The following is an 84,162-nucleotide window of genomic DNA, read 5'->3' on the forward strand; positions in this document are numbered from 1 at the left end:
AAAACTAAAAATAAAACCCTCCAAAATATCAGCAAGTTCCTGATAGTAGCTTACCTATGCCCATACAATTATAGGTAATTGAATGAAAATAGTACTAAAACTAAATATGGATGATGAAAATGTTTCATGCGTTTGCCCTAATTTTGAAGGTAATAAGTTTTTAAAGTTCATTATTCAGATTAATTTGCTCACTTATTACCTTCATGGTTTTATAATCTATATTTTTATTTTTTTCAAAGTATGATTTTGCCCATCAATAATTAATCTGCAAATCCAAATACCAGATGCGAGGTCTTTGGTTTCTATTTGTAATTCATTATTTCCGCTTAGCAAATTTTTGGACGTAATCTCTTTGATAGTCTGTCCATAAATATTGCAAACTTCCAACTGAACCATTGCTTGTCTCTCAAGATTGAAAGAAATATAAAATTTATCGGAGAACGGATTTGGATAAGATTTAAGTGAAGAAATATTCTCCAACATATTTTCTTCAACTAAAGCTATTCCAGCATTGTTTTCCATTCCGAAAGTAGGATTCATTAAAATAAAATCGCCGGTACCATTGGGAAACCTGCCAAAGGAGGTATCTACATATTGCTGTCCGAAATTTATTTCATCCAAAATATTAAGTCCTGCATCAGATAATACTATCATCTCACCTGAGCTTGAAAGTTTAAAATTTGCATGTAATCCAACTTGCTCTTCATCATTATCTGCCCAAACTATCAAATATGATCCTGGTGCAATAGTAGTATCAGGAAAAGTCCATTGAGTTGGATCGCCAGCATCATCAGATAAGTAATACCCCGATAGCGAGATTACCTCACTGCCATTATTGTAAAACTCTATCCAGTCGTCATATTCTCCATCCTGATCACTAACTGCACTTTCATTATTAGCCATAAACTCATTTATTACCAAGTTGCTGTTTACTGCAACTGAATAGAATTCATATTCGGCTCGTACTGGCGAAAAAGAAGATGCACTTCCATTATCGGCATAAATATAATATTGTAAATTGCTATAGCCCACCAAAATTGAAACACCATAAACCCCGTCTCCTGCTGAACCATCATTGTGAGATCCGTCATCGAACATCTGTGTTTTTACAAATTGTTCTGTTAGGCTATTGCGATACCCAAGATAAACTTCAGTTGCAGAATTCACTTCGGCATTAAACCATAGTTGAACATTTGGTGTAACTTCCAACGGATTGTAGTTGATATTTGAGATTTGTGGTGCTGTAGCCTGAAAATCAGTTAGACCTGTTAAATAGTTAATTCGGGCACTCATAAGCTCTGAAATACCAATTATTCCGGGTGAAGGAGGCCAACCTCCACCACCAGTACTATTACTAATATTATTTGTAAAATCCGAATAGGTGTAGAATTTATTGCCGTCAGCCTGTACATCCGAATCAATAATATTCTGTATTTCTAAAGCCCTAGTTAAATATAAGCTGTTGGAAAAATTTTCTTCTATAATGGTTTTCATATGTGCCACATACATTCTTTTGTAGCTTGTATTAGATAAAATCTTACTGATTATTGGATGATCTGAGCTTGTAAGATTTAAATACGGATTGAGTTGCTGGAGTTGCGTTGTGCCCAGATTTCCTCCACCCTCAAGTGAAGTAAATACACCAAAGCTTTCATTCAAGTCCCAAGGTATGGGATTCATTCTTCCATTATCATCTTTATAAATATAATGGTTTTGAGGATTGTTGATAGGTCCGTCAAGGTTGACAAATAAGTTTGAAAAAGCCAAAAACCACAAATGTCTATCAATATTAAGTACCTGATCGACACTGGTATTATAATTATTAAGAGTGTCAAGAAAATCAATTAATTCATCCCAACCATAGTCTGATTCGATGGCATATTTGCTGTAATAGCTACTTGAATCTGTTCCAAAATATTCCCAAACACCACCCATTGATCCTGGCATACCTCCACTGCTTATCTCACCTTTAAACCTTACATTTTCGTCACTGTAAAAATGAGTACGCATAAAATTCTTGTCCACATCCTGATTGCTGGTGTATAGCCCTAAGTGAGTACCATTGATATAAACATTTGCATAGTTGGATAAACTTGCCGGCATATATTTCCTCGCAATTTCATAACTCATGGTTTCTCTAATTAAACTTGGGTCTTTGAAACCATTAGATAGTTTTAATGTGCCATATCCTTCAATCTCTTGATCATTGATTATATAATCGAGTTTAATGTTTAATGGATTTTTAACCTGATTGGCAGTATATGAACTGTTTCCTTTATATCTTACCCCTACGCTGTCGAAAGCTACTCCATTTATTGAAACAGAACCCATAAGTCTTCCTTCCTGTCCGGCAGAAACAAGCTGATCGAGCAAGTTGTCCCAGTTCGTTTCCACGAAGGTAATTTCTATGGTATTGACTGTATTCATATCATAAAATCCTTGGCTTTGAATGGTGCTAATCATTCCAAAAAATGCAAATAAAATAAAATGTAATTTTTTCATGTTTTATATTTTATAAAAATTTATCTAAACAAAATACAAAAAAAAGCATAAATTAATTATTAAAAACTAAAATTGATACATATGAGGATTTTATCTACGAAACTCCTGTTTTTAAATACTAATTTTTAATAAATTTATTTGAATAATAAACAATATCGTTTTCAATAGTCAGAAAGTAGATTCCCGATTCCAAATTGCTGACATTTATTGAAAAGTTTTTTGACAAATATAAACCCTCAGTATAAACAAGTTCGCCAAGCACATTAAAAATTTGTAATGTAGATTTACCAGAACAGATTTTATTAATGCTAAATGAAATATTTGTGGTAGCTGGATTTGGATAACTGACTATATTCTCAGAAAAAATATTCTCTATTTGTAAACTGTAAGTTTCGCAGTCATAATTTGAGGGATTGAGTTCGATTGGGATGTCTGGATTTAGGTCAAAATTTTGAAGTCCTATGTAATCAGAAGCATAACGTTTTATTCTGAAAACGGAATTCGAGTTCCCATTGGGAGGTGCTCCACCTGGTTCCACTCCCTGTTCTAAAGGTCCATTATTACTCACTGGATTAATATACTGCCATAACAAATTCCCATCTAAATCTACTTCAAAAAAGTTCCCGCTTGCACCCTCACATACCAGTAGATTCCCATTGGGCATTTGTTCAACTCCAGAAATATTCTGAGAATAAAAGGAAGTTGGATTATCTGCTTTGTATTGCCACGAAAGGCTTTCGGGCAAAAAGATTCCTTGACTGGTTTTAGTGTAATGTCCATCATTATCTATAACAGCTTCAATTGCATCTACAGTCGAGTAATTTCCATCGGGACGGCCCTGACCGTTATTAAATACAGTAATTTTTCCTTCATCAGGATAACCGCTTTCTACCCATCTTGCATCGTGCTGGCCAAAAAATATTTTATCATTTGCTGTACCTTTTTGGTATGCCTGCGGATTTCCCCACCTGAAAAGTAAATCTCCTCCCATTCCCGAATTGCCACCAGAACTTCCAGCAGCATCTTCAGTAGTTGTACTGTGGTCGATAATCCACACCTCATGAACGTTGTGAATACTTAATATTATTTGATTCAGAACAGGATTAAAATCGATTGAATTGATGTGTAGCCAATCTTCATTTTGAGGTCCTGAGAAGTTCAGGTCAATTAATTCGGGATGATCTGGAACAACACCATAATTATTTTGCGTTTGATTAAAATCCTGAATGAGATGATCCCAAACATACCATTCCCACACAATATTTGCTTCATTTGTACCAACAGGTTCAATTTCGATGATCTTTTCAGACCATAAACTTGCGCCAAGTGTAGCTGGGTTTCTGCCGGCAGAAATAGCTTCGGCAGTAGTTTTCATATCCCAGACAATAACCAGGATATTTCCATTCGGAAGTGGTTCAATATCATGATGTTGGCATTGCCAGGAGTCGCTGATCATGTATGACCATGTAACTTCATTATTCTGATTGATTCTCTCAATAATACCTCCGGAACCTCCTGCATCGAATGTTTGATTATTTACATTCCCTGTGCGAACTAAAGTACCATCTTCAAGCAAATAAGCTGAATGCCCTGGTTGGTAGTCGCTACTCCAGCTATGGATTAATTTACCACAATTATCTATCAAATAAGTTTCTGTATATGGTATTGGTGCAAATAATGTAAATCCATCGTAAGAATTCTGACTATTCAGAAACCAGCCGATGGTTTGCTCCTGAGCAATTATTCCAGTAGATGAGAATATGCAATACAAGGCAAGTACAACCAAAGATTTTAATCTGGTCATAGTACAATTAATTTTCTTGAATAAGCTTCTTTACCTTCAATTTGGAGTAACACGAAATATATCCCTGATTCTAAATTGCTGATGTCTATAGTTGTATTTTGTGAAAATTCTCTGTTCTCGGAATACTTTAGTTCACCCGACAAATTGATAATCTTAATTGTTGAAATTTCTGAATAGTTATCTGAAATACTTATGGTAATATGATCAATTGCAGGGCTAGGATAAATATTCAGCTTGCTGTCATTTAAATTCAATTCATTATATACCGTAGTACTAGTATCCACATCTCTAACCAAGCGTACATAATTGAAAATCCTGACTACATCGCCCTGTGGACCATTGCCATAGGGATAATCATTTGGATCACCAACTTTAGGATCGCTACGTTGTGCCCCTGCACCATGAACATCCATTAAAGTAAAATTACCTGAATTTGGTGGTTGCTCCATAAAACCTAAAGCCTCTCCAAAGCAAACATAAGCAGCCCATGCGCCCGAATTAGTGGTCGAAATATTTGCATGTGTGGTTCCTGACCAATAGAATGGATAATTTGTACTTCCACCTTCATCAATTATCTGAGAACAACTGAAAAGTGAATCAATAGCTGCTGAATTACTGGTTGCCGGTGAACGTGTGTAATCAACAATGCTCTGTAATTCCTTAACATTTGGCAATCTCCAATCGCTGTAGCCAGCAATAGTTGCAGCTTCTGCGTACGATAAAGCATCTTCCCAGTTCATTCCTGATCCATCGTCGTATTTGGTCCACATTAAACTACTTGAGTTATCAGTAATTGTGCTATCATTATTGTCCTGAAGATTATTTTCACCATAAGCATTCCCACGAACATACATAACATAAAACTGCTTATCAACAGTTTGTCCCGGCTGTGGACCTGTTGGATAACCTTTAATTCGTCCATCTGCATAATTTACTCCAAACATGGTTTCGTTACCTCCCATGGTAGTGCTAACATACAGATTTGATGAGGCCAATTGCGAATCTATGATTCGTTCACCTGCACTTTGATCACCATATCCAAAATCAAAAGAATTAGTGTCGATAAATGGTACGAGTCCTGCGGTTGAAGTCCCAGTGTATCCACTTGGGTCAACACCAAAGAACATTTTTAATGAATACATTTCTTTAATCGTCGGAAGTCTCCAATCAGTATAACCCGCCAGATTAAAAGTTGTGGCACCTGCCATAGCTTCAGCATACGATAATTTATCATTGTAATCAATATCACCGTCATTATCCAGGTCGCTTGTTTTAGACCACATCAAACCAGTTACCAAATCGCTTACAGTTCCATCAGCATTGTCCTGATAATTGGGAACATTTCCCGTATAATGTGCATCCTGTCCATAATAGGCAGAACCTATAATAGGTTCTAAGATTTCATTTGTGGTATCATAAAATATTTCCTGGCCAGTATCAACAATCGGATAGTTCAGATTAGTTTGAGAAAAACCACTGGTGATTTGCAATACAATAAAGAATGAAATCATGTAAAAAATAGTCTGTTTTGCTTTCATTTTTCTTTTTTTAAGTTTAAATATAAGTGTATGATTTTTTGTCTATGAATATGAAATCAATATAATTGATAATATAAATTGCATTTTTGTTCTTCTGGATAATCATTGAGGTAAATCTTATCCATTGAAGTTTTATGAGCTAATTTATACTTCATTTGTTTAAGACAGATATTTTTAGGCATAAAGAACGAAGGCTCGACATATTTGCTCATAATTTCACTTAATTTAAATTATCAAATTATATTTTCAGACAAATAAAGGCATATAAGGTTTAAAGAAAAAAAGAAATCTACGAATTGTGGAATTTTATCTACAAATAAAAATATTTTAAAGGCAAACTTACAAGTTCATCTTGCTTAAACTACACTTTTTCTCTACTAAAAACATTTGCACTATTAAACGGCTGTAATTTATTGCTAAGAAGTACTGTTTGAGTAATAAATCAAATTACCAAAACCGGTTTACTTAGAACCACTATTTAGAATTCCTGACCTTATCTGAATAGTCACTTCAAAAAAATTAGTTTCATAGAAACACTAATAAACAAAGTTTCAACGAAAAATCAATAATTCGCTAAAAGTTGCTATTTTTGGCAATTATTTAATATATTAATAATTTGTTGATGAAAGCTTTAAAAATAATTGGTATATTGTTGATTACCAGTATAATGTTTAGTGGTTGTTTTAAAGAAAACCAACTTACAAGACGATTAGACGGCTCTTGGAATATCTATATTTTGAAAAAAACTGTTTATGCCGACGACGATTTGTTCTTAGAATTATGTACCTCTGCAAACAATGTTGGAAATATATCTTTCGACAAAGATGGTACTGGCGATTACCATATTGCAATTAATTTAGGTGAGGATCTTTTTGAGGGTTCTAACACATTTCAATGGGAAAACACTGCTTCTACCGTAACAATCTACGATCAGGGAATAAGAAAAGAATACGAAGTAGATGAAAATTCACAAGAAAGACAAGTATGGATTCGTACTTTAGATCCATACACTTTCATTGGAATGGATAGTGAGGTTGAATATAGATTTGTTGAGAGAATTACTTTAATAAAAATTTAGCTTTTCTCCTTAACAGAATTAACCAAAAATCCCCTTTCAATTCTTTTATTCAGATTTCGAAAGTGATTTATTTTATCATTACCAAAATCCTTCAACAGATAGAAAAACTTTATTATGAATTTAGAAATTTCTAAAGGCACAAAAAATATTAGTTCAAACAACTTAATTGTTCTAACAAAAAAAGACTCAGATTTTAAACAATTTTGTTTTTCGGATAAGGAAATTATTTTTGCAAATAAGAATATAGAAAAAGACATTACGCAAATAACAATTACTCAGGATGATAGATATATTTTCCTTGTCCTAATTGATGAAGATACTTTTACGTTTCAAAACAAAGAAAAAGTCCGAAAAGCTGCGTATAAGTTGCACAAAGAAATAATAGGATTAAAAATTAATGATGTTTGTATTCAGACCAATTTAGATAATTCGGAAATAATTCTGTTGCTTGCAGAAGGTTTAGCTTTGAGCAACTATCAGTTTCTGAAATATTTTACGGACGAATTAGACAAAAAGAAAAATTCTCTTGAAAAAATTAAAATAGTTGATTCAAAAATTACAGATATGCAGATATCTGAAATGAATTCAATTATTAAAGCCGTATTCAAAACAAAAGATTTGATTAACGAACCAGTATCATACTTAAATTCAGTTCAGTTAGCAAATGAGTTCGAAAAAATGAGCAATGAGGCAGGTTTTAGTATAGATATTTTTGATGAGAAAAAAATCAAGCAGCTTAAAATGGGAGGCTTATTGGCTGTCAATCAGGGTAGTATAGATCCTCCAAGATTCTCCATTATGGAATGGAAACCGGAAAATGCCAAAAACAAAAAACCAGTCATAATTGTCGGGAAAGGTCTTGTTTACGATACCGGAGGATTAAGCCTGAAACCTACGAAAGGCATGGATTCCATGAAATCTGACATGAGTGGAGGAGCGGCTGTTGCCGGACTTTTTTACGCAGTAGCAAAACAAAAATTACCGGTTCACATAATTGGCTTAGTTCCTTCAACAGACAACAGACCTGATGGAAATGCTTATGCACCGGGCGATGTCGTGAAAATGCACAATGGTTTGAATGTAGAAGTTCTTAATACAGATGCAGAAGGACGAATGATTCTTGCAGATGCACTCAGTTTTTCGGAAAAATATGAGCCTGAATTAGTAATTGATATTGCAACACTTACCGGTTCGGCAGCAATAGCAACAGGGAAAGAAGCAACTGTAGTGATGGGAAACGCAGACGATAAAACCTTCGATATTTTAGAAAAAAGTGGAAATGAAGTTTTCGAGCGAGTTAGCCGATTTCCATTTTGGGACGAATATAACGAAATGTTAAAATCAGATATTGCCGATTTGCAAAATATTGGTGGAAGAGAAGCTGGAGCAATAACTGCCGGGAAATTTCTTGAGCATTTTACCAAAAGCCCTTTTATTCATATTGATATTGCCGGCACAGCTTTCCTTTCAGGAACCGACAGTTACAAAGGAAAAGGAGCCACAGGAGTCGGTGTACGATTGTTATATGAATTTTTGAAGCAATCAATTGTCAAATAATGAACTGAATAAAGAAAATTTAACTATAGATATGATGGAAAAAATTAAAGTAGGAATAACTCACGGTGATATTAATGGTATAAGTTACGAAATAATTATCAAAACATTGAGAGACAACAGAATAAATGAATTATGTACTCCAATAGTTTATGGTTCGCCAAAAATAGCAGCCTACCACCGCAAAGCACTAAATATTTCAAATTTCAGTTTTAACAATATAAAATCTCCCTCCGAAGCAAATACCAAACGAGCAAATATTATAAATTGCACAGAGGACAATACCAGAGTAGAGCTTGGCAAATCGACTACTATGGCAGGGAATTCGTCATACCGAGCCTTAGAACTTGCCATAGCCGATTTGAAAGAAAACCAAATTGACGTACTCTTAACTGCACCTATCAATAAGCAAAATATTCAATCGAAAAAATTTAATTTTCCGGGACATACCGAATTTCTCGAAAATATGTTCGATGTAAAAAACGTACTTATGTTAATGGTTTCGGACACATTAAGGGTAGGAGTAGTTGCCGGACATGTTCCAATTTCGAGGGTGCTCACCTATATTACCACCGAAGGAATTTTGAAAAAACTCAGATTGTTGAACAAAACATTAATTGAAGATTTTGCTATTAGAAAACCACGAATTGCAGTTTTCGGGCTTAATCCGCACGCCAGCGACAACGGAATAATTGGGAATGAAGAGAAAAACATAATTATTCCTGCCATCACAAAAGCAAAAGAAGAAAATATTTTAGCAATAGGACCTTATCCTGCCGATGGTTTTTTTGGTTCGCAAAGTTGTTCTCAATTCGATGCCATTCTTGCAATGTATCACGATCAGGGATTAGCTCCATTCAAAGCTCTTTCTTTTGATGATGGTGTGAATTACACTGCCGGATTGCCCATTATCAGAACTTCCCCGGGTCATGGAACAGCTTACGAAATAGCCGGTAAAAATATGGCATCAGAAAATTCATTCAGAAATGCTCTGTATCTTGCCTTAGACACTTTTAAGAATAGACAAAATTATTACGAACTTCAGAAAAATGCAATGAAAACTGTTGTTGAAGAAAATATTGAAAGAAGTTAGAGCATAGCTGGAATGAGCCTTCTGTAAAACTAAATTTGAAATAGAAATTGATTTTTAAACTGTATCACTAAAAATTAAACAATAGGCTCTTTAAAAAAAATAATAAAACCCTTCATATTAATTGGAACACCAATTATATGTTTACTTATTATTATTTTTGCAGATTTAGATCCGGGCAAACCTGAAATTACATACACTTTTGCGATAGCCATTCTTATGGCAGTCTGGTGGGTTTCCGAAATTATACCAATAGCCGTAACAGCCTTATTGCCAATTGTTTTATTCCCTATTTTTGGAGTTGTTGATGGAAAAACCATTTCAGCAATGTATTTCAATCATCTTATATTTTTATTCATAGGTGGTTTTATAATGGCATTGGCAATGGAAAAATGGAATTTGCACAAACGAATTGCGACTAAAATCCTGATTTTCTTTGGAATAAGCCCTGCCAGAATTTTGCTTGGTTTTATGTTAGCCACAGCTTTTCTTTCCATGTGGATGTCGAACACAGCCACAACCATGATGATGGTTCCTATTGCAATTTCAATAATTTTAAAATTGGAAGAAAGTGTAGGAAAAATAAACCTTCGGAAATATTCAATTGGCTTGCTTCTCGGGATAGCCTATTCGGCTTCCATTGGAGGAATAGCCACATTAGTAGGGACACCACCAAATTTGTCGTTTGCACGAATTTTCAATATTTTATTTCCGAATGCCCCCGAAATTTCATTTGCCGACTGGATGATTTTTGCTTTGCCAATAACTATAATTTTGTTTTTTACAGCTTGGTTATTTCTGTATTTAATGCACAAACCAAAAACCAATTGGCAGGGAATTGATAAAAATTCGTTTCAGGAAGAAAACAAAAAACTTGGAAAGGCAAGCTACGAAGAAAAAATAGTATTTGTTCTTTTTATACTTTTGGCTTTGTTGTGGATTTTCCGTGCCGATATTAAAATTGGTGATTTTATTTTACAAGGTTGGTCGTCTATTTTTCCGTATCCGAAATATTTGAACGATGGAACCGTAGCAATTTTCATTTCAATAATTCTTTTTGCAATTCCATCGAAAAATAAAAAAGGAACAAGAATAATGGATTGGGACACTACAAAAAGAATCCCTTGGAATATTGTACTCTTGTTTGGGGGAGGCTTTGCTTTGGCTAAAGGATTTGTAGAATCAGGCCTTTCGCTTTGGTTTGGCGACCAGCTTTCCGGACTGTCCGATTTTCACCCAATGACAATTATTTTTGGAATAGTTTCGATGATGTCCATACTCACCGAATTGACTTCGAACACAGCAACTACCGAAATGTTACTACCTGTAATTGCCGGGCTTTCAATTTCTACAGAGATAAATCCATTACTTTATATGTTGCCGGTTACTTTGGCTGCATCATTAGCATTTATGCTTCCGGTGGCAACTCCGCCAAATGCAATAGTTTTCAGTACCGGCCATGTTAAAATAATTGATATGGTAAGAGTAGGAATATTTTTGAATATTCTTGGAATTCTTGTTGCTTCAATTATAACTTTTTTCTGGGGAACTTATATTTTTGATATTGATATAAATGTGTTTCCTGAGTGGGCAAAAGTTACTGCATCTCATTGATTTGAATTTTACATATATATTCTGTTTGGAATTGAAAATGTATTTCTTTATGAAGGATAAAAATTATATTTTTGATAAAAAATGATTGAAATGGAAACAGTTAGAATTGAAATACTAAACCCAAAAGCTAAATCCTTTCTAAAAGAAATGGCAGATTTAGATTTAATAAGGATTAAAAAAGAAAAAGAAAAATCAGAACTTAAGGATTTATTAGAGAAATTTCGGATAAATTCTGCTGAAGCACCTTCTCTTGATGAAATTTCAACTGAAGTTGAGATTGTAATAAAAGCCCGTTATGAGAAATAAGAAAGTCATTTTAGATACTAATCTTTAGATAAGTTTTCTAATATCAAAACGACTTGACACTATTGATGACTTACTACTTATGGGTGAGATTAAGTTAATTTTCTCAATTGAATTAATCAAAGAATTTTTAACTGTTGCACAAAGACCCAAATTTGAAAAATATTTCTCTAATGATAATATAGACAGCCTTTTGCAATTGTTTAACAAATATGGTGAACTAATTGAGCTAACATCAAATATTGACATTTGCAGAGAAAAAAGATAATTTTTTACTAAACCTTGCAGTGGATAGTAAAGCAAATTATTTGATCACAGGGGATGATGACCTGCTGGTAATTAAGGAAATAAAAAAAATAAAAATTCTGAAATGGGCAGAATTATTTGAAGAATTATCATAATCAAGTTTCACAGTTATTATTTTTTATATTCATTAAATATTAAGAGAACTTCTAAAATAGTAAAGTTCAAGGCGTAAGAAATTTATATTTTTAGAAGCTTCCTTAAATAACTATGTGCCAATACAAAGCATGATAAAATTATTTCAAACGGACTATTTTTCCCGTTTTCACAAAATTATCTGATTCAATTTCATAAAAATATAATCCGGTTTTTGTCTCGTTTCCAAAATTGTCGTTTCCGTCCCATTCAATAATTTGGCTCGCTGTATTCAAATTTTCTGCATGGATAATTCTAATTTGCTGACCTAAATTATTATAAATGGTAAGTTTTACTTTATTCGATTTAATATTATTAAACTGGAAATACACTTCATCTGAGGAAGGATTTGGGAAAACTTCAATTTCATTCGCTTCAAAATTTTCATCATCGGGTTCAACAATTTCAGTTTGAAGCGATGGTTCATCAAATCGTTTTGTAGTATACAATTTATACTCGCCGGCATCTAATGAAAGAGTAGCATTTACATCGCTAACATTGATTGAATCGCCTGCAAAAAAATCGTACCACCAACCTGTATGCTGAAAGTTTGGATCGATAGTTCCCGCCGCTACATCAAAATTTCCGATTACGGTTACATTCATATCTGCATGATTGATGTTGATTCTTTTCATAGCCCAATTTCCTGCAGACATTGAAAAATCTGTGCTTTTGAATGCTGGTTCGTTTTTCTTCAAATCTATCAAAGCTTTATAAACACTAAAAAGTTTGTTTCTTTTTTCATTATAAAAATAGCCCCACTCAACAGGTTTTTCGTGAGTTCTGTATTCGTTGCCACCAATTGTTCCCGGATAATTTATATGATAGTCGTAGCCCAGTTCGCCAAATTGCCATATCATTTTAGGTCCCGGAATTGTGAAAAAGAAAGTTGCTACCAATTCCATTCTCGCCAGAGCAGTGTTAAGTGTCTGAATATCGTACCCACCGGCAGAATTTCCATATTCCAGATTTTTTGCCATAATTCTTTCTTCATCGTGGCTTTCCATATAAGAAATCAGATTTGGCTGACTCCATCCTCTTGATTGGTAGGAAGCCCAATTAATATCTGATGTACTGTTCCAACCCATTGCGGCTTCTGCATAATTGTAATTCACGTTTCCCCAAAGAAGCATACCGTATTCTGCAAGCTCCTGTTCTTCACTATTGTCTGCGAAATGCTCAAGAATTACATAAGAATTTGGATTTTCTGCCCACATAGCATCAGCGATATTTTTCCACAAACTTACTCGTGAAGCATCATATTGACCCCAGGCAGCAGTATTTCCAAGAGTATTATTTTGTGTAAATCCTTTCGAGAGGTCGAATCTGTAACCATCAATTTTATAATCGTTCATCCAATATTTTATGACTCTATCAACAAATTGTTTTGTGGCTTCACTTTCGTGATTGAAATCGTAACCTACATTGAAATCGTGCATTGCAGTCTGGTTATACCAGGGATTGTTGGCAGCAGGCTGATTATTCACAGCATCCCAGTACATTCTAACCAAAGGTGATTGACCGAAAGAGTGATTCAGAGCTATGTCCATAATCACAGCAATACCGTTTTCGTGAGCTATGTCAATAAACTCTTTGAATTTGTTTTTTGTTCCGTAATATTTGTCGAAAGCGAAATAATAGCAAGGATTGTATCCCCAACTATTGTTGCCCTCAAATTCGTTTACCGGCATAAGTTCAATTGCATTTACTCCAAGGGTTTTTAAGTATCCTAAAGTGTCAATCACGGCTTGCATGTTTCTGTCTTCAACAAAATCGCGTACCAAAAGTTCGTAAATTACCAAATCAGTATTTGCAGGTCCTTGAAAATTTGCAATGTTCCACTGATACTCGTCTTGTGCAGTTTGGAAAATAGTTGCAATTCCGCTTACATTTTCTTCGGGATATTCAATCAGGTTGGGGTATGTCGAACTTTCAATATAATGATCGTTCCATGGATCAGAAATTTTATCGGCATAAGTGTCGCCAACTGTCAAATCGCCATCGATAAAATATTGATAAATATATTCCTTGCCGGCAATAAGGTTGTTTAATTGCACCCAATACCTATTATTATCTGTAGTTTTTTTCATATAGTTTTCGTCTCCAACTTCCCAATTACTGAAATCGCCAATTGCAAAAACATAATCTTTTTCGGGTGCATAAAGGCATAAAATTACCGTATTATCATCAATGTAATTTATTCCGTCTTCAATTCCTACCGGAAGATTTTCAACAACCACAGCAGGCCTTACGAAATAATAAAACGAATCTACAACAGAATTTCCGCCGGCATAAGCAAAAATCTTAGCTCTGAATTTGCCATAGTCGTTTGCATTTATTGTATATAATAATTCGTCTCCGATAGCACTTGTTGTCCAAATATTGTTTAAAAATAAAGCAAGAGAATCAGAACCCAAACCGGCGGCATTAACTTCTAAAATATCGTTAAGCTCTAAAATTATACCTGGTAACGAAGGTTCAACAATATTAACATTCAGGCCTATCGCATAAACCTCAATAAAAATATCGGGACTGGTTTGTTGAGAACCATCTTCACTTCTGAAAACAAAACTCATCTCAGTAATGTCGGCTGATGCAGAGACACCATAAAAATCGCGTATGCTTGGTGTAATTTCAAGTTCGTATAAATCTGTTCCAACATTGGTTAGCATTGGTTGGTTTGTATTATTTCCCCAAGAACCAATTACGTTTTGCCACTGATTTCCATCTACGGTAACACCGGAATGTGTATAAACATCGCCAGTGTAACCTTCGAGACCTGTACCTGTTGCATCTAAATAAATTGTTACCGGATCGTCGGCTGCCGGAAATACAGGATCGGTAGTTACTTGCGAAAAAAGTGAGCTAAGGCTAAAAACTAAACTAATAATTAATGTAAGTTTTTTCATTCTAATATTCTCCATAATTTATATTCGACAAAAATTTCTGTGTAAAAGTATATAATTTATTTGTATGGTTGATTGCCTTTATTTTTTTGAAATAAATTTGTATCCATTATTTTTTCACAGTCTATTCAGTTGTTTTTCTCTCTGCGTAAATCTGCGAAATCTGCGGGGAAAAATAATATGCCTCAAATAAAGTTGCAATTTTTCAATTCCCCCTGAATACGCTAATTGTCACTGACTTTTCTATCTGCATTCAACTATGTCATCTGTGGAAAATATTTTATTTCTCACTACAAACAGTAAATTTCTTTTTCAATTATTAGCTAATTATTAGTTTTGCATATTTAAAATTTTGATTATTAGAAATATAAGTATGGATATAAAAGAATATTTTTCTTTTGGTGAAATTACCAAAATTTATGAAAAAGATAATAAAATAATTTTCAGGATATTAGAAGAAGATTTTCATTATAATGAGGAAATTGTATTTGTTTTTGTAGAAATTGATGGTGGTTTAGTTCCTTTCGAATTTTTAAATTTTGACATTAGAAACAACAAATCCGGTACTGCAAATCTGTACGATATTGATTCAATTGTGCTTTTAAAAAAACTATTAAACTGCAAATTATTTCTGCCAAAGACTAACAAAATTCAGCAAAAAAAAACGGAATTGACATCTCATGAAATAATCGGATTCACAGTTATTGATAAAACGGAGGGTATAATTGGGCCAATTGATGACATAATAAAATATCCAAATAATCCGCTTTACAAGATAATTTATAATGAAAAAGAAATTCTTGTTCCTGCTAACGAAAACATTATTTGTACGATAGATTTCGACAAGAAAGAAGTTGTAGTAAACATTCCAACAGGATTGCTTGAATTATAAATTTATCGAAAATATAAATTCCTGATTTAAAACCAATAAGTATAATTTGAAACACTGATTAAAGTCATATTTGCCTGTAGTATTCTCATATACAGACTTTCATGAGCTATAAAATCTATCAATAGAAAATAAGACAGTTTATTTATAAAAATTATTTATAATTTTGAAAGCTAAAATTTGAAAAATATAATTAAAATAATATGCAAAAATTATTAGTATTAGGAGCAGAAGCTATTGCACAAGGAGCAATAGACGGTGGAATGTCCGGAATATATGCTTATCCCGGAACTCCATCAACTGAAATTACTGAATATGTTCAAAATAATAAAGAAGCGAAAACAAAAAACATTCGTAGCAAATGGTCGTCAAACGAAAAAACGGCTATGGAATCAGCCTTAGGAATGTCCTATGCCGGAAAAAGAGCAATGGTTTGCATGAAACACGTTGGACTAAACGTTGCTGCCGATGCTTTCATTAATTCGGCAATTACAGGTTCTAATGGCGGATTGATAGTTACCGTTGCAGACGATCCTTCAATGCACTCTTCTCAAAATGAGCAAGATTCAAGATTTTATGGAAAGTTTGCAATGATTCCAATTTTCGAACCATCGAGCCAGCAAGAAGCCTACGATATGGCTTACGAAGGTTTTCAATTTTCTGAAAAACATGGAGTTCCAGTTATGATTCGTTTAACAACAAGACTTTCTCATTCGAGAGCCGGAGTTTCCAGAAAAGAGATGTTGAGCGAAAACAACATGAAATTGCCAGAAAATAAAACACAATTTGTTCTATTGCCATCCATTGCAAAAAAGAATTATAGAAAATTACTTGGCGATCAGGTTAATTTAGAGAACGATTCTGAAAATTCAATCTATAATAAATATTTTGACGGCAAAGACAAAAGTCTCGGAATAATTGCCTGCGGTTTAGCCTTCAATTATTTGATTGAAAATTTTCCGGATGAGCCATGCAATCATCCAATATTGAAAATATCTCAATATCCAATACCTCGTAATTTCGTGAATAAAATTTGCGAAGAATGTGACGAAGTTTTGGTACTTGAAGACGGTTATCCTCTTGTTGAAGAGCTACTTAAAGGATTTCTCGAAAAAGAAAAAATCAAAGGACGACTTGACGGAAGTATTCCTCGCGACGGAGAATTAAATCCGAATATTGTTGCAAAATCCATTGGGATTTTTGAATCTTATGACGATAAAGTTCCTGAACTTATAGAAAACAGACCACCGGCAATGTGTCAGGGTTGTGGGCATATTGATGCCTACAATGCTTTGAATGAGGCTTTAAGTGTTTATGAAACAGGTAGAGTATTCTCCGACATTGGTTGCTATACTCTTGGAGCACTTCCGCCATACAATGCAATCAATTCATGTGTTGATATGGGAGCTTCAATAACAATGGCTGTAGGTGCATCCGATGCTGGACTTATTCCTTCTGTATCTGTTATTGGTGACTCTACTTTTACACATTCCGGAATAACTGGTCTTTTAGATGCAGTAAACAATAATTCGCCAATAACTGTTTTAATTTCAGATAACTTTACTACTGGAATGACTGGTGGTCAAGATTCTTCAGCACTCGGGAAAATTGAAGATATTTGCCTCGGCGTTGGTGTTGACCCTAAGCATATTAGAGTTTTTACACCTATAAAAAGGAATCACGACGAAATGGTTAGCATCATGAAAGAAGAGCTTGAATATAATGGAGTTTCTGTTATAGTTCCTCGTCGTCAGTGTATTCAAACAATGAGAAATAAAGATCTCGCTGAACAATTAAAGGAACTAAAATTAAAATAGTTTAATTCATTTTATAACAAAAATCAAACAAAATATGAAAACCGATTTAGTTTTAGCAGGTGTAGGCGGACAAGGAATTTTATCAATTGCAGCCACAATAGGAATGGCAGCATTAAAAAATGATTTGTATATAAAACAATCAGAAGTACACGGAATGGCACAAAGAGGCGGAGATGTACAATCACATATGAGAATTTCCAGCAAACCAATTGCTTCAGATTTAATTCCAAAAGGAAAAGCCGATTTGATTCTTTCGGTCGAACCCATGGAATCACTTAGATATTTACCGTTTTTAAAACCAGATGGTTGGTTAGTAACAAACACTTGTCCATATGTTAACATTCCCAACTATCCCGAATTGGATGAAGTTTTAAAGCAAGTCAAAAAAAGAGGAAACTTTATTACAATAGATGCAGACGATATTGCTCTAAAAGCTGGTTCAAAACGTGCTACAAATATTGCAATGCTTGGGGCAGCTTCTCCTTTTATAGACATGCCTTTCGAAAGTTTAGAGGAAGGTATTCGTCAGATTTTTGCAAAAAAAGGCGATAAAATTATTGATTTGAATATTAGCGCTTTACGTGCCGGAAGAGAATTTTCTTTGGAGAATAAATAGAACAAGATTTAGTTTTAGTGCTACATAAAATATTCTTATTTGTAGTAGCTTTTTTGAAAACGTCAATAACAGGACTTTATTTGTTTGAATCTACGAATTCCAATTTATCTGGATTACTGATTTTAAACAAAAAAGGACAAAGTTATTGACGTTTTTTATTAGAGATATTTTAATTTTGGTACTGTAAAAGTGCAAGAGAAGAAATTTGTTAAAAAACTAAAATCCTTAAAATCAATTATATTACAGGAAGTTAATATAATACTAATCAACTTTTTTATTTAAATCATAAAAAAATCAAAAAATATTTGTCATTCAAATTTATTCATTTATCTTTGTCGTTGTAAACAACTATTGTTTATGCCAACTTTAGTAAAATTTGGAGAATGGATGATTTTAAGTCGATACATGCAAAAGCATATTTTAATTTATTGAAAACTGGAAGCTGGATAGAAGATAGAATTAAGAAATCGTTAAAACCTTTTAATCTAACACATGCGCAGCTTAATGCACTTTATATTTTAATGGAAAATTATCCTAAACCAGTATCTGCAAATGAACTTAAAAAAAGAATTTTAGTTCATAATCCTGATGTTACAAGACTTTTAGATAGGCTTGTAAAAAAAGGTTTTGTTACAAGAGAAACTTGTCTTGAGAATCGCAGGAAAATTGATATAACTTTAACCGACAGTGGAAGTAAACTATTTATTATGGCAAATCATTCGGCGAAAGAAACTTTAGGAAATTTCTTTGAAAAAAAAATTACAAAAGACGAAGCTATAGAACTAAGACGAATTTTACACAAATTGAGAGAATAAAAAATTTTAACTACACTATTGTTGCAAACATATATTGTATAAAACAACTAAAAAATAAAAATAAAGAATATTAACAAATAAATTTTGAAAAATGAAAACAATGAATTTTATATTAGTATCAATTATCTTTCTATATGGCAGCGAAATGTTTGCCCAGAAAGCAGAAGTAAACACAAAAAAATCGAGTATAGAATGGCTTGGCAAAAAAATTGTTGGCGAGCATTCAGGTACTATTCAGATAAAAAGTGGATATTTTGAATTTATTAATGACAAGATTGCGGCTGGTAAAATAGTGATAGATATGACAACAATTACGAATAGCGACCTTGATGATGAAGATTATAAGCAGAAATTAGTTGGGCATTTAAAATCTGACGACTTTTTTGCTGTTGAGAAATATCCTACAGCAGATTTTGTGTTTACAAAAAGTACAAAATTCAGCAATGGGAAAGCCACAATTACAGGAGATATTACAATAAAAGGGAAAACGGAAAAAATATCTTTCGAAGCAATAAAAAGAGGAAAAGAATATACTGCCATTATCGATATAGATAGATCAAAATTTGATATTAGGTACGGTTCTAATTCATTTTTTGATAATTTAGGAGATAAGGCAATTGATGATATTTTCACTCTTGAAATCAAAATTACAATCAATTAGTTCAAGATTTAATAAATAATAAACAGAAAAATTATGGAAAAAACAAATATGTCTGGGAATTTACCCCAAATGGAAAATTTAGAAGCAGGAAAAACATACGCTTGGTGTCCTTGCGGTAAAACTGAAAAAAAAGTATGGTGCGATGGTTCACATCGTGGAAGTAATTTCACTCCAAAAGCATTTAAGGTAGATGAGCCAAAAAAAGCAGCAATATGTGGGTGCACAAAAACAAAAAACGCACCCTACTGCGACGGTTCTCACTTGAGTTTGTAAGAATAAAAAGAAGAAAATGAAATTAATGTGGAATGAAAGATATTCAGGAGATGAATATGTTTATGGTATTCAGCCAAATATATTTTTTAGGAAAACCATAGAAGATGCCAAACCGGGAAAAATTCTTCTTCCGGCAGAAGGAGAAGGAAGGAATGCTGTGTTTGCGGCAAATTTAGGCTGGGATGTGCAGGCTTTCGATTATAGTTCACAAGCACATGAGAAAGCTATGGATTTATGCAAATCGAAAAATGTTAGCATTAAATATTTAGTCCATAGCATAGACGAAGCAAATTACAAAAAAGAATCATTTGATATGCTGGCATTTATTTTTGCCCACAACCCGAATAGGCAAAACCAGCACAGGCAGCTTTTAAATTTTTTGAAGCCTGGAGGAACAGTAATCATTGAGGCTTTTTCAAAAAAGCAGATAAATAATAATACAGGGGGTCCAAAAAATATTGATATGCTTTTTTCTATTGATGAATTAAAAGAAGATTTCTCTCAATTGAGTGAATTGAAAGTTTGGGAAGAAGAGATTGTTCTTGATGAAGGGAAATTCCATAGTGGAAATGCTGCTGTCGTTAGATTGATTGGAAAGAAGTAAATTTAGGTCTCAATTTATACACATTGAATAATCTATGTAAATTAGTCCCTTACAAAAATTGCTATAATCCTTTCAGGATAAGAAATTTTGTAACTGTTCTTACAAACATAGCGTTTTCATAAAGATTGAATAAAAGCAAAAGGAAATCTTTTTTCCAGCACTTCAAAATATGATTTAGCCTTTTGCAAAAAAAAGTTAGCACTCTAAACCTATTATAGTCTCATTTGACTACAAAACTTCAAATAAGAAATTTATCTTTTTTATAAAAATCAATAAAATTAATTATTAATTTTGGCGCTTGTTAAAACTAATTTTTGTGCAATTTAAATAAAAAGAAATGACAGTTGAAGTTAATGACACTAATTTTGAGGAAAAAGTAATCAATTCAAATGTTCCAGTTTTAGTAGATTTTTGGGCAGAGTGGTGTGGACCTTGCCGAATGATTGCTCCGATTATTAATGAACTTTCAGAACAATATGAAAATGAAGCTTTAATGACAAAGCTTGATGTGGATACAAGCCCCGAAACAGCAGCAAAATATGGAATAAGAAATATTCCAACAATTTTGCTTTTTAAAGACGGAAAAGTTGTTGACAAACAAGTCGGTGCTGTACCTAAATCAATTTTAATCAAAAAAATTGACAATCTTTTGTAAACCCCTGATCATTAATTACTATTTCCCAATTTGTAATTGCAAATTGGGAATTAGTATTAACTCTATCCAAACATAGTTTCCAGATTACTAAATTTCTTCTTGTAATCTAACATTCCATTTTTAATTATAGTGTGAGCTTCCTTTGTTCCGTAAACATGGGTAATCTCAGAATTTCTTTTGCCGGTACTTGGCATATCTTTATATGTTAAAAAATAATGTTTTAGCCTTTCTATTACAATATCGGGACAATCTGAAATATCTTCATAAGACCCATAAAAAGCATCATTATTTAGCACAGCTATTATTTTATCATCAGCTTCGTTATCATCTATCATTCTAAAACCACCTATTGGACGAGCCATAACAATTATATTCCCGTGAGTTATTTGTTTTTCTGTAAGTATGCAAATATCAATTGGGTCTTTGTCGCCAACAATCTCAGGACGGTTCAATGCTTTACGACTAAGTTCTGCAACACTGTTAGAACTATAGGTTTGAGGAATAAAACCGTAAAGTGCAGGAACAACATTCGAATATTTCTGTGGACGATCTAATCTTAAATAGCCGCTATCTTTGTCAATTTCATATTTAACCGTATCGGTAGGTACCATTTCAATGAAACTTGTAATAACATTCGGGGCATCTTTGCCCAAATCTATTCCATGCCACGGGTGAGATTTATAACGAAGCCCCATCAATTTACCAATTTGTTCCATTATATTATTTCTCATAATTTTTCTTTTAACTTTATTTTCTAAAACATGTGCAAAATAACAGCTTTTTCGTTGTTATTCCAATATAAAAACAATATTATTTGCCGAAAAGCAATTTAAATGATTTGATGAACAATTCCACCACAATTGTCGGATTTTGCCCCAGTTACAGATGACAAACAATTTGTCTCATTTCTGACTCTTAACAATCCGAGAAAAGCGAAAATTAAAGCTTCTTTGTAATCAATAATATCTTTCTCAGGGACAACAATTTCTTTTTCAGTTTTTTGTTGAAGCAAGTCAATCAAAAAATTATTGTGTGCACCGCCACCGCTAATCAGAATTTTTTCACCAAATTTGTCATTAAAGGTTTTTACTATCTGAATGACAATATGCTCATAAACAGTTCGTAGCCTATTTTCAATTGAAATTGATGATGTGTCTATTATCGGTAGAAATTCGCTTTCGAACCATTCCCTGCCCAGCGATTTTGGAGGCTTTTGAGAATAATAGGCTAGAAAATTCAGCTTTTTTAGCATATCAAAATTAATTTCTCCGGATTTTGCTATTCTCCCATCTTCATCGAAAGGTAAATTTATTTGAGATGCCAGAAAGTTTATTGCAATATTTGCCGGACAAATATCAAAAGCAATCCTCTGATTATTATATCTATAGGAAATATTTGCAAATCCCCCAAGATTTATACAGAAATCGTACTCCGCGAAAAGCAATTCATCGCCAATAGGCACAAGTGGAGCTCCTTGTCCACCGTGCGAAACATCTAAAGTACGAAAATCGGAAATTGTAGAAATTCCGGTTTTAGCAGCAATCACTGAACCATCGCCAATTTGAAATGTTATATTTTTTTCCGGTTGGTGAAAAATTGTATGTCCATGAGAAGCAATAAATTTTGCATTTTCTCCATTCTTTTCTATAAACTGTTTTACAAGTTTAGCCAGAAATTCGCCATATTCTTTATGAAGAAGAATAAAATTGAAACCGGATAAATTATGTGCGTTCTTGAGTCTATTTTTCCAAATTTCAGAATATGGTATTGTTTCAGCTTTAATAATTTCAAAATCGTATAAATCTTTCGTTTTTCTGAAATTACATAAAGCAATATCAACACCATCAAGCGATGTACCTGACATCAGACCGACTATTTTCAAACTTTCTTCCATAAAATTGTTTCTATTCTCACAAAAACATCAAAAAATTCAGATGCTAAAATTATAATAAAAATAAATTTACTGTTCATCGACAGTAAAAAATATAATGGAATTGCTCAACTACAATTAGAAAATTCGAAAAATATTATTAACTTAAATTTCAATTTGAGTTGAAAATAATTTACATTTGCATTTTTTTTGAAAATCCTATATTTATGTATGAATACATTGAAGGGCAATTAGTTGAGCTTACTCCTACATATGCAATTTTAGATTGCAATGGAATTGGCTATTTTGTAAATATTTCGCTAAATACCTATTCAGAAATCTCTTTAAATTCAAAAATAAAATTGTTTCTACATCAGGCTATCAGAGAAGATGCTCATACTTTATATGGTTTTAAAGAAAAATCGGAACGCGAAGTTTTTCGGCATTTGATTTCTGTTTCGGGAGTTGGTGCAAACACAGCCAGAATGATGCTTTCGTCAATGAATTCAAACGAAATTCAGCAGGCAATATTGAGTAATGATGTAACTCAACTAAAAAGCATTAAAGGAATTGGAGCCAAAACAGCTCAACGAATAATTCTTGATTTGAAAGATAAAATTTCAAAGACTTCTGCTAATGATGAAATTTTTGTTGTACAAAACAATACAGTTAAAGAAGAATCGTTTTCTGCATTAATTATGTTGGGGTTTTCGAAAAATTCGGTTGAAAAAGTTGTAAATAAAATATTTTTAAAAGATAAAAACATTAGTGTGGAAGACTTGATAAAGAAAGCATTAAAGCAGTTATAGATATAAACAAAGCTGTTGAAGTTGATATTTTAGCGACTTCTGTAAAATGCTTCTTACTCAAGATTCCTTACATGCTGAAACGGACTATTTTGAAATAGAGGGAGAGAATGGAAAGGATTTATGGATTAATAATTCATAATAATTTAGTAAACAAAAAAGCATATACTTTTGAATAGGATATTAAAATATAGTTTAGCAAGTGTAATTATAGTTGGTTTTTGGACCATATTGCTTGCTGGCAAATCTAGCGCAATCAATTTTTCTGAAATTTCTTTATATATTCCAGAAGATACAACAGCAACCGGCGATTCGCTTTCGACTGACACGCTCGGACCACTCCCTTTTCCTTTTGAAGACGAATCTACATATCCGGTTGATAATGCTGAACAAAACCCAGCATTGTTTTTGAACCGTCCTTCCAATATAATTTCTACAGTAGAATATGATGATGAAGCAAATGAATATGTTTTTTCACAAAAGATAGGAACACTAAATTATCGATACCCTTCGAGCATGACTATGGAGGAATATCAAGAATATGAACAAAGAATTGCAATTAACGAATATTTCAGAGAAAGAGCTAAATCAGAAAGTCTGGGGCATCAATCAGGACTTTTGCCAAAACTACACATCGGAGGCGATGTTTTCGATAAAATTTTTGGTAGCAATACAATAAATATCCAGCCACAAGGATCGGCCGAATTGATTTTTGGAATAAATATCAATAAAAACGACAATCCGATGCTTCCCGAAAGGCAAAGACGAACAACCACTTTCGATTTTGATGAGAAAATACAAATGAATGTTACTGGTCAGATTGGGGACAAAATGAATATTCAAACCAATTATAATACAGAATCGACATTCGATTTCGAAAATAAAATGAACTTAGCCTACGAAGGTAAAGAGGATGAGATAATTCAGAAAATTGAAGCAGGTGATGTAACTTTACCATTATCAGGCTCATTAATTACAGGTAGTCAAAGTTTATTTGGTTTGAAAACCGAACTTCAGTTTGGGAAACTCCGAGTAACAACAGTTTTTTCGCAGCAAAAAGGCGAAGCATCGGTTATCGAAGTTGAAGGAGGAGCACAACTTAGCGATTTTGAAGTTTATGCCGACGAATACGAAGCAAACAAACACTTTTTCTTATCGCAATATTTTAAGGACAGGTACGATATTGCACTTTCTATACTGCCAATAATTCAATCTGCCGTAAATATCAATAAAATTGAAATTTGGGTAACAAACAAATCCGGGAACTTTCAAGAATCAAGAAATATTGTAGGTTTCCTCGATCTGGGAGAGGCAAATAGTTCCGGTGAAGGAATAAATGAAGACGGAACAAATGTTTTCAACAATAGTTTTATTTCATTAAATTCATATCAAGACTATTTTCCTGACAATGAAGTAAATGACTTGTATGAAAAAATGACAACTGACTTTTCTGATGTTAGAGATATAAACAATGTATCCACACTATTAGGCCCATTGGCTTATCAATATGATTTTACGGGTGGTCAAGACTACGAAAAAATTGAAAATGCAAGAAAATTATCTACTTCAGAATATACATTCCACCCTCAATTGGGTTATATTTCTTTAAATTCTGCACTAAATGCCGATGAAGTTTTGGCTGTTGCTTACGAATATACTGCAAGCGGACAAATTTTTCAAGTAGGAGAATTTTCCAGCGAAGTATCGCTCGATAGTTCAAGCTCTACTCCAGCCCTATTTCTTAAACTGCTAAAAGGAACATATTTATCTCCAACAATTTTGGTTGCTAATAAAAGGAAAATTAATCCTACTTGGGAACTTGTTATGAAAAACATTTATGCAATTGGTGCATATCAAGTAAACCAACAAGATTTTCAACTTCATGTAATGTATCAGGATGATAAAACCGGTACAGCAGTAAATTATCTTTCCGAAGGGCAACAACCACCGAGTGGAATAAACGGAGAAATTCTACTAAACGTTCTGAATTTAGATAATCTGAACTCTAACAACGATCCTCAACCAGATGGAGTTTTCGATTTTGTAAACGGAATAACAATCAATACGTCAAATGGCAGAATAATTTTTCCGGTTAGGGAACCATTCGGGTCGCATTTGCGGAAACAAATTAATGATGATGCCATTGCAGACAAATATGTTTTTGAAGAATTATACGATTCAACACAAAGTGTAGCGCGACAAATTGCCGAAAAAAACAAATTCTATCTCGAAGGAACTTATCAGTCGGCTTCGAGCTCCGAAATTACACTAAATGCCTTAAATGTTCCGCAAGGTTCGGTAAAAGTAACTTCCGGAGGAATGCAACTAACAGAAGGACAGGACTATACTGTCGATTATACTATGGGTCGTGTAAAAATTATTAATGAGGGTTTGCTTCAGTCGGGAACCCCAATTAAAATTTCTCTCGAAAGCAATTCATTATTTAATATTCAGAGTAAAACATTAGTTGGGACTCATTTAGATTATAGAGTTTCAAACGATTTCAATCTCGGTGCAACAATGTTGAACTTGACTGAACGTCCACTCACATCGAAAGTAAACATTGGCGACGAACCAATCTCAAACACAATATGGGGTGTTGATGGCACATACAGAACCGATGTTCCTTTCATTACAAAAGCAATAGATTTTTTACCACTTCTCGAAACCAAGGAAAAATCAACTGTTTCTGTAACCGGAGAATTTGCTCATCTGATTCCTGGACATTCAAAAGCACTTAGCAAAAGCGGGGTTTCATACATCGACGATTTTGAAGGCAGCCAAACTGCAATTGACATTAGAACGTGGGCTGCATGGGGTTTAGCTAGCACTCCACAATTGCAAGACGACATGTTTCCTGAAGCAAGTCTTACCGACAATCTTGCCTATGGTTATAATCGAGCAAAATTAGGCTGGTATAATATCGATCCTTTATTTCTGCGAGACGAAGGTGTTACGCCAAATCATATATCAAACGACGACCGGTCAAGCCATTATGTTAGAGAAATATACGAAGAAGAGATTTTTCCGAATAAAGAAAACGCCAATGGAATTCCTACAAGTATAGCAATTTTAAACTTGGCTTATTATCCCGAAGAAAGAGGCCCATATAATTATGATGTAGAACCTAACGAATATTCTCATGGAGTTTCTGCCGATGGTAAACTTAATGAACCAGATACCCGCTGGGCTGGAATAATGCGAAAAATTACTACCAACGATTTTGAATCGGCAAATGTAGAATTCATCGAATTTTGGATGATGGACCCTTTTGTTGAAAAAGCAGATTCAAATTTTGTTGGAGGAGACCTATACTTCAATCTTGGAAATGTTTCCGAAGATGTTTTAAAAGATTCGAGAAAATCATTCGAAAACGGATTACCAACTTTCGATATTCAAACAGCCGAAGATGCAGAATTAGCCTATGTTGACACAACTAATTGGGGTAGAGTGCCATTAGTGCAATCTTTAGTGAATGCTTTCGACAACGATTTGCAAGCACGCCAGTTTCAAGATGTTGGACTCGATGGTTTAAGAGATGAGGATGAAACAGATTTTTTTGCAGACTATATACAATCTTTGGCACAGGTAGTTGACTCAAACCAAAATTATTCGTTTTTTGAAGATCCATCGAGCGACAATTATCACTATTTCAGAGGAACCGACTATGATAACCAAGAGGTTGGAATTCTTGATAGGTATAAAAAGTACAACGGACTGGACGGTAATTCTCCAACCGATGACCAATCTCCTGAGGATTATTTCACTTCCGGAACTATTACTCCAGATGTAGAAGACATAAATGGCGACAATACACTTAGCGAAGCCGAAAGCTACTATCAGTATCGTATTCCAATCACACGACAAAATTTGCAATACGACAAAAAATATATTACTGATGAAATTGAACATACGGAAACTTTAAAAAACGGTCAAAAATCGAAAGTAACATGGTATCAATTCAAAATACCAATTTACGAACCCGAGCAAGTGATAGGTTCAATTTCTGATTTTAAATCAATTCGATTTATAAGAATGTTTTTGAAAAACTTCGATCAAGATATTATACTACGTTTTGCAACCCTCGATTTAGTTAGAGGAGAATGGAGGAAATATAATTTATCGCTCAAAGAAGGTGGCGAAAACCTAATGCACCCTCAACCAACAGATGCAAGTTTCGACGTTTCTGCAATAAATATTGAAGAGAATGGTAGCAAAACTCCGGTAAACTATATTTTACCTCCCGGAATTGACAGAGTAATTGATCCAACAAATCCGCAATTGCGTCAATTGAATGAGCAATCAATTGTATTGAAAGTTTTAGACCTTGCCGATGGCGATGCAAGAGCAGCCTATAAAAATGTTACAATGGATGTTCGTCAGTATAAACGCCTACAACTTGAAGTACATGCCGAAGAAATTAATAATTATCCATTGAATGATAAGGAATTATATGTTTTTATTCGTTTAGGGTCTGACTACAAACAAAATTATTACGAATACGAAGTTCCTTTAGTTCTGACACCTCCAGGAAATTACGATAATGATGAATACGAAGACAGGCTTATAGTTTGGCCTGACGAAAACAGAATAGATTTGCGTTTTTCACTTTTTCAGGATGTAAAACAAGAACGGAACGATAAAATGCGAGAATCGAATTCAACGGTTCAACTCACAACTCCTTATTACATTATGGATGGCGAAAATAAGGTAACTGTAACAGGAAATCCTAATTTAAGCAATGTAAGAACAATTATGCTCGGTATTCGAAATCCGAACGATGCTGACAACGACGATCCACATTCCGGAGAAATTTGGCTTAATGAACTTCGCCTATCAGAATTCGACGAAACAGGTGGCTGGGCAGCAAATGCAAGAGTTATGACTAAACTTGCCGATCTTGGTACAGTTACAGTAGCTGGTAGCACAAGTAAACCCGGCTTCGGAAGTATTGAAAAGAAAGTAAGCGAACGCCAAAAAGAAGAGATGCTTCAATATGATATTTCTTCAAATTTAGAACTTGGGAAATTTTTCCCTCAAAAAGCAGGAATACGAATTCCGGTATATCTTGGATTATCAGAAAGTGTAACAAATCCTCAATATAATCCATTAGACCCGGATATTCCACTTTCAGCTGCAATAAATAATGCAAAAACACAAGAGGAAAGGGACTCAATAAAACATTATTCTCAAGACTATACTAAAAGAAAAAGTGTAAACTTTACAAATGTGAAGGTTACTAAAGGAGGACAATCAAAACCAAAAGTCTATGATTTATCCAATTGGTCGTTAACCTATTCCTACAACGAACTTTTCTCAAGAAATGTAAATACAGAATTTAGCTTAAGAAAAGATTATCATGGTGCAATTTCATATAATTACAATACGCGACCGAAAAATATTCAACCATTTAAAAAGTCAAAATCAAAATTCCTGAAGTCCTCTGCAATGAGGTTAATCAAAGATTTCAATTTCTATTATTTACCTCAACAAATGTCGTTCAGAACAAATTTGGACAGAATGTATCAGGAAACAAAACTTCGAAACATCAATAGCCCAAATATCATAATTCCTACAACATTTCAAAAAGATTTTTCATGGAACAGAATGTACGACCTAAAATATGACCTTTCAAGAACTTTCAAACTCGATTTTTCAGCAACAAATATTGCAAGGATAGACGAACCGGAAGGAAAGATTGACAAAGATGATGATGATTATGAATGGAAAAGAGACTCAATTGTTCAGAATTTATACGATTTTGGACGAACAACAAATTACCGACATTCGATAAATGCAAACTGGAATGTTCCAATCAATAAAATACCAATTTTAAATTTTATGTCGGCAAATGCACGCTACAATGCTACCTACGATTGGACAACCGGCCCAATTATGCCAGACTCATTGAATATCGATTTAGGGAATACTATAAAGAATTCGAATACTTTGCAAGTTACACCACAAATAAATTTTCAGAATTTATATAATAAGGTTAAGTATTTGAAAGAGATAAATAAAAAATATAGAAAAGGTAAAAGTAGGAATAACAAAACCACAAAACAAAAAGAAAAGGAAACAGAATTAGTAGTTTATGAAAAGAAAAACGTAACATTCAAATCTAATGTTGCAAAGTCTTTCACTCACAATCTTCAAACAGAAGATGTAGAAGTTCGAGCCTACGATGCAAAAGGCATCAACATTGCCGGACAGCAAAAAGTTGTTAGCGAAAATCGTGTAACTTTTAAGGTAATGAAAGATTACGAAAATGCACGTGTCGAAATAAAAGGGAGAAAAGAAGTAAAACCAAATATTTTGAAGTTGATTGTAGAAAACACCGTAAATGTAATGATGGGTGTAAGAAATGTTTCAGTATCATATTCACAAAATAGCGGAACAATTCTTCCGGGCTATAACCCAAAAACCAAATTTTTTGGCAACGAATCTTTCAATGGAAAATTAGCTCCAGGAGTTGGTTTTATTTTAGGACAACAAGATAAAGATTTGGCATTTACAGCACAAGACAATGGCTGGATTACTGCTGATTCTACGCTAAATGCTACTTTTGCAATGACAAATTCGCAAACCATCACCCTAAGAAGCTCAGTAGAGCCGGTTGCTAATATGAGAATCGATATCACTGCAAACCGCACTTTTTCCGAAAATGTTAACTATTTATTCAATCCTACCATTGGGAAATATGCATACGAAAACCAGATGGTTAATGGAAATTTCACTATGTCGGTAAACACTTGGGGAACTGCATTTCAAAACTCAGGCGATGATTATTCAACATCGGCAGCATTCGACGATTTCAAAAATTACCGTATAACAATAGCCAAACGTTTGGCTTACGACAGAGCAGACGTTGACGATTCGTACGATCCAAGCCTTACCGAAAATGGTTTCCCAGACGGATATGGTCCAACTTCCCAGCAAGTTATGATTCCTGCATTTTTGGCTGCATATACCGGACAAAGCCCTGAAAGAATATCTTTGGATCCGTTTCCTTCGGTATTATCATTACGCCCAAATTGGCGAATTAACTACGATGGGTTATCAAGAATTGAATTTCTGAAAAAATATTTTAACACCATTACTGTTGGTCACACCTACCGTTCTTCATACAATATTGGTTCATATTCCAGAAATATTGATTATGTTGCCGAAGCCGGTATAGATGGTTTGAGCTTTGTACGAGACCAACTTCAAAATAACTTCATTGCCGAAAACGAAATCAACTCAGTTTCTATCAATGAGCAATTTTCTCCTCTCATCAATTTCGACATGACATGGATAAATAGTTTAACTTCAAAAGTTGAAATTAAAAAAACTCGAAATCTGACCATGAGTTTTTCAAACAATCAACTTACTGAGGTGAAAAACAATGAAATAATTATTGGTGGTGGATATAGAATAAAGGATTTAACATTCAGAATGGGAACATTAGGTGGTCCTAAGAAAGAGTATAAAAGCGACCTAACTCTTCGAGCCGACTTATCAATTAGAACAGCCAGAACTGTTTTGCGTAAACTTGTAGAAGATGTAGATCAACTCACTTCAGGACAACGAGTAATTTCTATAGAAACGACCGCCGATTATGTTTTAAGCGACAGATTTAATGTTCGATTTTTTATAAATTATTCGAATACAAAACCTTTCGTTTCACTTACGTACCCCCAAACAAATACCAAAGTTGGTTTCAGTGTTAGGTTTACTTTGGCAGGATAAATTCTTCTGCATTACGTAGTTTTCTGATTTGTAAAAAAGTTCTCTTCGAAAATTAAGAACTGTAATATCTTAAGTCAAAGCCTAAAAACTGAAAAACATCATTTTATTTTCGTTATAATTATTTTATTTTTGCTCACTAAAAATTTATTAATAGTATTTATTAAAATATAAAAAAATGAATGTTCCAGAAAATTTAAAATTTACAAAAGATCACGAGTGGCTGCGAGTTGAGGGCGAAAATGTATATATTGGAATTACCGAATTTGCTCAGGGAGAGCTTGGCGATATTGTATTTATCGAAATCGAAACCGAAGGCGAAACGCTCGAACAAGGCGAAACTTTCGGAACAATCGAAGCCGTAAAAACTGTTTCTGACATGTTTATGCCCATTTCAGGTGAAGTTCTTGAAGTAAATGAATCACTTGAAGACGAGCCTGAAAGTGTAAATAAAGATCCTTATGGAGAAGGCTGGATGATTAAAATTTCTTTGAACGATGCTTCAGAATTAGATTCTCTTCTTTCTGCCGAGCAATACAAAGAACTTATTTCATAAAAACGATAGTAGATATCTTACTTTCAAAAAGCCTGCTTTAAATACATTTTTGTAAAAAATTGATTGCAAAATTAAGTTTTTACAAAAATGGCTAAGCAGGTTTTTCTATTTTATTTTTTTAACTTTATGAATTTCAAACCTTAATTTTTATAAAATGCAGGAAGTAATAAAAATTAGTACAGACAAACATAATGGATTGTACGATATTACTGAAGAAACAAAGTTGATTGTAAAAAAAAGTAAAATTAGAAATGGAATTGTAAATATTTATGTTCAAGGAGCTACAGCAGCCATAATGATTCAGGAAAACTGGGATTATTCGGTTCAGAATGATGTAATTAGCCTTTTAAGAAATCTTATTCCGTCAGGAGTTTGGGAACACGATGCCCAAGACGGAAATGGCGACTCTCACCTTAAAGCCGGAATCATCGGGCCTAGCGAGACAATTCCAATCATCAACGGAAATCTAGGATTATCGACATGGCAAAATATTTTTGTTTGCGAATTCGATGGCCCAAGAGATAGTAGAAATATTGTTGTAACAATTTTAGCAAGCTGAAAATCATGAAATTGTAGATTAAATATTTTGTCGATAGTAATATTACATTCAATTTTTAATCACTCAAGAATCTTTCTGTTTTTGTAAATTTAAAGACAAATAAAGTGAAGCATTATATTCGAATTTGTCATTTCTAATTTCTAATTTTTTTAAATACATTTGTCCATAAAATTTGTTAATAAAATATAAAAAAATGGTAAACAAACAATTATTATTTCCTGATAGTATTGTAGTAATTGGAGGCTCAAACGATATAAAAAAGCCCGGCGGAAAAGTCCTGAAAAATCTTATTGAAGGAAAGTTTAAAGGTGATTTGTATGTTACAAATCCAAAAGAAACCTTAGTCCAAGGGATTGTAAGTTATACTGATCCATTCGAGTTACCATTTGTCGATTTAGCTATAATTGCAATTGCTGCAAAATATATTTTAAAAACAATTACTCTACTCGCAAAACAGAAAAATACCAAAGCATTTATTATTTTATCAGCAGGATTTAGCGAAGAAGGAGAGGAAGGAAAAATTCTTGAGCAAAAAATTGTTGACATAATTGACAGTGTTGGCGGTTCATTAATTGGACCTAATTGCATTGGTGCTCTGTCGCCTGAATATCATGGAGTTTTCACAAGTCCTATTCCAAAATTGGATTTGAATGGTTGCGATTTTATCTCCGGTTCAGGAGCTACAGCTTGTTTCATTATGGAAACAGGAATTCCAAAAGGATTACCTTTTGCACGAGTTTTTTCGGTAGGAAATTCAGCCCAGATGGGTGTTGAAGAAATATTGGAATATATGGATCATACTTTTGATCCTCACAAAAGCCCGCGAGTAAAACTGTTATATCTGGAAACTATTACGAAACCTAAATTACTCTTAAAGCATGCTAGCTCGCTTATTGCAAAAGGTTGCAAAATTGCAGCTATCAAGGCTGGAAGTTCCGAGGCTGGAAGTCGTGCAGCTTCCTCCCATACCGGAGCATTGGCAAGCTCTGATGAAGCAGTAAATGCTCTTTTCCGAAAAGCAGGAATTGTGAGATGCGAAGGTCGGGACGAATTAGCAACAGTTGCTTCAGTATTTTTACATAAAAAGTTTGTTGGGAAAAATATTGCTATAATTAGCCATGCTGGTGGACCTGCAGTTATGCTAACTGATGTTTTATCAAATGGTGGCTTGTCAATTCCTCATATTGAAAATCCTGCCAGCCAAGAGTTATTAGAACATCTTTACCCTGGTTCGTCGGTCGCCAATCCTATCGATTTCCTTGCAACAGGAAATGCAGAACAGTTAGGAATAATTATTGATTACGTTGATAACAAATTCGACGAAATTGATGCAATGATAGTGATTTTCGGCACTGCCGGACTTACAAAAGTTTTTGATGTCTATAATGTTTTGAATGAAAAAATGAAAACTTCAAAAAAACCTATTTATCCTGTTCTACCTTCGGTTCATACCGCAAAAGAAGAGATAGAAGAATTTCTCGAATATGGTAGAATGTTTTTTGCTGATGAAGCATTACTGGGAAAAGCAATTGTTAATATTGCAAATACTCTGCCACCACAACCTTCAAATATTGATATTCCAAAAATTAATAAACTTTCAATTCGAAAAATAATTGATGAGTCAGACGAAGGATATCTCTCACCTGAAAATGTCCAGAAATTAATAGATGCCTGCGGAATTGACAGAGCAGAAGAAGTAGTAACTTCAACAAAAAAAGAAGCTGTTGAGTTTTTTGAAAAACAAAACACTCCTATTGTAATGAAAGTTGTGGGACCAGTACATAAATCAGATGTTGGAGGAGTTATTCTAAATGTTAATTCTAAAAAACAAGTTGAAAATGAATTCGACAGAATGATAAAAATTGAAGATACAACAGCAATTTTACTTCAACCAATGCTAAGCGGTACAGAACTTTTCGTTGGAGCCAAATTTGAAGAGAATTTTGGACATCAAATACTCTGCGGACTTGGAGGTGTTTTTATTGAGGTGTTAAAAGATGTATCTTTTGGCTTGAGCCCAATTTCTAAAGATGAAGCAAATTATATGATAAAAAGCCTGAAAAGCTATAAAATAATACAAGGAGTGCGAGGGCAAGAACCTATTAATGAAGAGAAATTTATTGATGTAATTACTCGCATTTCTGCATTAGTGGAAATCGCACCTGAGATTGCTGAAATGGATATTAATCCTCTACTTGGAAAATTAGATAAAATTGTGGCTGTTGATGCTCGAATTAGAATTGAGAAATGATGAGTCAATATTTTATATTCCACTATATTAGATATTTAAACCATATTTCAATATATAATAAATATGAATAAATTATTCATCTTATTTTTTTCTGTTTCTACAATATTTCTACAAGCTCAAGAAGTAATTTTATTTGAAGATTTTGAAAATGCCAATATACCAAAAAATTGGAAAACCACGCAAGCTGCCGGTTCAATTGGTTGGAATTTTGGAGAAGATCTCGGTTGGCCTATTCCATGGCACTCAAACTATGCTGCCTCATTAGAATCTGAAAATGTTGATGCAGATTTAAGCATGGACTATTTGTACCTACCAATTCTTGATTTATCAAAATTTGTAAATATTAATTTAGAATTAGAGGCATTTAATCCCGGAGTAAAAGGCTCGAGCGGACATATTTTAATAAGTTTTGGCACAAACAAAGAATTGATAAATTTTCGGACTCTAAATTTTGATGAACATAATTGGAATAAAGTTTCGCTAAGTCTTGACGAATTTAAGATGATGAAAAATGTTCAAATAGTATTTCATCATAACGATAACGGAACTTGGGCAACTTGTTTCGCAATCGACAATGTAAAAATTACGGGCACTCGTTTATTAGAAAATAACCTTGCGATTGTTGAATTAATTCATCCTCAGTCGAATTGCGATATAACAGACAATGAAAATGTTGTTATTGAAGTTCAAAATCTTAGTTTAAAATCAATATCAGAATTTTCAGTTTCATACTCGCTCGATTTCGGTAAAAATTTTGTAAACGAACAATTTAATAAAACTATCGAAGCCGGGCAAAAAAAAGAAATAACTTTCAAGAAACAAGAATCCTTCCTTTCAGGGAAATACGATTTTTTGATAGTTGGAAATTTGCAAAACGATATGAAAACTGCTGATGATACCATACTGCGAAAAATTACAAATCCAACAATAGCAGAATTCCCATTTGAAGAAACATTTGAAAATGGACTTTCGGAATATTTCGAAAGCAATTACGGAATAGATTCTTACGCTCAGATAAAAGAACAAAACGGAAACTACATTTTCCAAATGCAAGGCGGTACACATAATAATTGGCAAGGAACACCAGACAATATCGACTCTGATTATGCCTGGAATATAAACACCGAACATCATACAACATTAAGCACAGTCTGCGAAATAGATGCAACAAACATCAAAAAGCTTTATTTAAAATTCGAATTAAAACAAACCTCAAGCAATTCCTTAAAATACAGTTGGTTTAGAGTTATGATAAACAATGAGGCAATTTCAAGTACTGAAGAAACCGAAAATTTTCACCCCAAAACTCAAATTGATGACAATTTTGAAACCGTAATTTTTGACCTTTCGAAATTTGCCGGCAAGAAGTTTTCCATAAGTTTTCAATCTTCTTGCAAATTCGATAAGTTTGATACTATTGAAATTGATAATATTTGGATTTGGGAAGAGAATTGAACTAAATATTTCCCCGCTAAGCGAAGTATGGAAAAATTGCTTAGAGGGAGAGCCTGTAAAGTTAAAGCAGCATTTACTGCATTGATAATAAAGGAAATAAAAAAATTAGAAATTATATTTTAGTGTTCTTATTATTTTTATTTGTTTCTTGTGGAGGGAGTCTCCTGTAACTATAGACATTGTTAATAAAAATGCAAAGAAGAACACAGGAGGAAAAGTTAAACCTATTGAGCTTAGGTTTAATTCCAAGGAATGATAAGATTAAAAAAAATGAAATTGTATCAGGAAGAATTACAAAATGAAATAGTTTCAGAACTAAACTCACTTATTGGGAAGAAGTTTGGGACTATTTATTCCAGTTATATTGCAATTGAAAATCATATATTTCTTTCAAGAGAATATAGCATTTATTATAAAAATACTTGCTTCAATATTAGTCAAGTACAAAAAAGGACAAAGGAGGATTGTGATTACTATAAATTAGAAATAGTAAAAAGTGATCGTCCTTCAATGTCAATATCCTATGACAAAGAGAGAAGAACTTTTACTGGATATGTAAGTTCAATAAGAGATTTTTACAGTGAAATTCTGCTTGATATTAAGTATTATAGAAAAGAAGAAACATGGGGTAGTGAAAAGCTGAGATATGTTAGTGCTTTAGTCTTTGTTTTTAAGAAAGGAAAGTTTATACTAAATATTGAAGAATCTGTGATTGAGAATATTGAATATTCCAAAGATAAGAATTATATTAAAGATATCTTGACTGATTGCAGTGAGATAAATTTTCTTCGTTAGCACCCACGTTGGCCTACACATTCTTAAACAATTCTATAATAACTATTTCGAAACCCAGTATTATATACGATACTGGAGTTCGGTGTTCAGCAAATGATAAAAGTTAAGTATGGAAAGTTTGTTTTTTGTACATCCAAGATTCTTCGGGAATTATATAGATAGATGAAACCGCTTCTTTGTCCATTAATTTTTTGCCTCGGTCCTGAAGGAAGAAAATGTTGGACAAAAAAGCTAGATTGCAAGAAATATGGTTAAAATCGACAATATGTATTACGATAGTATTTCCTTCACTTTTCAAAAAGCGGAGGAATTACGAAAACATATGACCAAAGCTGAGATTATTTTATGGGAAGAACTCCGAAATAAAAAGTTATTGGACTTGAAATTTCGAAGACAACATCCAATTAGCCGCTTTATTGCTGATTTTTACTGTCATAAATATAAGCTGGTTATAGAACTTGATGGAGAAATTCATCTCAAAAAGGATGTTGCCATAAATGACAAAAATCGAGAAGAAGAAATTAAAAATCTGGGAATTAATATTTTACGTTTCAAAAACAATGAGGTGATAAACAATCTTGAAAGTGTTTTGCAACAAATATCTAATTTCTGTATTGCACAGTAGCAAACCGATTTGTCGGGAAATCATCCTTTAGGACAGAGGTAAAATTTGCCGACAAATCGGTTTGCGGTCAAAAACAATATGGATTTCTGAGAAGAGAACTTTCTATACATCGGCTAAGCAAAGTTTTCAAACTTCGCTTTCTAATCACTCCCATTTCATTTTTTCAAACAAAACCAAAAAAACTATTCCTACATTTGTTTTGTGAATACTTAAATTGGAACATACAAATGTGAGCTGGGAAATAAATATTTAGGACATGTGGATTGCAAATTCGCACGAGCTGGGAGATAGCTAATGATCGGTTGAAAAGCAAGAAAAACCTTTAATAAAATGATGAAGTCTAAATTAATAATTATAGCATTGTATTGTATTATCATTAATTCAAACTCTCAAAAAACAGGCAGAAAATACTTTTCCTATCCTGACAGAATATTAGAAATACAAATAAACGACACCTACATATTATGGAGAAATACAATAGTAGTAAATGATATGGTTGAAAAATCAGATACTTTATATTATACAAAAAAGGGTGATACATTATTTATTAAAGAAAAAACTATTTATGGCAATCAAAATCAAATTATCATAAAAAAAAGGAAATACCTTGACTACATCCGCTATAATGAAAAAGAATATATAGATAATAATTGTTGTGGCATTTTATTTAAGAAAAATAATCTTTTTTTTAAGAACAAAAGAAAACAAATAATTAGTACAACTAACCGAGAAACCTACAATAGAATATTAGAGTTGCATTGCCGTTTAAAAAGGTTAGAAATATTTGGTAAAGCTTGTAAAAATTCCTTACCACCATTGTTATATGAACATTTTTAATTTGCAAAACAAAAAAGTCCTGCTAGCTCGGATTTGTATTCCGTATGGATATTTCGGTGATATTGATATTCTAAAAATAAACTTTATCAATCCCAGCTAGCGAGGATTTGCAATCCGTGCGTCTATCAATACCAAATTAACATTAATTCTAATGAATAATTTTTATTTTTGCTAAATGTCTGACAAATATAAAATATATGAACCTGATAGAGCATATTATATCACCATGACAACAGTTGGTTGGGTAGATATTTTTACTCATAAAAACCATAAAATTTATTAGAAAACATTTTAGAAATGCCTCAATTGAAGACTTATGCGTAAATCTTTGTATTCTGTCTTTTATGGATGCACGGATTGCAAATCCGTGCTAGCAGGGGGGGAAATCAGTTCGTTCATACGAACAAATTATTGATAAACATAAAAAAGGAAATTAATGATGAAGAAGAAAGTTATTTATTTTGCGCTATTCACTATTTTTGGCTCATTAACATATTGTCAAGATATTAATCAAAAAATAGATACAAGTTTTTACGGAATATACTCAGAGTTTCCTCATTCTTGTAATAGATATTTTATTAATAGTCGAAAACTGATTATAAACTCTGGCAATTTTTGGCAGCATTGTGTATATAACAGGAATCTTGACACTCTACTCCTTTCTATTGATACTAGTTATCATTCTTTTGATGATTGGATTTTAAACTATAAATTTTGTATATTAAGAGAGAGAAATATCATAGTTCATTGGTATGACTGCAATGAATCAGAGGTTATAGATAAATTGTATAGATTAAATTTTTGGTTAAAACTTAGAACTAGAATTTATAATATTTTTCATAGAAAAAGATACTATTTGTGATAATCCATCAAGTCGTGAAAGAGTTTTCTCTCCACTGCACGTTCTAAGACAATTCTATAACAACCATTTCGAAAATCCGAAATAAGCTGAATGTTAGCAAGTTGTCAATAAATAGTTATATTGTAAATCTACAGTTCTAAATCAGGGCAAATTTTGATATACTGTTTAATCTTTGGATAATGTTTTTGAGATTTTGTTTTTTTATCCCAGCTAGCGAGGATTTGCAATCCGTGCATCTATCAATACTAAATTAACATTAATTCTAATGAATAATTTCTATCTATGCTAAAGTCTGGCAAATATAAATCCCCACGAGCTAGGATTTAAAAGCTTAAGATTGCACTGAAAACAGGCATTGGCATTTTATTAATATTGTACTTATTGCCTTTTGCAAGTCCCAATAAACCGTGAGGATTGATGTTAAAATTTAAGGCGAAATCTTTAGTTTCGACATGGGCTTTTTTCGAATAGTAATTTGTCATCAAAGCAAAGCCTCCCACTGCCCCCAAAGCACTTGTTGTAATAAACAATTTGTACGAATCATCTGAATCTGAGGAAATAAGGTAACCTGTACCTAAACCTATCAATCCGCCAGCTAATTCACTCAAACTTATAAGTACACCTTGTCCGGTAGTAAAATCATGTCCTTTTGTTAGTGCATGTCCAATTGCTATTCCTCCAATTGAGCCGAAGGTAAGCGCTGCTGTATATGATTTTTCATTATTCGGCTCTGCAATTATAGCTGCTGTTAATGAAACATAGGCTCCCAGTGTACCAGCACTCCTAAGTACATAGGCATCTCCCTTAGTGTAAGATTGATTTCCGGCCAGTAAAACACCTGAGGTGATTCCTGCTGCCGAACCCAGCAGAATGCTAGCGGACAATTTACTGACATTAAAATCATCAAAAAAACCGGTAATATGTGCTGTTCCTAATCCAATTACAATTCCGAAATCTCCCATTACACCTATTGCTGAAGCCGATCCAGCAGTCATTTTAGTTCGATCGGCCCAGACATACCCACCTATTCCTTCTGCAAGGCTGGCAAGCATTCCCATCGCAAGTACAGCCTGTTCGCTGGCATTTTCATCAAATAATAATGTCAGAAATACTCCATGCCCTATACCTCTTGACTGGCCATATATGCTCAAGCTTGCATCTGCATCTGTTACTCTAATTTTCTTTGTCAAAGCAAAGGGTATGTAAAATCCTGCTCCACTGGTCAACATATATAATCCTACAAAGGCTTTGTTGTTTTCTATTTGTAATACATTTGGAACGGTCCAACCATAATATCCAAGGCTATGGATACTTGTGCTTATGAGCAATTTGGTCCGTCCTTCTTGGTTAATTGCTATTTCTGGTGCCTGTTGCTGTATGCTGGCAGTTACCATTTTTCTGAAATCCTGAACTTGTTCTTGTAAAAGAGGTTTTCTGATTTTTAACAGTTTATCGGCAGGCTGATATAATATTTCCAACACATAAGTAGTATCAGAACTTTGAAACAGTCTTGCTTCTATCATCCCTTTGTATTCTGAAAAAAGTCTAATCTTCTTCTCAAGTTTCGAGTCAATTAATTCCACTTTTCCTTCTTCATCCATAGAAACCTGAATTTCCTGCGCTTTTATTGTAAAAGCTGCCAGAAAAACGATTGCAAACAATAATATTTTCATATCCATAGCTTTATTTATTATTTAAAAAAAAATTAAGACAAATTTATAAAAAAATTAACAAGGAGTAATCTTACGAATCATTTCGGCAAGTAGTTCAAATTAATATGTTGCACCGGTTTTTCTTACCTTTGTACAAGATATAAAAACTGAAAGGCATACCTTCATGAATAGCATTTTTATGACAGTAACATTTGTGATAGGAACAATTTTGGTGATGCTTGTTAGGTTTTTAAGCGATAAGTTTGGATTGATTTTTACATTTAAAATGTCAGCTATTGCTGCGATTTTATCTATATTTTTTGTTTTTAAGCTTCCGAAAGGATTGTATCCCCGCTAAACGAAAATTGCATCTTCGCTTTCAATCCTTTGTAGAACAACATTTACAATGAAATAAAACAATATAATATCCGCTTCACACCAACGGAATTGATGGTAAATATAATAAACCATTAATAGTTAGAAATATTTCAAGAATAAATTATTGAATAATTATTATCGTATAAAAGCCGAATGCTTTCAAAAAGAACCTAAAATCCGCCAGGATTTAATTTAGTGTAAATAAATCAGAAAATTAGACATTTTATCACAACACTGTAAAGTGATTAAAAAATTAGTGAAATTCGCGTAATTCGTGGATAAGGAGAATCCGTTTGCGGATTTAAGGAAGAAATACTTATTTTGCCAAGTGAAAAATATAATATATGAAAATAGCAATTATTGGAGTAACAGGACTTGTTGGGAGTGTAATGTTAAAAGTTCTTGAGCAGAGAAACTTTCCAGTAGGTAAATTAATTTTAGCAGCTTCGGAAAAATCTATCGGCAGGGAAATGGTTTTTAAGAATGAAAAAATTAGAGTTTGCTCAATTGATGAAGCAATTTTGCAGAAACCCAAGATTGCTTTATTTTCGGCAGGAGCCAAAGTTTCGCGACATTATGCTCCGAAATTTGCTGCCAGCGAAACCGTAGTTATCGACAATTCCTCGGCTTGGCGAATGGACCCCAAAATAAAACTTATTGTTCCTGAAATAAATGCTCATCTGTTAGCAAAATCAGACAAAATAATTGCAAACCCAAATTGCTCAACAATTCAATTGCTTGTCCCACTTTTAGCTTTGCACAAGCAATATTCGATTCGGCGAATTGTAGTTTCCACCTATCAATCGGTGAGCGGAACCGGTGCCTCGGCTCTCAAACAATTAGAAAGTGAAAGGAAGAATATTGATGTAGAAAAGACTTACCCTCATCAAATTTATAAAAATTGCCTTCCTCACTGCGATGATTTTACCGAAAACTTTTATACGAAAGAGGAAAATAAATTGGTGAACGAAACCCAAAAAATACTTGATCCAAATATAAGGATTACTGCAACAGCGGTGCGAGTACCAGTAGTTGGCGGGCATTCCGAATCTGTGAACGTAGAGTTTGAAAACGATTTTGAAATTTTAGAACTAAAACAAATTTTGCAAAATACGCCAGGTGTAAGTGTGATGGATGAGCCAGAAAAAAATATTTATCCAATGCCAATTTTAGCAGAAGGTAAAGACGAGATTTTTGTGGGAAGAATAAGGCGGGATTTTTCGCAGGATAATTCATTGAATTTGTGGATAGTAGCTGACAATTTAAGAAAAGGTGCTGCAACAAACGCCATACAAATTGCCGAACATTTGATTGAAAATGTGCTGTGAAAGTTTAGGATTTCGATAAAAAAGAGAAAAAATGATTGTTTATAAGTTTGGAGGGGCTTCTGTAAAAAATGTAGAATCTGTAGTAGGTTTGAAAAATATTGTAGAAGCCTGCAATGAAGATTTGGTAGTTGTGATTTCAGCAATGAACAAAACGACCAATGCCCTTGAAGAATTGGTTGAAAAGTATTTGAAGAATGATGCAAATTTCAATGAAAAATTTGATGATATTATAGATTATCACATGAAAATTGTAGATGGCTTATTTCCTGAAAATCACCCAATAAAAGATGAAATATTAGAAATTTCGGAAAAGCTATTAAATTTAATTTCCAAACCTACACCTACCGATTATAATTTTGCATATGATCAAATAGTATCTTTTGGCGAAATATTTTCAACGAAAATTGTTAGCGAATATTTGAAGATATTTTTCCCATGCGAATATGTCGATATCAAAACATGTTTAAGGACAGATAATTGCTATGGCGAAGCCAATGTTTTGTGGGAAAAATCGGAAAATCCTATCAAAGATAAATTCAATTTTTCCAATTCAAAAGTTTGTGTAACACAGGGATTTATTGCCTCCGATGGCGAAAATTCCACCACACTTGGTAGAGAAGGCTCAGATTATACTGCCTCAATTTTGGCAAACATTCTTGATGCAGAAAAAATGGTGGTCTGGAAAGATGTTCCAGGAATTTTAAATGCTGATCCAAAATGGTTTGATACTACCGAAAAACTAAGTCATATTTCCTATAAAGAAGCCATTGAGCTTGCATATTACGGGGCAACCATAATTCACCCAAAAACAATAAAACCTCTGCAAAACAAGAATATTCCACTTTTTGTAAATTCATTTTTATCACCACAAGAAACCGGAACAATTATAGATAATCGCTCAGAAGAAGATTCCTTGATTCCATCATTTATTTTTAGAATAGACCAGGTTCTGATTTCAATTTCGTCGCGAGATTTTTCTTTTGTTGTTGAAGAAAACCTGAGCGAAATTTTCAGAACTTTTGCTGATGCTAATATCAAAATCAATTTGATGGAAAATTCTGCAATTAGTTTTTCTGTTTGCATTGACAATGATTTAACTAAAGTTGAAAAATTAATAAATATCTTAAAAGAAGAATACAAAGTTTTGTACAACGAAAATGTCGAATTAATAACTATTCGATATTACAATCAAGACACAATAAACAGAGTTCTTCATGAAAAAACTATCTTAATTGAACAAAGAAGCCGATTTTCTGCCCGTTTTGTTGTGAAACCGGCAGATTTGAATTAGAAAGTTCTCATCTAAAGTTTTAACTTTGTTATGAATTAATTTGGGAATTATTAAAACAAAATTGATTTTTTTCTTGAAGGAGTATGTATTAATGTTATGAAAACTCAATAAAACAATATGAAAATAAATAAAACAATACGATTATTAGTTTTAGTAACATTCAGTTTCAATTTGTCGGCTCAAACAATTGATGACTTAAATTTTGGAACAGATTCTACTTTGGAAATCGTTTCATGGAATATCGAATGGTTTCCAAAAAACGGTCAGACAACAATCGATTATGTCAGGCATATAATTGAAGCTCTTGATGTGGATATTTTGGCATTGCAGGAAATTAATGAAGAAACCGAATTCAATCAATTAGTTGATAATCTTACAGGATATGACGGACATTTTGAAAATAGCGAATACTCGGGGCTGGCATATATTTACAAACCCGACAAAATTGAGGTTTTAAGCATTCACGAAATATTGTTTACATCGGAATATTGGCGGCCATTTCCGAGACCTCCTCTAATTATGGAAATAAATTATTCAGGTGAGAATTTTATTTTAATAAACAATCACCTGAAATGTTGCGGCGACGAAATTCTTGACCTTACAGATCCTTGGGACGAGGAAACTCGCCGCTTCGATGCTTGCAATTTGTTGAAGCAATACATCGATTATTATTTTGAGCATGACAATGTTATTTTGCTGGGCGATTTGAACGACGAAATTGCAGAAAGTCAGGAAAATAATGTGTTTCAAGCATTGATTGACGATACAACAAACTATTTTTTTGCTGATATGGAAATTGCTCAGGGGAACATTTCTGAATGGTCTTATCCTTCATGGCCTTCACATATCGACCATATTTTGATTTCCAATGAACTTTTTGATGAATTCAATAATGAGTATTCTGATATTCAAACAATTAAAGTTGATGATTTTCTGGCAGGCGGTTTTTCCGAATATGATAGTTATATTTCCGATCATCGCCCAGTAGGACTAAAATTGAAAACAAATTCGAATGTTGGATTCAACAATTTGGTTTCTCACGAAGAGAAATTCATAAATTATCCTAATCCATTTAAAACCAGCACAAAAATCCTTTTTAGTCCCGCTATCGAAAATGCAGAAATTGAAATATATAATTTTGCCAATCAGAAAATTGCTGATTTCGAAATTGCTAAAAATCAATCTTCAGTAGTTTGGAATGCAAAGAATTTCCAAAATGGAATATATTTTGCAAAACTAATTGTAAATGAGGAAGCTACCCAAGTCAGAAAAATGATTTTACTTAAATAAAACTAATAGCCATGAAAACAAAACTTAAACTTTTAAGCTTGCCAACTCTGATTTTTATAATAGTAATTTGTTCATTTTCAGGGCAAGCACAAATTCCCAATCCCGCCCTTGTTGGTTATTTCCATAATTGGAACATTTCCGGTGCTCCTTATATTGATTTAGACCAGATTGACAGCAGATATAATATTATTGAAGTGGCATTTGCAACGCCTCAAGTCGGAACTTATTACGACATGGAATTTGCACCCAGTCAGGTTTCGCAATCGCAATTTATTTCACAAATTCAGACAATTCAAAATCAGGGGAAGAAAGTTCTGATAAGCATTGGCGGAGCAACAGCTTACGTAAAATTGAACAATCTGACTGAGCGCGATACATTCATTAGCACAATGAACAACATAATAAATACCTACGGATTCGATGGAATTGATATTGATTTGGAAGGAAGTTCAATTTATGTTACAGGAGGTACTATTAACTCTCCAATAGACGCACACTTGATAAATCTAATAGATGCAATTAAGCAAATAATGCTTGACTACCATATTTTAAATGGCAAAAAACTATTGCTAACAATGGCTCCGGAGACAGCCTATGTACAGGGCGGGCAGTCTGCTTTCGGAAGTATTTGGGGTGCTTATCTTCCAGTTATTCATGCCCTAAGAGATTCTATTGATATTCTTCAGGTGCAGTTGTACAATACAGGTTCAATGTTGGGAATCGATGGAAATCTGTATGGCCAAAGTACTGGAGATTTTATTGTGGCTATGACGGAAGCAGTAATTCAGGGATTTAACACTCAAGGTGGACAATTTACTGGGCTTCCAGCAAGCAAAGTAGCCGTTGCACTACCGGCTTGTCCATCAGCGGCGGGCGGTGGTTATACAAACTCAAATGTTGTGGAAAATGCAATAAATTATTTGATGGGAAATGGAACGCAAGTAGGGGCATATTCTCTGCAAAACTCTGCAGGTTATCCCGATCTTGCAGGAATGATGACTTGGTCGGTAAATTGGGATGCGGCAAGTAATTGTGGCGGTTCGTATCAATATGCCCAGATTTTTGATAACATTTTTGGAGGAACGGTTGGCTCAAATGAAATGGGAATTGATAATATCAAAATTTATCCAAATCCGGCTGAAGATATTGTCAATGTTTTGACTAACAATACTTGTGAAAAAACATATGTTGAAATAATTAATCTTGATGGAAAAATATTATTTATGCAGGCTTATAATTTTCAATCTGAAATTGCTTTGGATATTTCATCCTTGCAAAAAGGAGTGTTTTGTTTAAGAATATCTACAGATTATGAAATTAATCAATTTAAGCTGATTAAATATTAGAATTGATACTTAATTTATTTTCCCGCAGAAAAAAATCAACAAAAATCTGTGTAATTTATGGGAGAAAAAAAGTGAAGCCTCCTTCCAAAATCAATACATAAAATTCATTTTGGATTTTTTTCGCCAGCCAGCCTGATTTTCATATTTTACGAAAAATATCTTTATGTCAGCTTGATTAGCATAATCTACAAAATAGATTTTTTTTTCAGCCTGATTTGCGTATTTTGTAAAAAACCATTTACCGTTGTTTTTTCCTGCTTGATTTTGGTATTTTACTTTGTAAACTTTCAGGTCGGCTTGGTTTTCATATTCCACCACATAAACTTTTACATCTGCTTGATTTGCATAGTCAACTGAAAATACTTTTTGAGATTTAGCAACACTTATTATTGCTAATATTCCTAAAATCAGAAATGTTATTTTTTTTATTTTCATAGTTTAATAATTAATACTCATAAGAACTTCCTTGCAGTCAACGAAATTAAAAATATTCCTGCATAAATCAAAATCCCAATAATTGAAATTATCCGAGAATAATTATTGTTGAATTTTTGTTTTCGAACAATCAACAATGATAAAATAATACCTCCAGCAGAAAGTAAGATTGCAATTGTTCCAATATATGGAGAAAGTATTGATAAAAATCCATCATTTAGCAAATCTGGGTTTTGCTTTATTTGCTGTGCCGAATCTACGCCAATTGGGTCTGATATTGCAAATTTCCAGTAAGGGATTCGTGATGTGGTTTTAAAAATTGTCTTCAGTAAGTGCATGCTTGCTGTTATTGGCAAAATTGCAATTACAAGTTGTGTGAGCGAATTTTTGAAAGTTTCTTTTGCAAAAACTTTTTTTAATAGCACCAGAATTGTGTAGAAAAAAGTTGGAAAAACGAAAAACAATACAAAGGCTTTTACTGTTCCTTTATAATTTCCTTCGACACCTGAAAATTGGTTAATCCAGTCTGGAAAAGCCATTAAGAAACTTTTTGTAACTTTCCATTCCGATAGAATCTCATATACAACAAAACCACTTAAAATAATAAAAAACGAAATTTCTGCCCAGGAAAGTTTTATTTCTGTAAATAAATCGGCTGCAAATTTTCGTTTTTGAATGGCAATATTATTTCTCGTGCAAGATTTATGGCATTGACCACATAAAATACAATCCCTATTATCAGAAATATTTGCTGGATAAAGCTCAGAAGTGCACGACCGGCCAACAAACTTGTAATGATTGTTTTTGCTGATGCAATCTTTGCTACTACAATTCTTGCAAATTTTTACCTCTTTAACCCTTAGTTTCTTGAATGAAAGCAGTGAATATAATCCCAGCAAATGTCCAATCGGGCAAACATATGTACAAAATGTTCTTTTTTCCCAAATATATCCAATCGCTATTGCAGCAAAAAATAGAATAAGCAGATAGATTGCCATAACATGCGGAATGCGATGAATTGCTAAGGTGTGAATCCCAACTATTAAAATTAGTATATAAAACAGAGTAATTATCCAACCCGATTTTAAAAGATTGTTTGGTTTTTTTCTTAATCCAATTTTTCCGAAAAAAGAAGTAATCAATTCCATTGGGCAAATGGAGCACCAAAACCTACCGAAAAGTATAGCTGAGACAATAATTAATGGCCACCAATAAGACCAAACTATAAGAGTAGAAATATTCGTGTTTCGTAGGATTTTTACAAAATTTTTATCATCGTTTGTAATCCCGAATGCCCCTAAAATTAAGAGTGCAAAAACTAACAATGTTAGGATTTGCAATGCAACTAAAAAGAAGCTTTTTTTGAATAATTTGTTTATCATGTTTTCAAAAATACTTACGAATATTTTATCCAATTCTCTAAAATCTCTTTTCCATATTCTGTCATAATTGATTCCGGATGAAATTGTAAACCTTTTATATTTAATGTTTTATGACTAATCCCCATTATTCTATTGTCTTCATCTATAGCTGTGATTTTTAGTTCGTCAGGAAAATTTCGATCATTAGCAGCCCAGGAATGATATCTGCCCGACAAAAATTTCTCAGGAATTTCTCTAAACAAAATTTCCTTTTTGTCTATTACAATTGTATTTTTTTGAATTCCATGATCAGGTTCTTTAAGATTTTTAAGTTTTGCACCAAAATATTCGGCAATTGCCTGATGTCCAAGGCATATACCAAGAATTGGTTTTAATGACGAATACATTTCTATAATTTGGTTTAACTTTTCTAAGTCTGAAGGCAATCCGGGTCCCGGAGATAAAATTATTCTATCATATTGTTCGAGACTATCTATCTGAACAAGATTATATCGCACAACTTGAATTTCATCAGCAAATTGCTCCAGAATATGAACCAAATTGTATGTGAATGAATCGAAATTGTCAATTAGAGCTATGTTCATGTGATGTGCTACAACAGTTTTGCTTAAACTGAAATTATTATTTAAAACTGAAAGCAATTAATTCGAAATTGATTATTACAGTGTATATTAACTGGCATTTTTCAATATATTCAAGAATGACACCAGCATAAATTATATATTCAAGTCTATAATTTCAATTTCAGAAATATTTTAAAATCGTCAAAGTTGATGGTTGCAATCTTCTTGATATTATTATGAAAGAAAATTGAAACAATCTCAATATCGTACACTTTATTCCCTTTTGGTTGATCGCTTTTTAATTCTTTCCTTAAATGGCATATTTGTAGTATATACAAAACTTATTGTCCCCCAAGTTGTTTCATAGTTTTCATATGGCTTATTACCATTCTCATCAACATAATTTGTATTAAAAAGATTATATAACTTATGTCTGTAAACTATTGAAAATGAGTTAAGGTAACCGTCTTTTTTTCGATCAATTCCTATGCCTATACGCATATCAAGACCTTTACTATTTAGATTATTAATATCCTCATTTACAGTTTTTGGATATTTCCATATTTGTTTGAAGATGTCAAATGTTCCAACTTTTTGCCTATATCTTATACCAATGTCATATGAGCAGCCTATCAATACAGTTGGTCTAATTTGTTTCTTATTATATTTGCCAAGTTTTATTTTTAAATCAAGTGTTGGACTTATTCCTGTAATTGTATGTAAAGTGGCACTACTACTATTCAAATTATGAACTAAAAAGGCATTATTTCTAATAGGAATTTGAAATCTAAAATCAATAGGGAAATTTTCGTTCGTCATTACTAAAGTAGGACCGAATGCAAAATTTCGAGGTTGGAATCTTAAAAGTGGAAAAAAAGGAAAAGTAAGATCTATTTCGTCATCCCCATCAAATAATTTTGTATTAACGCCAAAAGCAGCATCGTCATTATCAATTAACTTGAAATCAAAATTCGTTTTCTTCTGAGCAAATAGGCTTGTTCCTATTATAAAAAAAACAATAATTGTGATTAATTCTTTTTTCATTTGATTCATACACTTTGTTTTTATTGCTTACAATTCCAGATAAGCTGTTTCAAATAATTTGAAATAAAAAAAGCGTGGAACTGCAACATATGGCTTAGAGTTTCTGGGAAACCTGTGAATGCAAATAAGTTGAGTCCAAACCTTTTGGTGCGAACATCATTACTTACTCTCTTGCATTCACTAAAAAAAATATAGATTTCTAAGACAAGTAAAAAGTTGACGCTGTTTTTAATATTTTATGTTAATAATTCACATTAATCATATGCAAAATCTCTTAAATTTATATTATCTATTTGCAAGTTGATATCAACACTTCCTGAATAATTCCAAGTTCGAGCTTCTTCTTTTGTATTTTTTGTTGATTGAGATTTTACGATCATGTCATTAAATTCATCTGTTTTATGCCTTAAACTATGTAACCAATTTAGTAAATCTAATATGTAGTCGGAGTTTAATTGTTTTTTATCAATCGTAATTACAAACTGTTTTTTTTTTCTTTTATATCTAATGGATTATTTTTCATAATACTTTTATTCTTGCTTTTTGAATTTCTCCTAATACTTGTTCTAAAAATTCATGATAATCAATATTTCTAACAATATTGCTCATTTACTGCATTTTATAATTATGAAACAGTAGTTTCAGTTTTACTGCGTTCAGTATTTTTGAATTGTGAAACAATTGTTTCAGTTTCTTCTTTAATCTGCTCAAATTTAACAAAATAATAAAGCTTATTAATGCACTAAATTGAAGTTGCAATAACAAAATCAATTAACAACCAATATGTCGAGAAATCACCAATCTTTGAATTTCTGATGTTCCTTCACCAATTTGTAGAAGTCGTTGGTCGCGATACAATCTTTCTATGTCGTAATCTTTCATCAAGCCATAGCCACCGTGAATTTGAACTGCTTCGTCGGCTACTTGTTTGGCAATTTCGGAGCAATAAAGTTTGCACATTGCACCTTCTTTTGCAAACGCTAAATTATTGTCTTTCAGCCAACATGCTTTATAGAGAAGTGTTCTGGCAAGTTCAATTTTTGTTGCCATATCTGCCAATTTGAAAGCATTTATTTGAAATTTTGAAATAGCTTTCCCGAATTGTTTTCTTTCCTTGGAATACTGCAATGCCAATTCGAAGGCTCCTTGAGCCAGGCCAAGGCCAATTGCTGCAATCGACAATCTGCCATTGTCTAAGGTGCTGAGCATAATTTTTGAGCCTTCTCCAATTTTTCCAAGCAAATTTTCTTTTGGAACTTTGCAATCGTCGAAATACAATTCGGCGGTATCGGAGGCTCGCCACATCATTTTTCCGTGCATTTGCGCTGTGGTGAAACCTTCAGTCCCTATATCGACAAGAATTGTTGAAAATATTTTTTTGCCATCAACTATATCGGTAACAGCCTGAACTGATGAGCCAAGCGACAATTCCGATGAGCCATTTGTAATGAATATTTTACTTCCATTAATTGTCCATTCACCGTTTTCGAGTTTGGCCTTGGTTTTTGTTCCTCGAGAATCTGAGCCGGCATCGGGTTCGGTCAGCCCAAAACCCCACAAATGATTGCCTGTACAAAGTTTTGGCAAATATTTCATTTTTTGCTCTTCACTGCCAAAATAATATATTGGTCCTATTCCGAGAGAATTGTGGGCTGCAAGTGTTGCTGCTTGCGAACTGTCAATACGTGCCATTTCTTCAACAGCAATTATGTATGATAAGGTATCCATACCTCCGCCGTCATACTTTTCTGGTAAATACATTCCGAATAAACCCAATTCACCAATTTTTTTGGTAAGCTCAATAGAAAATTCTCCTTTCTCGTCCAAATCTTTGGCAAGTGGTTTTACTTCTCGTTCAGCAAAATCTCTAACTGTCTCTCTAATAAGCTTATGCTCTTCACTTAAATTAAAATCCATTTTGTTGTTTTTGTTTTTTGTTTCAAAATTTTGAGGGTAATAATAGCTAAAAATTCTAAATTAGTAAAGGATAAAAATCAAAGTTTGAAAAATTAAACGCAAAATTTATCCTTTTTACAATACTCAATTATTTTGTCTGCCAGAATTTCTGACAGCTTATAGTTCGATTCGTGGGTCAGTCCGGCAATATGTGGGCTTAATATTACATTTTCAACGGAAGTTAAATATTTCAATTCTTCCTGATTTTCAGAATTGTACAATTCCTCGAAAGTGATTTTTTCATATTCAAGAACATCAAGACATGCTCCGGAAACTTTCCCTGTCTTAAGATTTCCTACTAAATCGGAAGTTTTTACAATTTTCCCTCGAGAAGTGTTTATCAAAAAGATTTTTTTCTTAAATTTTTTCAAAAAATCATCATTAATCAGGTATTCGGTTTCCTGAGTTAGTGGAATATGCAAACTTAAAATATCGGCATATCTGAAAATTTCGTCTATAGATTTTTCTTTTGCAAAATCATCTGAAAAGCCAAATTTATATTTATCGTATGCAAAAACCTGCACTCCAAAACTGCTCAATCGTTTTGCTAAAGCCGAGCCTACATTTCCGTAGCCAATAATTCCAATTGTTTTGCCCATCAACTCGATTCCACGGTTGGCTTCTCTTTGCCAAATTCCATTTTTTATTTGATGAAATGCAGGAACAATATTATTCAAAACAGACAAAAGCATTCCGATTGCCTGCTCTGCCACCGAATTGCAATTGCCTTCAGGCGAATTAAAGCATTTTATATTTAGTCCTTCTGCAAATTTTACATCAATATTTTCTAAACCAGAACCTACTCTGCCAATGAATTTTAGCTTTTTCGCTTCGTGCAAAATTTGCTTGTCTATTTTTGTTTTGCTCCTAACTATCAGTCCGTCAAAATCCCGTATAGTTTTTAGAATTTCTTCTCTTTTAATTTTGGGATTATATTCACAGGAGTAGCCAAAGTTTGTGAATTTTTCTATTAAAATATTGTGAATTTCGTCTATTATTATGATTCTCATAAATTAATTTTTCAACTCTATTTAAGATTTTCTGGACTTTGGGATAGAAACAGTAAACTTGCTGCCCACATTCGGCTGACTTTCTACCTGTATTTTCCCATTATTTTTTGTAATAAATTCTTTGCATAAAATTAAACCCAAGCCTGTACCTTTTTCTTTCGATTTGCCGATGGAAGAATTTTTAACCTCAATTTTAAACAGTTTTTGAAGGTCTTGCTGGCTCATCCCAATACCCGTATCTTCAATCGAAATCAGGTTAAATTCGTTATTTTCTTTAATAAAAATTGAAATATTTCCGTTATCAGGAGTAAATTTTATCGCATTCGACAAAATATTTCTGAAAACCGTAGCAATCATATTTCTATCGGCAAAACTAATATGAGTTTTGGTTAAATGTTTACTCAAAGTAAGGTTTTTCTTTTCTAAGTTAAGTTGTAATAGAGAACAAGTGTCTGAAATAACTTCATTAATGCTTATTTCAGACGGATTGAAAGGCATGGTTCCTCTTTGAGAAATTGACCAATGCAGCAAATTTTCGAGAAGATTGTGAGTTAGGTTCGCCGAATTGTTAATCGTATTAATAATTTTGATTTTATGTTCGTCGGATAGTTCAGAATAATTGTTTGCAAGAAGTTCAGAGACCGACAATAGTGTCCCGAACGGGTTTTTCAAATCGTGGGCAATTATCGAAAAAAACTTGTCTTTTGTTGCAATCAGAATTTCGAGTTCTTGCTTTTTTTCCGACAAAAGTTTGTTAGTTCGCTTTTTAAGTAAATATCTGTTGAATGTAATAATCGCAATTATTAGAATTAATAAAGTGCTCAAAATCAGGAAATTTCGATAGTGTTTCTGAATTTGGCTTTCCTTCCGGAGAAGCTCATTTTCTTTTTCTTTTTTCTGAGTATCGTACTTTACCTGCATATCGGCAATTTTTTTCGAGCTTTCAATTGTAAATAAACTGTCCTTTTTTGCAGTGAAAAGTTTGTGATATTTCAGAGCTAATTCAAATTCTTTGGCATCATTATACAGCACAGAAAAATAATAATATATTTTGTAAATATTTTCGGGAGAATTGGTTTCTTTTGCGTAGAGTAAGGCAGTGTCAAGATACTGCACAGATTTCTCAAATTCATTTTTCATGTAGTACAACTGGGCAATATTGCATATCAGTTTTGAAATTCCTCTTGTAAATCCAAGGTTTTTTTTAATTTCATACGATTTTGAAAAGTACTTCAGAGCATTTTCTTCATCGTTCATTGCCGAATAGATAACCGCAATATTTCCGTACGAACCTGAGGTATAAAACGGATCGTTCATTAGTATGAAATAATCGTTTGCTTTGAGGTAATATTTCAATGCCTCAGGATTGTTTCCAATGTTTTTATATACATTTCCAATATTGTTGTAACAAGCTGCAATTCCGATAGTATCGCCATTTTGGATAGAGAATTCTAACGAAAGTTGGAAATTCTCAATTGCGAGTTCGTTTTTATACAACTGGCAATAATAATTACCCAAATTGTTGTATGCAACCTGAATTTGTCCATTGTCTGAAACCGATTTTGCAATTGTTAAGGATTTTTTTAAATATTCTTCGGCAAGCTCAAAATTTTTCAAAAACTTATAAACTTCGCTTAAATTATTGTAAGAATTTGTAACTCCGGCTTTATCGTCTATTTCTTCATTAATTTCCAGTGCTTTCAGATAGAATTTTATCGCATCTTCGTATTCATTCAAATTATAATATCCATCGCCAATATTATTGTATGCAATAATTTCGCCCTTTTTGTTTTCTAATTTTTGCGATATCTTCAAGGCTTCTTTTGCATATTCTATCATTTGTGTAGGCTTCATCAAAGAAAATCTTTGAGAAAAACTATTCAAAAGTTCTAACTTTTCCTTATCGGACAATTCATCAGATTTTGTTTCCAAAATATTGGAATTTATGCTGTCGGTATTAGCAGTTTTTTGAGCTATAGAGAATTGACAAAAAAATATGAAAAATGCTATAACTAAATATTTTAGAAAATTATTTATCATTTATTTCATTTTTTTTAGCTACGAAATTAAACAATTAGCACCAAAAACAGAACTTTATTTCTACATTTACATTTTGGAAGTATGAAATAGAATAAAAATAGTTTAACAGTTTTGTAATATTTTGAAAATTAAAACTATGAAACAATGGTATGAAGAGCTTTTTGAGAATTACGGAAAGAAATACGATAAAGAAAGTTTCACTCAGGGAACGATTGGCGAATGCGATTTTATTGAGAAGGAAATTGGAAATAAATCGGCAAATATTTTGGACATAGGCTGCGGTACAGGGCGGCATTCCATAGAATTATCGAAACGTGGATTTCGCATGACGGGGATAGATTTGTCGGAATCGCAACTCAGGCGCGCAAAATTCAAGGCTGGGGAACAAAATCAGAGTATCGATTTTCAAAAACATGATGCCAGAAATCTTCCTTTCGAGAGCGAATTTGATGCAGCAATTATGATTTGCGAGGGAGGATTTCCATTGATGGAAACTGACGAGATGAATTTTCAAATTCTAAGCAATGCAGCTAAAGCCTTGAAACAAAATGGGAAATTGATTTTTACAACTTTAAATGGTTTATTTCCGCTTTTCCATTCTGTGAAAGATTTTCTGGCTTCCGAATCTGAGGAAGGAAATGCTACCTACAATAAAAACTCTTTCGATTTGATGACTTTTCGCGACCATAATCTTACCAAATTTTCTGACGACGATGGCCTGGAAAAAGAATTGAAATGCAATGAAAGATTCTATGTACCACCCGAAATAACCTGGCTACTGAAATCTGTCGGTTTTAAAACAATTGGTATTTTCGGTGCACGACTTGGAGCGTTTTCGAGAAAGCATAAACTTACTACCAACGATTTTGAAATGTTAGTTGTAGCCGAAAAAGGACACTGACGCACCATTTGTTTGCGAATTTGAATCATGCCAAAACTGTTAAACATAATTTTATATTAATAGTCGTATTTAATCAAAGTAATCATTATTAAGAATAAATTCGTAGTACAATTTGTGTATAGTACAGATTATGTACTATATATTTATAATAGATAAATAATATATATACGTAGTACGCAACAAGTACTATACAGTTATAGTACTATTGTAAAAAGCAGTAATACAGCTTTATATGAAACCTAAAAAAACTATATATAAATATAATTATATATGTACTATACTTGTAATGTATTAAATGAATATGTTATATTTGTAAAAATATAAATGAGCATATGACAAAAATAAAAGTTGGAATACCTGTCAGTGGCAACGAATTTATTGGTCGTGAAGACGACATTAATAAAGTTGTAGAATTGATTTTAATGGGGCAAAGCATAGTTCTTATTGCTCCGCGAAGGTTTGGGAAAACATCTTTAGTGCTGGAAATTTTGTCCCAACTAAAAAAGAAAAAATATTATGCCGGTTTTATTGATGTTTTTTCATCGCCTACAATACCTTCACTTTCAGAACAAATTACTGCCCAAGTTCTCAAAAACAATAAACTCGACAATATCTTTAAAAAATCGGCACGCTCGGCTCTTCAGTTATTTAAAAATGCAAACCTAAAAGCAGTAATAGAAGATTTTGAGTTCATTTTGAGCTTTGCCGACAGCAATCAGAACGAATGGAAATTGCTCGAAAATAGCATCGACTTTATTGACGAATATTCTATAAAGCACAACAGTCAAATGATATTTGCTTTTGACGAATTTGGCGACATTTCTAAACTTGATGGAAATCAGATAGTTAAACTTTTTCGTTCGAAAATACAGAAGCATAAAAACACAAGTTATATTTTTTCCGGCAGTTACGAATCCGTCATGAACTCAATGTTTGTAACAAAAAAATCGCCTTTCTATCGTTTTGCTCGTGTTATAAATTTAGGATTTATTGAACCTCAAAAATTTGCCATATATTTTAAAAAGAAATTCAAAGCGTTTGGAATTGAGAAATACGAAAAAATATCCGAACAAATTTTGCAGTTTTCTCAGGGTCATCCATACTATTCGCAACTGGCTTTGCAAGAAACAATTATATTTTTTAAATTGTACGAAAAAATACCGACATACAATCAGCTTATTGAATCTATGCTACAATCGGAGCGAAACTATCTTGAAAAAAGCTGGGAAGAAATATCTTCGAGCAAAGCAAGTGTGAAAGTAATTATAGCCATAGTCGATTCAAAAAATGGAGTATATGCATCTCTGAAAAATAGCGGCATCAACGTTTTCCGAACTTTAAACCAATTGAAAAACAAGGGTGTACTTATTAAAAATGAAAAAAACAATTATCAACTTAGCGATCCTTTGTTTAAAGAATGGATTAAAAAAAATGTATTGTCGTGAGTTAGTAGCTAAAAAACAATAGTTTTACAATTATTTTGAAATGAAATGAAATTGAACAAATGGCATATAATTCAAAAACATATATTTTCATAATCATTATTCTTTTACTCAAGCTAAAAGTTGCTTATTCTCAAATTTCTGAAACAAACTGGTATAAAGTTGAAGAAACGGGATATTTTACAAATTTGAACTACAGCCCTTTCGGTATAATCGCCAGTGATAATTATGCTTCAAATATTTATTTGATAAAAAACAATAAATATGAAATTCTTCATAGCTCGCCGAGTTGTGGTAGGTATTACAATTTGTCGCCTGATGGTAGCAAAATTGCTTTCAAAATGATTGACCAAAACCGAATGCAGGCTCCTGCAGTTATAGATATTACTTCTAAAAAAGTAAGAATTTTTAGCAATTTTACTCAGCTTTGTGGGCAGCCCAATTTTACAAATAAAGGGAAGGTTTTTTATACGATTGCAGACACTTTATTTTTTGAGCAGAAAAACAAATTTGCAAAATTTTGCCTTTACGAATATTCAAATATAACAGATATTTCGCCAGATGAGCAAAAGCTTGTTTTTAGCCACAATGGGCAACTTTTTCTTTTCAGTTTTGAATCGAAAAAGATCATTCAAATTACTGATAATAAAGGTGCTTATCTTTATCCGAAATGGTCGCCGGATGGTAAAAAGTTACTGTTTAGTTCTGTTACAGGGAAAAATTATGTGTGGGAAAAAGCTAAAAGTAAAATCTATGAAATAGGCGATGGAAATTTAGCAGTTTGGACTTTAAACTCTGAGTTTTTGATTTTTATTAAGAGCAGGGTCATGAATTTCAGGTTTTTGGGTTCCGACATTTTTATCTCGAAATTTGATGGTAGCCTAACGAAAAATCTCTCGAATACAAAGGACGTAAACGAAGCCGGAGTTCAAATTTTTGGTGATAATAAACTAATATTTCATACTTTAGAAAACAGAGAAATATATGAAGCAATTTTCGACATAGATAATTTCATGCTGAAAGATATATATCTGATTTTAAAATCTAAAGGAAAATTGCCGATAGAGCATTTCCATTTTAATAAGTTAACAAATTCCGGGATTTTTATTGACACTTCAAAAGTTCCATACGTTCATCAAGTTTACGATACGCCCGATTGGCACGATGGCAGCGGCTCATGTGCTCCTGCAACCGCTGTCATGGCAATTGCTTTTTACAATCGACTTCCAAAATGGGAAACTCAAATAAGTTATCCATCACCGCATATTAGCCACTATGGTTCCTATGTTTCTGAACTTTATCGTTTCAACGAAATTTATTACGAAGTTTATGCAAATGCCTACGGAACAGATGCTTATGGCGGATATGGTTATATGTGGAACGGTTCATCTTCGCCAAGCTCAAAAATGAAACAGTATTATGAAAATCATGGAATTAATTCAGATCAATTATGGTTGAGTTCCTGCACTTTTCAAAATACTGCAAATGAAATAGACAACGGATATCCTCACACAATTTGCAGTTGGCTAACTCAAAGTGGTCATTTGACTTTGGCTGTTGGCTATATCCCTGTTCAGCAAACTTTAATATTTCGCGATCCTTTTGGAAATAAAAATACCCCCAACTATCCAAGCTACGACGGACAACTTGCATATTACGACTGGCCCGGATTTAACAATGGTTTTCAAAATCTGGATGCTGATGGGACGCATGGTGGTGTTGCATGGACATTAAAAAGCAGAAGTGAATTTTCTTTATATAATGATACAATTATCGACGATATTTTTTATGACAATGGATTTTATATTTTCAATCAGCCACCTTCTCATCAGAAATATTTCAGGGACAATTTTTCGGGATACAATGATCATTCCTGGTTTACTATCACCGTAGATTATCAGGAAGATATTTGCTGGGTGAGCTGGACACCTAATCTGCCGGATTCGGGAATTTATGAAGTTTCTGCTTTTATTCCGCCCATAGATGCAAATGCTGAAAACTCACTTTATAAAATTCAATATTCAGGAGGAGACACTACAATTTCTATCAATCAGGGAAATTATTCCGATGAATGGGTATCGCTCGGATTTTTCCCATTTGCTCCAGGCGATTCAAATTATGTTTATCTTGGCGATAATACCGGAATACAAGGGCAGTCAGTTGCTTTTGATGCAATAAAATGGAGCAGAACTTTTACATCATTTTCAGAAAATATTTATCAAGAAAAAAATACAGTCAGTATTTTTCCAAATCCCTGCAACGATATTTTAAATATTTCATATTCAATAAATAATGCTCAAAAAGTAGAATTGAATATTTATTCAATTCTCGGAATAAATAAGTTTTCATCAATTTTTACTCCTCAAAATTCTGATATAAATCAAATAGAATTAAATATCAAAGAAATTGGTTTGTCTGACGGAAATTATATTCTTGAATTAAAAAATGAAGAGTTTTCAATTCGGGAAAAGGTTTTGGTTTTGCATATTTTATCAGAGTTTTGAAACTTTTATAAAGTTAACACATTCTATATCTGGGCTATTTCTACAGCTCAAAAAAATATTTAATATTTTCATGAAATTTTTCTTGTTTAATAAAATATTATAGTATTTTTGTCGCCGAATTTGCGAGAATAGCTCAGTTGGTAGAGCACGACCTTGCCAAGGTCGGGGTCGCGGGTCCGAGTCCCGTTTCTCGCTCTTTTTTTGTTCTTAATTTTGGAATGCCTAGGTGGCGGAATTGGTAGACGCGCTGGACTTAAAATCCAGTGGCCATTGATGGCCGTGCCGGTTCGATCCCGGCCCCAGGTACAAAAGCTTCGAGATTCTCGAGGCTTTTGTTTTTTACAAGTAAGTTTTCTTTTTTGTTGATTTAAACAAATATGTCTTTTATCCTACAGATATTATGATAGTTCAAGTAAAAAATCTTACTATTGGTTTCGATGATAAAATAATTATTGAGAACTTAAACTTTGATGTAAATCGTGGCGAAAAAGTTTCTATTGTAGGAAAATCGGGTAGAGGTAAAACCAGCTTATTGAATGCTTTGCTTGGTTTCGTAGAAATTCAAAAAGGCGATATTAATATTCTTGGAAAAAATCTGAATATCAAAAATATTAGAGAGATTAGATCCAAAATTTCATGGTTGCCTCAAGAAGTTAACCTTCAGCTAAATACTGTCAAAGAACTTTTTTATATTCCCTTTCAATTTACTGTAAACAAAAATAATACGCCTTCAGAGGATGAGATAAATTCTGTTTTTAATAAAATTGATTTAGAGATTGATATTTTAACAAAATCTATCAATGAAATATCTGGTGGACAAAAACAACGAATTGCTATTGCGTCTTGTTTTCTTTTGAAAAAGCCTATTTTAATCTTAGATGAGCCAAGCTCAGCTTTAGATTCGAAAGTAATAGAACTACTTATTGATTTCTTGTTTTCGCAGAAAGACCTAACAATTATTTCAAGTTCGCACAATGAACTATGGATCAATAGATCTGATAAAATAATTAATTTGTAGGATCGGTTTTTAAAATTTGTAAGCAATTTTTATTGCAAATTTCATCTGAAAAAAGGAAAAATTACAAGCTTATTTGCAAATTTATTATCTTCATTTACTATAGTAGAATAATATACTTTTATATTTTATAAATTAAAGTTTGCAATTTTAGTAATCTACATCAAATAACAATTTGAAAATTAAATATTTCAATATATATTGCGAAAAAATTTGTAGAAAAAAATATTTAGTAAGGTATTAGAAATTAGTAATTTAAAATAAATCAAAGTTAAATTTAAAAAGTTTAGTATGAAAAAATTGACGTTAAAAAAACTTTTGTTGTTGATATTTGTTATATCTTCAACTACTGCGATATTTGCGCAACCAAATTGGAACCTAAGTTTAGTAACCGGAAGCAACCACACAATATTAGTTCAACCTGGAACAATAACTATAAATGGATCGGCAATTTCAGTTGGAGATTATATTGGAGTCTTTTTCGATAGTACTGCTGGGACTTTAGCATGTGGTGGTTTTCATATTTGGGATGGCAATAGTAATGCAATCACTGCCTGGGGTGCTGATGCAGGTATGGATGGTTTTGCTGCTAATGAAGCTTTTAAGTGGAAAATTTGGCAAGCCTCGACAGGCGCTACTTTTGATGCAACTGCTACTTACATGACTGTTGGTATGCCAAATCAAGGAAATTTTGTTTCAAACGGAATAAGCGGATTAGCGGATTTATCAGCAACCGGTTCAATTCCACTTTCAATTTCACTTTCGGGCACCGATGTTGCATGTTTTGGTGATGCCACCGGAGCAGTAGATCTTACTGTTAGCGGCGGGGATACTCCATATCTTTACATTTGGTCAAATTCTACTTTTTTAGAAGATTTGACAAACTTAGTAGCTGGAACCTATACTGTAACTGTATTTGACAATAGCTCTACTTCAGCTACTGAATCAATAATAATATCTCAACCTACAGCAGCTATCACTATTAGTAATCCAGTAGTTACAGATGTTACATTTTATGGAGGAAGCGATGGCTCAATATCCCTTTTAGCAATGGGAGGAACAACACCATTCACCTTCTTGTGGTCGAATGGTAGCACTCTTTTAAATCAAACAAATTTAGTTGCCGGAACTTATGATTTGACTATTACAGATGCTAATGGATGTACCGAGTTTGGGAATTATGTTGTGGACCAACCTGTAGCACCGCCGCAACTTATAGTAAATTATTTAAGTAGTGATGTTAGCTGTTTTGGTGGTTCAGACGGAAGTATAGATTTGACTGTCAGTGGAGGAACTACTCCATATTGTTTCGATTGGTCAAATGGTTTAGCAATCGAAGATATTACTGGCTTAATTGCAGGTACATATACAGTTACTGTAACTGATAATTGTACTTCACAACCATTTTCTTGGACATACATTGTAACAAGTGGAAACCATACGATTTTATTGCAACCAGGAACAATAACCATAAACAGTCAAGTTCTGGCAGTAGGAGATTATGTTGGAGTTTTTTATGATCAAGGCGGAACTTTAGCCTGTGGTGGTTATGCACCTTGGACAGGAAGCAATACAGCAGTTACTGCATGGGGATCCGAAGCTGGTTTAGATAATGGCTTCCAGGCAAATGAAGCTTTTGTTTGGAAAGTATGGCAGGCTTCATCTGGTCAGGTAGTAGATATGACTCCAACATATCAAACTCTGGGAATGCCAAATCAAGGCAATTTTGCGACAAATGGTATTAGCGGTATAGCATCACTTTCGGGAACATCAACCGGTGGCGGTACTGGAACTACAGAAATTGTAACAATAACAATTATTGAACCAGCCGAAATAATACAAACTGATGATGTTTCAATTTGTGATGGAGATTCATATTATGCAGGTGGAGCTCTGCAAACTACAAGTGGAAGCTATACAGATGTTTATACAGCTACAAACGGTTGCGATAGTACGGTAAACACAAATTTGACTGTCAACCAAATATATAATGAAACAGTGAATGTTGCAATTTGCGATGGCGAAAGCTTTTTTGCAGGTGGAGCTAATCAAACTATAGCTGGTACATATACTGATGTTTTAACTTCTATTGAAGGTTGCGACAGTACAATAATTACCAATTTAACTGTAAATCCAGTCTATACTGAGACAATAAATATGACTATTTGCGATGGTGAAAGCTATTTTGCAGGTGGAGCAAATCAAACTGTTGCAGGCGTTTATACAGATGTTTATACTACTATAAATGGTTGCGATAGTACAATTATTACAAATTTGACTGTAAATCCTGTTTATGCAATAATGAAATATATAGAAATTTGTGACAATGAAACTTATTATGCAGGTGGAGCATTCCAATCTACTACTGGAGTTTATGTTGACAATTATACAACTATTAATGGATGCGACAGTATTGTAACTACAAATTTAACAGTCTATCCAACTTACTCATTGTCGATTGATACTACAATTTGTGGAAATGAAACTTATTTTGCCGGCGGTGCAAACCAGAATACAACTGGTTTTTACATGGATGTTTTAACAAGTATTAATGGTTGTGATAGTATAGTTTCAACAAATTTAACTGTAAATCCTGTTTACTCGCAAACATTTGATATATCAATTTGTGATGGAGATTTCTATTTTGCAGGCGGTGCAGAGCAAACTACTAGTGGTACTTATACAGACTATCTATTTACTGGAGATGGTTGCGATAGTACTGTTATTACAAACTTAACAGTAAATTCGGTATATTCTGTAACATTTGATATTTCTATTTGCGACGGAGAAAGTTATTATGCAGGCGGAGCAAATCAAACTATGAGTGGGACATATACTGATAACTTATTGACAGTAAATGGCTGTGATAGTACTGTAATCACAAATCTTACAGTAAATCCGGTTTACACACAAACCTTTGATGTTGAAATTTGTGATGGTGAAATATATTTTGCCGGTGGAGCAGACCAAACTGTTACAGGAACTTATACCGATGTTCTTACAACAATAAATTCTTGTGATAGTACAATCATTACTAATCTTACAGTAAATCCTATTTATACTACAAATGTTGATGTTGAAATTTGTGAAGGAGAAACATATTTTGTTGCTGGAGCAGATCAAACAGTTTCAGGAATTTATACAGATATTTTAACTACAATAGATGGCTGCGACAGTACAATTTTAACAAATTTAACTGTGAATCCAGTTTTCACTGAAACAGTTGATATTTCAATTTGTTCTGGAGAAACATATTTTGCAGCTGGAGCAAATCAATCTGTATCAGGTGTTTATGCCGATGTTTATACAACAATAAATAATTGTGATAGTACTATTATTACAAATTTGACTGTAAATCCTGTTTATTCTGAAACTGTTATTGCTGCTATTTGCGATGGCGAAACATATTTTGCCGGCGGAGCAGACCAAACTGTTTCAGGAACTTATACTGATGTATTTGCTAGCATTGATGGTTGTGATAGTACAATTATCACAAACCTAACAGTTAATCAAAATCCTATTGTTGGTATAGGTGGCCCTTATACAATAAGTTATCCAAATGCTGTTGCAATGAGCACTACAATTAGCGGAGGTTCAGGTTCTTATTCTTATTCCTGGACACCAGCAAATTTATTTGTTGATGCAAGTGCTCAAAATCCAACTACTATTGATAGTATTGAAACTACAACAACTGTTTCTTTAACTGTTACTGATATCAACACAGCTTGTGAAACAATTGAACAAGTTGACATTCAAATTATTGGAGGTCCTCTTTTAGTTTCTGTAATGGCAAATCCAAGTACAGTTTGTGCAGGCGATTTAGTTCAACTTACAACTATTGTTTCAGGTGGATTATCAGCAAATTATACTTATATTTGGTCTGATGGAGGATCGTTTTCTTCAACTGATGCAAATCCTACCGACAATCCAATTGCAAGTGTAGTATATTCAGTTTCGGTTTCTGATGGAACAAATACAACCGTAGAAACTGTTTCAGTTACAGTTAATCCACTACCTGTTGTAGATCTTGGTGCTGATATGGCAATTTGCGATGGCGGATCATACTTGCTTGATGCAGGAAATGCCGGTGCAAGTTTTGTGTGGAGCAATGGTTCAACAGACCAAAATATTAATGTTACAATGGCAGATACATATTTTGTTACAGTTACTGATGCAAATATGTGTGTAAATACAGACGACTTTGTACTTACCGTGAACGCTTTACCAACAGTAGATCTTGGAGCTGATGCAGCAATTTGCGATGGTCAATCATTCCCACTTGATGCAGGAAATGCAGGTGTAAGTTTCATATGGAGCAACGGAGCAACAGACCAAAATATTAGTGTTACAATGGCTGATACATATACAGTTACTGTTACAGATGCTAACAATTGTGAGAATACTGATGATTTTGTACTTACGGTTAATCCTCTTCCTGTAGTTGATTTAGGTGCTGATCAAGAAATCTGTGATGGTGAATCTATTACAATTGATGCAGTAATATCTGGAGTATATCTATGGTCGAATGGTGAAACTACGCAGACTATTTCTGCTACTCTTACCGATTTATATTCAGTAAGTGTAACAGATGCAAACAGTTGTGTGGGTACCGATGATGTACAATTAACTGTAAATGCTTTGCCTTCAACACCAGCAATTTCAGCAAGTGGTGCAACAACTTTCTGCGAAGGAAATAGTGTTACACTATCTGCACCAAGTGGCTACAATTATTTATGGTCGAATGGCGAAATTACTGAAAGCATAATGGTTAGTACAAGTGGAGATTTTTCTGTAGTTATTAGCGACCAAACCACAAATTGTGAAAGTGCGGTTTCTGCAATTACTACAGTGCTTGTAAATGTACTACCAATTGTCGATCTTGGAGCTGATGCAGCAATTTGTGATGGTGTATCTTACACGCTTGACGCTGGAAATGCCGGTGCAAGTTTTATATGGAGCAATGGAGCAACAGATCAAAGCATTAGTGTCTCAATGTCAGATACATATACTGTTACAGTAACAGATGCAAATTCTTGCGAAAATACCGATGATTTTGTTCTTACTGTAAATTCGCTTCCAAATGTTGATCTTGGTGCAGACCAAACAATTTGTGAAGGAAACTCAATTAATCTTGATGCAGTAATTTTAGGAACTTATTTGTGGTCAACTACTGAAACAACCCAAATTATAACAGTTTCTACAGCAAGTAATTATGCTGTTACTCTTACCGATATGAATGGTTGTGTTGGCTCAGACGATATGGACTTAACAGTTAATCCTTTGCCGGTTGTTGATTTAGGAGCTGATACAACAATATGTCAAGGAAATGCAATTTCGCTTCATGCAGGATCAGGTTGGTCATATTATTTATGGGATGACGGTTCTACCGGTCAGTTTTTAGTAGTTTCAACAACAGGAAATTATTCTGTTTCTGTTACCGATAATAATGGCTGTATCGGAGTTGATGATATAACTGTAACTGTAAACGCAACTGTTTCTGTTGATCTAGGCTCAGACCAATCAATTTGTGAAGGCCAATCAGTTCAGCTTAATCCAGGCACTTTTAATTCGTATCTATGGTCAACAGGAGTTACTTCCCAAACTCTTACTGTATCATTTGGCGTTTACTCTGTAACTGTTTCAGATGCTGCCGGTTGTTCGGCTTCCGACACTATTGAGATTATTTTAAATCCAACTCCACCAACACCAACTATCACAGCAAGTGGATATACAACTATTTGCGAAGGCGAAAGTGTTACTCTTTCAGCACCAGCCGGATACAATTATATGTGGTCGAATGGAGAAACTTCTGAAAGTATTATAGCCACATTAGCAGGAAATTATAGTGTTGCTGTTGCTGATTTAGTAACTGGTTGCCCAAGCCTTGAATCAGCAATTACAACTGTTACGATAAATCCGCTTCCTGCAGTAGATTTAGGAGCTGATACAACAGTTTGCGATGGCGGATTATTAGTTTTAGATGGCGGAATGTTCGATTCATATCTATGGAGCGATGGTTCAACCGACCAAACTTTAGAAGTTACTATCACTGGAGTTTATTCATTATCAGCTACATTAAATGGATGTGTTGGCGTAGATGAAGTTTCGATTACTTTCCAACCTGGATTTACTATTGATCTTGGAATTGACAGTACATTCTGCGAAGGAATGGAAATGATTATTGATGCCGGTGCCGGTTTCGATTACCTATGGTCAACCGGTGAAACTACTCAAACTATTTCTGTTTTGGTTTCTGGAGACTATTCTGTTATTGTAAACGATAATGGCTGCACTGCAACTGACACTGTTGAAGTAACAGTAAATCCTACTCCAATGATTGACTTAGGCGGAGACCAGACAATTACTGCCAATTCACTTGTACTTGATGCAGGAGTACAACCAAATTATTTATGGTCAACTGGCGATACTGTTCAAACCATAACTGTAAATACATCAGAGGTTTTTGCAGTTCTTGCTATTTCAGACTTAGGCTGTGTTGGTGTTGATACTGTTAGCATTACTTTTGTTTCTCCAATTACTTTTATTGTTGACGATTCTCAGGGTGGAGATCATACTGGATTTTTCTTAAAAGGAAGTTGGGATTCTACAACAGGCGAATTTGATGCAAATTGGTCTGGCGGATTCGAACAAACAGCTTTTTATGATGATGGTACTAATGGCGATGAATTTGCCAACGACCATATTTGGACAGCAGTTCAGAATTTAGTAATTGACAATGGTGCAAATACCTGGGAATGGGGAATCAATGATATTGATCATAATTGGATTGCAGGAAACTGGCAATTTAGTTTACCATACGCCTCTCCATTGACAGTTACTTATATAATAGTTGGAATCAACGATCTAGAGTCAAATAATTTGTTCTCGGTATATCCAAATCCAAATAATGGTATTTTTAATATTGAAATTGAAAATTCTCAGATCGAAAATGTAAGGATTGAATTGATTAATGCCCAAGGACAAATTGTTTATTTTAATGATATTCAGTCGGTTGTTTCTCACAAGGAAGAAGTTGATGCTTCCTCGCTTGCTCAAGGTGTATATTATGTAAAAGTTATTAGTGGTAGTAAAGTTGCCATTGATAAACTTATTATTAAATAGAAATTCAAATTTTTGAGTTCTCTTTTTCTTGTTTTAGTTTCATTGAAAAAGAGAACTCATAAAATAGATTCAAGAAAAAAGTAAGCTAATTGTAAGCTTTTTTCTTGAATTTTTTTCATTTATTAATTTCAAAATAATTATGGATATCTATAGTATAATTACTCTAAACGAGTTTATAACAATCAAACAAGCTCAAGTTCCTTATGCAACAGGAGAACTATCTAAATTGTTGAATTATATTGGAATAGCAGCAAAAATTGTTAACAAGAAAGTAAATAAGGCTGGCCTTGTCGATATTCTTGGTGCAGCTGGTGAAGTTAATGTTCAGGGCGAAGACCAAAAAAAATTGGATGTTTTTGCCAATGAAAGATTTATCAGAGGATTAAAAGCAAGTGGAGTTTGTTGCGGAATTGCTTCGGAAGAAGATCAGGAAATAATTACATTTGATGACGAATTGTCGAAATATGGCGAATATGTTGTGTGTATGGATCCATTGGATGGTTCATCAAATATTGATGTTAATGTTTCCATAGGTACGATTTTTTCCATTTATCGCCGAATAAGTAAAAAGGGCGAAAAAGCTCAACTCGAAGATTTTCTTCAGGAAGGTAGAAAACAAGTTGCTGCAGGCTACGTAATTTATGGCTCGTCAACAATGTTGGTATATACTACCGGCGAAGGTGTTAGTGGATTTACTCTCGATCCTTCAATCGGTGAGTTTTGCTTGTCAACTGAAAATATTAAAACTCCGGAAAAAGGAAAAATCTACTCAATAAATGAAGGAAACTATATAAAATTTCCTGAAGGTGTAAAGAAATATTTAAAGTGGTGTCAGGAATATGATGATAATACAAACAGGCCATATACTTCAAGATATATTGGTTCGCTTGTAGCAGATTTTCATCGAAATTTGCTTAAAGGTGGAATTTTTATTTATCCTACCACAAAAACTGCTCCTAACGGAAAACTTCGTTTGTTATACGAATGTAACCCAATTGCTTTCATTTGCGAGCAAGCTGGTGGAAAAGCAAGCGATGGCAAAAGAAGTATAATGGATATTAAACCAGAATCGATTCATCAAAGAGTACCGTATTTCATTGGAAACAAAGATATGGTAGAAAGGGTTGAAGATTTTATGAAGGAATAAGAATTTAGCTTATTGTTGACGATTGCCAACATGTAAAGCATTTGAATTTTACTGTAACACAAATTACAAATCCAAATGTTTATTAATAAGTTCGAAAAGCTTTGTTTTATTTATTGGTTTGCTGATATAATCATCAAAACCTTGTGATATAATTTCTTCGCTTTCGCCTGTTAGCGCATATGAAGTTTGAGCGATTACAGGTAAATTTTTTCTATTCGACCTAATTTTTTTGAAAGCTTCTATGCCACTACATTCAGGCATTCTAATATCCATCAGAACTAAATCAATTTCGGAGTTTTCATTACAAGAATCAATTGCTTCATTGCCGTTATATGCAAATAGGATTTTTGCTTGTTTCTTGAGCATATGTTGTAGAAGAAGGCAGTTTGTTATTTCATCATCTACAATTAAAATAGTTTTTATTTTTTCTTTAGGTTTAATTTCTTCCTCACGAGGTATAATTGGAATCAAAGGTAATTCTTGAGCAACCTGTTTGTAAGGGATGGTAAAAAAGAAAGTTGAACCCTTTCCACTTTCCGATTCAACCCAAATATCTCCACCAAGTAAATGTACTAAGGAGTCAGAGATAGACAATCCTAAACCGGTACCTTCAACGAGTTTTGTAGATTTATCTTCAACTTGTCTGAATCGCTTGAACACAATTTCTTGATCTTCTTTTGAAAGACCAATACCTGTGTCTTCTACAAAAAATTGAACAAATTGTTGGGAGTCATACTCTTCCAATGTAAAACCAAGATTTATGTACCCTTCTGAAGTATATTTTATTGCATTGTTTATTAGATTGATTAAGACTTGCTTTATTCTAACTTCATCTGTTATAACTTTACTCTTTTGTTTGTTTAGGACTCTGGTTAGCTTGAAATCTATGTTTCCATCAATAATTTTTCTATTACTGCTGAATGAATGATTTATCTCAAGCAGTATTTTATCTAATGAACATTCTTTAGGTACTATTTTTAGCAATCCTGCCTCTACTTTCGAGATGTCAACAATATCGTTAATCAATACTAACAAATCCTGACTACGGCTATTTATCAATTGTATGAATTGTTTCTTGTCATCATCAGATATGTCTTCTTCATTTAACAATTGAGAAAATCCAACAATGGCATTCATAGGGGTTCTAATCTCATGGCTCATATTTGCTAGAAATGCAGTTTTTAGTTCATCTGATTGTTGTGCACTTTCTTTTGCTTTTTTAAGATTATTTTGCAATTCTACATGTTCGGTAATATCGTTTATCATAATCAGAATAGCAGGATTATTTTGCCATTGTGTTCTGGTAGAAATTACTTCTCCTCTACCTATCTCCCCATTTTTTCTAATAATATCAATTTCATCTTTTACTCCGGTTTCGAACATAAAGCCAAATGATTCCCCGATAATTTCATCTGCTTTCCTCATAAAAATTTTCTCTCCCATCTTGTTGACAAAACGTAAGATACCCTCATTGTCGGTGATGAGAATGGCAGCATCGCTTTTCCCTACAATACTCTCAAAGTTATCTTTAGTAATATGGAGTGCTTCACATAATTGTTTGGTTTTTACTTCTTCATTTTTAAGTTTATCAATAGTTTGTATTAATTCTGAATTAATTTGTTCTTCCTTTTCAATCAATCTTAAATGCAATTTAATTGTACTTACTAAAAAATTTCCTGTGATCGGTTTTATCAAATAATCAATAGCTCCGGCATTGATACCTTGATTTAGTTTCTCCTTATTCGGATCGAATGCTGTAATAAATATTATAGATGTATTCCGATTTGTATTTTGGTTTTTTATTCTTTCAACTGTTTCAAATCCGTCCATTTCAGGCATTGAAATATCGCAAAGTATAATGTCAAATTTAGTATTACTGGTATGTTCTAATGCTTCTATTCCAGATTTTGCAGTAACAATTTCTAATTTAAAATTTAATGAAATGACTTCTTTTATGAATTTTCTTATAATTTCATCGTCATCAATTATTAAAATTCTATTATTCATAGTTAAAATATATTATATATTCTTAATATGATATTTGTGTGATTACAATAGGCCAGATTTATGGTCAATTTGAAATCTTAATTCAATATATTTTATTCCTTGACTATTTTAAGACGTGCAAATAATTTTTCTGTATCCGCAATTTTTCCTATTACTCGTTTTGATGGCAATGGAAATTCCATAATCAGCGTAGGCGAAGCAAGTATTTTTGCTTCAATGGCTAAATCAGGATTATTCAAGATATCAACTATTTCTAATGAATAATTATCATTCAGAACCTCAGAAAATACTTCCTTTATTTTTTTAATTACATCAGAAGTTTTAACATTGGATTCGACTACATATAATTTAAATTTATAATTTGACATAAGTATAAGTTTATTCGATTAATGATTCTGTGATTTCTTTTAGTTGTGCACTATCTAATGGTTTATGCAATACTTCAAAATCTAATCCTGCTTCAGCAGCTTTCTTAAGTTGTTCAAAAAATTCTTTATGATAGGCTGTGAAAATATAAATAGAAGTTTCAGAGTCAATTTTCCGTAATTCATTTAATGTTTCAACTCCATTCATCCCGGGCATTTTTAAATCTAAATATACAAGGTCAAATTTTTGCATTTTAAATTTATCTATACCTTCGTAGCCCGATTCTGCAACTACCACATTGTAATTAGTATCTTCAAAAGTTAAAATAAAGGATTGTCTTATTGCAAAATCGTCATCAATTACTAAGATGTTTTTTTTCATTTTTCAAATTTAATTACTAACAAAAATAATCAAAATATATTGATTATGTTTTGTATTTATTAGATAATTTCAAATTTTTTTCAATACAATTTATAAGTTTTAAGAATAATTCATGAATTATTCAGTCCTCCAAAAAACGGATTTTTTCCTATTATAAAAATGCAAACTCAACTGCCTCGTAATCTGCGAATTTGATGTTCTATATATAAGGTAGGTTAAATATTTGATTTGTCTTTTATACTAAATTTCAATGAAAATTCTGTTCCAAATGTTTCTTTACTTTCAAAAGCTATTTCTGCATTATGCTCGTCCATTATTCCTTTGCAAATAGAAAGCCCCAGCCCGGTACCTTTATTTATTGTTTTAGTTGTGAAAAACGCATCAAATATTTTGTATTTGTTGTCAGGAGAAATTCCGGCACCATTATCAATAATTTTGACAAAAAGGAAGTCTTTCTTTGTATATATATGAACTGTAATATTCTTATTTTCAGCAGATTCTAATGCGTCGGCAGCATTACTTATTAGGTTTAATAGAACCTGCTGAATCTGATTTGCACAGATATATATGTTTGGAATGTTTGGTTCATAAATGCGTTTAATATTGATATTGTTTTTTGTGATTTTATAGTTTAGAAGTCGCAAAGCTTTTTCAATAATAGTAGTAATATCAATATATCTGAAACTCTTTTTTTCAGTGTCTTCTTGTCGTGTATAAGTCAAAAGATTTGAAACTATTTCTACACACCTTTTTGCTTCGGTTTTTATATCTGTTGCCACACTGTAAACCTTATGATCTTCCGGTATGTGTTTAATACAATAGTCAGAAAAATTTAAAATACCCATCATTGGATTATTTAATTCATGAGCAATACCGGCAGCTAAAGTGCCAATTGCACCTGCTTTCTCTGACTGAATTAGCTGGTTAGTTTTTTTTCGAAGCTGTTCTTCAGCATTTTTACGTGTCTCGATTTCTTGTTTAAGTTGTTGGTTGTATTCTCTTAATTCTTCTTCATTCACTTGCAATTGTTCTTCGTTAGATATAAGTTCTTCATTGAGTGAACTTAGCTCTTGCTCAACTTTTTTGATTTCAGTGATATCTGTGGATATATTTCCAATAGCAAAAATCTCTCCTCTATCATTATACAAAGGAAATTTGTTTGACAAATATATATGATAGTTGTCATTATAATCTAAGTTTTCTTCAAGTTTAATTGGTTTATTCTGTGAAATTATTTGTTGTTCTGTTGAATAATATTTTTTAGCAGCTTCTTCAGGGAAAATATCAAAAACTGTTTTACCTACAATTGATTCTTTGTTTGTTTTAAATAGTTTTTCAAATTGATTGTTTATAAGAATGTATTTGCCTTGAATATCTTTTATATATATAATAGAATCGGTGTTGTTTGCCATTGCCAATATCTGTAACTCGGTTTGTTTAGCCTTCTTGTTTGCGAATATTTTCTCTGTAACATCAATTATTGTTCCTTGAAAGTGCGTGATTTCATTCTTAACATTTCTTATAATTTCCGTTCTGTTGTCAATCCATTTAGTAACATTGTTTTTTGTAATAATACGATATGGTTGGTGAGCAAATTTATTGATAAAAGACTTTCTGCTATTTTCTTCAATCTCTTTGCCTACTATATGCAAATCATCTTCATGCACTATTTGGGAATATGAAATTTCTCCTGACATGAACTCATCTTTCGAATATCCAAAAATTTCGTTTACATTAGCCGACACATACTCAACCGGCCAACCTTCTTTATTTTGTAGCAAAAACGCGACTACTTGCCCATTGTTAATGATGTTTATTGTTTTCATTAACTCATCTGTTTGTTCATTCAATTTTAGATTTGTTTCATATAATTGATCTTCGTTGGCTTTTAGTTCTTCGTTATTAACTTGTAATTCTGCAGTGCGTTCATATATGATTTCTTCAAGATTTTTATTAAGTTCTTTCAATTTTTCCTGAGCTATTTTTTTTTCTTGAACTTCAATCTTCACTGCTTGCATTTCTGCTAAACCTTTTAAGGCAATTCCTAGCACAGGCATACAATAACTTAAGATATTTGCCCAATGAGCTATGTCGAAATATACATCGAAAAGTTGTTTTGAGAAAGACATGTACATCTGCCCGCCAAAATTTAGTAAAATACTGGCAAAAAGCATACTTGTAAAGACATCGTTTTGTTTTTTCATTTTCCGAAATATCACAACAGCTGCAACTAAGAATAGTACAGCTGAAAACAAATCAATGGGTCGCGAGATTACATTCTCAGGAAAAATGAATTGCGGAAGGTTAATCGAAAATGCAAAAGCCGTCAGACCGCCTCCAAGAAACAGAGCAGAAATTGAATAGAAAAAGGCAATTTTATTAAGATCGTGTTTTTTGGGATAATATTTTTCAAACAGTGGAGCTACAATAATTATTAATGCAAGTGAAATCCTCCCTGCCACATAAGTTGCCGGTACAAAGGAAGTAAGGTCGATATCTGTATTCGTAAATAGTCTTTTGAAGCTGAGAATTCCGTGTATCAAATCTTCGCTACCACATATAAAAAAACCTAATCCGATGAGTAAATAAAATCTTTCTCGTGAACCAAAGAAGAATATTATAGCAATATAGGCAACAATGAGTGCTATAAATGAACTGGAAATTTCGATACAAGAATGAAAGTCGCTTGAACTAACCCATGACGATTCTATTGCTACAGGCATTATTATTAGAAAGAAAGCAACAATCATTAAATATAAATTAATGAAATTTTTACCACCGATGTTTTGTCCTGAGATTTCTTTGCTCATAGAATAAGTTTTTATTTTTATATAATGAAAAAGAAGTTAATTACTTAAATTATTTTTTTAATGATTTTTCATAGTTGTTAACAAATTTGAAATTAATATTGCCAAAAAACTAAGTATAAATTCCAAAGAAAAATGCTGCTATAGCTATAATAAATACAAATATTAAACCAAATATAACAATAATCTTTGTTGTATCTTTCAGTGGCCCGACTAAAGAATCCAGACTCCTGTAATTAACTATAAACCATGACTCTCCACTATTTCCCTTTTTGTGATCAGCTGATTCAAACGAACCTCCAAAAATATAGTTTTTAGAGTTGTTTGATGTTATCAAAATTTTCGATTTTCCAATCACCCAATAATTTGTTGAATCGTAAAATAAAAATGAATTATTTTCTGAAGATTTCAGTTTTTTATATAATAAATCTGGTATTCGTGTGCTCAGTGGTTCTTCTCCTTTTGAATATATTACATCACCTTCACTTCTTATTAATTTATTTTGGCCAAAATCATTTAGCAATGAACTTTCTAACATATCGCTTATTGCACCCAAAATATTTAAATTAACTTTTAAAATTCCAATTATTTCATGATTTTCTTTTATGGGAATTACCAGACCTAAGACATAACCATCTACACTTTCGTCATATCCGCGGTCGTCAATAAAAATTGCTCCATTTCCTTCATTATAAGAACCCTTCCACCAATATTTATGTGAGTGAACAAATGTTGAAAGTTTTGCAGTTGATGCCACTACTGAACCATATTTGTTTGTTAAAAAAATCTCGCCGTACTCACCTTTTAGGTTTTCTTGTTGCAGATTAAAAAAATGAGAGATTTCGTTATTGGTATATTCAAGAATGAATGCGTCATTTGGATCTTTGGTGGTTTTCCATTTTTTGTTTAATTCGTTAAAAAGCTCACTTCTATCAATATCTGATAAATTATGAAATTTTCTATTACTTTCTTTCAATGCTTTTTTCAGTATAGGGGCAACAGCTAAAGTTTTATTTGTTTTTATCTTTTCTAATAGTCGGTCCTCAACATTATGCGACATTTCATCGACAATTATTTGCGTATATTTTATTTCGTGTTTCAGAGTGTTATTGTAGTTATATTTATATACAAAATACCATCCTATAACCAACATTATAGTTCCTATGACTAAAATCCTAAGTCCAAGTTTAATTTCTTTTTTCATGACATCTAAAGTTTTAATTTATAATAAGATTTTTATGTTGATTGTGCTAATTATTGCATATCTCGAACAAGCTTTTGAAGTAAACTATAAACCTTGTTTCTCATTTATCAAATTTTCTTTTAATAAATACCTCACCAAATATACATATAAATTTTAACAAATCAAGCACAAAATTTTAGCATCTGAATTAATATGTTTACTTTTCAAAAATGGGATTTATCTATTCAAATCTTCAAGACATATTTGTACTGAGTTAGTTAAATTTATAAAGTAATTTTTCGTGTAAACTTCCGATTGAATAGTAAAGTTCTGCTTTTTCAACAATTAATGTTGCAGTTCTTCTTTCATAACCGCCAACAGATTTTGCCGTAATTTTCAGTTTTCTTTTTTCTAAAATATCTATAATATTATTAATATTATTTTGGGCAATTTTGTCATTTTTCCTTCTTAGAACATTTGCTCCACCTACAAGACAAATTTCAAGGTTTTCGGTATTGCTGCCATGTTCATGCAACAATTCAATTAGAGTATCGATAGCATCAACTGCGTATCTGGTTTTCGGCAATTTTGTGTTATCAGGAGATTTTCCAGCAAGCATTACATGTGCCATTCCAGCAATTTGGCATTTAGGATCGTAAGCTGCTATTATCACACATGATCCTATTGCACTTGATTTTAATATTTCATCTATTGTGCCAATTTTTACCTCACCAGTGAGGGCATAAATAATTTTTTCTTCAATCATGTTTTAGGTTCATTGTTATTTGTAAAATTCAAATGCTCGTCAAATATTCTCTTCAAAACAATTGTTTTACATAAAAACCAAAATATTTGAAACTAAAAAAGGCTCAACATTTTTGTTGAGCCTTTTTATTATATAGTTAGATAGACTGAATTATACAGCACCTTGAGCCATCATCGAATCGGCAACTTTTACGAAACCACCAATGTTTGCACCATTTACATAATTAATAAAACCTCCATCAGTTCCATACTTAACACATGTAGCATGGATATCTTTCATAATTTGATGAAGTTTTGCATCTACTTCTTCTCTTGTCCAAGACAATCTCATTGAATTTTGAGACATTTCAAGACCAGAAACAGCAACACCACCAGCGTTTGCAGCTTTACCAGGTCCGTAAAGAATTTTACTTTCGATGTAAATTTCAATAGCTTCAGGTACTGAAGGCATATTTGCTCCTTCCGAAACTACGAAACAACCGTTGTCAATTAATGTTTGAGCTTCTTCTTTGCTAACTTCATTTTGAGTAGCACATGGTAAAGCAACATCACATTTAATTCCCCATGGTCTTACTCCTTCGAAATATTCACATCCATATTTGTCTGCATATTCTTTAATTCTGCCTCTCTTCACATTTTTTAATTCCATAACAAATGCAAGTTTTTCAGCATCAATTCCTTCAGGATCATAGATTGTTCCACCTGAATCGGATAGACTAACCACTTTTGCACCATACATATTGCATTTTTCAGTAGCAAATTGTGCAACATTTCCTGAACCGGAAACTGTAACAATTTTTCCTTTCATGCTATCACCTCTTGTATTAAGCATTTCTTCAGCAAAATAAACAGTTCCGTAACCGGTTGCTTCCGGACGAATAAGGCTACCACCCCATTCTCTTCCTTTTCCTGTAAGAACACCTACAAATTCATTTCTAATTCTTTTATACTGGCCAAACAAAAATCCTATCTCTCTTCCACCAACTCCAATATCTCCTGCAGGAACATCAGTATTTGGTCCAATATGTTTGCAAAGTTCTGTCATAAAACTCTGGCAAAAACGCATAACTTCGTTGTCAGATTTTCCTTTTGGGTCGAAATCTGATCCGCCTTTTCCGCCACCCATTGGAAGCGTAGTCAAACTATTCTTAAATACCTGCTCAAAAGCTAAGAATTTCAATATGCCAAGATTTACGGTAGGATGAAATCGCAATCCACCTTTATAAGGACCAATTGCACTGTTCATTTCAATTCTAAATCCGCGATTCACCTGAACTTCACCTTTATCGTCTAACCAAGGAACTCTAAACAATATAACTCTTTCGGGTTCGGCAATTCTTTCTAATATTTTTGCTTTCTCGTATTTAGGATTTTCTTCTAAAAACGGAACGATAGATTCAGCTACTTCGAGAACTGCTTGATGAAATTCTACTTCGCTTGGATTTTTGGCAACTACCCATGCCATAAAATTTTCTAACTTTTGATTAGCCATAATTTTAAATTTATTATTATTAAATCTTAAAATACAAATTGCGACAATATTAAATAAAATTTTATTTATGAACTATGTTTTTTCTCATATTTTTTTCGATTTTATTTTTTTGAAAAAAATAAGTTTTTTGGGTTTAAATTTATGAATCTACAATGAAAAACTATTTGTCATTAACATCAAGAATTTTATTCTGTAAATATCTGCCGGTATAAGAATTTTTGCACTTTACTATTTCTTCTGGAGTGCCTTCAAAAACAATATAGCCACCTTTGTCGCCACCTTCTTTTCCAAGATCAATAATCCAGTCTGCCGATTTTATTATTTCAATATTATGTTCAATTATTAAAACTGTATTTCCTTTCACTATAAGAGCTTTGAAGGCATCGAGTAGTCTGTTAATATCGTGAAAATGTAAACCGGTAGTGGGTTCGTCAAAAATAAACAGTTTATTCTGGTCGGCATTTTCTTTTCCTAAAAATGTAGCAAGCTTGATTCTTTGACTTTCGCCGCCACTTAGGGTGCTCGATGCCTGTCCTAATTTTAGATATGCCAAACCAACTTCTTTTAGTGGCATTAGTCTGTTAACAATTTTTTTCTCAAGACTTTCTTTTTTTTGATCGAAAAAATCTATTGCCTGATTGACTGTTAGTTCTAAAATGTTATAAATATTTTTACCACGATATTTTATTTCCAGGATAGTTTCTTTGAAGCGTTTTCCATGGCACGATTCGCAAATCAAATGAACGTCTGCCATAAATTGCATTTCAACTTTTATTATACCTTCTCCTTGACACTCATCGCATCTGCCGCCATCTATATTGAACGAAAAATGTGATGGTTTATATCCATGATGTTTTGCAAGGGGCTGATTTGCATAGAGTTTCCTTATTTCGTCGTAAGTTTTTGAATATGTTACAGGATTCGATCTTGAGGACTTTCCAATCGGATTTTGATCGATAAATTCAACATCGTCAATAAGTTTGGTGTCGCCGGAAATTTCATCGAAGGAGCCAGCTCGCTCAGAGTATCCTTCAAGAATCTTACGTAAAGTTGGAAATAGAATTTTACTAACTAATGAAGATTTTCCAGAACCACTTACACCAGTAACAACCGTTAATATATTTAATGGAAATTTCACATCAATATTTTTTAAATTGTTCTCGCAAGCTCCTTTTATTTCAATAAAATTTCGCCATTTTCTTCTTATGTCAGGAGTCTGAATTTTTTCCTTTCCTGAAAGATATTTGCCGGTAAGACTTCTTTTTGCCTTCAAAATGTCAATATGGTTTCCTTGAAAAATAATTTCTCCTCCATTTATTCCGGCTAAAGGACCAACATCGATTATTTCATCGGCAGCATTTATTATTTCTTCGTCGTGCTCTACTACAATTACTGTGTTGCCAATTTGTTTTAGTTTTTTTAAAACTCCTATTAATAGATTTGTATCGCGAGAGTGCAAACCTATACTCGGTTCGTCTAATATATATAATGATCCGACCAGGCTGCTTCCGAGCGAAGTTGCCAAATTTATTCGCTGCGATTCTCCTCCTGAGAGTGTTGAAGAAAGGCGATTCAAACTAAGATAGTTTAAGCCAACATTCATTAAAAAATCTATTCGACTATTTATTTCAATCAAAAGGCGTTTAGAAATTCTATGTTCGTGTTCGTTCAGACTTATTTTTTTGAAAAAAAGCTGTAAGTTCTCAATCGACATAGTTACCAATTCTGAAATAGTTTTATCGCCAAATTTAACATAGCTTGCATCTTTTCTCAGTCTGCCTCCATTGCACTCCGGACAAGTTGTTTTCCCTTTATACCTTGAAAGCATCACACGATATTGAATTTTATAATTTTCGCGTTCGAGCATTTCGAAAAAATTGTTTAAACCTTCGAAATGTTTGTTACCTGTCCATATTAGCTTTTTTTGTTTTGGAGTAAGATCTTTAAAAGGTTTATGTATAGGGAAATTTGATTCTGAAGAAAAAAATATAACTTGTTCTTTCCATAATTTCATTTTTTCGCCCTTCCAACATGCGACCGCATCTTCGTAAATTGAAAGATTTTTATTTGGAATTACAAGGTCTTCATCTATACCTATTACTTTTCCGAAACCTTCACATTTTGGGCAAGCACCATAAGGATTGTTGAAAGAAAACATATGAACTGTGGGCTCATCGAATTTCATTCCGTCTGCTTCAAATCTATTCGAGAATTTTTTGATGGCTTCATTTTCATCTTCAATAGTTTTGACAATGCATTCTCCTTTTCCTTCATAGAATGCTGTTTGGACAGAATCAGCTAATCTGGCTATTAAATCTTCGCTATTGTCAACTGAAATTCTGTCAATAACAATATTGAAAGTTGTTGTGTCTTTTTGTAAGTCAGTATCGAACAAGATATCGTCTATTCGCCAAATTTTATTGTTGATTTCTAATCGAGAAAATCCTTGTTGTTGCAATAGCTTTGCTTTGTCGGCAATCGAATTATTGTTTTCGGAAGAATATGGAGTAAGAATAACAACTTTTTTCCCAACACCCAATGACATAATGTAATCTACTACATTTGTAACAGTATGCCTTTTCACTTTTGTATTTGAAATTGGAGAAATTGTTCTGCCAATTCTTGCATATAGAAGTTTTATGTAATCGTAAATTTCGGTTGAAGTTCCAACTGTAGAACGTGAGTTTTTAGTAATAGATTTTTGTTCAATTGCAATTGCCGGAGGAATTCCTTTTATAAAATCAACTTCCGGTTTATTTAGTTTTCCAAGAAATTGTCTCGCATAAGACGATAAACTTTCCACATAGCGTCTTTGTCCTTCAGCATATAAAGTGTCGAAAGCCAATGATGATTTTCCGGAACCTGAAAGTCCTGTTATTACAATCAATTTATTTCTTGGGATAGAAAGGTCGATATTCTTTAAATTATGAACTTTTGCACCTTTTATTATAATGTGTTCTGAATTTGTATTTTTATTTTTTTGCATGAATTCCTTATCCCTTATATTTCAATAACTTAATCAATTTGAAAATTTAATATTTCAATTTTTCAAAAATATGAAAATAATTTTTCTGAATTTATTAAAAATAATTTTGATATTTAAATAAAAAGTGTTTTCTTGCGTTGTTGAAATTAATGAACTTTTAAACTTTAATGGAGGATTGCTTATAGAATAATTTTACCTGTATTTACTAAATAAAAATAGGAGGTAATTATGTCAGAGAATAAAATGTCTGATTTTGAACTTGTAAGCAAGTTTATCGAAGGAAAGCAATCTTGTATTGAAACATTAATTAAACGGCACAAAAACCGAGTTTACACTTACATTCTTCTTCTTGTTAAAAATCAAGAACTTGCGGAAGATATTTTTCAAGACACTTTTATCAAAGTTATTAAATCATTGCGCAATGGGAAATATACTGATAAAGGGAAATTTGTGTCGTGGGTAGTAAGAATAGCACACAATTTAGTTATTGATCATTTCAGAAAAGAAAAGCATTTGAACACATACTCAAATGATGGAAATGAGATTGATCTTTTTAATTCACCTAAATTTTCTGAGAGGAACATTGAAGAAACCCTTATAAAAGAGCAGATTACTCAGGATGTGAGAAATTTAATTGAAGAGCTACCTCATGATCAGAAGCAAGTAATAATGCTTAGACATTATGCAGGATTAAGTTTCAAAGAAATTGCTGATCATACTGATGTAAGCATAAATACAGCACTTGGCAGAATGCGCTATGCACTTATCAATATGCGAAAACTTATTGAAGCAAAAAAGCTTAATTTAACCCAAATGTAAACAGGATTTTGAGAAAATGCCAATAAATTGGTATGTGTTTGGCATTTTCTTAGAAATAGGATATTTAAGAATTTCCTAGAAAACCTAAGATACAGTTGCATCAAAATGTTAATTTGTATGTTTTTTATTAGAACATTACATAATAAATAATAATAAAATTTTTATTGCGTTTTTAAAGTTGATATTTAACTTGAAATTTTGAAAGCCTATGAATAAAAATTTTACTTTACTTTATGTAATTAACGAATTTGAAAAAAATGCAAGCTTTCTTGCCGATACAGGAACACTTTTTTCTATTGATGACAACGAATATGAAGATGTCATAGAATTTTTGAATAAAAGTAAATGTGAACCTCGACAAGAGGTCATCGACAAAATATTTGATTATTTAGAATCAAATTAAATAAAAAAGTTGTTAGAAATTCTAACAACTTTTTTTATTTGATATATTTCTTTACCATTTTCGGCTTTCCAAAACTATTTTTGTTACAGAAGTAAATATGGCTACTGCACTAACAAAATATATAATATCTCTTAAATCTATCACCCCTCGGCTCATTGAGCGATAGTGTTCGTTTATTCCCAGATTTAGAATGAAATGGTCTATGCTTTTTACGAATTCAAGATTAGAAATCGACTCAAATCCAATATATATAAAAAACGAAATTAGTATAGCTACAATAAACGAAACTATCTGATTCTCAGTAATGGAAGAAGCAAACAAACCAATTGAAACATAAATAGCTGCCAGAAAAAACAAACCAATATATGAACCCCAAGTGGCACCAATATCAATATTTCCAACAGGCGAACCTAGAAGATAAACTGTTAGAAAGTATATGAGCGAAGGCAGCAGGGAAAACAGAACTAAAGTCAAGCCCGCAAAATATTTTGCCAATATAATTTGGATGTCAGATAAAGGTTGAGTAAGCAAAATCTCTATTGTTCCGCTTCGTTTTTCTTCAGCAAAAAGCCGCATTGTTACTGCCGGAACTAAAAACATAAAAATCCAGGGAGAAATAATAAACAGCGTGTCGATATTTGCATAGCCTCCATCAAGAACATTAAATTCTCCCGGGAATATCCATAAAAACAAGCTATTAGCTAACAAAAAAACGATTATAACAATATATCCAGTAAGGGAACTGAAAAATGTCCGTATTTCTTTTTTATATAAAGTAAACATATGCTAAATTTTACAAGCTGCAAAATTAAACAAATTTGGTATTACTGCAATTATTCAAATATTATTTCTTTTACGCAAAAGTTACCTTATTCTTATTTCTCCGGAAATTTCATAAAATTCATTGTTTATGTAGTTTTGTTTTTCAACTGAGCATTCAATGTTTTCTTCAAAAAAAAGAAAGACTTGCTGCTATTATATTCTTTGCATCCTGAAAATGTGTGAATAAATATGGTTTATAGAATCGCTTACAAAAAATATAACTCCGTCTTCGTAATCAATTAAACCAACTTGTTAAAATAAATTTGTAATCTCATGATAATGTGGATGTAGGACATTAGATGTTTTTATTTCGGGTACTACGGTTTTTTTCATATTATAAATTATTGTATTCCTGTGTGGTCGATATATAATTGTGCTGCATGACTGTCATTTTTTCTGTTTTTAAAATTGTCATAATTAACATTTTGCAAAAAAACATAAACTAAACAAACAAATTGATTCGGGTTTACAAACGACTTTTTGAAAACAATACTATTGTAATTAAGGTAGTTACGTATAATAATAATGAAAAAAGGCACCTTACGCTCAACTTGGTTTAAGGTAAAACTAATTTTTGCAAATTACATAAGACTAAGTTTTAGGAATATTTATGCAATTAAATACTTTGAAACTTAATATTTGTCTATATAGTGGTTCTAAGAAAACAGGCAATTTTTATAAAATAATTAATTTTTGATGAGATTTCTATTTTCTTTCATGCAGTAAATGCTTTTGTATTAGACAAATGAAAAAAATAGAAATATCGCAAAAAGAGATGTTTTTA

The 84,162-nt window shown here is 32.8% G+C and carries 58 protein-coding genes, 2 tRNA genes and 1 pseudogene; 38 read left to right on the top strand and 23 right to left on the bottom strand.

Going from position 1 to position 84,162, the window contains the following annotated elements; genetic code table 11:
* Positions 1–216 precede the first annotated feature (216 nt).
* The 3 genes from HN894_10990 to HN894_11000 form a co-directional block, all read right to left on the bottom strand.
* Positions 217–2,502, bottom strand: a complete 2,286-nt coding sequence (locus HN894_10990) for a T9SS type A sorting domain-containing protein (GenBank protein ID MBT7143853.1) — start codon at positions 2,500–2,502, stop codon at positions 217–219.
* A gap of 118 nt (positions 2,503–2,620) precedes the next feature.
* Entirely contained in the window at positions 2,621–4,306 is a 1,686-nt protein-coding gene (locus HN894_10995) for a T9SS type A sorting domain-containing protein (GenBank protein MBT7143854.1), read from the bottom strand.
* Positions 4,303–5,844 carry a DUF1566 domain-containing protein gene (locus HN894_11000; protein MBT7143855.1) on the bottom strand — a complete coding sequence of 514 codons (1,542 nt, stop codon included), beginning with the start codon at positions 5,842–5,844 and terminating at the stop codon, positions 4,303–4,305. Before HN894_11000 ends, HN894_10995 begins: the two co-directional genes overlap by 4 nt.
* A gap of 622 nt (positions 5,845–6,466) precedes the next feature.
* On the opposite strand from HN894_11000, the gene HN894_11005 reads away from it, so the two are divergent.
* The 6 genes and pseudogenes from HN894_11005 (at position 6,467) to HN894_11030 (ending at position 11,884) form a co-directional block, all read left to right on the top strand.
* Positions 6,467–6,922, top strand: coding sequence for a hypothetical protein (locus HN894_11005; GenBank protein MBT7143856.1), 456 nt, complete (start codon positions 6,467–6,469; stop codon positions 6,920–6,922).
* A gap of 114 nt (positions 6,923–7,036) precedes the next feature.
* Entirely contained in the window at positions 7,037–8,479 is a 1,443-nt protein-coding gene (locus HN894_11010; protein MBT7143857.1) for a leucyl aminopeptidase, read from the top strand.
* 31 nt (positions 8,480–8,510) lie between these two features.
* Positions 8,511–9,569 carry a 4-hydroxythreonine-4-phosphate dehydrogenase PdxA gene (pdxA, locus tag HN894_11015; protein ID MBT7143858.1) on the top strand — a complete coding sequence of 353 codons (1,059 nt, stop codon included), beginning with the start codon at positions 8,511–8,513 and terminating at the stop codon, positions 9,567–9,569.
* A gap of 81 nt (positions 9,570–9,650) precedes the next feature.
* Positions 9,651–11,180, top strand: a complete 1,530-nt coding sequence (locus HN894_11020) for an SLC13/DASS family transporter (protein ID MBT7143859.1) — start codon at positions 9,651–9,653, stop codon at positions 11,178–11,180.
* Positions 11,181–11,270: 90 nt separating this feature from the next.
* Positions 11,271–11,486 carry a hypothetical protein gene (locus HN894_11025; GenBank protein MBT7143860.1) on the top strand — a complete coding sequence of 72 codons (216 nt, stop codon included), beginning with the start codon at positions 11,271–11,273 and terminating at the stop codon, positions 11,484–11,486.
* Positions 11,476–11,884: pseudogene (locus HN894_11030) on the top strand (putative toxin-antitoxin system toxin component, PIN family). The gene HN894_11025 and the pseudogene HN894_11030 overlap by 11 nt, the downstream one beginning before the upstream one ends.
* 138 nt (positions 11,885–12,022) lie before the next feature.
* Here the strand turns inward: HN894_11030 and HN894_11035 are convergent.
* Positions 12,023–14,845: a T9SS type A sorting domain-containing protein gene (locus HN894_11035; GenBank protein ID MBT7143861.1), complete on the bottom strand. Its 2,823-nt coding sequence runs from the start codon at positions 14,843–14,845 to the stop codon at positions 12,023–12,025.
* Between the two features lie 355 nt (positions 14,846–15,200).
* Here HN894_11035 and HN894_11040 point away from each other — a divergent pair, with 355 nt between their 5' ends.
* From HN894_11040 to trxA, 8 genes are all read left to right on the top strand, one after another.
* On the top strand, positions 15,201–15,719 hold the full coding sequence (locus HN894_11040; GenBank protein ID MBT7143862.1) for a hypothetical protein: 519 nt from the start codon (positions 15,201–15,203) through the stop codon (positions 15,717–15,719).
* 200 nt (positions 15,720–15,919) lie between these two features.
* Entirely contained in the window at positions 15,920–17,533 is a 1,614-nt protein-coding gene (locus HN894_11045; GenBank protein MBT7143863.1) for an indolepyruvate ferredoxin oxidoreductase, read from the top strand.
* 34 nt (positions 17,534–17,567) lie between these two features.
* A complete protein-coding gene (locus HN894_11050; protein MBT7143864.1) occupies positions 17,568–18,149 on the top strand; it encodes an indolepyruvate oxidoreductase subunit beta in 582 nt (193 codons plus the stop codon).
* 383 nt (positions 18,150–18,532) lie between these two features.
* Positions 18,533–18,964: a MarR family transcriptional regulator gene (locus tag HN894_11055; protein MBT7143865.1), complete on the top strand. Its 432-nt coding sequence runs from the start codon at positions 18,533–18,535 to the stop codon at positions 18,962–18,964.
* A gap of 91 nt (positions 18,965–19,055) precedes the next feature.
* Entirely contained in the window at positions 19,056–19,625 is a 570-nt protein-coding gene (locus tag HN894_11060) for a YceI family protein (protein MBT7143866.1), read from the top strand.
* A gap of 33 nt (positions 19,626–19,658) precedes the next feature.
* The gene (locus HN894_11065) at positions 19,659–19,898 is read left to right on the top strand and encodes a CDGSH iron-sulfur domain-containing protein (GenBank protein MBT7143867.1); all 240 of its coding nucleotides are present in this window, start codon (positions 19,659–19,661) and stop codon (positions 19,896–19,898) included.
* Positions 19,899–19,914: 16 nt separating this feature from the next.
* A complete protein-coding gene (locus tag HN894_11070; GenBank protein ID MBT7143868.1) occupies positions 19,915–20,502 on the top strand; it encodes a class I SAM-dependent methyltransferase in 588 nt (195 codons plus the stop codon).
* Between the two features lie 337 nt (positions 20,503–20,839).
* The gene (trxA, locus tag HN894_11075; GenBank protein ID MBT7143869.1) at positions 20,840–21,157 is read left to right on the top strand and encodes a thioredoxin; all 318 of its coding nucleotides are present in this window, start codon (positions 20,840–20,842) and stop codon (positions 21,155–21,157) included.
* Positions 21,158–21,219: 62 nt separating this feature from the next.
* On the opposite strand, the gene HN894_11080 is transcribed toward trxA, so the two are convergent.
* Together HN894_11080 and HN894_11085 are read right to left on the bottom strand one after the other, a co-directional pair.
* Entirely contained in the window at positions 21,220–21,888 is a 669-nt protein-coding gene (locus tag HN894_11080; GenBank protein ID MBT7143870.1) for an inorganic pyrophosphatase, read from the bottom strand.
* Between the two features lie 98 nt (positions 21,889–21,986).
* On the bottom strand, positions 21,987–23,051 hold the full coding sequence (locus tag HN894_11085; GenBank protein ID MBT7143871.1) for an anhydro-N-acetylmuramic acid kinase: 1,065 nt from the start codon (positions 23,049–23,051) through the stop codon (positions 21,987–21,989).
* A gap of 203 nt (positions 23,052–23,254) precedes the next feature.
* On the opposite strand from HN894_11085, the gene ruvA reads away from it, so the two are divergent.
* From ruvA to HN894_11130, 9 genes are all read left to right on the top strand, one after another.
* Entirely contained in the window at positions 23,255–23,836 is a 582-nt protein-coding gene (gene ruvA / locus HN894_11090) for a Holliday junction branch migration protein RuvA (protein MBT7143872.1), read from the top strand.
* A gap of 168 nt (positions 23,837–24,004) precedes the next feature.
* Positions 24,005–31,564, top strand: coding sequence for a cell surface protein SprA (sprA, locus tag HN894_11095; GenBank protein MBT7143873.1), 7,560 nt, complete (start codon positions 24,005–24,007; stop codon positions 31,562–31,564).
* A gap of 175 nt (positions 31,565–31,739) precedes the next feature.
* Positions 31,740–32,117, top strand: coding sequence for a glycine cleavage system protein GcvH (gene gcvH, locus HN894_11100; GenBank protein ID MBT7143874.1), 378 nt, complete (start codon positions 31,740–31,742; stop codon positions 32,115–32,117).
* A gap of 154 nt (positions 32,118–32,271) precedes the next feature.
* On the top strand, positions 32,272–32,676 hold the full coding sequence (locus tag HN894_11105; protein ID MBT7143875.1) for a YjbQ family protein: 405 nt from the start codon (positions 32,272–32,274) through the stop codon (positions 32,674–32,676).
* 193 nt (positions 32,677–32,869) lie between these two features.
* Positions 32,870–34,927 (top strand): acetate--CoA ligase family protein, encoded by a 2,058-nt coding sequence (locus HN894_11110; GenBank protein MBT7143876.1) that lies wholly within the window; start codon positions 32,870–32,872, stop codon positions 34,925–34,927.
* A 63-nt stretch (positions 34,928–34,990) separates the two neighbouring features.
* Complete coding sequence (locus tag HN894_11115) at positions 34,991–36,382, top strand: hypothetical protein (GenBank protein MBT7143877.1); 1,392 nt, start codon at positions 34,991–34,993, stop codon at positions 36,380–36,382.
* Between the two features lie 252 nt (positions 36,383–36,634).
* Positions 36,635–37,177, top strand: a complete 543-nt coding sequence (locus HN894_11120; GenBank protein MBT7143878.1) for a hypothetical protein — start codon at positions 36,635–36,637, stop codon at positions 37,175–37,177.
* A gap of 265 nt (positions 37,178–37,442) precedes the next feature.
* On the top strand, positions 37,443–37,802 hold the full coding sequence (locus HN894_11125) for an endonuclease domain-containing protein (GenBank protein MBT7143879.1): 360 nt from the start codon (positions 37,443–37,445) through the stop codon (positions 37,800–37,802).
* A 330-nt stretch (positions 37,803–38,132) separates the two neighbouring features.
* Positions 38,133–38,639, top strand: a complete 507-nt coding sequence (locus HN894_11130) for a hypothetical protein (protein MBT7143880.1) — start codon at positions 38,133–38,135, stop codon at positions 38,637–38,639.
* Between the two features lie 1,185 nt (positions 38,640–39,824).
* On the opposite strand, the gene HN894_11135 is transcribed toward HN894_11130, so the two are convergent.
* Positions 39,825–41,180, bottom strand: coding sequence for a hypothetical protein (locus tag HN894_11135; protein MBT7143881.1), 1,356 nt, complete (start codon positions 41,178–41,180; stop codon positions 39,825–39,827).
* A 172-nt stretch (positions 41,181–41,352) separates the two neighbouring features.
* On the opposite strand from HN894_11135, the gene HN894_11140 reads away from it, so the two are divergent.
* The 5 genes from HN894_11140 to HN894_11160 all read left to right on the top strand — a co-directional run bounded on the left by HN894_11140 (position 41,353) and on the right by HN894_11160 (position 46,786).
* Positions 41,353–41,511 carry a hypothetical protein gene (locus HN894_11140; GenBank protein ID MBT7143882.1) on the top strand — a complete coding sequence of 53 codons (159 nt, stop codon included), beginning with the start codon at positions 41,353–41,355 and terminating at the stop codon, positions 41,509–41,511.
* 364 nt (positions 41,512–41,875) lie between these two features.
* Positions 41,876–42,859, top strand: a complete 984-nt coding sequence (locus HN894_11145) for an aspartate-semialdehyde dehydrogenase (GenBank protein ID MBT7143883.1) — start codon at positions 41,876–41,878, stop codon at positions 42,857–42,859.
* 31 nt (positions 42,860–42,890) lie between these two features.
* A complete protein-coding gene (locus tag HN894_11150) occupies positions 42,891–44,150 on the top strand; it encodes an aspartate kinase (protein MBT7143884.1) in 1,260 nt (419 codons plus the stop codon).
* Between the two features lie 117 nt (positions 44,151–44,267).
* On the top strand, positions 44,268–45,440 hold the full coding sequence (locus HN894_11155) for a T9SS type A sorting domain-containing protein (GenBank protein MBT7143885.1): 1,173 nt from the start codon (positions 44,268–44,270) through the stop codon (positions 45,438–45,440).
* Positions 45,441–45,451: 11 nt separating this feature from the next.
* Positions 45,452–46,786, top strand: coding sequence for a T9SS type A sorting domain-containing protein (locus HN894_11160; GenBank protein MBT7143886.1), 1,335 nt, complete (start codon positions 45,452–45,454; stop codon positions 46,784–46,786).
* A gap of 90 nt (positions 46,787–46,876) precedes the next feature.
* On the opposite strand, the gene HN894_11165 is transcribed toward HN894_11160, so the two are convergent.
* The 7 genes from HN894_11165 to HN894_11195 all read right to left on the bottom strand — a co-directional run bounded on the left by HN894_11165 (position 46,877) and on the right by HN894_11195 (position 55,216).
* Complete coding sequence (locus HN894_11165; GenBank protein MBT7143887.1) at positions 46,877–47,194, bottom strand: hypothetical protein; 318 nt, start codon at positions 47,192–47,194, stop codon at positions 46,877–46,879.
* A 44-nt stretch (positions 47,195–47,238) separates the two neighbouring features.
* Positions 47,239–48,603, bottom strand: coding sequence for a 4Fe-4S binding protein (locus HN894_11170; GenBank protein ID MBT7143888.1), 1,365 nt, complete (start codon positions 48,601–48,603; stop codon positions 47,239–47,241).
* Positions 48,604–48,617: 14 nt separating this feature from the next.
* Positions 48,618–49,187 (bottom strand): aminodeoxychorismate/anthranilate synthase component II, encoded by a 570-nt coding sequence (locus tag HN894_11175; protein ID MBT7143889.1) that lies wholly within the window; start codon positions 49,185–49,187, stop codon positions 48,618–48,620.
* Between the two features lie 252 nt (positions 49,188–49,439).
* Positions 49,440–50,219 carry a hypothetical protein gene (locus tag HN894_11180; GenBank protein ID MBT7143890.1) on the bottom strand — a complete coding sequence of 260 codons (780 nt, stop codon included), beginning with the start codon at positions 50,217–50,219 and terminating at the stop codon, positions 49,440–49,442.
* Positions 50,220–50,981: 762 nt separating this feature from the next.
* A complete protein-coding gene (locus HN894_11185; GenBank protein MBT7143891.1) occupies positions 50,982–52,127 on the bottom strand; it encodes an acyl-CoA dehydrogenase in 1,146 nt (381 codons plus the stop codon).
* Between the two features lie 92 nt (positions 52,128–52,219).
* A complete protein-coding gene (locus tag HN894_11190) occupies positions 52,220–53,176 on the bottom strand; it encodes a hydroxyacid dehydrogenase (protein ID MBT7143892.1) in 957 nt (318 codons plus the stop codon).
* Between the two features lie 21 nt (positions 53,177–53,197).
* Entirely contained in the window at positions 53,198–55,216 is a 2,019-nt protein-coding gene (locus HN894_11195) for a tetratricopeptide repeat protein (GenBank protein MBT7143893.1), read from the bottom strand.
* Positions 55,217–55,352: 136 nt separating this feature from the next.
* Here HN894_11195 and HN894_11200 point away from each other — a divergent pair, with 136 nt between their 5' ends.
* From HN894_11200 to fbp, 8 genes are all read left to right on the top strand, one after another.
* The gene (locus HN894_11200; GenBank protein MBT7143894.1) at positions 55,353–56,117 is read left to right on the top strand and encodes a class I SAM-dependent methyltransferase; all 765 of its coding nucleotides are present in this window, start codon (positions 55,353–55,355) and stop codon (positions 56,115–56,117) included.
* Between the two features lie 332 nt (positions 56,118–56,449).
* Positions 56,450–57,562, top strand: coding sequence for an ATP-binding protein (locus tag HN894_11205; GenBank protein MBT7143895.1), 1,113 nt, complete (start codon positions 56,450–56,452; stop codon positions 57,560–57,562).
* 59 nt (positions 57,563–57,621) lie between these two features.
* A complete protein-coding gene (locus HN894_11210; protein ID MBT7143896.1) occupies positions 57,622–60,063 on the top strand; it encodes a T9SS type A sorting domain-containing protein in 2,442 nt (813 codons plus the stop codon).
* Between the two features lie 122 nt (positions 60,064–60,185).
* A tRNA-Gly gene (locus tag HN894_11215) sits at positions 60,186–60,258 on the top strand.
* 25 nt (positions 60,259–60,283) lie between these two features.
* Positions 60,284–60,369: transfer RNA gene (locus tag HN894_11220), tRNA-Leu, on the top strand.
* A gap of 94 nt (positions 60,370–60,463) precedes the next feature.
* On the top strand, positions 60,464–61,081 hold the full coding sequence (locus HN894_11225) for an ATP-binding cassette domain-containing protein (GenBank protein MBT7143897.1): 618 nt from the start codon (positions 60,464–60,466) through the stop codon (positions 61,079–61,081).
* Positions 61,082–61,369: 288 nt separating this feature from the next.
* The gene (locus HN894_11230) at positions 61,370–68,200 is read left to right on the top strand and encodes a T9SS type A sorting domain-containing protein (protein MBT7143898.1); all 6,831 of its coding nucleotides are present in this window, start codon (positions 61,370–61,372) and stop codon (positions 68,198–68,200) included.
* 145 nt (positions 68,201–68,345) lie between these two features.
* Complete coding sequence (gene fbp / locus HN894_11235) at positions 68,346–69,347, top strand: class 1 fructose-bisphosphatase (protein MBT7143899.1); 1,002 nt, start codon at positions 68,346–68,348, stop codon at positions 69,345–69,347.
* A gap of 63 nt (positions 69,348–69,410) precedes the next feature.
* On the opposite strand, the gene HN894_11240 is transcribed toward fbp, so the two are convergent.
* The 8 genes from HN894_11240 to uvrA all read right to left on the bottom strand — a co-directional run bounded on the left by HN894_11240 (position 69,411) and on the right by uvrA (position 81,334).
* Positions 69,411–71,354 (bottom strand): response regulator, encoded by a 1,944-nt coding sequence (locus tag HN894_11240; protein MBT7143900.1) that lies wholly within the window; start codon positions 71,352–71,354, stop codon positions 69,411–69,413.
* 92 nt (positions 71,355–71,446) lie between these two features.
* On the bottom strand, positions 71,447–71,722 hold the full coding sequence (locus HN894_11245) for a circadian clock protein KaiB (GenBank protein MBT7143901.1): 276 nt from the start codon (positions 71,720–71,722) through the stop codon (positions 71,447–71,449).
* Positions 71,723–71,732: 10 nt separating this feature from the next.
* Positions 71,733–72,101 (bottom strand): response regulator, encoded by a 369-nt coding sequence (locus HN894_11250; GenBank protein ID MBT7143902.1) that lies wholly within the window; start codon positions 72,099–72,101, stop codon positions 71,733–71,735.
* Between the two features lie 215 nt (positions 72,102–72,316).
* Positions 72,317–74,911: a PAS domain-containing protein gene (locus HN894_11255; protein ID MBT7143903.1), complete on the bottom strand. Its 2,595-nt coding sequence runs from the start codon at positions 74,909–74,911 to the stop codon at positions 72,317–72,319.
* Positions 74,912–75,020: 109 nt separating this feature from the next.
* On the bottom strand, positions 75,021–76,112 hold the full coding sequence (locus HN894_11260) for a cache domain-containing protein (GenBank protein MBT7143904.1): 1,092 nt from the start codon (positions 76,110–76,112) through the stop codon (positions 75,021–75,023).
* Between the two features lie 253 nt (positions 76,113–76,365).
* A complete protein-coding gene (locus tag HN894_11265) occupies positions 76,366–76,857 on the bottom strand; it encodes a chemotaxis protein CheD (protein MBT7143905.1) in 492 nt (163 codons plus the stop codon).
* Positions 76,858–77,007: 150 nt separating this feature from the next.
* Positions 77,008–78,348: an NADP-specific glutamate dehydrogenase gene (gene gdhA, locus HN894_11270; GenBank protein MBT7143906.1), complete on the bottom strand. Its 1,341-nt coding sequence runs from the start codon at positions 78,346–78,348 to the stop codon at positions 77,008–77,010.
* A gap of 160 nt (positions 78,349–78,508) precedes the next feature.
* Positions 78,509–81,334 carry an excinuclease ABC subunit UvrA gene (gene uvrA, locus HN894_11275; protein ID MBT7143907.1) on the bottom strand — a complete coding sequence of 942 codons (2,826 nt, stop codon included), beginning with the start codon at positions 81,332–81,334 and terminating at the stop codon, positions 78,509–78,511.
* A gap of 228 nt (positions 81,335–81,562) precedes the next feature.
* Between uvrA and HN894_11280 the strand changes: the two genes are divergently transcribed.
* Both HN894_11280 and HN894_11285 read left to right on the top strand, forming a co-directional pair.
* Entirely contained in the window at positions 81,563–82,153 is a 591-nt protein-coding gene (locus HN894_11280) for a sigma-70 family RNA polymerase sigma factor (GenBank protein ID MBT7143908.1), read from the top strand.
* Between the two features lie 208 nt (positions 82,154–82,361).
* Positions 82,362–82,556 (top strand): hypothetical protein, encoded by a 195-nt coding sequence (locus HN894_11285; GenBank protein ID MBT7143909.1) that lies wholly within the window; start codon positions 82,362–82,364, stop codon positions 82,554–82,556.
* 51 nt (positions 82,557–82,607) lie between these two features.
* Here the strand turns inward: HN894_11285 and gldF are convergent, their stop codons facing one another.
* Entirely contained in the window at positions 82,608–83,339 is a 732-nt protein-coding gene (gene gldF, locus HN894_11290; GenBank protein ID MBT7143910.1) for a gliding motility-associated ABC transporter permease subunit GldF, read from the bottom strand.
* Between the last annotated feature and the right edge of the window lie 823 nt (positions 83,340–84,162).

Source organism: Bacteroidota bacterium, from assembly GCA_018692315.1.
Taxonomy (GTDB): domain Bacteria; phylum Bacteroidota; class Bacteroidia; order Bacteroidales; family JABHKC01; genus JABHKC01.

What these genes read in the sequence shown, in the direction of transcription:
- HN894_11085 (MBT7143871.1), bottom strand. Translation starts at nt 23,051, where the DNA reads ATGGAAGAAAGTTTGAAAATAGTCGGTCTGATGTCAGGTACATCGCTT.
- HN894_11010 (MBT7143857.1), top strand. Translation starts at nt 7,037, where the DNA reads ATGAATTTAGAAATTTCTAAAGGCACAAAAAATATTAGTTCAAACAAC.
- HN894_11050 (MBT7143864.1), top strand. Translation starts at nt 17,568, where the DNA reads ATGAAAACCGATTTAGTTTTAGCAGGTGTAGGCGGACAAGGAATTTTA.
- HN894_11150 (MBT7143884.1), top strand. Translation starts at nt 42,891, where the DNA reads ATGATTGTTTATAAGTTTGGAGGGGCTTCTGTAAAAAATGTAGAATCT.
- HN894_11025 (MBT7143860.1), top strand. Translation starts at nt 11,271, where the DNA reads ATGGAAACAGTTAGAATTGAAATACTAAACCCAAAAGCTAAATCCTTT.
- HN894_11285 (MBT7143909.1), top strand. Translation starts at nt 82,362, where the DNA reads ATGAATAAAAATTTTACTTTACTTTATGTAATTAACGAATTTGAAAAA.
- HN894_11195 (MBT7143893.1), bottom strand. Translation starts at nt 55,216, where the DNA reads ATGATAAATAATTTTCTAAAATATTTAGTTATAGCATTTTTCATATTT.
- pdxA (MBT7143858.1), top strand. Translation starts at nt 8,511, where the DNA reads ATGATGGAAAAAATTAAAGTAGGAATAACTCACGGTGATATTAATGGT.
- HN894_11070 (MBT7143868.1), top strand. Translation starts at nt 19,915, where the DNA reads ATGAAATTAATGTGGAATGAAAGATATTCAGGAGATGAATATGTTTAT.
- HN894_11130 (MBT7143880.1), top strand. Translation starts at nt 38,133, where the DNA reads ATGATGAAGTCTAAATTAATAATTATAGCATTGTATTGTATTATCATT.
- HN894_11230 (MBT7143898.1), top strand. Translation starts at nt 61,370, where the DNA reads ATGAAAAAATTGACGTTAAAAAAACTTTTGTTGTTGATATTTGTTATA.
- HN894_11245 (MBT7143901.1), bottom strand. Translation starts at nt 71,722, where the DNA reads ATGTCAAATTATAAATTTAAATTATATGTAGTCGAATCCAATGTTAAA.
- HN894_11175 (MBT7143889.1), bottom strand. Translation starts at nt 49,187, where the DNA reads ATGAACATAGCTCTAATTGACAATTTCGATTCATTCACATACAATTTG.
- HN894_11200 (MBT7143894.1), top strand. Translation starts at nt 55,353, where the DNA reads ATGAAACAATGGTATGAAGAGCTTTTTGAGAATTACGGAAAGAAATAC.
- HN894_11040 (MBT7143862.1), top strand. Translation starts at nt 15,201, where the DNA reads ATGGATATAAAAGAATATTTTTCTTTTGGTGAAATTACCAAAATTTAT.
- HN894_11105 (MBT7143875.1), top strand. Translation starts at nt 32,272, where the DNA reads ATGCAGGAAGTAATAAAAATTAGTACAGACAAACATAATGGATTGTAC.
- HN894_11140 (MBT7143882.1), top strand. Translation starts at nt 41,353, where the DNA reads ATGACAGTAACATTTGTGATAGGAACAATTTTGGTGATGCTTGTTAGG.
- HN894_11135 (MBT7143881.1), bottom strand. Translation starts at nt 41,180, where the DNA reads ATGGATATGAAAATATTATTGTTTGCAATCGTTTTTCTGGCAGCTTTT.
- HN894_10990 (MBT7143853.1), bottom strand. Translation starts at nt 2,502, where the DNA reads ATGAAAAAATTACATTTTATTTTATTTGCATTTTTTGGAATGATTAGC.
- HN894_11110 (MBT7143876.1), top strand. Translation starts at nt 32,870, where the DNA reads ATGGTAAACAAACAATTATTATTTCCTGATAGTATTGTAGTAATTGGA.
- HN894_11145 (MBT7143883.1), top strand. Translation starts at nt 41,876, where the DNA reads ATGAAAATAGCAATTATTGGAGTAACAGGACTTGTTGGGAGTGTAATG.
- HN894_10995 (MBT7143854.1), bottom strand. Translation starts at nt 4,306, where the DNA reads ATGACCAGATTAAAATCTTTGGTTGTACTTGCCTTGTATTGCATATTC.
- HN894_11035 (MBT7143861.1), bottom strand. Translation starts at nt 14,845, where the DNA reads ATGGAGAATATTAGAATGAAAAAACTTACATTAATTATTAGTTTAGTT.
- HN894_11160 (MBT7143886.1), top strand. Translation starts at nt 45,452, where the DNA reads ATGAAAACAAAACTTAAACTTTTAAGCTTGCCAACTCTGATTTTTATA.
- HN894_11005 (MBT7143856.1), top strand. Translation starts at nt 6,467, where the DNA reads ATGAAAGCTTTAAAAATAATTGGTATATTGTTGATTACCAGTATAATG.
- HN894_11255 (MBT7143903.1), bottom strand. Translation starts at nt 74,911, where the DNA reads ATGAGCAAAGAAATCTCAGGACAAAACATCGGTGGTAAAAATTTCATT.
- gldF (MBT7143910.1), bottom strand. Translation starts at nt 83,339, where the DNA reads ATGTTTACTTTATATAAAAAAGAAATACGGACATTTTTCAGTTCCCTT.
- ruvA (MBT7143872.1), top strand. Translation starts at nt 23,255, where the DNA reads ATGTATGAATACATTGAAGGGCAATTAGTTGAGCTTACTCCTACATAT.
- HN894_11265 (MBT7143905.1), bottom strand. Translation starts at nt 76,857, where the DNA reads ATGATTGAAGAAAAAATTATTTATGCCCTCACTGGTGAGGTAAAAATT.
- HN894_11205 (MBT7143895.1), top strand. Translation starts at nt 56,450, where the DNA reads ATGACAAAAATAAAAGTTGGAATACCTGTCAGTGGCAACGAATTTATT.
- HN894_11120 (MBT7143878.1), top strand. Translation starts at nt 36,635, where the DNA reads ATGATAAGATTAAAAAAAATGAAATTGTATCAGGAAGAATTACAAAAT.
- HN894_11065 (MBT7143867.1), top strand. Translation starts at nt 19,659, where the DNA reads ATGGAAAAAACAAATATGTCTGGGAATTTACCCCAAATGGAAAATTTA.
- HN894_11155 (MBT7143885.1), top strand. Translation starts at nt 44,268, where the DNA reads ATGAAAATAAATAAAACAATACGATTATTAGTTTTAGTAACATTCAGT.
- gcvH (MBT7143874.1), top strand. Translation starts at nt 31,740, where the DNA reads ATGAATGTTCCAGAAAATTTAAAATTTACAAAAGATCACGAGTGGCTG.
- HN894_11250 (MBT7143902.1), bottom strand. Translation starts at nt 72,101, where the DNA reads ATGAAAAAAAACATCTTAGTAATTGATGACGATTTTGCAATAAGACAA.
- HN894_11170 (MBT7143888.1), bottom strand. Translation starts at nt 48,603, where the DNA reads ATGATAAACAAATTATTCAAAAAAAGCTTCTTTTTAGTTGCATTGCAA.
- HN894_11185 (MBT7143891.1), bottom strand. Translation starts at nt 52,127, where the DNA reads ATGGATTTTAATTTAAGTGAAGAGCATAAGCTTATTAGAGAGACAGTT.
- HN894_11260 (MBT7143904.1), bottom strand. Translation starts at nt 76,112, where the DNA reads ATGAAAAAAGAAATTAAACTTGGACTTAGGATTTTAGTCATAGGAACT.
- HN894_11240 (MBT7143900.1), bottom strand. Translation starts at nt 71,354, where the DNA reads ATGAATAATAGAATTTTAATAATTGATGACGATGAAATTATAAGAAAA.
- HN894_11045 (MBT7143863.1), top strand. Translation starts at nt 15,920, where the DNA reads ATGCAAAAATTATTAGTATTAGGAGCAGAAGCTATTGCACAAGGAGCA.
- HN894_11060 (MBT7143866.1), top strand. Translation starts at nt 19,056, where the DNA reads ATGAAAACAATGAATTTTATATTAGTATCAATTATCTTTCTATATGGC.
- HN894_11125 (MBT7143879.1), top strand. Translation starts at nt 37,443, where the DNA reads ATGTATTACGATAGTATTTCCTTCACTTTTCAAAAAGCGGAGGAATTA.
- uvrA (MBT7143907.1), bottom strand. Translation starts at nt 81,334, where the DNA reads ATGCAAAAAAATAAAAATACAAATTCAGAACACATTATAATAAAAGGT.
- HN894_11225 (MBT7143897.1), top strand. Translation starts at nt 60,464, where the DNA reads ATGATAGTTCAAGTAAAAAATCTTACTATTGGTTTCGATGATAAAATA.
- HN894_11280 (MBT7143908.1), top strand. Translation starts at nt 81,563, where the DNA reads ATGTCAGAGAATAAAATGTCTGATTTTGAACTTGTAAGCAAGTTTATC.
- HN894_11190 (MBT7143892.1), bottom strand. Translation starts at nt 53,176, where the DNA reads ATGAGAATCATAATAATAGACGAAATTCACAATATTTTAATAGAAAAA.
- HN894_11115 (MBT7143877.1), top strand. Translation starts at nt 34,991, where the DNA reads ATGAATAAATTATTCATCTTATTTTTTTCTGTTTCTACAATATTTCTA.
- gdhA (MBT7143906.1), bottom strand. Translation starts at nt 78,348, where the DNA reads ATGGCTAATCAAAAGTTAGAAAATTTTATGGCATGGGTAGTTGCCAAA.
- HN894_11000 (MBT7143855.1), bottom strand. Translation starts at nt 5,844, where the DNA reads ATGAAAGCAAAACAGACTATTTTTTACATGATTTCATTCTTTATTGTA.
- HN894_11210 (MBT7143896.1), top strand. Translation starts at nt 57,622, where the DNA reads ATGGCATATAATTCAAAAACATATATTTTCATAATCATTATTCTTTTA.
- trxA (MBT7143869.1), top strand. Translation starts at nt 20,840, where the DNA reads ATGACAGTTGAAGTTAATGACACTAATTTTGAGGAAAAAGTAATCAAT.
- HN894_11180 (MBT7143890.1), bottom strand. Translation starts at nt 50,219, where the DNA reads ATGAATCAAATGAAAAAAGAATTAATCACAATTATTGTTTTTTTTATA.
- HN894_11080 (MBT7143870.1), bottom strand. Translation starts at nt 21,888, where the DNA reads ATGAGAAATAATATAATGGAACAAATTGGTAAATTGATGGGGCTTCGT.
- HN894_11055 (MBT7143865.1), top strand. Translation starts at nt 18,533, where the DNA reads ATGGATGATTTTAAGTCGATACATGCAAAAGCATATTTTAATTTATTG.